Origin of the sequence: Variovorax sp. V93 (genome assembly GCF_041154485.1) — a bacterium.
Lineage (GTDB): Bacteria > Pseudomonadota > Gammaproteobacteria > Burkholderiales > Burkholderiaceae_C > Variovorax > Variovorax beijingensis_A.
On record NZ_AP028669.1, the window covers coordinates 1,395,719 to 1,504,515 of the forward strand.

A 108,797-nucleotide genomic window follows, 5' to 3' on the forward strand; every position below is an offset into this window, starting at 1 on the left:
TCTCAACGAAGGCGCACCGAAGTGCGAGATCGCATATTTCCGCCGCACCACGGCCGGCGACGAGCTGATCCAAGGCGAGCCCGAACCAGAGATCGAGCCCTTTCCCGTCGTGGTGATGACCTCCGTGCAGCGCGCCATCCTGCGCCGGCCCGCGCTGGCCACCGTGTGGAGCGCCGCGTAATGGAGTACGCCGACTTCCTTAAGGCCAAGGTGCAGTTGGCGCAGTCGATCGGTTTCGAGATCGACGCCAGCGAGGTCAATCCGTTGCTGGCGCCATTCCAGAACGTGACCGTGCGCTGGGCTGTGGCCGGCGGCCGGCGCGCCATCTTCAAGCGCTTCGGCCTGGGCAAGACCTTCGACCAGATCGAGATCGTGCGCATTGTTCGCGCGCGCGCCGGCGGCATGGGCCTGATCGTGCTGCCGTTGGGCGTGCGGCAGGAGTTCCTTCGCGATGCCCAGAAGCTCGCCACCGGCGAGGATCCGAAATTCTCCGATGAGCAGCGCGCCCAGTTGCGCGCATGGCAGGCCGGCCGGCCCGACCGCATACCCAAGCTGAAGTTCGTCCGTTCGGCCGCCGAATGCGACGACCCCGACGGCATCTACCTCACGAACTACGAAACGGTGCGGGACGGCAAGCTCGACCCCGAGCTCTTCACTGTGGTCAGCCTCGACGAGGCCGATTGCCTACGCGGCTTTGGTGGCAGCAAAACCTTCCGCGAGTTCATGGCGCTCTTCGCCGGCGACGACCGGCGCAACATGAAGGTGCGCGTACGCAGCGGCGGCGTGCCGTACCGCTTCGTGGCCACGGCCACGCCAAGCCCGAATGAGTATGTCGAGCTGCTGGCGTACTGCGCCTACCTCGGCGTTATGGATGTTGGTCAGGCGAAGACCCGCTTCTTCAAGCGCAACAGCGAGAAGGCCGATCAACTGACGATCCACCCGCACAAGGAACGCGAGTTCTGGCTGTGGATGGCCAGTTGGGCGCTCTTCGTGCAGCTGCCGTCAGATCTCGACCCGAGCTTCTCCGACGAGGGCTACGTCCTGCCAGAGCTCGACGTGCGCTGGCACGAGATCCCGTCCGACCACAGCGACGCCGGCACCGACATGCGCGGCCAGAACCTGATGTTCAAGCACCAGGCGATCGGCGTTGTCGACTCGGCGCGCGAAAAGCGCGAGAGCCTGCCGGCGCGCATGGCCAAGCTGCAGGAGATCCGTGCGGACGACCCGACCGCGCACCGCGTGATCTGGCACGACCTCGAAGCCGAGCGGCACGCGATCGAGCGCGAAGCACCGGGCGTGGTCACCGTCTATGGCACACAGGAACTCGACGAGCGCGAGGCCGCTGTCGTCGCCTTCTCCGACGGCCAGATCCAGGAGCTTGCGGGCAAGCCCGTGATGTTGGGCTCGGGCGTCAATTTCCAGCGGCACTGCCACTGGTCAGTGTTCCTCGGCATTGGTCACAAGTTCAAAGACTTCATCCAGGCGATCCACCGTCTCCAGCGATTCCTGCAGGAGCACACGGTGCGCGTCGACCTGATCTACACGGAAGCCGAGCGGGAGGTGCGCCGCAACCTCGAGCGGAAGTGGAAGCAAGACATCGAGTTGAGGCAAAAAATGAGCGAAATCATCCGCACCTACGGGCTGTCGCGTATCGCGATGGCACAGACCTTGTCGCGTGCCATGGGCGTCGAGCGCGTCGAAGTCAGCGGCGAGCGCTACACGCTGGTGAACGAGGACTGCGTGAAGGAAACGCAGCGCATGGCCAGCGACAGCGTGGGCCTGATCCTGACTTCGATCCCGTTCTCGACGCAGTACGAGTACTCGCCGAACTACGCGGACTTCGGCCACACCGACAACAACGAGCACTTCTTCGCCCAGATGGACTACCTGGTGCCGGAGCTGCTGCGGGTGCTGCAGCCGGGGCGCCTGGCCGTGATCCATGTGAAGAACCGCATCGTGCCCAGCGGCATGGTGCCGGGCGTCGGCTTCCAGACCGAATACCCCTTCGACCTCGACACGGTGGCTTGCTTTCGCCGGCACGGCTTCCACTTCGTCGGTCGCAAGACCATCGTGACGGACGTGGTGCGGGAGAACGCCCAGACCTACCGGCTCGGCTGGTCGGAGCAATGCAAGGACGGCTCGCGCATGGGTTTCGGCATGAACGAGTACCTGCTGCTCTTCCGCAAGGCGCCGACCGACGGGAGCCGTGGCTATGCCGACGTGCCGGTGGTCAAGGAGAAGGCGAAGTACTCGCGGGCCCGGTGGCAGCTCGATGCCCACGGTTTCACGCGCTCCAGCGGCAATCGGCAGTTGCAGCCCGAGGACCTGATCAACCTCGCGGCCGATGAGATCTTCAAGCTGTTCAAGCAGCACTCGCTGACCCAGGTGTTCGACTTCGAACACGATGTGGCCCTCGGCGAGGCCTTGGCCGCCCGCGGCATGCTGCCACCGTCTTTCATGCTGCTGCAACCGCAGTCCTGGCATGACGACGTCTGGACTGACGTGACGCGCATGCGCACGCTCAACGGCGCCCAGTCGGCGGCTGGCCGGGAAATGCACCTGTGCCCGATGCAGTTCGACATCGCCGATCGCGCGATTACCCAGTACTCGAACGAGGACGATGAGGTCTACGACCCCTTTGGCGGCCTGATGACCGTGCCGTACCGCGCGATCAAGCTGGGCCGGCGCGGCCGCGGGTGCGAACTCGGCCCCAGCTATTTCGCCGATGGCGTCATGTACTGCGAGTCGGCGGCGCGCGAGATCTCGATGCCAAGCCTCTTCGATGCCCTGGAGGTTGCATGAACACCCTTCAGAAGCTGGTTCATCGCCAGCGCGCGCACCTGATCCTGGCCGAGGGCATTGGCATCGAGATTTGCATGGCGTTGGGCGATCGCGATGGTGCCCACCGGCACCGCCGCGAGATGGAGGCCCAGATTGCCGCGCGCGATGCTGCCATCCAGCAGGCTGAGGAGGAGGGCGAGAGCTACTTCGCAGCCGCTGGCATGGTGGCGCGCATCCTGGACGAAGCGCGGAGGGCTGCATAGGTGCCCAACCGCCTTGTCCGCGAGGGCCTCATGGAGTCTGAGGCCGTGCTCTCCCTTCCCGTGGAAGGGCGGTGGCTGTTCGTGATCATCATCCTGTCGGCCGACGACGTGGGCCTGTTCGAGGCCACAGAGTTCAAGCTCGCGCGGCGCGCCGACGTCAACCGTGATCTGGCCGGCAAGCTGATGCAGATGCTCGCCGATGCCGACCTGATCCGGCTCTACATGATCGACACCAAGCGCTACGGCTTCATCCCGAAGTTCCGCCAGCGCCTGCAGATCAAGACGTCGAAACATCCGTTGCCGCCCCGTGCGATCTATCAGGACGATTCCGACGCTCTCAACAAAATCAACGAGTTAGCTTCCCGTTCAACTGTTGGAGCGCCGGTGGGCAGCAGTTTGACAACGGATGGCCAACCGCCTGAAGCGGAACTAGAACTAGAAGCTGAAAAGAAGGTATCGGAGTCTTCGACTCCTCGTCGGCGGCGCAAGGCCCCCGACCAGCCGAACTGCCCGTACGACGCCATCGTGGCGGTCTACCACGAGGTCCTGCCCGAGCTTCCTGCTGTGCGGATCGTGAAGCCAGGCGGTGACCGGCAGAAGGCGATCGCCGGCTTGTGGAAATGGGTGATGACGTCGACGCGCAACGACGGTGTCCGCCGTGCCAGCACCACGGAAGAGGGCATCGCCTGGTTCCGCAACTACTTCACCCGAGCTCGCGACAACGACTTCGTCATGGGTCGTGAGCCTCGCGGTGCCGGCCACGAGAACTGGGAGGCCGACATCGACTACCTCTGCACCGAGCGCGGCATGAAGCGCGTCATCGAAAAAACCAAGGAACGCACATGAACGACCGAGTCGATGAATCCCTCCTAGCGTCCGTGGTGCTGTGGAGCCCTGAAGCCGAAACCTCGCTGATCGGCGCGCTGCTGCTGGACAACGGCCTGTGGGATCGCGTCGGCGACCTGGTGGCCGCCAGCGACTTCTTCAAGAACGAGCACCGCCTCATCTTCACCGCGCTGAGCGGCATGCTGAACGCCGCGAAGCCGGCTGACGTGCTGACGGTCCACGACCAACTGAAGCGCGATCGCAGCACTGAAATGATCGGTCTGACCGACCTGCATGCGCTCACCCAGTACCTGCCCAGCGCCTCGAGCGTGCGCCAGTACGCGCTGATCGTGCGCGACTTCGCGCTGCGCCGAAAGCTCATGGCGGCGAGCAACGACATCCATCAGCTGGCCTGCCAGCGCGGCGTCGGCTTCGAGGAGACGCTGGATCAAGCAACGGCACTCCTCACGCCGCTCTTTGACGTGGGCAAGAGCGACGCCTGGCTGGACATGGACGTCGGGATGGTCGAATTCCTTGATGGCATCCAGCGGCGCTCGCAAGGGGAGGAAGACTTTCTCTCCACCGGCATCAAGGAACTCGACGACCGGCTCGATGGAGGCATGCGCCGCGGAGAAGTCATCGTCATCGCCGGTCGCCCGGGCATGGGCAAGACGGCCCTTGCCATGTCGATCGCCGATCACATCTGCGGCATGAGTGAGCCGGTTGGTGTGCTCTCGATGGAAATGCCGAAGGCGCAGTTGACGACCCGCGTGGTGTCGATGCGTTCGGGGATTCCGCTGCACAAGCTCAAGCGCCCAGAACGCATGAGCGACTATGACTGGGGCGAGATGTGCCGCTCGGTCGAGCTCCTGCGACAGCTCCCGCTGTTCATCGACGACCAGACAGCGCTCAACGTCAACCAGCTGCGTTCGAAGGCCAGAGGGCTCAAGCGCCGGCGCGGTCTGCGTTTGCTCGTCGTCGACTACATCGGCCTCATGGAAGGCACCGACCGGAAGGCCAACCGCGCCACTCAGCTCGGGGAAGTCAGCCGCGGCATCAAGGCCCTGGCCAAGGAACTGGATTGCACCATCCTGCTGCTGGCCCAGCTCAACCGCGAGGTCGAGAAACGCCCGAACATGCGGCCGATCATGGCCGATCTGCGCGAGTGCGGCGACATCGAACAGGACGCCGACATCATTCTCTTCGTGCATCGGCCGGCGCACGTGAAGCCCGACTTGGGCCCCGAGTGGAAGCACTACGCCGAAATCATCATCGGCAAGCAGCGCGACGGCCAGACCGGCATCGTTGACGCGCAGTACACCGGCGACACGGTGAAGTTCTGCGACTGGCTGGGCGATCGGCCGACCTCGTTGGTTCGCACGAAGGGAGCGGAGCTGTGATCTACATCGGCATCGACCCGGGCCTCAGCGGCGCCATCTCCTTCGTCACCGACCGCACCTGTGTGGTCGAAGACCTTCCGACCATGCCACTGCCCGGGAACGGGCTTATCACGCGAAAGATCGACGGCCGCACGCTGGCCAAGATGATCCGCGCCAACGTGCCCATCGGCGAGACGGCCGAAGCCTACCTCGAGCAGGTGAGCACGATGGGCGGCAAGAACAACGCCGTCCAGACGCAGGGCTCGCTGATGCGCTCCCTTGGCGCCATTGAGACGGTACTGGAGTGCCTTGGCTACAAGCCCACGATGCTCGGCCCCCAGAAGTGGAAGCGCTTCTATGGGCTCGACGCGGACAAGAAGAAGGCGCTGGCCACCGCGCGCGGGCTGTACCCCTCGGCACCGCTGAGCCTGGTGAAGCACCACAACCGCGCCGAAGCGGTCTTGATCGCCCACTGGGGCCTGAGGAACAAGGCATGACGTGCGCCCGCTGCCACCGTTGGCTGCATCGCACGCCCGTCTACCTGGACGGCATGACCTTCGGCCCCAAGTGCGCGGCCGCGTTGGCTGGCGCGAAGCCGCGGCACGGCCGCATCACAACCGCTCTGCGCGCCGCCGATGCGCGCCAGCGCGACCTTTTCACCGAGGCTGCAACGTGATGCGCGAGCAGCCATTCCTGTTTGGCACGACCTGGCTGCAGGTCTGGGACGGCAACCCGACGGCCGCCGCGCTGTACGACCGCCACTACAGCCGAAACCTCGCGTCGCGCGGAGACCCTCGCATCGCCGGGCCTGGCCACAAGATGGTGCTGCTGACCCCTTGCGTGCGCGGCCTGTTCGTCTGGCGGAAGTTCATCAGCAAGGACCAACAGGACGGCGTGAACTGCGCCATCTTCCGCAACGAAGGCGCTGGTCTGTCGAGCGAGCTGATCCGCGCGGCCATGGTGCTGGGCTGGGCCCGCTGGCCGGGCGAGCGCTTCTACACCTACGTGAACCCGCGCCGCGTGGCCAGCCGCAACCCTGGCCACTGCTTCAAGCAGGCCGGCTGGAGCCTGTGCGGCATCACCAAAACCCGAAAGCTACTCGTACTGGAGGTTCGCCCATGAGCCACGTCACCATCATCAAGAACACCCAGGGGCGCCTGCAGGGTCTCGACCAGAAGGGCCAGCGCGCTTACGCGAAGTGGCGCCGCCTGGTCGAAGGACTGGAGATCGGCCAGACCTTGACCTTCAGCTACCGCTTCCCGCGCAGCCCGAAGCACCACCGCCTCTTCTTCGCCAAGCTGCAGAGCCTGCTCAGCCGCACCGAGGCATTCGACGACCTCGACAAACTGCGCTACTGGGTGGTGATGGGCGCCGGCTACTTCGATCTGGTGCCGGGCTTTGACGGTCTGCCGAACGCAATACCGCGATCCCTCGACTTCGACAGCATGGACGAGGCGGACTTTGGCGAGCTGCACCACGCCGTGGATGCGTTCCTCTGGACGCCGCGGGCCCAGGAAACGCTCTGGCCGGCGTTGAGCAGCGATCAGCGCTTCGCCTGCGTGGACTCGTGGGTGCAGGAGTTCGCGCAATGATCTTCCCGCCCATCGAAACGGACAACGTCCACGCGCTGCCGGTCAAACCGCGGCCCTCTCCGGAAGAGGGCGCGATGCTGCAGCCGGTGCCGATCACTCAGTGCCAGCACCTGTTCGCGTCCTTCACTGTTGACGTCGACGCGGGCAAGTGCTTCTGCAAGAAGTGCAGCGGCGAGGTCTCGCCGATGTTCGTGCTCGAAGTGCTGATGAACCAGGAAAGCCGCTGGATGCGGACCATGGCGACCTACCAGGACCAAATGAAGCGCCTGGCCGAGCGTTCGCGCACGAAATGTCAGCACTGCGGCGAGATGACGCGGGTGAGCAGCCGATGAAGCCGATCACCGCAGAGCAGTTCCGCGCAGTCCTGGTGGCGCTGGGCGAGCAGGGCGCTGATGACGTGGAGTGGTCGGAGTCGATCGCGCCGCCGGCCACGGCTGACGACTTCGCCCAAGAAGCCATCTTCGTGATCTGCAACAGCGGCATGAAGAACACCGTCGCACGGATGATCTTCGACCGCTGCATTGGCGCGTTGGCCGCCGGAACGCCCGTCATCGACGTGTTCAAGCACAAGGGCAAGGTAGCCGCCATCGAAGCGATATGGGCCGACCGGGCTGGGCTACTGTCCATGTACCTGTTGCGCAAGACGGATGCTGACCGCCTCGAAATGCTGGCCGCGCTCCCGTGGATAGGCGGGATCACGAAGTACCACCTCGCGAAGAACTTCGGCGCGAACGTGGCAAAGCCTGACGTGCACCTGCAGCGCCTAGCGGACCGGGAGGGCTGCACGGCGCAGTCCTTGTGCGAGCGCTTGGCTGGCGAGGTGGGTCTTCGTGCTGCGACGGTGGACGTGGTGCTGTGGCGGGCCTGCGCGAACGGCGTCATCAACTCGCGCACCGGGGAGATCACGGCATGAAGCGCACGCCCATGTCCCGCGGCACCGGCTTCAAGCCTAAGTCCCGGCCCGCGCGCGCGCCAGTCGAAATTGAGTCTGCATGCGGCCTCCCGGGCGAAGTTGCAGAAATCGCCCGCCGGCCCGCGCCCGCGGTGCGTCGCGGCACCTACGCCGCGCCGGCGCCGGTGGCCGCAGTTCCCAAGACGCCGCGCCGCGAGATTCCGCACCTGCTGGACATGGCATGCGGCAAGCCCTGCCTGTTCCGTGTTCGCGGAATCTGTAATCACGACCCTGCGACGACGGTGGCCGCCCATTCCAACTGGGCCGAGCACGGCGGCAAGGGCGGTGCGCGCAAGGCGGACGACTGCTATTCGGCTTGGGCCTGCCATGCATGCCACACCTGGCTCGACTCCGGCCCGGCCGACGGCGAGCTGAAGAAGGTCACTTTCATGTTCGCCCATCTGTCTCAGGTGCGGCATTGGCGCGCGATCGCCGCCGACCCTGCTTCCAAACCGCGTGACCGTGCCGCCGTGCTGCTCGCGCTGGATCACCTTAATGCAACGCCCGTTGGACAAGGAGAGATGCCATGAATTGCCAGCCTGGCGACATAGCCTTCATCGTGGCTCCATACCTCGACCTCGCAATGCGAGGTCTACCTGTCAAGGTGGTACGCGCAGACGACGGTCGGAGTCTTGTCGTGTCCAAATCCGGCGACCTCAGCTGCGGCCGCGGGCGGCCGTGCTGGCTGGTCGACGGCAACGACAGCCGACTGCCGATGGTCATTGCCGACCAGTACCTGAGGCCGATCCGCGATCCCGGCGATGACGCTGTCGATGAGATGGTGCTGCGCAAGATGGTGCCGCTCCCGACCATCAAGCCCGAGCTGATTCCTGAACGGGCTCGAGCATGACCATTCCGCTCACGCCAAAGCAGGCCGAGGTGCTCGCCTTCATGCGCGAGTTCTTCGCGGAGAACGATCAGTTGCCGCCGGCGCGTGTCATTCGCGAGCGTTTCGGCTGGGCGAGCGACAACGCCGCGGCTGACTTCGTTGCAGCACTGATGCGGAAGGGCCACCTCGAGCGGAACGCCATCGGCAGGTACCGCTTCACCAGGAGCACGGAATGCGTAAGCGCCGCCGCCCCGGATTGAGCCTCGTCGAGCGTGCCCTGATTGAGCGCAACTGGCACGCCACGGCAGTGGTTGCGCAGATCCATGCGCTGATCGGCGACGACAGTGACCGCATGGTGAGTGCCTCGGGCCGCGTGCTGTACGTGGTGCTGGGGGCGGCAATCGCGGAAGAGATCGACTCCGAGCAGCCCGAGATCCGGATCATCCGCGGCGCCGTGAATGCCGTGCACGACCAGGCGGGCGAGTCCGACATTCCAGTGACGCGCCGCGCGTCCATCGAGAGCGGCCTGCTCGCGGCCGAGCGCCTCGTGCCGCACTTCGCGCGCCGTAGCCTGATCGATTCTGCCTGCGAGCTCGAGCTGAAGCTCCGCCGCCAGCACCTGCACACCAGCGACTTCGAAGCCTTGCTGGCCGAGATCGCTGGTCCACAACCAGCCCTTTCCGAGAACGGAGCCCGATGAGTCAAAAGTCGCCTCAACCAGTCCGCCGCGGTGTCGGCGAGCTGGTCTTCCAGACGATCTTGGACCTGCACAACGCTGGTCGCATCGCCACGCGGCCGGTCGTGGTGTCGATGACCGGCCAGAGCTATAGCGTCGTCGATGACCACGTGAAGCGAATGCTGGAAGACGGCCGGCTGCGCCGCGTGGCGCCCGGTGTATTCGAGCCAGTGGAGGAGATGCCGCCGGCGCAGGCGATCTCGCTCACCGTGCTGCCGAGCGGCATGGCCAAGCTGGAAGTCGGCGATGTGTGCCTGGACCTGAATCCGGCGGACCGCCGCTGCATTGGAAACCTGTTCCGCGGTAGCTCCGAAGAACTGACCGGCCTTCAGGGCGCGCGCGAACTCGCGGATGCCGTTGCCGAACTCAAGCGCCAGCTGGCCACCGCCCACCGGCGCGCCGACCAGCAGGACGAAGTGATCCGCCGGCTGCAGCGTCAGCCGAAGCAGGAAGAGATGCCATTCGCATAACCGGCCGAGAGGCCACAACCCGGGCGAGAGCCCATCACCAGGAGAAAACCATGCACGCAAACCAAGCAACCTACGCGCAAACCGCCGGCTCTGCCCCGCAGAGCGTTCGCGAGATTCCCGACCAACTGCAGCGCCTGCGCGAAAGCATCGTCGAGCTCGGCCGCCGGAGCGACCTGCTTATCACCCGCACCGAGAGCGTCCGCCGCATTCCGCCGCCGAGCGATTCGACTGCGGCGCCTGCGCCTGTCCGTTCGATCCCTCAGACCCCTCTCGGGACCGTCCTCGACGAGATGAATCGTGAGATCGAGTCGCAGATCCGAGCGGTGAACTTCGCGATCGACACCGTCGAGCTCGCCTGAGGCCTGCCGCTGATGATGCCCAGGAAGAAACTCACCGCCAGCGGGTTCGCCGTCGGTGTTCTGCTGCGCGCCGTGGGTGACGCGGCCCTGGCGCCCGCGCGCGCCGAGGCCGAAAAGAACCTCACCACCTGGCTCGAAGCTGCCAAGGCCCGTTACATCGAGCGCTGCGGTGACAGCATTCCGCCCGAAGCTGCCGAGGAATGTGCGGAGACCTGCTATTCCTTGAACTGCATGACGGGCACGCCGGGAAACTACCACCCGAAGCCGTTTGCCGAATGGCCGGAGCCGGTCGCGGCTGCGGACGAAGACATGGCGAGCTGGGGCGCGCAGGCGGCATGAGCGACTTCAACGCTACCACCGGCCGCCAGGCCTTCGACCTCCTTTGCGATGAGCGGCTCGGCTACGGCATGAGCCGGCAGGTCTTCAGCTGCCGCCTTGCGCCTGACTGCGTCGTGAAGGTCGAGGAGGGCGCTGGCCAGTTCCAGAACGTGATCGAGTGGGAGACCTGGCAGCGGGTGAAAGACACACCGGCCAGCCGGTGGTTCGCCGCCTGCCGCTGGATCAGCCCCAACGGCACGCTTCTGGTGATGGAGCGCACGCGGCCCGCCGCGCCGGCCGAGTATCCCGACAGCCTGCCGGCGTTCCTCTGCGACTTCAAGCGCACGAACTACGGCATGGCCAAGGCCACGGATCGCCATGGCAAGCCGGGGCAGGAGTGGTTCGTCTGCCACGACTACGGCACCCACCTGATGTTCGAGAACGGCATGACGAAGCGCATGCGTAAGGTGGAATGGTGGGACGCGTGATGACCATCGGCATCGACTTGGCCCGAGAGCCGGACCGCACCAGCTGGGCTGTCCGTACGCCGACCGGGTGGGAATTCATCGACGGCGGCCCGGAAGACTTCCAGCGCATCCATAGATTCTTGCCGTTGGCCGTATGGCGGGCCGAACTGGAAGCCTTCGAGTATCGGACGCCCGAGCACCAGGCCGCAGTCGAGGCCGCGCTGCAAGACCGCCTGCGCACCCACGCCGACCGCCAGGGGCCATGCGTCTCTGCGGAGGACGCTGCAAGCCCACTGGCATGCATGCGGGCCTACCTTCACGGCGCCATGAACCGCTTTGAGCGCGGGATGGTGTTCGATGAATGGTCCCGCTGGGATGGCTCAGGCTGGGAGCGAATTTCTTGGGAAGAGAGAAGACTGCCGCCTCCACTGCCTAGCGAACGCATGGCTTCGGCCCTGGGCCTGGGCCCGAGGAACTACTTCGGCCCTTGCAACTTGGCTCCCAATCTGGCCGGCGTCGTGCTCGGTCGCAGTGGCTGGATGTTGGAGAATCCCACCCCATGAAAGTCTCAGAACTCACTGGCGCGCAGCTCGACTACTGGGTGGCCAAGGTCGAGGGCTTCATGCGCCCGCGCATCGAGGGGGGCGTCTGCGTTGTTGACCAGCCAGACGGCCACCCCATGAATCCATCGACGGACTGGGCTCACGGCGGCCCGATCATCGAGCGCCAGAAGATCATGGTCACCTGGAACGCGGATCATTGGATCTCGGGCGCCAACGACGCTACCGACAACCCCAACAGCCGCATCCGGTCTGGGCGCACGGCATTGATCGCTGCGATGCGTGCCCACGTGGCATCGGAGTTCGGCGATGAGGTGCCAGATTGAAAGTGTCGGAGCTGGGGGGCAAGCAGCTTGAAGCCTGGGTAGCGAAGGCCTTGGGCGAGCAACCCGGCACGTCCTACACCAGCGCCTGGCCCAACTTCGACCAGCTGCTCGAGCGCGATGCAATCCACGTCGCGCCCATGCCCGGCAAGAGCTTCATCTGGTGCGCCATCGTCATCGGACGTCCCAATGGCCGGTTGCCGGAAGGCCGCGGCGGATGGATCGAAGGCGCGACGCCGCGCATAGCGGTGGCCAGGGCCATCGTCTCGGCCCGCTACGGTGCCGAGGTGCCGGACGCACCCCAGTAGGGATTTGCCGCCCAGCACGGCGGCCAGAAGATTCGGGCCTCACTTCATCCGAGGCCCCATGACCACCACCGTCCATATCGCCGTCAGCGGCAACAAGCAGGTTCTTGTCGAGACCCAGGCCGGCAAGACGCGCCTGCAGCCCGGCGCCCATCACACCTTCACCGTGCACGGCGACGGCGAGATCAAGATCCGCGAGCACGGCGAATTCGTTGCCGCTCCCGATCTGCCGCTGGTGCGCCCGTACCACGACGAACCGGCCGAGGCCCCCGCCATCTGAACACTGGCAGGGTCCGCCTCGCGCGTTCCGCGTGGTGGCTAAGCGGGCAAGCGCCCGACCTGGCCGGTGATCACCTGACCTGATTCACCCTCTCCAAGGGCAAGCCGCTGCCGCAAGAGCAGCGCCGGGGGCAACCGGCAACCGATGTCTGCTAGGCGCCGAGAATTGCGATCAGTTGGGCTTTTGACAGCGTGTTGAGTTCAAGCTTCGCGCGCATTGGCTCGAACACCTTGTACATGCGCTCGGCCCGATCGAGAGTGGCGTGGTGCGAATTCAAGTCACGCTTGGCAAACTCTGTCCAACGGCCCATTTCCTTAATCAGAAAGTTTGCGATGCTGTAGTGTCGCGACTCGTTGTTGCCGTCAAAGCCCGGGAACGTCGTTCGTCCATGGCAGCTGTCCTCAACTTCTTTCTTCGCAGCCGCGTCCAACTTCTTCATCGCTGCCTCAACGAACGACCACATGTCCAGGTAGTTCGCCACCTCTTTCACCTCAGGCGGATCTGCTTCGCGCTTATCTTGAGGTATGCCTGAGAGTTCCCAGGTCAGAGCCCAGGTGTTGTCGGTGTGAATCGCCGAACTGATGAGCTTGGCAGTTTCTGGTTCGATGTCGAGTTTTAGATGCAGCTGGGCCAGCATCGACAGAATCAGCTTTTCCGGGGTGGTCAGTTTCATGTGAATCTCCTGGTTGGACGGGCAAATGTAGCTGGGGTGTCGCTTTTCGGTGTCTGCGCAAGCGCAACTTTTTGACCGTTGAGCCGGGCTGTCTTGGCCATGCTGATGACCATTGGCCGCGCGCGGGGCCAACACCCCCCATTAGAGGTTTGAGGTTTCCAGTCGCCCGGTAACCATCCGGGCCCATGAGTGCAGACACCCCCGCAAAGAAACCCGACTGGGCCGTCATCGAGGCCGAGTACCGCGCCGGCATCAAGCCGCTGCGCCTCATTGGGGAAGAGCAGGGGATCAGCCACGCCGCCATCAACAAGCGGGCGAAGCGTGATGAGTGGTCCCGCGACCTCGGAGCCAAGATCCAGGCGAAGGCTGAAGCACTGGTTTCCAAGGCTGCGGTTACCAAGGAGGTTTCCAGCGCCAAGAAGGTGACCGAACAGGCCATCGTCGATGCTGCCGCGACCATCCAGTACACGGTGCGCATGGAGCACCGGGCGGACATCAAGCGCTCGCGCGTGCTGTTCCAGAACCTGCTGGGCGAGCTGGAGGCAGTGGGCACCCCGGACGGGCAGCACCTCGTCGACCAGCTGATCGAGAGCCTGAACGGCCCCGATGACGGCGAGACCGAGGACGCGGCCCGCCGACGTCAGGCGCGCAACCGCAAGCTGCTCGGCGACATCCAGGCCCTGCCGACGCGCATCGACTCGGGCAAGCGACTGGTCGAGATGCTGGAGAAGCTGGTGCGCATGGAGCGCGAGGCCTTCGGCGTCAGCACCGATGAGGGCGGCGACAACCGCGGTGGCGCCAAGACCGTGATCGTCCCGGCGAAGGACATCTCGTGAAGCTGCCCGACGTCGGCGAAGACATCCTGTGGAAGCCTGCCCCCAAGCAGGCCATGCTGCTGTCGGCCATCGACCTCGAGGTGCTGTACGGCGGTGCCGCGGGCGCCGGCAAGTCCGACTGCCTGCTGATCGATGCCCTGGGCCTGCAGCAGCGGGCCATCGACAACCGGAACTACCAGGCCATCCTGTTCCGGCGCACGTTCCCCGACCTCCGGGACTTGATTGACCGGTCGCAGGACCTGTACCCGGCCTTCGGCGGCAAATACGACAAGACCAGCCACATCTGGACCTTCCCGAGCGGCGCGCGCGTCGAGTTCGGGCACATGCAGTACGACAGCGACCGCTTCAAATACCGCGGCCGGGCCTTCCAGTACATCGGCTGGGACGAGCTGACGCTGTTCCCGACGGACATCCCGTACCGGTACATGCTGTCGCGCCTGCGGTCGAAGGACCCGGCCATCACCTGCTACGTGCGGGCGACGACGAACCCCGACGGGCCCGGCTTCCGCTGGGTCAAGGAGTACTTCCGGATCCAGACCGAGGGAACGTCGACGCGCTTCAAGGTCTCGGTGACCGACCCCGAGACCGGCGAGGTGCACGAGCACGGCCGCCGCTTCATCTCGGCGCGCCTTAGCGACAATCCCCACCTGGCGGACAGCGGCTACCGGCAGACCCTGCTGCTGCTGTCGGCCGAGGAACAGCGTGCGCTGCTGATGGGCCGCTGGGAGACGCCGAACATCCGCGGCGCCTACTACGCCGAGCAGATGGAAGCCGCGCGCCTCGAGGGACGCATCCGCAAAATCCCGCGGCTGCCGCACGTGCCCGTGAACACCTTCTGGGACCTGGGCTGGAACGACACCACCGCCGTGTGGTTCCACCAGCGCGTGGGCATGGAGCACCGCTTCATCGACTACATGGAAGCCAGCGGCAAGGACCTGCAGTTCTTCGCCGCCGAGATCCAGGGCCGCAGCTACACCTACGCGCGCCACTACCTGCCGCACGACGCCGACAACAAGACCCTGGCCAGCGGCGGCAAGAGCGTCCGCATGCTGCTGCAGGGCCTCCTGCCGGCCCATCGCTTCGAGGTGGTGCCGCGCACCGACAGCCTGGTCTCAGCCATCAACCAGACCCGCGCCGTCATCCCGTCCTGCTACTTCGACGAAGACCGCACCGCCAACGGCATCGCTGGCCTGGAAGCCTACCGCCGCGAATGGGACGAGAAGCTCGGCGACTTCAAGCAGGAGCCGCTGCACGACTGGGCTTCCAACCCCGCCGACGCCTTCCGGCAGTTCGCGCAGGGCTACCGCGAAATCTACAAGGGCGGCAAGAAGCCGACCAGCTGGCGCGACCGGCTGAAGACGCACGCCGCCCGCAACCGATCGGCGCAAGCCGCATAAACCATGGCCTCTGCTGTCTACCCCTCGAAGAATACCCCTGAGCCACGGGGCGACGCCATCGCGCGCGAAAACTGGTATCGCTACCTCTATGGCCGCGACCAGGGCCACCTCGAATACATGGCGCAGGCGCAGAAGTGTGAGGGCATGTACCTCGGCGGCGGCGAGCAGTGGAGCGAAGACGACAAGGCCATCCTGCGCGAGGAGGGCCGGCCGTTCTACGAGTTCAACGAGATCATGCCGAGCATCAACAGTGCCATCGGCTACCAGATCCACAACCGCATGGACATCGCCTTCAAGCCGCGCGGCAACAAGGGCGACTTGCAGACGGCCGGCATCCTGTCCAAGGTGGCAATGCAGATCGCCGACCAGGCCAAGTTGCACTGGAAGGAAACGCAGGTCTTCGGCGACGGCGTGATCCAGCAGCGGGGGTACTTCAACCTCCGCATGAACTTCGACACCAACATGAAGGGAGACATCGAGGTCGAGACGCTCGACCCGCTGGACGTGGTGCCGGATCCGGATGCCAAGTCCTACGACCCTGACTCGTGGGGCGACGTCATCATCACCCGCTGGCTGACCCTCGACGAGATCGAGCAGCTCTACGGCAAGGACGCCCGGGCCAAGGCTGAGGCCTCCGGAGACGATGGCTCCGACTGGGGCGAGATGGACGACGAGACGCGGCGCAACCGCTTCGGCGACCGCCTGCGCAGCAGCAGCGGCACCTTCGACGCCTACAACACGCTCGAGGGCAAGCTGCTGCGCCGGTACCGCATCGTCGACCGGCAGAAGTGGGTCTACGAGAACACGAAGTGCATGGTGTTCCCGGACACCGGCGACATCGAAGCCATCGACGACATGACCGCGGACCAGATCGCGGCCGCCACCGAGAAGGGCGCCATCAAGGCCAGCCGCATGCGCCGGCGCATCAAGTGGACCGTCAGCACCTACTGCGCGCTCCTGTTCGACCAGTACAGCCCGCACCAGCACTTCTCGGTGGTGCCGTACTTCGCCTACTTCCGCCGCGGCAAGACGCGGGGCATGGTGGACAACGCCATTGGCCCGCAGGAGGCACTCAACAAGGGCGTGAGCCAATTCGTGGCCATCGTGAACACGGCGGCCAACAGCGGCTGGATCACCGAGGAAGACTCCATCACCAACTTGGAAGAGGGCGAGCTGGAGAGCCGGGGTGGACAGACGGGCCTCCACATCGAATTCAAGAAGGGTTCGACCGCGCCCAAGAAGATCGAACCGAACCAAGTGCCCACGGGCATCGACCGCCTGATCGACCGCGCATCTCAGGCGCTCAAGGACGTGACTGTGCCCGACGCGATGCGCGGGGGCGCCCAGGGCCCCGAGGTTTCGGGCGTGGCCATCCAGTCCAAGCAGTTCGCCAGCCAGCAGCAGCTCGCGGTGCCGCTCGACAACTTGACCCACACCCGCGCGCTGCTGGCCGTGCGCCTCTACAAGATGATCCAGCGGTACTACGACAGCCATCGCATCTTCCGCATCACCGAGACCGATGAGTTCGGCAACGAGAAGGAGGAGGTGCTGGAGATCAACAAGCCGATGCCTGACGGCAGCTACTTCAATGACATCACGATCGGCGAATACGACGTGGTGGTCAGCGAGCAGCCGATGCAGATCACCTTCAACAACAGCCAGTTCACGCAGGCGATGGAAATGAAGAAGGCCGGCATTGCGATCCCAGACCAGATCGCGGTGCGGTACTCCAACCTGCAGGACAAGCAGGAAATCATCGAAGGCATGTCGGCCGCCAAGGCGCCGCCCGTCGACCCGGTGGCCGAGGCCAAAGCCAAGCTCGCCCTTGCGCAAGCCACGAAGACCGACGCTGAGACGGTCGAGTCGAAGGGCCGCACGATGTACAGCGCGATCCAGACGGCCCAGGTCATCGCCGCCACGCCGGAGACCAGCGCGCTCGCCGATGCGTTACTGGGCTCCCAGGGGTTCCAGGACATGGACGCCGGGCCGCTGGTGCCCGAAGCCGCGCCTGGCCTGCCCACGGCGCCGGAGGGCCTGATCCCGAACAACACCGACCCGCTCACGCCGGCCAGCCCTGAGCTCGGCGTGAACCGCGGCATCGAGACGCCGGAGGCCGACGGCGTGCGGCGCAACCCGATGGCCGAGATGCCCGCCTGATCACTACCACCGCAACCACCACTAAGGAGCTATTCCATGTCTGTTTCTCGTGAAATGCCGAAGTACCAGTGCCACAAGCGCGTGTACGCGCTGAAGATTGCCGAGATCCTGCCCAGCCCGAACCCCGACTCCAGCGGCAGGAACGGGGCGAGCTCGTATGGCGCGCTCATCGTGCCTGCGGACCCGCACTACGGCGCCATCGAGGTCGATGCCGCCTACATGACTAGGAACAACCCAAAGGAGGGCGGCTACTACGTCGTCTACGACGACGGCTACACCTCCTTCTCGCCGGCGAAGGCCTTCGAAGCGGGCTACTCGCCCGTCATTGATAGCCACCTGCTGGGCTTCGGCGCAGCGCTGGGCCTCCTGAAGGCTGGCGCCAAGGTTGCACGCCTCGGCTGGAACGGCAAGGGCCAGTTCGCGTACATGGTGCCGGCCGCCTCATACCCGGCGCAGACCGGTGCCGCCAAGGCGCACTTCGGTGACGGGGCCATGGTTCCCTACAACGCCTACCTGGCCCTGAAGACGGTCGATGACCGCGTCAGCACCTGGGCGCCCAGCGTGAGCGACTGCCTCGCTGAGGACTGGGTCGTCGTGCCCGACTGAAGCACCGCTTTTCAACTCCAAGGAGCACCCATGCAACTCAAGACCGAAGAGGACTACCGCGCCGAATCCGACCTCCGCACGCTCGCACAGGCCGAAGAGATCCGCAAGGACTCCAAGCGCATGAAAGCCGCGCTGGCCAAGGCCAAGGAAAAGATCGCTGCCCTCCAAGCCGTCCAGGCCGAGTCGAAGGCGAAGAGCTGATACCCCACAACCACCCATCCACCACCAGAGAGAACCACCATGGCTACCGAAGAACTCGTGAACGTCACCAACGTGCCCGTCACCGTCGATCCCAAGACCGCCGAAGACCGCGGCGACAACTTCACCCCGACCGATGATCCGCTGCCGCTCGACAACGACGGCAACAGCATCGACACCGCAGACCTGAGTGCCGACGCCCTGCAGGCGCTGGTGGATGGGGCCGAGAAGGATGGCACTCCTGCCGCGCCGGCACCCGCGGCCGCGACGACGGCAGCAGCCGACGAAGGCGAGGAGGTTGCACGCCAGAACGGCGGCCAGATCCCCAAGGGCCGCTTCAACGAAGTCAACAACGCCCGCAAGACGGCCGAAGCCCGCGCCGCCGAGCTGCTGGCCGAGAACGAGCGCCTGCGCGCCGCTTCGACTGCGGCAGCCGCGCCAGCGGCCGCGGCGCCTACCGCAGCCCCCGCAGCGGCAGCACCGGCATTCGACATGCTCGCCCAGGAACGCGCCTACACCGAGGCCCTGCTCGACGGCGACACCGACAAGGCGCTCAAGATCCGCGGCGAGATCAACGACCACATCCTGACCACCGCCGAGCAGCGCGCCAGCACGCGCATCCGCGGCGAGCTGACGGCCGAGCAGCAGGCCTCCGCGCTGCAGGAAGCCACGGACGCCGCGCTCGTGGCCTATCCGTACCTGGACACCGCAGAGGGCGCCACGGCGCTGCGCATCGTCGTGGCCACTCGGGATGCGTACATCGCCGATGGCCTGAAGCCGCACCTGGCGCTCAACAAGGCGGTGGCCGAGGTTGCGCCGCGCTTCGCACCTGCTCCAGCTACCCCCAGTAGGGAATCGACGGCGGCAGCACCCGCAACTGATACTCGCACCGCCAACGCGTTGAGCCGGGGCGCAGCAGATTCAAACCTGCAGCCTCCCGCCATCGTGAACGGCATCGGCAACCGGGCTACCCAGGGCCGCATCGACGTCACCACCATGACCGAGGCGCAGTTCGAAGCTCTCCCGGACGCCGAGAAGAAGAAGCTGCGCGGCGACTAGTCCGTAGCGACCGGGCCTGAGGGAGTTCACCGCCCCTCAGGCGCCACCTGGTGACCTCGTCCACACGGCAGGACGGAAAAGCAGCCCGGCGCCTTGACCGCCTCCAACGTCATGTTCCCGCATTGGCAGCGCAACGCCTCAACCGACGTTTCAACTCCAAGCAGAAGGAGCATGCCAAATGGCTGCAACCAATTTCGCGGCACTCACGCCGCAACAGAAGATCGTCTGGTCCCGCGACGTGTGGCAAGCCGCACGCGACCAGATGTTCATCAAGCGCTTCCTGGGCAGCGGCGAAAACTCCGTGATCCAGCGCATCACCGAGCTGACCAAGACCGAGAAGGGCGAGCAGGTGCTCATGCACCTGGTGGCCGACCTGGTCGAAGACGGTGGTGTCGGCGACAACGAGCGCGAAGGCAACGAAGAAGAGATGAAGAGCTACAGCCAGGTGCTCAACATCGACCTGATCAACCACGGCGTGCGCAACAAGGGCAAGCTGGCCGACCAGAAGACGGTCATCAACTTCCGCGAGATGGGCAAGAGCCGCCTGAGCTACTGGCTGGCCAACCGTGTCGACCAGCTGGCGCTGCTGACCATGTCGGGCATCTCGTATGCCTTCATGAACAACGGTGCCCCGCGCGTGGGCTCGGCCTTCCCGACGCTGTCTTTCGCAGCTGACGTGTCGGCTCCCACGGCCAAGCGCGCCCTGATGTGGGACGGCACGGCGCTGGCGACCTCGAACACGGGTTCGATCACCACCGCCTTCACGGTCAGCTACAAGATGATCGTGGACCTCATCGCCTACGCGAAGGAGAACTACGTCAAGCCGCTGATGTCCGAGGGCAAGGAGTACTACGTGCTCTTCGTCCAGCCGGGCACTCTGGCGCAGCTGAAGAAGGATCCGGACTACCAGCGTGCGGTGGTGGGCGTGGCCACGAAGTCGGGTCTCGAAAGCCCGTGGTTCACCGGCGCGACGATCACCGTCGACGGCGCCGTGATCCACGAGCACCGCCTGGTCTACAACACCAAGGGCGCAGCCTCGGGCTCGAAGTGGGGCGCCGGCGGCCTTGTGAACGGCACCCGCACGCTGCTGTGCGGTGCGCAAGCACTGGGCATGGCCGACATCGGTGTGCCGGAATGGGACGAGAAGTCCTTCCAGTACGGCAGCCAGCAGGGCATCAACGTCGACAAGATGTTCGGCCTGCTCAAGCCGAAGTTCTATTCGATCTACGCCAAGACGGTCGAAGACTTCGGCATCGTCACCGTCGACCACTACCTGCAATAAGCAGGCGAGGGCGGGGCTTCGGCTCCGCCCTCCACACCTCCCCGAACACCCTCCGCACACCTGTCACTGAAAGGACAGAATCATGTCGCTCAAACGCAAGTCCGATCGCCAGCCGCGCCTGGTTGCGATCCTCGACATCGGCCATGCCGATCCTGCCGCGTACGGCACCGCCGAAGACGCCATCAGCGTGCCCGGCAATGCCATCGTGGTGGGCGGTGCACTCACCGTGCTGACCGCCTGGAACTCGGCCACGACCGCGACCCTGTCGCTCGGCGATGCCGCGCTGGCCACGCGCTATGCCAATGCGGTGGACCTGAAGACCGTTGCGCGCACTCCGCTCACGCTCACCGGCCACAAGTACACGGTCGGCCAATGGCTCAAGGCGCTCATCGCCCAGACCGGGGCCGCCGCAACCGCAGGCGCTGCCCGCATCGAGCTCGAGTACGTCGTGGACGGCCGCGGCCTGTCGAACCAAGGCTGAGCCACCGCTTTTCTCCTGGTGAAGTGGATCGGGCCCGCAAGGGCTCTTCAACCCCCGGCGGCTTGATCCCCGCCGGGTTTTTTGCACAAAGGAAAACTGACCATGAAGCTCTATGCACCCACCGAAGAGGCCGTTTCGATCGGCCTCACCAGCGGCCATATGCTCGTCATCGAGCGTGCCGGCACCGAAGTCCCGCCGATGTTCCGCCGCGAAGCCATCGCGCGCGGCTGCCTGACGTCCCCCGACGAGGTGGTTGAGACCGACGACGAAGCCAATTTCGACCGCAAGAAGGTCATCGGCGACGCCATCCGCCTGATGCTCGACGGCGACAACGAAGGCGACTTCAAGAACGACGGGACGCCGAACCTGAACGCCCTGCAGAAGCGTGTCGGCTTCGCTGTCCAGCGCGAGGAAGCCGACGCGATCTTCGCCGAGATCAGCCAGGAAGGCGCAGGCGACTGATGGACGTCGAGCAGTTCATCGCCAGGTTCCGTCTCGTCCTCGACGACAAGGCCAACGCCGTCGGCGGGGGCAGCGGGGACACGTTGTGGTCCGACGAGGAGATCGTCGAGTACCTGACGGAGGCGGTGAACGAGGTGGCCGAGCGTGCGCTGCTGATCGAGGATCACACCACGCCGGCCGTCTGCTCCATCACCCTGCTGGCGGGTGTCGGCGAATACGCACTGCACCCCTCGGTGATCCGCATCAAGCGCCTGACCTGGAACGGCCGGCCGCTCGACGTCACCAGCACTGAAGAGCTCGACAATGAGCACCTGGCCTGGGAGACACTGGCCGGGCGGCCCTGCCGCTACGTGCACTCGGGCTCCGACACCCTGCGCCTGTACCGCATCCCGCGCGCCGAGGACATCGCGGTCGCGCCGACCCTGGCCCTCACCGTCTACCGCACGCCGCTGGCACCGTACAGCGTCGACGACCTCGCCGAAGTGCCCGAGCTGAAGACGCTCTACCACGACCGCCTGATGCAGTGGATGTACCGCTGCGCCTACCTCAAGAAGGACACCGAGACCTTCGACCCGAATGCCGCGGCCAAGCACGAAGCAGCCTTCACGGCCAGCTTCGGCCAGCGCCCCGATGCCAACGTGCAGCGCAAGCGCCGCGACAAGCGGCCGCCTGTGGTGCGCATGAGGTTCTGACATGGTGCGCGCCGTCAAGCTCGGTTCCATGGCGCCCGGCCTGAATAACCGGCTGCCGCCTACGCAGCTCGCGCGCACGCTGCCCGATCGCTCGAAGGCGACCTTCCTCTATGCAGGCGAGAACATCGACATCACCGGCCGCGGCTACCTGAAGCGCCGAGAAGGATTCGCAGCCGAGCGGCGGGCCCCCGCGACCCATTCGGTCTGGGGAGACGAAACGGAAGGCTACTGCGCCGCAGGCAACGATCTGCTGCACCTGGTGCCGACCGAATCAGGCTTGGCCGCTTCCGTGGTGCTCAGTGGCCTGCCCGAACTACAGCCGATCAGCTACGCGCGTATGCCCGACGGCGACGTGATCTGGTCGAACGGCTTCGACATCGGTCGCCTGCGCGGCGCCAGCGCGCTGCTGCTGGGCACGCTCCGGCCAGCTGTCGCGCCCGGTGCGGCGCTGACCACCGGCGCGCTGGCCAAGGGCCGCTATCAGGTCGCTTTCACCGAGCTCGGTCCGCTGGGCGAGTCGGGCTCGACTGTGCCGGTCGTGGTCGATGTGCCGGCCGACGGCGGCGGCATTGCGCTTTCCGGCCAGGGCCCGGACACCCAGGTCTATGTGACCGGCCCGAACGGCTCCATCTTCAATCGCATCGACACCGACGGCGACATCGTGAGCCTGGCCAACACTGGCGCGCCGCTGGCTGACCTGATGATGGCCGACATGCCGCCGGGCAGCATCGTGCGGCACTACAAGGGCTCGCTGCTGGTGGCGAACGGGCCCTACCTGTTCTTCTCTGAGCCGTACTACTACGCGCTCTACAAGCCCTCGAAGGGCTACATCCCGTTCCCTGCGCCGATCACGGTGGTGGAACCCTGCGAGACCGGCGTCTTTGTGTGCGCCGACCGCGCCTATTGGCTCGCCGGAGCCCTCCTCGACACCCAGCCGGCGGTCGTGCAGCCGTATGGTGGCCTCCCAGGCTCTGGCGGCTCCATGCGCACCTCGGACGGCGACCAGGCAACCACGATGGCCTTCTGGTTGTCGCCCCGCGGCCTGGTGATCGGCACGCCCAACGGCGCCGCCGCCAACGTGCAGGAATCCGCCCTCAAGTTCGGCGCAGCCAGCGCTGGCGCCACGCTGTTCCGCGAGCAGGACGGCGCCAACCACATCCTCGCCGCGCGCCAGGACGCCGCGCGGCCGTTCGCCGCCTCCGCGGCATTCCCCGCCATCGAATCCATCGTCAAAGGAACCGAGCCATGAATCGCAAACTTCCACCCCTCGGCCTCAACTGGGGTTTCGAGGTCGTCGATCCCACCGGCAAGGTGCTCGACCGCTTCGAGGCCCACAACCTGGTGCCCGAGGAAGGCCTGAACTTCGCCATGACGCTGCTGTTCAAGAGCGGATCCGTGGTGCCGGCCTGGTACGTCAGCATCTACGAAGGCGACTACTCGCCCACTCCGGATGTCACGGCCGCCACGCTCGGCGCCTTGGCCACTGAGATCACGGCGTACACGCCCACCACGCGCCCCGAGTTCGTCGAAGGCGCGGTAGTGGATGGCTCGGTGAGCAATGCCGCATCACTGGCCGAATTCACCTTCACTGCGCCCAAGACCGTGCGCTGCCTGGCGCTGACCTCGGCCTCCGCCAAGGGCAGCGGCGCGGGTGTCATCGCCAGCGTCGTGCGCCTGCCATCCCCCAAGACCTACGACGTGGGTTCGATCCTGCGTGCCTTCGTTGGCCCTTCGGCCGTTTCTGCTTAAAGGAGCATTTCCATGTCCATCAAAGTTTCCACCGGCCTGCGCGACGCGCTGCTCGGCACCGACAACCTGAAGGCGATCTTCGACGCCGGCAGCGAGATCCGCATCTACTCGGGCGCGGTGCCGGCGGATGCCGATGCCGCCATTGGCGGTGCCGTGCTGCTGGTGACCATCAAGAATGGCGTGGGCGGCATCACCTTCGACGCCGCGGCCTCCGGCGGCGTCCTGGCCAAGAACCCGGCCGAGACCTGGAGCGGCACGAATGTCGCGTCCGGTGCACCGTCGTTCTACCGGCACGTGCTGACGGCCGATACCGGCGCGCTGTCGACCACGGCGCCGCGCTACCAGGGCACGGTCGGCATCGGCGGCGGCGACATGAACCTGACATCGTCGTCGCTCACCAGCGGTGCGACCCAGACGCTGGACTACCACGCGGTCGCACTGCCGGCAGGCTAAGGGACAGGCGTGGCCTTTCAGATCCGAGACGACTTCGACGGGAGCGCAGGGGCCAACCTGGTCGGCCGGGTTCCGAACATCTCCACGACGGGCGAGCCTTGGCAAGAGCCGAGCCTTGGCGTCAACGGTGACTGGTGGGAGTTCCAGCTTGATGGTGTCGGCCTCGCTGCGGCCGTCGAACAACCGGGCGCAGATGCCGGCATGGCCTGGGCCACGCTCAACTTTCCGGAAACCGACAGCATCGCCATGAAGCTCGGCGTGCGCTCGGCGAACGGGACGAGCGATCTGAACGGATTGTCCGGGTCCAACTACGCAAGCCTTTTCGGGATGTATGGGGCCACACCCATCGACATCGAACTGTTCAAGACCTTTGTCCGCTTCAATTCCCCGATTTTCCTGGATGTTCCGCATGACATCGTGGGAGAGGGTGGTGCAGTCGCCGAGATCGAGATTCGGTGGGGAGGCGGTCTTCTCACGGTCATCGTGAACGACGTCACCGTGCATGCCGACGGCCTGGCGGACGGCGAAGGGTCCGGGTACGTGCAATTCAATGTCGTGGGCAACAATGCCTTGAGCTATGCCGAGGTGAGCAGCCTCGAGACTCCGGAGGCCTCCGCCTTCTGGACGGACTTTGTCGCGGCACGCGAGGTGCTGTGATGGATTTCGCGAACTTCCCCAAGAACCGCGGCGGCTTTCACGGCTTGGCGCGGGCCAAAGCGGGCGAGCTCGACAAGATCGACGCGCCGTTCCTGAAGAAGCGGCTGCCGGGGGCTTTGGCGGAGAAGAAAGGGGAGTTCCTCTACGTCACGCCCACGGTGGTCGGCAACTTCTTCATCTCGAGCGGCCTGGTCGGCAGCCAGCAAAAGCTCGCGACCTCGGCCACGGCGCGCGGTCGGTTCGCCAGCTTCGATGGCCCTGCGCCCGTGGCCTTCTATGGCCGGGGATTCGGCCAGACCGAGAGCCGCCTTCCCGTCGGCACGATCCCCGACTTCGACGGCGACCACATCCCGGCCTTCACCGAGAGCTTCTCGCTCACGCGCACGGGGCGGAACTACGAGCCGACGTACGGCATCACCCACGTCCAGGCGCCGATCGACTGGCTGCGGCCCAGCGGCACGCAGTACGGCGTCTCCGTGACGCCGAGCGTCGGCGAAACCTACCTGGACCCGGCAGCCGGCACGCATCGCTTTGTGGCCAACATCGCCACCATGTCGCTGCTCGACGGCCAGTACGTGCCGCTCTATGCGCTGAATCACGGCGGCGGCGATGTCGTGGCTGGCAATGCGCTGTTCGTGCCCAACCGCGTGGCGGCCCACGTCGACGTGCGCACCTTGGGCCGCGGCGCGCGGCTGATGCGGCACACCTATTTCCGAGACACGTCGACCGACGGCACGCCGGTGCCGGGCACCTGGTGGTCATTCTCGGCCGATGCCGGCCTGACGTGGACGCCGCTGGCCGCGCCCGGCAACATGTTCGACGATCTCGCCGTCATCCAGGCGTGGTGCGACGAGACGCCGACCGCGACGCAGCGCGTGCGCACCCACAACTTCGCAGCTGCCAACACCACGCTGACGACCTGCCGCATCTCCGGCGCCATCGCCGCGGCCGTGGCGCGCGTGCCCTACCTGCAGCTGGACATCGGCGACGCCGAAGCCGCCGAGCTGCTGCGCGGCCGCGTCCGCCTCGGCACCGTGAACTGCGGCACCGGCCAAACCTCCCCGACCGGGATCCTCTATGACGGGCAGGTGGCCGTGGCCAGCCTCTACGTGGTCACGATGGTGCCGATCGCCGGCGGCGCGCTGCTGTTCACCCGAGACCCGGATGACATCCTCGCCACGGGCGGCACCACCGCACCTTGGCGGATCCGGTTCACGACAGACGGCGTGACGCTCACCGATGTGGGCACGATGCCGCGTGCCGGCTACCTGACGGGCCTGCCCACGGCGGTGAGCCCGTCGAAGCTCATCTGCCCGATGTACGACGGCCGGCACTCGCTGTTCGAATCGAACGATCTGGGAGCAACCTGGACCCGCAGGGCCACGATCTACGAGGGCGCCGACGAGCCGACGTCGATCCATGGTGAGCTCTTCCTCGAGCAGTTCAATGCCGTGACCTTCCTGCGCCGCGACGAGCGGCCGGCCAGCGCGGCACCCGGGGCCCCCTGGATTCACGACAGCCGCCTCCCGGCCCCCTGAGCGCACCCCAAGGACGACATGACGAACACGCTCATCCGAACCGGCATCACCTACACCGTGCCCGCGGTCGCCTTCCAGCCCGCGCGCCCGGCGTACACCTCCTACGAAACTCGCACCGTCACCAGCACCGTGCTGGGGAGCGGGCCCACCGGGGCCGGCCAGTGGGTGACCTACTGGGACGGCTATGCGAGCCAGGTGGTCTGGGTGCCCGCAGGCGGATCGGGTCCTTCGCCGTCGACGTCGACCACGACGACTTCGACCATCGTGGTAGCAACCTTCCATCCGGCCCAGCCGGAGGTGCCAGGCTCCCCAGCCATGCGGGTAGGCGTCCCGCCGCTCGGGTGGACAGCCTCGGCGCACTCGATCGCGGCCGTGCGGGGCGCGGGAACGGCGTCGTTCAAGATCTCCACGCGCGCCTCAGGCGTGGCGATCGGCCTCTCCGCTGTCGTGCAGCCCAGCCCGGGCTACTCGCACATCCCGCAGGGCCTGCTGTTCTCCAGCGGCGGTGTGCGCAACCTGCGCACGGGCGCGGCGCTGGGCTCCTATGCCGCCAGCGACCTGTTCAAGATGCTGGTGCGGCCCGACGGCGTGCGCTTCACCAAGAACGATGTCGAGATCGCCAGCGAGGCGAACACATACGCGGCGGCCGAGATGCTGTACCTGGCCGCCGTGCTCTACGCGCCCGGCGATGCCGTGGACACGCCGGCGCTGCAGCAGTACCAGGGCGGCGACTCGCTGGCGACATTCCCGCTGCCGACGACTTTCAGCGTGGAGGATGCCGGCGCCACCCTCTCGCTGGCCACGCTGCCGGCGCTCACTGCCAGTTCGGGCATGCAGTCCCGCAGCCTGGCCGTCCTGCCGGCAGTGCGCGCGCTGTCCAGCGACCACAGCGGCGGGACCTCGCTCGCAGCCCTGCCAGCGCTGGACGCGGATTCATACGGCGGCACGTTGGTCGTGGTCCCGGCCACCACCTCCTACGCGCAGTTCGGCGGGCTGGCGGCCGCGTCGCTGCTGCTGGTCGGCGAAACAGGGGAGGGCACCGCGCAGTTCCCTGCTATGCGCGGCCTGTCGGCGGATCATCCGTCTGGCTCTTCCCTAGCGCCGTTCCCGGCGATGACCGGCCTGAGCTACACCGAAGACCCGAACCAAGCCTTCCTGCTCGCGATCATCCGCTTCGACATTGCCATCGAAGCGATCAAGGTGGACGTGGTCGAGCTCGCCGACGTCTTCATCTTCGACGCGGCGATGGACGCCGAGCTGGTCGACGATGTGCAGATCACCGACACCATCATCTTCGGCGTGGCCGTCTCGACCACCGAGATCGACGTGGTGAGCATGCGCGATGCCATCCGCTTCGCCATCCCGATCACGCTGCCCGGCGCGCAACTCGAGGTGCATGCGGTCAATCTGGACGGCTACGGCAGCACCGCCTACGCCGGCTACGCCTTCAACAGCTTCGCGCGGATCGGCGACCGCTATTACGGCGCCAAGCTCGACGGCCTGTTCCTGCTCGGCGGCCCGGATGATGACGGCCAGCCGATCGACGCCAACTTCTGCCCCGGCAAGCTGGATTTCGGCACGTCATTGGAGAAGACCGTCTCCGAAGTCTACGTGGGCGTTGCTTCCGGGGCGCCGCTGCTGATGCGCGTCAACACGCCAACCGGGCAGTTCGACTACCTGGCGCTGAGCCATTCCGACGAACTGCGGCAGCACCGCTTCAAGCTGGGCAAGGGGGTAAAGGCCAATTACCTGACGCCCGTGTTCTACAACCAGGACGGCGCGGACTTCGAGGTCGACAGCCTCGAGTTCATGGTGGCCGACCTCTCGCGAAAGACCCAATCATGACGACACCCATCAATCCCGGCGATCTGGTCTCGGTGCCGGACCCCAGCACGGGCGGCGCCGGCGCGCCCGTCATCGTCTCGCAGGTCATCAACGGCAACTGGCGCAACGGCATCATGCTGTTGAACAAGTCGTTCGCGCTGAGCGACCAGGCCGTGGGCCTCGCGGATCCGGCGCCCCAAATGCCCGGCGTGTCCCTGGACACCAGCTACCTGCCGCCGCTCGTGCCGGTGCTGCCCGACAACGATCCGGCCAGTGCGAAGGCGATCTACGACGATGCGCGGCTGGAGATGCAGGCCCTGACCGAGGGCGGGTACATGACCTACCTGCAGACCTACTTCCCGGACGAGCCGTTCTGGCCGGCGGCGCTGGGCTGGCTCGAGCGCGCCCTCACGCAGGGCGGCACTGGCATCAATGCCGCAGTGGAGGCCCAGGTCTGGGAGCGCGGGCGTTCGCGGCTCGGCGTGGAGGCGATGCGCGCGAAGGCCGATCTGATGCAAGGCTTCGCCAACCGCGGCTTCCCGCTGCCGCCGGGCCCGCTGCTGCACACCATGCAGCTGGTCGACCAGGATCTGCGCGACAAGCTGGCCGAGCAGAGCCGCGACATCAGCATCGAGGCGTTCCGCGCCGAGCTGGAGAACACGCGGTTCGCCGTGCAGCAAGCCATCGACCTGCGGCTCAAGGCCATCGCCGCGGCCGGCGACTACATCCGCACGCTGCTGGAAGGCCCGCGCGTGGCGATGCAGTTGGCGACGGCACAGGTGGGCTTCCAGACCGAGTATGCGCGCACGCTGGTGCAGTTCTACACGGCCCAGGTGCAGGCGACCGATCCACGGATCAGGCTGTCGATCGCGGATGCGCAGCTGCAGACCCAGGCCGGCGAAGCCAACCTGCGTGCGAAGAGCCAGGCCATCAGCGATCGCTTGCGTGCTGCGCTGGTGAATGCGCAGTCGGTGGCCAGCGCGGCAGCTGCATCCCTCAACGGCATCAACGCAGGCGCGAGCATCAGCGGCAGCGACAGTTCGTCGCTTTGATGGCACCCCAGTAGGGATTGGTGGGGGCCATGCGCGTCGGCACAGTGCCGACTCATGGCAACGCTCCATCGCAACCTCAAGACCTATCAAGGCGTCGCCGTCAACGTCAACGAGCTGATCCCGTAAACGGAGCACCAGAGCAATGAATCCCCACTCCGTCATTTCCGAGATCAACGCGCCGATTCTGAAGGCGGGCACCGCCATCACAGCCGCCGTCGGTGCGAATACCAACACCGTGGAGAACGCAGCGATCCAAGTGGCCAGCACGCTTGTGCAGAACAGTGCCGATCCCTGGTGGTTTTGGTTCATCGTCTCCATCCCTTGGGGGCCGATCGCATCTTTCGTCGCGGCGATCTACACCTCCATGCTCGCCGGCGAGTGGATCTGGAAGAAGGCGGCTCGGCCGCTATTTGTTCGCATGGGTTGGATGAAGCCACCGCCGCGCCGCGTCTACACCGCCCGCGAGATCGCTGATGCGACGGCGCTGCTCGACTCAGAGAGCGCCCAGCCATGAACCCTGTGCTGCGCAACCGCCTGATCGTCGCTGGCACCGCCGGCACGCTTGCCATCGCGGCTGTGCTGCGCGACTGGTACGAGGGCACGGGGCCGACGATCAAGGACAAGGCGGGCGAGGTGGTGTATTTCATCCCCTACAAGGATCCTGTCGGCATCTGGACCGTCTGCCATGGCGTCACCGGGCCGAGCGTGATCCCTGCGAAGCGCTACACGGCCGCCGAGTGCCAGGTGCTCGATGCCGAACACCTGGCCAAGGCCGAAGCGGCCGCGCGCCGCTACATCAAGAACTTCGACCAGTTCAACCAGTGGCAGCAGGCCGCGCTCATCGACTGGTTCTACAACCTGGGCGTGAACGAGAAGACGATCAACTCGACTTTGCGCGCGAAGTTCAACCGGGGCGACATTGCCGGCGGCTGCGATGAGTTGTCCCGCTGGGTGAATGGCCGCGTGAAGGGGCAACTCGTCGCGCTACCTGGTCTTGTCGACCGCCGCGGGACCACTGAGGAGCTGTGCCTGGACTGGAAATAGGCGTCCCCCAGTAGGGTTTGGCCGCGCGGCGGGGCCTCGATTCAATCCTTCCCATTGAAGCGAATCAGGACCTACGACCATGCCATCCGAACTTCTCGCGCCCGGCACCGCTGCGGCCACCTCTGCGGAAACCGTTCTGGCCGATGGTCAGACCGCGACCGTCTTCCTGACCTCGGATAGCGGCTCGGGCATCCCGAACGACAGTCCGCTGTTCATCCAGTTGCAGCGCTCCACCAGCGCATGGAACGACCTCATCATCCTGAGAGGTCCGGGTAAGCTGAGCGCTGATGTTCACGGGCCGGTGACGTTCCGGGTCTCCAGGCGTGCGCCTGGCGTGTATGCGAGCCCACTGGGCGCCGAGGTGACGATCTCGACTGCCTCGGGCGGTGGTGGAGGCGGCGGCGCTGTCACCGTCGCCGATGGCGCAGACGTCACGCAGGGCGACAAGGACGATGCCGCCGCAACCACTGACACGGGTTCCTGGAGCATCGTCGCACTCATTAAGCGCGCTCTGCAGAACTGGACCACGCTGCTCGCGCGCATCCCCGCGCTGTCGACTGGCGCGGTGCCGGTTGAGACGATCAAGCAGGCGCTCGTGGCCCGCCAGCTCGCGGCCGGCGCTGCCAGCGCGAACACGGTACTGACCACCACCACGCGCCGCATTTCGATCTACGCGCGCGGCGGGGATGTGCGTTTCCTGATTGGTAGCGCTGCGCAGACCGCGCTGACCACCAGCCACTTCATCGCACAGGGCGAGCGCCTGGAGTATGCGGTGCCTGCGACGCCGAACATTGCCGTGATGCGGGATGCCGCAACGGACGGCATCCTGGAACTCACTGAGCTTTCGTGATGCAGGGTCGCGCTACTCGCATGCGGACGGGGGGACACAACTCCCGTACCGTTTTGGCCTCGGTGATCGCAGGCATCTTCGCCTCAACCGCTGCTGGCGTCTGGTACGACCCGAGCGACTTCAGTTCGATGTACCAAGACTCGGTTGGCACCACGCAAGTGACAGCCGTGGAGCAGCCTGTCGGGCTCATGCTCGACAAGAGCAAGGGGATGACTCGCAGTGCGGAGTTGGTCGGCAACGGTAACTTTGAAGACGGCTCTACAGGCTGGACCCCCGGCACCGGTTGGAGCATTACTGGCGGCCGGGCAGAGGTCAACAATGCTGGCTCTGCCAGCCACTGCGTTTCGACCACGGCAAACGGGACAGTGATCACCGTAGGCAAGTTCTACGAGGTCGTTTACACCGTCCAGGTCACAGCAGGGGCCATCCAAATGGACGTGGGCGGTGGTACGGCCCCCGCTGCGAACAGCCCCATCGGCCCGGTTACTCGCAGAGCAATCGTAAGAGCGACAGCGGGTTTCGGCTTTCGCATTTACGGCAATGCCACGGCTGTCGGCTGGGTGGACGATGTCTCTGTGAAAGAGATCCCCGGCAACCACATACTGATGGCAACGACCACGGCTCGTCCGGTGCTTTCGGCTCGTGTAAACCAGTTGGTCTACTCGGAGCAATTCGACAACGCTGCGGGCTGGTCACTGCTGCAAGCAGGTACGGCGTCGCTGCCTGTGGTCACGGCCAACTACGCAGTGGCACCAGACGGTACGACCACGGCAGATCGGCTTCAATTCGCAATCAATGGCGGCACCACTACGAGCGACTTGTCTCAGATCAATCCGGCTGCTGGTGTGCCCACCGTGGTTGGAGCTGCCTACGTTTCGTCCGTGTGGATGAAGACCAATGACGGTACCACCAAGACCATCGGATGCACCATCGTATCCGGTGGTACGGTCTTGGTCTCGGTCACGCCGACCTGGCAACGCTTTAGCTTCACAGGTAATGCTACTGCCGCCACGTCAACAGCGATGCGCATTCGCTTGAGGGGTAGTGAGTCGGATACGGCCGACATCTCCGTATGGGGCGCTCAGTTCGAACCGGGATCATCTCCTGGCAACTATCAGCGAATTAACGCTGCGACCGACTACAACACCATTTTCTTTCCACTCTACCTGCGGTTCGACGGGGTGGACGACTACATGAGCACGCCAACCGCTGTGCCCATGGGTGCGATTTCGACCTTTGACACCTCGTGCGCTTTCGCGCGTGAGCAGAACGCGGCAATTGCTGCGCTCATCGAATACGGCAATGGTTCCACCGCCCCTGATGGCTCGTTCGCCTACTTCGCACCACTGAGCGCAGACACGGCAACCAATCTCTTCAGATTGCGCGGCACGGTCACGATCCAAAACGCAGTGGCGCAAGCCACAAACATGCCGGTCGTGATGAGCGCACGTGCCGTGATCAACTCCGGCTTCGTGATGCGCTACAACGCGGGCACCGTGGCGACCAACGGCACATCACAGGCCGGCGCGCTGACTGATCAGATTCTCTACCTGGGCGCACGAGCCGGTGCCTCGCTGCCGTTCAAGGGGCGGTTCTACGGTCTGATGATTGTCGGCCGCAGGTTGAGCCCAGACGAGATGTTTAAAGCCGAACGCTTCCTCGGTCAAAAGTCAGGGGTGTTTGTATGAGCTACGTTCACCGCTGCATGATCGTGCCGGCCGCTCAAGTCGAGCTTGCACGCGAGTTGGTTCTGCTATTAGCAGGTGAACCCGCCGCCAACATGTTTACCACTGGCCTATCTGCAGACGGTGACGTTCCCTTCAGCCACTACATCAGCACAGGGATGATCGAAGAGCCATTCGCTGTGGTGCTCGCCGACCCTGTGGTGATGGCCTCGCAGTGCGTTGCCGCTGGCAGGCCGATCACGGCACTCGAATGCACGGATCTCCTGGCCGCGTGCAATATCAGCGAAGGTGAGCCTCACGAGTGCATTGCGATGGCTGGGCTCGCGATGCTGACGCCTGAAGAGCTTGCTGCGCGCCAGGCCGCACGGGACGCTGCCAATGCCTGATCTTCGCAACTACGCGCTCACGGCGTTGGCGGCGCTGACATTCGTACTCGGGCTCTCGACTTGGAGCTACCGCACGCAGGCCAAGGCCTCGAACTTCGCGCTCGCCTTGCAGAACAACGCCATCAAGGCGCAGAACACGGCAGCCGAGCAGCTGCTGAAGAGGCGCACAGAAGAACGCGATGCGCTGCAAAAGAAGCTGGATGAACGCGCCGCGGCGCAGGAGAAGACCGATGAAAAAGCTGTGGCTCGGATTGGCGTTGACGACAAGCAGCAGCGCGCTGCTCCTGTGCGTGTCCGCGTGCTCAACTGCACCCGTGATGCCGGGAGTAGTGGTGGACGCACCCCAGGTGAAGCCACCGCCGCCTCCGGAGCTGGTGCAGAAGACGCCGGCGCGGCCAGTGGGGTACTTTCGAAAGCTGGTGCTGGACGCCTTGCAGACGCCCTGACCGAGATTGAGACGATGAGCGCGGCCTATGCGTCGTGCCGCGCCGGCGTGATTCCGCCAGCCGTCCTTCAATAGAAATCGCTGCCTTGAGTTACTGGATGACGGCGATTATGTGGAGATGGGCGACCGCCGTGTTGACCAGCTGTACCGCAGCCGCTTTATCGCCCGCGTAGTCGACAAGGACGGTTGGTGTCGTGCCCACCGTCTTCATCGCGGCAGAGCGCACGCCCTGGACGGCGCCAATGGCCTCTTCTACAGGCTTGCCGTTTCCGGTCTTGAATCCAGCCAGCACAAACTCGTACATTGCCATCGCAGTCTCCTTTGGGGTGGTGGCGCAGTGTAAGCCTCCCCCCTGTAGGGTTCGACCCTCCGCGCTCGCGCGCGAAGAATGCCGCCTCAGTACTCTGAGAGGCCTCCATGACCGATACCCCGCAAGGCAGCGCCGCCGCCATGCTGGCGCGCACCAAGCGCACCGAGATTCAGCACTTCGCCGATGGCGGTTCGGTGCGACGCACCACCGTGCGGCACTTCGCCAAGCCGAGCGGGGCCGCGGCCAAGATGGCGCATATGCCGACCAGCCATGCCGACGCCAAGTCGATCGAGCACGGCGGCCCGGTGCGCGGCCCCGGTGGCCCCACCTCCGACTCCGTGCCGCTGTGGGGCTCCGCCGGCGAGTTCATGCTGCCGGCGGATACCACGGCAGCGGTGGGCAAGGAGAAGCTCGAAGCGCTGGTCGAAGCCACGCACAAGCCGACGAACAAGGCCGCCGAGAAGATGGGCCGCCTTGCGCGTGCCGACGGCGGCGCGATCGACGATCCGGCCGGAGCCGTGATCCGCGTCGGCAATTCGTACTCTGGCGGCAACGTCAGCGGTCCCATCACCGTGAATGGCCAGGCCCCGGGCGGTACCGTGAGCACCATCGACACCTACAAGGTGCCGCCCCCACGGCCGCCGGCGCCCGTTCTTGGCACGCCCGCGGCCGTGACGCCTGCCCGCGCGGTCCTGGGGAGCGCGCCAGCTGCTACTGCGCCAGCCGTGCCAGCAGCAGCCCCGGCGTCCTACGACTATGCGAACCGCAATGCTGGCTTCAACGCTGCGGCTGACGCGCGCACCGCCATGTCCTCGCAGTCCTTTGGCACGCGCCGGCCGGCCGCGCCAGTGGCTGCGCCAACCGCGGCTCCGGCACCCGCCGCGGCGGCGCCTGTGAAGCCCATCGTGCCGGTGCAGTCCGTAGTGGGCTATGCGGACGGCGGCGAGATCGAAGACCCGCGCAAGAAGGCAGAAGCTGACGCTGCAGCGCGACTCGCCGGCACGAACGGGCGGGCCAGCGTCATGGCTGCCCTGGCGCCCGCGGCCGCGCCTGTGCCCGCCGCACAGCCGGCGGCACCGGCGATGAACGCGCTGCCAGTGGCATCGTCGGCCGCACCAGTCGAGCAAGCGCAGGTTCGCCGCGTCGACAATGCGATCGCCGCAGCACCGACCGCTGTGCCTGCCGCATCGCCTGCGCAGACTCCGGCTGCTGTCGCAGCACCCGCGCGGGTGCAGATGGCGACGCCGCCGGCGGCAGCCGCTGCATCCGAGCGACCCAACCCGCTGGGCGGCGCGGCTGACACGAACGCGCAGCTGGCCACCTTGCAGGCGTCGAATGCCGCGGTACCGCAGGGCGGGGCGACCATCATCGACAACGCCGCTTCGGAAGCCGATCGCCGCGCCCAGTTCAATGAGCAGGCGAACCTCGGGAATGCGCTGGCTCGCACATCGTGGTCGCCGCGCCGCGGCACCCAGGTGAACGATGCCGCGGTGGCTGCCGCCATGGCGCCGATCGACGCGCGCGCGCGGATGTCGCAGATCGCTGCGAAGGAGGCCGGCGACACCCAGCGCGCCGGCATCCAAGAGCGCGGCGCCGATGCCCGCGCCAGGCTGGCCGACACCCGGGCGCAGCAAGCCCTCGGCATGGATCAGCAGCGCCTGGCCCTGGACAGCAAGAAGGTCACGCTGGACGCAAATCGCGATGACCGCGCGGCTGCCGCGGCCGAGGTCGAGCAGGCGCAGAAGGCGCGCACGGCCAAGCTGCAGGACCTGGTGCTGAATGGCACGCCGGCGCAGCAGAAGATGGCCACGGGACAGCTGGCGGCGCTGCAGGGGCGCGAGGTCAGCGGCAATGCGCCGCCGGCGAACTATCGGTGGTCTGCAGACGGCACCCGCGCGGAACCCATCCCCGGCGGCCCCGCAGATCCGGGGATCAAGGCGAACAAGGCGCTGACCGAAGACCAGGCGAAGTCCGCCGGCTATGCGATCCGCATGGAGGACGCGCTGAAGACCATCAGCGAGGTGGCGAAGACCAACCCGGGCGCCACGCGGCCGGGTGTCGGCACCGCGGCGATCAACATGCTGCCGGAGGGCATCGCCAATGCGCTTCGCCCAGAAGACCGTCAGCGCGTCGAAGCCGCGCAGCTCGATGCGCTCGACGCGGCGCTCACTCTGGCAACGGGCGCGGCCTACACGAAGGAGCAGCTGCACGGGCTGAGCCGCTCGTACTTCGCGCAGCCAAACGATGGCGACACCACCGTTGCCGAGAAACAGGCGCGCCTCAACAAGATCATCGAGACCGCCCGCCTGCGGGCCGGGCCCACCGGTTCCGCGATGGCAGATCAGATCGCTCGCGCCGCGGGCGCTCCGACCGCGCCGCCAACTGCCGCCGTCACGAGCCCGGCGGATCACGCCAACCTGCCAGCGGGTGCCACCTACATCGCGCCGGACGGCAGCACGCGGAGGAAGCAGTAATGGCCGAGTTCTGGGAAAGCGACGAGATCATCGCGCCGGCACCCGCGCAGGCCGCGGCCCCGCCAGCGCCAGCTCCAGCTCCAGCTCCAGCTCCAGCGGTCGCAGTTGCTGCACCTGCAGCGGCTCCAGCCGCGGTCGCTGCGCCGGCTGCCGGTACGGAAGCTTTCTGGGCGAAGGACGAGATCGTTTCGCCGGCACCGGCACCGACACTTGCGCCCGCGCCCGCGGCACCTTCAGCTGCTGCGCCCACCTCGCCACCGATCGAGCAGAGCAATCCCGACCGCTCCGCCCTGGGCGCGATCGGCCATCAGATCGGCCTGGCTGCGCGCGCGGCGGTGCAGGGCGCTGCTGCTTTGCCCGGCGTGGTTTCCGACGCCATCACGGGCCCGATCAATGCAGGCTTGGACAAGGTCGCAGGGGAGGGCAACGGCTTCCGCTTCCAGAAGGTCTCCAGCGCCCTCGGCAACCTCATGGACCAGGCTGGCGTGGCCAAGCCAGAGAACGCGACCGAGCGCGTGGTGCAGGATGCCGCCACCGGTGCAGCCACTGCGCTGAGCGGTGTCGGACTTGGGCAGGCTGTCGCGAAGGCCGCTGGCCCGATCTCCAAGGCAGTAGGCAATGCGCTGGCGGCAGCGCCGGCGGCGCAGGTGGTCAGCGGTGCCACGGGCGGGGCCGCAGCAGGAGCCACGCGCGAAGGCGGCGGCGGGGCGGTCGCGCAGACGGTGGCCGGGTTGGCCGGCGCTTTGGCGCCCACCGGCGTGCCGTTCGCGGCCCAGGCGGGCGTGCGCGGCGCGCTGCGCGGCGGTGAAGCCTCGCGGCAGCGCATGGTCGACAACATCGCGACCTTCGAGGACGCCGCGGGTACCACACCCACCCTCGGCCAGGCCACGCAGAGCCGCGCGGTGCAGGGCGTCGAGACGGGGCTGGCCAACGTCATCGGCGGATCCGGCGTCATGGTCCGGAAGGGCGAGGCCCAGGCGGCGGCGCTCCAGAAGAGTGTGCAGGATCTGACCGACCGCCTGGCGCCCAACGCCAGCGGCGCGGACGCCGGCGAGGCGATCTCGCGCGGCGTGAACACCTTCCGTGACAACGTGCGGGCGACGCAGCAGCGCCTGTACAACGCGCTCGACAAGCACATCGCGCGTGATGCGCCCATCACCGTCAGCAACACGCGCACCGCCATGCAGGAGCTCAATGCCGGCATCGACGGTGCCGAGAACCTCTCGGCCTGGTTCCGCAATGCCAAGCTCAGCGACCTGGAACGGTCGCTTGTGGCCGACTTGGAGAAGGCAGCTCAGGCGCAGGCGCCGGTCGGATGGCGGAGCAGCCTGATGAACGCGGCGCCCCCGAATCTCAACACGGCAACCCTGCCGTACGAGAGCATCAAGAAGATGCGCACGCTGGTCGGCCGCGAGATGTCGGATGCGAACTTCACGTCCGAGATCAACCGCGACAAGTGGTCCAAGCTCTATGCCGCGCTGAGCGAAGACCTCGGCACCACAGCGAAGGCGGCCGGCCCGCAGGCCGAGCAGGCATGGTCGCGCGCCAACACCTTCACGCGCCTGGCCAGCGAGCGCATGGAGCAGATCTCGTCCATTGTGAACCGCGACGCGCCCGAGAAGATTTTCAAAGCGGCGACCACCGGTCTTGCCGACGGCGGCACGCAGATCAACCGGCTGATGAAGAGCATGCCCGTGGAGAATCGCCGCGAGGTAGCGGCCGCCGTGCTGCAGCGCCTCGGCCGCGCGCGTCCTGGCCAGCAGAACGAGATCGGCGATGCGTTTTCGAGCGAGACCTTCCTGACCAACCTGGCCAACCTGTCGGCGCCGGCGCGCAAGGCGCTGTTCAACACGTCGGGATTCCCTGGACTCGAGCAGCGGATCACGCAGATGGGCCGCATGGCGGCCGTGCGCCGGGAGGGCTCTCAGGTGTTCGCCAATCCCAGCGGCACCGCGCGGCAGGCTGGGCTGTTGGGCTGGGCGGCTGCCCTGGGAAGCGCGCTGGCCACAGGCAACGCGACCGGCATTGGCCTTGCGTTGGCTGCGCCTGTCGGCGCCCGGATGGCTGCACGTGCCACCACCAGCCCCAGCGTCGTGCGCTTCGCGGCGCGTGAAACCCGCACGCCGGCCGCACTGGCACCTTCGACCATCGCTGCAGCGACGCGCACGTCCAATGCTTCCGACAACGGCAAGGGCGCAATCATGGACGGAGGCAAGCCCTTCCAGAATCGCCTCAAGGCTGGCCGCGTCGCGCGGGAGCAGGGCGGTACCGTCATGCCGGCGCCCAATGGCGGCTTCGTGGTGCTCCGCAATGAGCAACGTTGACAGCGGCGCGCACGAGGCCGCCACTTCGCCCCTCAGCGCGCTGCCACTGCCTACCGATGCGCAGATCGCCGCGGGCAACTTCCAGATGGGGCATGTGACCATTGCAGGCCTCGACGTCACCATCGAATGGCCCCAGGGCTCGACGCGCAAGGGCGTCAGCAAGGACGGCACACCCTGGCAGCGCCAGATGAGCGCGCACTACGGCTATGTGCTGCGCACCGAAGGCGCAGACGGGGAGCACGTCGACGTCTACATCGGCCCGCACCATCGATCGCTCCGGGCCTTCATCGTGGACCAGGTGGACGCAAAAGGGCGCTTCGACGAACACAAGCTGCTGCTCGGATACGCGGGTCGCGAGGAGGCCAAGGCGGCCTATGCCAAACACTTTCCGGCAGGCTTTCGCGTCGGCCCGATCAAGGAAATGACGATCGCACGACTGCGCGACTGGTTGAAGGAGGGAGACCTGCGGAAACCGATCAATCGGCTCACCAAGGCCAGCTGACGAGAGAGGTCAGCGGAAGGAAACTAGGACGAATCCGGCAACGCAGATCACGAAGATGGCGACGCCGGCGAGGCCGTAGACCGACATGAGCCAGCCCTTCCAGTCGTCCTTCGATTCAAGCCGCCGCTCCTCCGCTTCAAGGAGTCGCTTGACGTCCTCGCCGGTGAAGTTCTTGGGGTCCTTGGCCATGGACGGAATGTATCAGGGCTTCACTTCGGAGAACGCTTCCGAGTTCTGGCCGCTGACTTGGCTTCGGCCGCGCTGTTTCGCTCGCTCGCCACTTCAGTGATCAGTGAGTGGCCACCGGCTCGGAACAACTCCGCCAGCGTCGCCGCTTCCTTCGCTCGTCGAGAACTGGATTCCATATCTGGCGTGATGATGTGCGTATGCATTTCTGAAGGGTTGAAGTTCCCTGCGCGTTTGATGCCCGCCAGCAACTGGTGGATCTCAGCCCAGGAGATCGGATAGCCCGCCGTGTCGAGAAGGATGTAGAGCATCGTGGTGCGCTTCCAAGCTTCGGTGCGCATCTCTTCTGACTCCACCTGGAGTTTTGCATTGGCACTTCGTGCCTCATCTAGAGCCTCGCGCAACCGAGCCTCTGCCGGCGGGAGATCCGCCAGACTCGTCATCAACCGATCCCATGCCTCTGCTTCGAGAGTGCGCCCCGTTTTCTTTGCGGCTTTGCGAAGACGATCCAGCGTTTCTTCAGGAAATCGAAGGCCCGCCGTTCCATCCAGAGAGTCCTGCAGCCGCTGCACCAGTTCGGAGTTCATTGATCGGCTGTTGCTCTTTGCAGCGAGTGCGAGGCGTTCGCGCATGTCTCCAGGCAGCCTGACCATGAATTTCGCTGCGGCGTCGCTTGGGTACTTTTCTTGATCCATTTTGTGATCGTACTGGCAAGTCGACATCTTTTCGATGTGTCGACTTGACACTAGTAGCGACTCGACATACATTTTGTTTGTCAATTCAACATGCGAAGGAACTGAAGTGGCAAGACAAAAGGTAGACGCGTGGCGCGGGCAGGTCCGCATCCCACGCCCGTTGGCCGACTGGCTCCAGGCGAAGGCTGAAGCCAACTATCGGTCGTTGAATGCCGAGTTGGTCGAAATGGCCCGGCGCGTGAAGGAACAGGAAGCTCTGGCGCAAGCCCAGGGAGCAACGCAATGAGCGATGTCGTCACCATCGGGGCGGTGACGACCCCGGTCGTCAGCTACAAGGACCAGCGCGTCTGCACGACCCAGCAACTGGCTCAGTTCTACGGCTGCGACCCCGACAGCATTCAGAAGAACTTCGAACGCAATGCTTCGCGGTTCGAAGAAGGCAAGCACTTCTTCAAGATCATGGGGGCCGAGCTTCGACGATTCAAGAGCGACCAACCGACAGATAGTCGGTTAGTCCCGAAGCGCTCTCCGCATCTCATTCTGTGGGCCGAGCGGGGTGCCGCCCGTCACGCCAAGATGCTGTCCACCGACAAGGCCTGGGACGTGTTCGAGCAGTTGGAAGACAACTACTTCGTTCGGGTCCGCACCCGTGCGCCCCTCGTTGACGGCGGCGAGCGTAGCAGCAAGCGCGACCGCCTCCCGCTGTACCACTTTGCCGTCGACACCGTTATCAAGCACCACCTGCCGTTCAGCAAGGCCTACGTGCTGATCAACCTGTTTGCAGGTACCCGCAGTTTCAAAGAAATGTCCAGGGGGCAGAGCGCCGAGGTCGCTGACTTCTGCGACCGTTTCGCGCTCGGCCAAGACACGCGCAACGACTGGCAGCGCATTACCGACAACCAGACCAAGTTGTACGGCACACCGCAGCAATTGGACATGGTTCAACGGCTGCTGCTGTCATGACCCCAAAAGGCGAGGGTCAGAGATTTCTTCTGAAATTCAACCTAGCGCGATCTGCATCGGGTTCCCCATACTGTCCTGAAGAACCCGGGAGCAGCAGAAAGAGCGAAGCCCTGAAGGCTGGCACCAACAGGGCTTCTATGAAAAGCGAACCTCTTACAGAACGGATTTCAACGTGAATAGTACCTCAACCCCTGGCGGCTCGCAAAGTGCTCTGCCTGCTGGATTGGACCTTTCCATCGTTCAATCGCCCCGTGCAGGCGTGGAACTGGTGCAGGTTCTCAGCTCGACCCTGCCGGGTGAGATCGAAGCAGGCGATCTGCTGCGCATCGACTTCGAGCAACGCTCATTCGCCAGTGATGGTCTCTACGTGCTGCGCGTGGGGGAGTGGACTGGCGTGCGCCGCATCAGCGATACCTTGGGCGGCCTGCGAATTCTCGACATCAATGAATGGCGGCCGCTTGGCGCAACGGTGACGATTCTCGGCCGCGTCGAGGCGGCTTTCACGTCGCGCCGCCTGCACTAGCTCACTGGGCGTGTTCGCGTTGTGCCTTGCGCCAATCCCACGGTGCCACGGGCTCAGCATCGCGCCACAAGCCAACGTGCTTGGCCTGTGCCTCGAACTCCGCGAACTCGTACTGCCCGCGCTCCTGCGGCGTCTGCTCGCGCGAGTAGGCGCGATACCACCAGGCCATGCCGACAGTGACCATGGCCAGGCCCGCGTCGAGCGTCTTGGGCCCGCGCGGCGCGGAGGCGGGCGCCACCATAACCTTGCAGACGCTGCGACCGTAGCGGTCGGTCTTCGGGCAGTCGAGCACGGCTTCCTTCATGTAGACCAGGTCGGAAAGCGCCTCTTTCGCACGCTGGCCGAAGGGCTGGCGCTTCTCGGGCGCGTCGATGCCGTTGAAGCGCACCTTGATCTGTTCGTAGTCGCCCGCGGTGCCGCAGCGCGCGGTGATGGTGTCGCCATCGCTGACGCCGACCACGAGGCACGTGCGGGACTCCGCGCAGGCCATCAGCGGTAGCGCGGCAATGGCTGCCGCGCAGACAAGTACTTTGAGCTTCAAGACCTCAAGCGCCCAGGGCAAAACGTTCGTCGTTGTGTGCCGCAACTTGCGTAGGCTCGCGCGGCTTCACTTCCTTGGCGATGACCTTGGCGACGGCCTTCTGCGCGACCTTGAAATCGTAGGTCGCCTGCATGTTGATCCAGCCTTGTGCATCAGCCTCTTCGCCGCCGAAATAGCGGGTAAGGCGCAGCGCCGTGTCGGGCGTGATGCCGCGGCGCTCGAGCACGATGTCATTGATGCGCGAAGCGGGCACATGCAGTGCCTTGGCCAGCGCGTTCGCCGTCATGCCGAGCGGCTTCAAATAGTCCTCACGAAGGACTTCGCCCGGGTGTACCGGACGCATTCCATTTTTGAACATCGTCGTTCCTTACTGCTCGCTATCCAGCAAGCCTTACTGCCGGGAGAGAAACGCCACCCGGCGCAGCGTAGGCTCAGTGGGGGTCTTCTATCAAGACCTCATAAGGTCCTGACTCGCCCCACTTGAACGTCAGGCGCCATTGCTGGTTGATCCTGACGTGCCATGCATCGTCATAAAACTTCAGGTCGTTGCCCGGGGGCATTTTCAAGAAGGCCACCGAAGTCGCTGCGTCCAATTGCGTCAGCTTGCGAGTGGCAACGTCCTTGATATTGGCGAACCGAGCGTTCTTGCCCTTGGTGAAAAGCTCTTCGGTATCGGGGCAGGAGAAGGATTGGATCGCCATGCCGCAATTATATATTGTTTACCGGCAAACGGTAAACAATCTGAAGGCAAGTTTTCGAGAGAACTAGGTGAGAGAAAGCTCGGTACCGTCGGCACTGACCATCACGCCTGGCGTGCCCTCGGAGATCTCGATCGGCACGCCCATGTGGACACTACAGTCGGAGTTTGGTCCGCCGAGGCCCGTGCGACGGGTCTCCGCGTATTCCCTGTGCTGGGCCGGCGTGAGGATGAACTTTTGAGGGTAGGCGTTGCCGTTCGCGCGCCAGTGCTTGATCAGCGCGTCGGTCATCGGGAGAAAAAGCGTTGCCATCGTCTTCGACTCAGGCGGCGGCGCGCTCGCGCAGGATCTCGACAGGGCCGATGCCGCTGTAGATCGTCGCGTTGGTCTTCAGGCAGGTGACGGTCCAGCGGTCACCGGGGGTCACCTTGTAGTCGCCGGGCGCCAGCGGCAGCTCTCGGTCTTCGTGCACCTGGCTGCCCAGCCACGACGGCATGCGCAGGATGGTGGCGGGCTCTGGGAAAAATTCAGTTTGGCTCATGCGTCATTGTCTCGCGCGGCCGGGCCCGTCTCTGCCTGGACCTCTTCGCTCTGTTCGCCGATGCGCGACACGAGCCACGCCTGCAGCTGCTCTTCGGCCGGCGTCTTGGAACGCGACCTCCGCTGATAGGGCGCGTCCGCTGTGATGGGCTCGCCGCCGACCAACCGGATCTCGCGCGAAGAGGGGATCGGCGGCACGCCGGGATAGCGCTCGGCCGCTTCTTCGATGGTCATTTTGAAGCTCGACGGATGCGGCCTCTTGCACCAGATGGTGGGCGGCATCATGAAGCTGAAATACTCGACCTCTTTCATGGCCCACCTCACACCGGCCCATAGACCGCCCGGATGTGCTCGCCGGCATTGCCATCGGACGGATCGCCGTAGCGGTCGCCGATCGCCGCGCACAGCTCGGCCACGCCGTAGGCGAAATCGATCTGCATCTGGTCCAGCCGGTCGCCAGGCTTGATGATGCCCAACTGGGCGGCCAGCACCGCAAACTGCGCCTCGGGATCGTGCACCGGGCACTGGGCCATCGGGTCGTGGTCGTTTTCCGAACGGTCCCCGGGGATTGAGGTCGATGGATCTGGCATGCTGGCTCCCAAAGTACTGTAAAGGCATACAGTATCGAACTGGGTAATCTACCCGTCAACCCGATCCCGAGCGCAGAATTCGGCCAATGTGCAACCGTTACATCAGCCCCGATGACTACGAGATCGAGAGCTTCTGGCACGTCCACCAGAACAGTCCGCCGCGCTGGGTGAAGGCGGTCTATCCGCGCATGCAGGGACCGTTCATCCGCCGCGCCAAGGACGTGACGGACTACGAACGCGACCTGGTCACAGGGCAGTGGGGACTGATCCCCTGGTTCGCCAAGGAACCGAAGCTCAAGTACCCGACCAACAACGCCCGCAGCGAAGAGCTTGAGGCGAAGGCCAGCTACAAAGATCCGTGGAAGCGTGGCCAGCGCTGCATCATCCCGGCCACCGCCTTCGACGAGCCGAATTGGGAAACAGGGAAGAACGTGTGGTGGCAGTTCCGCCGTGCCGATGGCAAGCCCTGGGGCCTGGCGGGCCTATGGAACACGTGGACCGACAAGGCCACTGGCGAGGTCCACGAGAGCTACACCATGCTGACGATCAACGCGGATGCGCACCCGCTGATGAGCCGCATGCACAAGCCCGATCCGAAGCTGGCGCCGGACAAGCAGGACAAGCGCTCGGTGATCCCGCTCGAGGTGCACGAGTTCGACCTCTGGCTGGCCGGCACCGTGGAAGAAGCGAAGAAGCTGCTGAAGCTGGCGCCGGTCGAGGTCTTCGACGCCGGCCCGATCGAGGCTTAGCCTTCGTCGTCGGCCGGAAACTCGAACCGCAGCGTGACGAAGGCCACCTCGGCCGCCCTGCGCGGGTCGCGGTCGGCGTTGAGCGGGTAGAGCGTCACGGTCAAGAGGTCCAGCCATTCGCGATCGACGGCGCCGTCGCAGCGATCGTAGAACTCGCTCCGGAATTCATGCCACCACGCTTCCTGGTCGGTCAGGGCGGCGCCGGCGATCACGATGGGCTTGTCAGGCTTCCACATGGATGCATGCTACTGCGGGCCATGGCATCCATGAAGCAGATGCATCAATCACTTTTGGAGGAAAAGCGGAACGCGTTGCGGAACGAACGCGGAACTAGCTGCGAAAATGATAGCTGAAGAGCTATGGTGCCCGGGGCCGGAATCGAACCGGCACACCTTTCGGTGGGGGATTTTGAGTCCCCTGCGTCTACCAATTTCACCACCCGGGCACATCCGGAAGGAAGCCCAAAATTATGGCACAGTGGCAATATGAATTGCCCCCACGCTCATCACTTCGTGTATTCGCTGCCCCCCGAGGGGGCGCTCAACGCCCTTTGGGCGGCCATGCGGGCGTTGCCATGAACTATCCGACGATCGAAGACGCCATCGGCAAGACCCCCCTGGTGGCACTGCAACGCATCGATGCGGCCGAGAACGCCAGGCGCGGCAATGTCATCCTGGGCAAGCTGGAAGGCAACAATCCCGCGGGCTCGGTGAAGGACCGCCCCGCGCTCTCGATGATCAAGCGCGCCGAGGAGCGCGGCGAAATCAAGCCCGGCGACACGCTGATCGAAGCCACCTCGGGCAACACCGGCATCGCGCTGGCCATGGCTGCGGCCATCAAGGGCTACCGCATGGTGCTGATCATGCCGGAGGACCTGTCCGTCGAGCGCGCCCAGACCATGAAGGCCTTCGGCGCCGAATTGGTGCTCACGCCCAAGAGCGGCGGCATGGAATACGCGCGCGACCTGGCCGAGCAGATGGTGGCGCAGGGCAAGGGCCGCGTGCTCGACCAGTTCGCCAACGCCGACAACCCGCGCATCCACTACGAGACCACCGGCCCCGAGATCTGGGCCGACACCAAGGGCAAGATCACGCATTTCGTGAGCGCCATGGGCACCACTGGCACCATCACCGGCGTCTCGCGATTCCTGAAGGAAAAGAACCCCGCGGTGCGCATCATCGGCGCGCAGCCGGCCGAAGGTTCGCGCATTCCGGGCATCCGCAAGTGGCCGGCCGAATACCTGCCCAAGATCTACGAACCGAGCCGCGTCGACGAGGAGATCAGCGTGAGCCAGGACAATGCCGAGGAAATGTGCCGGCGCCTCGCGCGCGAGGAAGGCATCTTCGGCGGCATCTCCGCGGCCGGCGCGCTCTGGGTGGCGCTCGAGGTTGCCAAGACGGTCGAGAACGCGACCATCGTGTTCGTGGTCTGCGACCGCGGCGACCGCTATCTGTCGACCGGCGTGTTTCCTGCCTGATCGAAGCCATGGCCCACCCCAAGTTCTGCCAGGCCTGTGCCACGCCGCTCGAATGGATCGCGCTGATGGAAGACGGCGGTCCCAAGGAGCGCCTGCGCTGCCCCTCCTGCGGCCACACGCACTGGAACAATCCCACGCCCGTGCTCGCGGCCATCGTCGAATACCGAGGCCAGGTGCTGCTGGCGCGAAACGCCGCCTGGCCGGTGAAGATGTACGCGCTGATCACCGGCTTCATGGAGGCCGGCGAAACGCCCGAGGAGGGCATTGCGCGCGAGGTCAAGGAAGAAACCAACCTCGACGTGAGCGCGGCCAAGCTGGTCGGCGCGTACGACTTCCAGCGCATGAACCAGATCATCATTGCCTACCACGTGGTGGCCGATGGCGAGGTGAAGCTTTCGCCCGAACTGCTGGACTACCGCCTCTACGACCTGCCCGACCTCAAGTGCTGGCCCGCGGGCACCGGCTATGCGCTGGCCGACTGGCTGCGCACCCGGGGGCACGAGCCGGTGTTCTTCACCGCGGCGGAGAACGAGGAGCGGCGGCGCGGCTTGAACCTGCCGCCCGAGGAGCCGAAGAATGCAGGTTGATCGCGAACTCGACACGCGGGGCCTGAACTGCCCGCTGCCCATTCTCAAGGCCAAGAAATCGCTCAACGACATGGCGAGCGGCGAGCTGCTGAAGGTGGTGTCGACCGACCCAGGGTCGGTGCGCGACTTCCAGGCCTTTGCGCGCCAGACCGGCAACGAGCTGGTCGAGCAGCAGACGATCGGCAGCGACTTCATCCATGTGCTGAAGAGGCGCTGACCGGAACAAAAGAAAAGGGCCCCGTCGGGGCCCTTCTTCTTCAGAGTTCCAGGCTCTTGAGGTATTCGCGGAACTGCGCACCGACCTCGGGGTGCGCCAGCGCAAGCTCCACCGAGGCTTGCAGGAAGCCTTCCTTGCTGCCGCAGTCGTAGCGGATGCCCTTGTAGGCATACGCGTAGACCGATTCCTTCTTCATCAGCGCCGCGATGCCGTCGGTGAGCTGGATCTCGCCGCCCGCGCCCTTGGGCTGGTTGCGGATCTCGTCGAACACGCCGGGCGTGAGGATGTAGCGGCCCGCCACGCCGAGGCGCGAGGGAGCCTTGTCCGGCGAAGGCTTCTCGATCATGCGATCGACCTTCACGAGATCGTCGCCGATGGATTCGCCCGCCACGATGCCGTAGCGCTTGACGTGTTCGAGCGGCACTTCCTGCACCGCGAGCACTGAAGAACCGAGCTTGCCGAAGGCGGCCGTCATCTGCGCGAGCACAGGTGCGCCGCCCACGGGGCCGACCATCAGGTCGTCGGCCAGCAGCACGGCGAAGGGCTCGTTGCCCACCAGGTGTTCGGCGCACAGCACGGCATGGCCGAGTCCGAGCATGCGCGGCTGGCGCACGTAGGAGCAGGTCATGTCGTCGGGCATGACCGAGCGCGCGATGTTGAGCAGTTCGAGCTTGCCGCTGGCCTCGAGCTGGCTCTCGAGTTCGTAGGCGGTGTCGTAGTGGTCTTCGATGGCACGTTTGTTTCGGCCAGTTACGAAAATCATGTCGCGAATGCCCGCCGCGTAGGCTTCCTCAACCGCGTACTGGATGAGTGGCTTGTCGACAACCGGCAGCATTTCCTTGGGCTGCGCCTTGGTGGCGGGCAGAAAGCGGGTGCCGAAACCTGCAACAGGAAATACGGCCTTGCGGATGCGTGTCGAGGGAGTGGGCATGGACAATTTGGGCGTCTGTTCGTTCAGTTGAAGAAGAAGGTTTGATGGCTCAACGGCGGCATGGAAATGCCGTCGTTGCCATGCTAAACCTTGCCCAGACCCACGTGTGTCAGCCGAGACGCACAAGCTGGTCGCGAAGACGCTCCAGCGTGGTGCTGAAATCGGCCAGGCGCTTGCGCTCCTGTTCGATCACGGCCGGCGGTGCCTTAGCCACAAAGGCTTCGTTTCCAAGCTTGCCGTTCACCTTGAGGATCTCGCCCTCGATGCGAGCAATTTCCTTGCCGATGCGCGCGCGCTCGGCGGCCTTGTCGATTTCCATGTGCAGGCACAGGCGCGCCGTGCCGACCACGGCCACCGGCGCCGCTTCGGCCGCCGCCGACCACGAAGCCTCGTCGTCGAAGACCTTCACTTCCTTGAGCTTGGCCAGGGCCTGCAGCACCGGCGCCGCATCGCGCAGGAAGGCCGCGCCCTCGGCATCGTCGGCCACCGCATAGAGCGGCAGGCGCACCGCGGGCGACACATTCATTTCGCCGCGCAGCGTGCGGCAGGCATCGACCAGCGCCTTCAGGCGCGCCACATGCGCTTCGGCCGCTTCGTCGATCTTCTCGGGCTGGCTCTTGGGGTAGGCCGCGATCATGATCGATTCGCCCTCGCGTCCGGCGACGGGCGCCACCTTCTGCCAGAGCTCCTCGGTGATGAACGGAATCACCGGATGCGCGAGGCGCAGCAAGGCCTCGAGCGTGCGGATCAGCGTGCGGCGCGTGGCGCGTTTCTGCGCATCGTCGCCGGTCTGGATCTGCACCTTGGCGATCTCCAGGTACCAGTCGCAGAACTCGTCCCAGGCGAACTGGTAGATGGCGTTGGCCACGTTGTCGAGCCGGTATTCCTCGAAGCCCTTGGCCACTTCGGCCTCGACGCGCTGCAGCTGCGAGGCGATCCAGAAATCGGCGCGGCTGAACTTCAGGTAGCCGTGCGCCGGTCCGCCGACCTTGCATTCTTCCTTCGTGTGCTCGCGCAGGCCGCAGTCCTGTCCTTCGCAGTTCATCAGCACGAAGCGCGTGGCGTTCCAGAGCTTGTTGCAGAAGTTGCGGTAGCCCTCGCAGCGCTTGCTGTCGAAGTTGATGCTGCGGCCGAGCGAGGCGAGCGATGCGAAGGTGAAGCGCAATGCATCGGCGCCGAAGGCCGGAATGCCGTCCGGAAATTCCTTCTGCGTGTTCTTGCGCACCGCGGGCGCGGTCTCGGGCTTGCGCAAACCCTGCGTGCGCTTGTCGAGCAGTTCGGGCAGTGCGATGCCGTCGATCAGGTCCACCGGGTCGAGCACGTTGCCTTCGGACTTGCTCATCTTCTTGCCCTGTGCATCGCGCACCAGGCCGTGGATGTACACGTCCTTGAACGGCACCTTGCCCGTGAAGTGCTTGGTCATCATGATCATCCGGGCGACCCAGAAGAAGATGATGTCGTAGCCCGTCACGAGCACCGTGGAGGGCAGGTACAGCGCGAGGTCTTCAGTCTTCTCGGGCCAGCCGAGCGAGGAGAAGGGCACCAGCGCCGACGAATACCAGGTGTCGAGCACGTCCTCGTCGCGGCGAAGCGTCTTGCCCGGTGCCTTGGCCTGCGCCTCGGCCTCGTCGTGCGCGACGTACACCTTGCCGTCTTCGTCGTACCAGGCGGGGATCTGGTGGCCCCACCAGAGCTGGCGTGAGATGGTCCAGTCCTGGATGTTCTCCATCCAGTGGTTGTAGGTGTTGACCCAGTTCTCGGGCACGAAGCGCACCTCGCCGGTCTTCACCACGTCGATGGCCTTCTGCGCGATCGACTGGCCGTCGGCGCCGGGGCGCGTCATGGCCACGTACCACTGGTCGGTGAGCATCGGCTCGACGATGGCGCCGGAGCGCGCGCAGCGCGGCACCATGAGCTTGTGCTTCTTCACCTCGACCAGGAGGCCGAGCGCATCGAGGTCGGCCACGATGGCCTTGCGCGCCACGAAGCGGTCCATGCCGCGGTATTTCTCGGGCGCGTTGTCGTTGATGGTGGCGTCGAGCGCGAGGATGCCGATCAGCTCGAGCTTGTGGCGCTGGCCGACGGCATAGTCGTTGTAGTCGTGCGCGGGCGTGACCTTGACCACGCCGGTGCCGAATTCCTTGTCGACGTAGTCGTCGGCAATGATGGGAATCAGCCGATCCACGAGCGGCAGCTTCACGCGCTGGCCAATCAGGTGCCTGTAGCGCTCGTCTTCGGGGTGGACCATCACGGCGGTGTCGCCGAGCATGGTCTCGGGCCGCGTGGTGGCCACGGTCAGCGTGCCGCTGCCGTCTTCGAGGGGGTAGGCAATGTGCCAGAGCGAGCCGTCTTCCTCTTCGCTTTCCACTTCGAGGTCGCTCACCGAGGTCTTGAGCACCGGGTCCCAGTTGCCCAGGCGCTTGCCGCGGTAGATCAGGCCTTCCTCGTAGAGCGAGACAAAAGTCTGCGTGACCACCTTCGAGAGGTCGTCGTCCATCGTGAAGTATTCGCGGCTCCAGTCGACCGTGTCGCCCATGCGGCGCATCTGCTCGGTGATGGTGTTGCCCGATTTTTCCTTCCATTCCCACACGCGTGCCACGAAATTCTTGCGGCCCAGGTCATGGCGGCTGATCTTCTGCTCCTGCAGCTGGCGCTCCACCACGATCTGCGTTGCGATGCCCGCATGGTCGGTGCCCGGTACCCACAGCGTGTTGTCGCCCTTCATGCGGTGGTAGCGTGCCAGGCTGTCCATGATGGTCTGGTTGAAGGCATGGCCCATGTGCAGCGTGCCCGTCACGTTGGGCGGCGGCAGCTGGATCGCGAACGAATCGGCGCCTTCCATGGGCTGCTGCGTGCCGCGGAAACCGGCCTTGGCGTAGCCGCGCTGCTCCCATTCGGGGCCCCAGTGCGCCTCGATGGCGGCGGGTTCGAACGACTTGGAGAGGCTCTCCAGTCCAGGCTGGGCGGAAGGGGTGGTGGGTTCGCTCATGGGAAATGCAGAAGCGGCGCCTTCGGGGGTGCCGTGGGGACAAGATGGGATAGCCGGCGATTTTACCGGGGCCGCCCCGGGGCAGCCCCACCCCACATAATTCCGGGATGCTCTTCCTGCTCTCCCCTGCGAAATCGCTCGACTACGACACCCCCGTTCCCGCCGAAATCCCCGCCACCCAACCCCATTTCGAAGCCCCCCGCGGCCCCTCGGCCGAACTGATCAGGCTGCTGCGCGAGAAGTCGCCGCAGCAGATATCGGAGCTCATGCACCTGTCGGACAAGCTCTCTGCGCTCAACGTGGCGCGCTACCAGGCCTGGTCCGGCAAGAGCACGCCGCAGAACGCGCGCCAGGCCGCCTTCGCGTTCGACGGCGACGTCTACGGGGGGCTGGACGCGCGCTCGCTCACGCCCGCGCAGCTGGCCTGGGCGCAGGAGCACGTGTGCATCCTGAGCGGCCTCTACGGCCTCTTGCGCCCGCTCGACCTGCTGCAGCCCTACCGGCTCGAGATGGGCACGCCGCTTGCCAATCGCCATGGCAAGGACCTGTACGCCTTCTGGGGCCCGCGCATTGCGGAGCACCTGAACCAGCGGCTGGCGGCGGACCGCACGCCCGTGGTGGTCAATGTGGCCTCGCAGGAATACTTCAGGTCGGTGGACCGGAAGGCGCTCAAGGCGCGCGTGGTCGAATGCGTGTTCGAGGAATGGAAGGGCGACCGCTACAAGATCGTGAGCTTCTACGCCAAGCGCGCCCGCGGCCTGCTCGCGCGCTGGGCGGTGCTGCACAAGGCCGCCACGCCCAAGGCGCTGGAAAAATTCGATCTCGAGGGTTATGGTTTCGACGCCACGGTATCGACAGCCGAAAGGCTGGTGTTCAGAAGGAAGACTTGATATGTCGCAACCGATCAGTCCGGAGCTCCGGGAATGGCTGGTGTCGCAGCTCGCGGCAGGGCATTCGGTGCCCGCGCTGCGCGCCTCGATGCGCGCGGCCGGCTGGCAGGACGCGGCCACCGACCTCGCGCTGGCGCAGCTCGAGGCCGGCTTTCCGCACGTGGAGGTGGCCAGGCCGCGGCGCACCGAGATGCCCGGCCCCGACCTCGAAGGCGCGCCGCTCTACATCGACGCGGGGGACCGCCGCGTGCAGGTGCTGCAGACCATGCGGCATCCGCGCGTGGTCGTGTTCGGCAACCTGGTGTCGCCCGAGGAGTGCGAAGGGCTGATCGCCGCGGCGCGGGTGCGGCTGGCGCGCTCGCTCACGGTCGAGACGCGCACCGGCGGCGAGGTGCTCAACGTCGACCGCACCAGCGAAGGCATGTTCTTCGAGCGCGGCGAGAACGAGATCGTCTCGCGCCTCGAGCAGCGCATTGCCGCGCTGCTGCGCTGGCCGGTGGAGTTTGGCGAAGGCCTGCAGATCCTGCGCTATGCGCCCGGCGCCCAGTACCGCCCGCACTACGACTATTTCGACCCCGGCGAGCCTGGCACGCCCACCATCCTCAAGCGCGGCGGCCAGCGCGTGGCCACGCTCGTGATGTACCTGCAGGAGCCCGGGCAGGGCGGCGCCACCACCTTCCCCGACGTCGGCCTGGAAGTGGCGCCCGTGCGCGGCACCGGCGTGTTCTTCAGCTACGAGGAACCCGACCCCGCCACCCGCACGCTGCATGGCGGCGCGCCCGTGCTCGCGGGCGAGAAGTGGGTGGCCACCAAATGGCTGCGCGAACGCGAATTCAAATGACAAGGGCGCGATGAAGCTGCTGGCCAACGGATTGCAGATCGAGGTCGACGACACCGGCGGCGAGGGCCGCCCGGTGGCCCTGCTCATCATGGGCCTGGGCATGCAGCTGGTCGGCTGGCCGCAGGACTTCGTGCAGGCGCTGGTCGATGCGGGCTTTCGCGTGGTGCGCCACGACAACCGCGACATCGGCCTGAGCCAGGGCTTCGACCATGCAGGTACCGGCAACATCGTGTGGGAGAGCATCCGCCAGCGCCTGGGCCTGCAGGTGCGTTCGGCCTACACCCTGCAGGACATGGCGCGCGATTCGCTGGGCGTGCTCGACGCGCTGGGCATCAGGCAGGCGCACATCATCGGCGCCTCGATGGGCGGCATGATCGCGCAGCACCTGGCCGCCGAAGCGCCCGAGCGCGTGACCAGCCTCGTGAGCATCATGAGTTCCAGCGGGGCGCGAGGCCTGCCCGGACCGCGCAGCGACGTTGCCGCCATGCTGCTGCGCCGGCCCCTGGGCGGCGGCGAGGCCGAGCTGGTGGCGCACAGCATCCGGCTGCTCAGGCTGATCCAGAGCCCCGCCTATCCGCAGAGCACCGAGGCCTTGGCCGAGCGCCTCACCTTCAGCATGCGCCGCGCCTACCGTCCGGCCGGCATGTTCCGCCAGATGCTCGCGATTGGCGCCGACGCGCGCCGCCCCGAAGTGCTGCCGCGCATCAAGTGCCCGACGCTGGTGCTGCACGGCGAGGCCGACGCGCTGGTGCCGATGGCGTGCGGGCTGGACACCGCCAAGCGCATTCCGGGCGCGAAGTTCGTCAGCATTCCCGGCATGGGCCATGACCTGCCGCCCGAGGTGTGTGCCATCCTCGCCCACCACATCGCGCCGTTCCTGCATGCGGCCGAAGAACACCACAAGCCATGAGCCTCGACAACATCCCCCCCGCCAACCCCAACACGCCCGAGCAGTCGCAGCTGGGCCGCGCCTCGGCCTATGCCGACCGGTACGACCCTTCCTTGCTCTTTCCGATTGCGCGCAGCACCCAGCGCGAAGCCATGGGCATCGCCGCCGGCGCGCTGCCCTTCTTCGGCGCCGATCTCTGGACCGCGTTCGAGGTGAGCTGGCTCAACCTGCGCGGCAAGCCCCAGCTGGCCATCGCGCACTTCACCATTCCCTGCGAAACGCCCAACATCATCGAGAGCAAGTCGTTCAAGCTGTACCTCAACAGCTTCAACAGCACCGCCTTCGCGGGCGTCGAGGCCGTGCGCGACCGACTGCGGGCCGACCTGTCCGAGGCGCTCTGGCGCGGCAGCGACCAGTCCGCCGGCATCGGCGTGAAACTGCTGGCACCCGACATGTTCGACCGCGAGCCGGTGCACGAACTCGACGGACTCGACCTCGACCGGCTCGACATCGAGTGCACCCACTACCAGCCCGCGCCCGAGCTGCTGTCGAGCGACACCACCCAGCCGCCGGTGAACGAAACGCTCACCAGCCGCCTGCTCAAGAGCAACTGCCTCGTCACCGGCCAGCCCGACTGGGGCAGCGTGCAGATCCGCTACAGCGGCCCGGCTATCGACCAGGCCGGCCTGCTCGCGTACATCGTGAGCTTTCGCAACCACAACGAGTTTCACGAGCCTTGCGTGGAGCGCATGTTCACCGACATCTGGCGCCGCTGCCAGCCCAACAAGCTCGCGGTGTATGCGCGCTACACGCGGCGCGGCGGGCTCGACATCAATCCGTTCCGCACCAGCTGGCCGCAGGCGCTGCCGCCGAACATCCGCACCGCGCGGCAATAAGGGACGAGGGCGCCGCCGAAGCCCCTCTTCGGAAATCCGGAACCCGCAGCCCGGCCCCTGTGGCATTCTGGAACCGCCCGCGACACTGCGGGCGGATTTCCGGAGCGGACACACATGGTTGAAGGAAAAGTAGTCGTCGTCACCGGCGCGGGCGGCGGCATCGGGCGCGACATCGCGCTGGCCATGGCGAGCCATGGCGCGAGGGTGGTGGTGAACGACATCGGCGCCGCGCTCGACGGCGCGGGCGGCAGCGCCGGCCCGGCGCAGCAGGTGGTCGACGAGATCCGCGCCGCGGGCGGCCAGGCCGTGCCCAACACCGACAGCGTGGCCGATGCGGCCAGCGCGGCGCGCATCGTCGAATGCGCGGTCGAGAGCTTCGGCCGCATCGATGCCGTGGTGAACAACGCCGGCATCCTGCGCGACCGCTTCTTCCACAAGATGTCGGTCGACGAGTGGGACGCCGTGATCAAGGTGCACCTGTACGGCGCCTACTACGTGAGCCGCGCGGCCGCCACGCACTTCAAGGAACAGAACTCGGGCGCGCTGGTGCACATGACCTCGACCTCGGGCCTCATCGGCAACTACGGCCAGGCCAACTATGCGGCGGCCAAGCTCGGCATCGTGGCGCTGTCGAAGTCGATCGCGCTCGACATGCTCAAGTTCAACGTGCGCTCCAACTGCATCGCGCCCTTCGCCTGGAGCCGCATGATCGGCGCCATTCCCACCGACACCGACGAGCAGCGCGCCCGCGTCGACAAGATCAAGCAGATGACGCCGGCCAAGGTGGCGCCGCTCGCGGTGTACCTGGCAAGCGATGCGGCCGGCGCGGTCAACGGCCAGATCTTCTCGGTGCGCAACAACGAGATCTCGCTCATCAGCCAGCCGCGGCCGGTGCGCTCCATCCACCGCTCCGAAGGCTGGACGCCCGAGAGCATTGCCGAGCACGCCATGCCCGCGATGCGCGCGAGCTTCCATCCGCTGGACCGTTCGGCCGACGTGTTCAGCTGGGATCCGGTCTGAGGGCCTGAGGACAAACCCGAAAGAGAGTACGCAGGACGCCATTCGCCGGACAATGCGCGTTTCCTTCCTCTTTGGTGCGCACGCCCGGTGAACCTGCATTTCGACCTGTTCGACCTGAAACTGTTCGTCTACGTGGCGGACGCGCGCAGCCTCACGCGCGGCGCCGAGAAGGCCTGCATCTCGCTGGCGGCCGCATCCACGCGCATCAAGCAGATGGAAGAGGCTGTGGGCGGCAAGCTGCTGCACCGCAGCGCGCAGGGCGTGAGCCTCACGGCCGCCGGGCAGGCGGTGCTCTACCACGCCAAGCGCGTGATGCAGCAGATGGAGCACCTGCGCTGCGACATGCAGGACTTCGGCAAGGGCATCAAGGGCCATGTGCGCGTGTTCGCCAACACCACCTCGATCACCGAATACCTGCCCCAGAAGCTGGCCGGTTTTCTGACGCAGCATCCCGCGGTGCAGGTGGACCTGCGCGAATACCTCAGCGAGGAGATCGTGCGCGCCGTGGCCGACGGCGAGGCCGACATCGGCATCCTGGCCGGCGACGTGCACACCGGCGAGCTCGATGCGCGCCCCTTCGGCCGCAACCAGTTGGTGCTGGTGGTGCCCGCCGCGCACCATCTGGCGGGTGCGCCCTCGGTGGCCTTTGCCGACACGCTCGACGAGCAGCACGTGGGCCTGCACCACGGCAGCGCCATCCACCGCTTTTTGCAGCGCCGGGCCGAACTGGCCGGCCGCGGCTTCAACCCGCGCATCCAGGTCAGCAGCTTCGAGGCGATCTGCCTGATGATCGAGGCGGGCGTGGGGGTGGGTGTGCTGCCGGCCTCGTCGGCGCAGCGGCTGTCGCTGGCGATGCGCATCGCGACCGTGGCGCTCAGCGATGCCTGGGCCGAGCGCGAGCTCAAGCTCATCGCGCGCAGCCGCGAGCAGCTGCCGGCCTCGGCGCGCGAGCTGTTCGACCATCTCGTCATGTCCTGAAGAAGAAGGCGCGCAGGCCATGTCCGCCGACCTGAAGTCGCTGCGCCTGTTCGTGGCCGTGGCCGACCACGGCAGCATCAGCGAAGGCGCCAAGCGCTGCCACATCGCGCTCGCGGCCGCGAGCAAGCGCATCTCCGACCTCGAGGCCCGCGCGCGGCTGCCGCTGCTGGTGCGCCATGCGCGCGGCGTCACGCTCACTTCGGCGGGCCATGGCCTGCTGCTGCATGCGCGCGCCGTGCTTTCGGCCATGGACCGGCTGGGCGCCGAGCTCGACGATTTCCAGAACGGTGTGGCGGGCGTGGTCAGCATCACGGCCAACGCCTCCACCATCGCGCAGTTCCTGCCCGCGCAGATCGGCTCCTTCCTGCGGCTGCATCCGGTGCTCAAGATCGACCTGCAGGAGCGCGCCAGCACCGAGGTCGTGAAGGCTGTGCAGGCCGGTCTGGCCGACATCGGCGTGATCGAGGGCCACACGCCCGCCGAAATGCTCGAATGCCTGCCCTACCGCAGCGATGAACTGGCCGTGGTGGTGGCGCGCGACCATCCGCTGGCCAGGCGCAAGCGCATCGGCGTGGACGAGGTGCTGCGGCACGACCATATCGTGGTGCGCGAAGGCACGGCGCTGCACCGCGTGCTGCTGAACGCGGCGCTGGAGGCGCAGGCGCCGCTCAAGGTGCGCATGCAGGTGGGCAGCTTCGACATGGTGTGCCGCATGGTGGAGCAGGGCGTGGGCATCGGCGTGCTGCCCTACGCGGCCATCCTGCCGCAGCTGCAGATACTGAAGCTGCGCTGCCTCAAGCTCGATGCGCCGTGGGCGGTGCGCCGCCACCTGCTGTGCGTGCGGCGGCAGCAGGACCTGACCGCGGCCGCGCGCTCGGTGCTGGAGCACCTCGGCCGGCCGGACTGAACCCTGAGCCTTCGCGCCGCGCGAAGCCTCGCGCCCGCCAAAAACGAATTGTTCTCCGCAGCCTGCGCACCAAGAATCGTGCAGCCGAAGCAAGGCAAAAGGAGACATTCTTGAAGATCATCCGCGTCAGCGCCACGCCGCTGAACATTCCCGTCACCATCGATGTGCTGGGGCTCAACCAGCAGACCTCGCTCTCGCTCTGCCTGACAGAGATCGAGACCGACACCGGCCTTGTCGGCCATGGCATGACGGCCATCACCGAAGAAGAAATCATCGCCGCCGCCGTGCGCGAGGTGGCCGGCCCGGCGCTCATTGGCGAAGACCCGATGGCCACCGAGCGCCTGTGGGAGAAGCTCTACTGGCTGCTCTCGCCGCGCGGCCAGACCGGCTATGCGAGCCACGCCATGGCCGCGCTCGACATCGCGCTGTGGGACCTGAAGGCCAGGGCGCTCGGCCAGCCGCTGTGGCGCCTGCTGGGTGGTGCGCGTTCCAAGGTGCCGGTCTATGCGACCTTCGGCTTCGGCTTCTTCGAGCGCGACCAGCTCGCCGCCGCCGCCAGGCTCTGGGTCTCGCAGGGCTTCCGGCGCCTGAAGATGACCGTCGGCGGCCATGCGCTCGCGCGGCGCGACGAGCCGCGGCCCATCGACGAGGTCATCGCCGAGGACGTGCGCCGCGTGGCTGCCGTGCGCGAGGCGGTCGGCCCCGACGTGAAGCTGTACGTCGATGCCAACTGCGGCCTCGACCTGTTCCATGCGACCGAGCTCGCGCGCCGCATCGAGCCCTACGGCATCAGCTTCTTCGAGGAGCCGCTCACGCAGAACGACGTGCGGCAGATGGCCCAGCTGCGCGCGCGCACCAGCATTCCGCTGGCCTGCGGGCAGAACGAAGGGCTGGCCTTCCGCTTCCGCGACCTGCTGGTGAACCAGGCGGCCGACGTGCTGCAGCCCAACGTGACCATCTCGGGCGGCTACACCCAGTGCCTGAAGATCGCGGGCATGGCGCAGGCCTTCAACGTGCCGATCGACAACGGCGGCGCCTGGCCCTTCCACAACATGCACCTGCATGCGGGCGTGTCGAACGGCGGCATGGCCGAATACCACTACGTGGCCGTGCAGATGCTCAAGCAGGTCTTCGACGGCCTGCCGGTGCCGCAGGACGGCTGGCTGCAGCTGCCCGAGACGCCGGGCCTGGGCTTCGCGCCCAATGCGGATCGCGTGTGCGAGCTCGCGAAGCTGCCCACTTCGCGTGGCAAGGGCAAAGCCTAGGAATGGACGCCCCCCGAAGCGCCTTTGGCGCTCCCCCCACTGGGGGGCGCACCCGGCGGCCCGGCAAAGCCGGTTCCGCGGGTGCACTTGAAGGAGCCGCGCAGACGGCCGCTGATCGATGACCATTGGAGACACGATGAAAAAAGCTACAGACCTTGTTCGCCCTGCACGCCGCCAGGCGCTGCGTGCTGCCATGGCCCTGGGCCTTGCTGGCGCGCTCGCCGCGCCTGCCGCCTGGGCCCAGAAGTACCCCGACAAGCCGATCCGACTCGTGGTCGGCTATTCGGCCGGCGGCGGCGTCGACGCGGTCGCGCGCCTGCTGGGCACGCGCCTGTCGGCGGTGCTCGGCCAGCAGGTGATGGTCGACAACCGCACCGGCGCCGCCGGCCTGATCGCGGCCGAGTTCGTCGCCAAGGCCGCGCCCGACGGCTACACGCTCATGATGGGTGACAGCGCGCTGCTGATCGCCAAGCTGCTGCAGCCGAAGATCGGCCTCGATCCGCTCACCAGCTTCAAGCCGGTGGCGGGGGCTTTCGTCTCGCCGCTGATGATCGTCACCGGCAACGACTTTCCGGCCCGGACGCCGGCCGAGCTGGTGAAGGAGCTCAAGGCGAACCCGGCGCGCTATTCCTTCGCCACCTCGGGCGTCGGCACGGTGCAGCACCTGGGCTTCGAGATGCTGAAGCAATCGACCGGCAGCACCGTGGTGCATGTGCCCTACCGCGGTGCCGCGCAGATCGTGCCCGACGTGGTTGGCGGGCAGGTGCCGATCGGCGTGGTCAGCGCCACGGCCGGCATGGCGCAGGCCAAGGCGGGCAAGCTGCGTGCGGTCGCGCTCATGAACACCGCGAAGCTCGAGGGCGCGGAGTCGGTGCCGCCGCTCGCCGATGCGCTGCCGGGCTTCGACGTGGCGCCGCGCATCTTCGTGCTCGCGCCGGCCGGCACGCCCGACGAGATCGTCGGCAAGCTCTCGGCCGCGGTGAAGACCGTGCTCGATGCGCCCGAGGCCGGCGCCGCGGCGGCCGCGCAGGGCACGCTGCGCGCCTACGCCACGCCGGCGCAGCTCGGCAAGGACATGGCCGAGGAGACGAAGCGCTGGCAACGCATCATCGCCGAGCAGAACATCGTGGCGGAGGGCAAGTAGATGGCGCTGCCGCACCTGGGCCTGATCGTGCCGCCGGCCGCCGGCGCGGTGCCGGTGGACGGTCCGCTGCTCTACGGCGACCGCATCCGCTTCAGCGCGCTGGGGCTGGGCCTTGGCGAAATTTCCACGCGCGGGTACACCGAGGTGATCGACTCGGTGGTCGAGAAGGCGGTGGCGCTCAAGGCCGAGGGCGCTGTCGCGGTCTCGCTCATGGGCACCTCGCTGAGCTTCTTCCGCGGCGCCGCGTTCAACCGCCAGCTCGAAGTCGAGATGGCGCGCGCCACCGGACTGCCCTGCACGACCATGAGCAACGCCATCGTCGGCGCGCTGCGCCATCTGGGCGTGCGGCGCGTGGCGGTGGCCACGGCCTACATCGACGAGGTCAACGCCCATCTGCGGCGCTACCTCGAACAGAGCGGCTTCGAGCCGCTGGCGCTCGAGGGGCTGGCCATCTCCGACGTGCAGGCCGTGGGCCAGGTGCCCACACAGGTGCTGGTCGACCTGTGCCTGCGGGTGTTCGATGCGCAGCCCGGCGCGGACGGCATCCTCATTTCATGCGGCGGGCTGGTCACGCTCGATGCCGTGCGCGAAGTGGAAGCGCGGCTGCAGCTGCCCGTGGTGTCGAGTTCGCCTGCGGGTTTCTGGGACCTCGTGCGCACCGCGGGCCTTGATGCGCGCTCGCCCGGGCAGGGCCGGCTGTTCGCCTGAACGGCCTCAGCCGAGCCAGCGGCCCACGCGCGGCGCAGATTCCAGCTGCCAGATGCGCTGGCACAGCGCCTTCGCCTCGTCGGCGGTGGCGCCTTCGCCGTAGTGCGCGAGGCGCTGCATCTTGTCCTCGATCTCGGCGCGGCTCAGGCTGTTGCCCGGGTCGCCCTTGGGTTCGTCGACGCGGCCGGCCAGCGTGCGGCCGTTGCGCGTCTGCACGCTGACCTTGCCGATCCAGCGCGCGGGGTAGGCGCTGTCGACCTCGGCATCGAGTTCCATTTCCACCTTGTCGCGGAACGCGGCCACCTCGGGCGCGAGAAAGTCGCGGTCGAACTCGCCGAGCCCGGCGCGGCCATGTACCGCGATCAGGCCCAGCACCGTGCCCATCGAGAACTTGCCCTGGTGCACGGTGGCCGGCACCGTCACGCGGCCCAGTACGTCGATGGCGCCCTGGTGCACATGCGTGGTCACGCGGGCCACGTCGCCGTGCGCGAGCCGGTGCTGCGTCATCACCTGCAGCAGCGCATCGGCCGCGGGATGCGTGTGGCGGCAGGACGCGTGGTACTTGAACGAGGTTTCGGCCAGTGCCCAGCGCGTGCCAAGGCGGTCGGTGAGCCGTGCCGGGTCGGCATCGCTCGACATGCCCACGCCGAGGCCCTGCGCACCCTCGAGCACCTTTGCCGCGCCCGTGAAGCCGTCCTGCGCGAGGTAGGCCGACATCAATCCGCTGGCGGCCGCATGCGCGCAGTGCAGCTGCTTCGAATCGGCCGCATCGCGCAGGAACTCCCACACGCCGGCCGACTGCGTGCCGGCCGAACCGAAGGCGTGCAGCATCTGCGGCGGCGTGAGTTGGAGCAGGCGGCCCACGGCGGCAGCCGCAGCCAGCGTGCCCGCCGTCGCGGTGGTGTGAAAGGTCTTGTAGTGCGAGCGGCCCAGGAACTCGCCGACGCGGATGCCGACCTCGTAGCCCGCCACCACCGCCGTCAGCAACTGCGCACCGCTGGCCCCGATGCTCTGCGCCGCGGCCAGCGCGGGCGCGATGACCACGGCCGCGGGATGGAACACCGAGCCGTTGTGCACGTCGTCCTGCTCCACGTAGTGCGAGGCCGCGGCGTTGACCAGTGCGGCGAACAGCGGCGAAGTGGTGCGGCGCGAGGTGAGCATTTCGCTCGGCCCCTCGGCCGGCCCCATCATCTGCGCGAAGCGCTCGATGCTGCGCACCGGCCGCGCCGTGCGGGCCGCAAGCACCGAGCCCAGCCAGTCGAGCATCAGGTCTTCGGTACGGCGCAGCACAGGCGTGGGGATGTCGGCGAACTGAAGTTCGGCGGCGAAGGTGGCAAGCTCTCGGCTGGGATGATTCGATGAGGTCATGGAGTGCCTTCAGAACGAACGCGGCAAGCCGAGCATGTGTTCGGCGACATAGCTCAGGATGAGGTTGGTCGAGATCGGTGCCACCTGGTAGAGCCGCGTCTCGCGGAACTTGCGCTCGATGTCGTATTCGCAGGCAAAGCCGAAGCCGCCATGGAACTGCAGGCAGGCATTGGCCGCCTCCCAGCTGGCCTTGGCCGCCAGGTACTTCGCCATGTTGGCCTGCGCGCCGCAGGGCTCGCGCGCATCGAACAGGCGGCAGGCTTCATAGCGCATGAGGTTGGCGGCTTCTGTCTCGATGAAGGCCTCGGCAATCGGGAACTGCACACCCTGGTTCTGCCCGATGGGCCGGCCGAACACCACGCGCTCCTTGGTGTAGGCCGTCACCTTGTCGATGAACCAGTAGCCGTCGCCGATGCATTCGGCCGCGATCAGCGTGCGCTCCGCGTTGAGGCCGTCGAGGATGTACCTGAAGCCCTGGCCCTCTTCGCCGATCAGGTTCTCGGCCGGGATCTCGAGGTTCTCGAAGAACAGCTCGTTGGTCTCGTGGTTCACCATGTTCAGGATGGGCCGCACCGTCATGCCTTTGCCGATGGCCTCGCGCAGGTCGACGATGAAGATCGACATGCCCTCGGATTTCTTCTTCACGTCCGCCAGCGGCGTGGTGCGCGCCAGCAGGATCATCAGGTCGGAGTGCTGGATGCGCGAGATCCACACCTTCTGGCCATTGATGACGTAGCGGTCGCCCTTCTTCACGGCCGTGGTCTTGATCCTGGTGGTGTCGGTGCCGGTGCTGGGCTCGGTCACGCCCATGGACTGCAGGCGCAGCTCGCCGGTGGCGATGCGCGGCAGGTAGGCGCGCTTCTGCGCTTCGCTGCCGTGGCGCAGCAGCGTGCCCATGTTGTACATCTGGCCGTGGCAGGCGCCCGAGTTGCCGCCGCAGCGGTTGATCTCTTCCATGATCACCGAGGCTTCGGTGAGCCCGAGGCCGGAGCCGCCGTATTCCTGCGGAATGAGCGCGGCCATCCAGCCGGCCTTGGTGAGCGCGTCGACGAACTCGGCGGGGTAGCCGCGGGCCTCGTCGATCGTGCGGAAGTACTCGTTGGGAAACTGCGCGCACAGGTCGCGCACGGCATCGCGGATGTCGGGAAAGCGGGTGTCGTTATGGTTGTTCATGGGGGCTCAATCCTGGCGCGGGCCGCCGGCTTCCTTTTCCACGCGTTGCCAGATCTCGATGGCCATCGGGTCGTCGATCTCCTCCAGGATGTGGCCGACAAGGCCGATGGCGCGCGCCATCACGCCGAAGCCGCGGATGATCTTCCACGGAAAGCCGAACTCGGCGGCAATCGCGCCGATGGCGCCGGTCGCGTTGATCGGCAGCGACTTGCCCGACACGCGCTCGGCCTCTTCCTGCACGGCCTGCATCAGCGCGACGTAGTGGCTGGAGAGCCCGTTCTCGGCTGCGATCTGAAAGAGGCGCGGCGTGCGCGGATCGATCGGCTTGTGCAGTGGATGGCCCAGGCCCGGCACGATGATCTTGCGCGCGCGGTGGTCGGCCACGATGTCCTTCGCCATGTCGGCGAGCGGCCGCCCCGGCTTCTCGCCGAAGGGAATGGCCTCGTAGAGCATCTTCGCCGCGCCCTCGGTGCTGCCCACGAACACCGTGCCCAGCCCGCACAGGCCCGCGGCCACGGCGGCCTGCAGCGCCTCGGGCGCGCCCGCATAGGTCAGGCGCGCGGCCAGCGCGCTGGGCGTGACGCCATGCTCGACCAGCGTGACGACGATGGCATTGAAGGTGACCGATTCCTGCGGCGTCGGGATGCGGCCCGTGAGCTCCAGGAAGGCCATGTCGCCGAGGTTCAGGTGGCCCAGGATCTCGGAGGGCAGGTCGCGCCCGCGCACGGTGATCCTGTCGGGGGTGCTGTGGCCGAGCGCGGTGTGCAGGGATTTCTTGATCTTTGTGGTGGTCATGCGCCGAATCTATGCCGCCCTCGCGCGAGGCGGGTCTGTGAATGCGAAACCCTCCCTTCGGCAAATGCAAATGCCGCGCGGCGGGGTGTTCTGTCACGCTGCGGCGATGGACACCGAATCACTTTCCGCCGTGCGCGAAGCCGCGCTCGACTACTTCGTTCGCAGCCGTTCCATCCAGAGGCGGCGCGAGCGCATGGAACGGCCCGATGCCGATGAGGTGCAGGGCTGGAGCGCGCTGGCCGAACTGGGCTGGACCGGCATGCTGGCACCCGAATCCGCGGGCGGCCTGGGGCTGGATCTCGCAGGCGCCGCGCAGATCCTGCGGGCCGCGGGCGAGCACGTCGCGCCGGAACCCCTGCTGGCGGTGGCGGGCCTCAGCGCGTTGCTGCTCGCGCGGCTCGATGCGCCGGCCGCGCAGTCGCTGCTGGCAGACCTGGTGGCGGGCCGCAGCCTGCCTGCGCTCGCCTGGCAGGAGAGCGCAGGCGACCTGAGCGCCGTACCCCTGGCCTGCGGCTGCGAGCCGCGCGCGGGGCATGCCGGCGGCGTGCTGCTGCAGGGCGAGAAGCTCATGGTGCTGCCCGGCGCGGCCGCCGGCGGCTGGCTGGTGTCGGCGCGGGGCAGCGACGATGCGGTGCTGCTTTGGGTGCCGCGCGGCACCGCCGGCGTGAGCGAAACCCTGGTGCCGCTGGTGGACGGCAGCCAGGCCGCGAGCCTGCGCTTCGAGCAGGTGGCGCTGCCGGCGGACGCGGTGCTGGCCGAAGGCCCGGCGGCGCAGGACGCATTGCGCCATGCGCTCGCGGCCGGCCAGATTTTGCAGGCGGCCGAACTGCTGGGCGTGGGCCAGGCCATGCTCGCCCAGACGCTGGCCTACCTGCGCACCCGTTCGCAGTTCGGCAAGCCCATCGGCAGCTTCCAGGCGCTGCAGCACCGCTGCGTGGACATGTTCATTCATCTCGAGGTGGCGCAGGCCGCGCTGGCCGAGGTGCTGGCATTGGCAGGCCAGGGGCTCTGCGCCGAGCGGCTCGAAGCCGAAGCCAGCCGCGTGAATGCCCGCTGCACCGCCGCGGCGCTGCAGGCCTCGCGCACGGCGGTGCAGCTGCACGGCGCCATCGGCTATACGCAGGAGTGCGACCTGAGCCTTTACTACAAGCGCACGCTGTGCCTTTCGGCGTGGCTCGGCAACGTGGCCGCGCACCAGCGCCGGCATGCCGTTCTGGCCGATGGCGGCGAGACGCGGGCGGGCCCCGCGGTGTGGGAAGGCGAGTTTCCGCGCAGTGCCGACTGGCATGCGATGCCCGAGGCCGAGTTCCGGCGCATGGTGCGCGCCTTCCTGCAGCAGCGCTATCCGCAGCCGCTGCGCTACCTGTCGCACCGCGCGCGCTGGAGCGAGATCCGCGAGTGGTATCTCACGCTGTCGGCACAGGGCTGGATCGCGCCGGCCTGGCCGCAGGCGCATGGCGGCATGGGGCTGCCGGCCGACAAGCTCATTGCATGGATCGAGGAACTCGAGCAGTACGGCGTGGCGCGCGCGCCGGACCAGGGCATCGTGATGATCGGCCCGCTGCTGATCCAGCATGGCACGCCCGAGCAGCAGCGGCGTTTCCTGCCGCGCATCCTGAGCGGCGAGCATGTGTGGTGCCAGGGCTATTCGGAGCCCAACGCCGGCTCCGACCTGGCCGGGCTGCGCACCGAGGCCGTGGCGGGGCGCGATGCCGAGGGCGACCACTTCATCGTCAATGGGCAGAAGATCTGGACCACGCTCGCGCAGGATGCCAACCACATCTTCATGCTCGTGCGCACCGACAAGGCCGCGCGCAAGCAGGAGGGCATCAGCTTCCTGCTGTGCGACCTGCGCACGCCGGGCATCACGGTGCGGCCCATTCACACGCTCGCGGGCGAGCCCGAGTTCTGCGAAGTGTTCTTCGACAACGTGCGGGTGCCGGCTGAAAACCTGGTGGGCAAGCTGCATGGCGGCTGGACGATTGCCAAGGCGCTGCTGGGCTTCGAGCGCATCTTCCTGGGCAGCCCCAAGCAGTCGCAGTACGCGCTGGGCCAGCTCGCGCGGTTGGCGCAGGCGCGGCGCCTTTTTGCGGACCCGGTGTTCGCGCAGCGCTTCGCGGCATTGCGGCTCGACGTGCTCGACCTGTCGGCCGCATACACGGGCTTTGCCGACATCGTGCGCGCGGGCCAGCCGCTGCCTGCGTCGGTGTCGCTGCTGAAGATATGGGCCAGCGAAACCTATCACCGCATCGGCGCGCTGCTGGTCGAGGCCGGCGAAGAGCAGGGCGCCGTGGCCGGCGACCAGCTGCTCGACGGGCAGAGCTTCAACGTGCTGTCGCCGCTCATCGGCTCCACCGCCGCAATGATCTACGGCGGCACCAACGAGATCCAGCGCAACATCCTCGCGCGGCAGGTGCTCGACCTGCCGGCCTGAGCAATGCGAGCCGCCGAAGAAATACACAACAGGAGACAACGCTCATGGAATCCCTCGACTTCACACGGCGCCATGCCATGGCCGCGCTGGCAGGCAGCGCATTGCTGGCTGCACTGCCTTCACGCGCCTTGGCACAGCAACAGCTGCCAGCTCTCATCAAGCTCGTGGTCGGTTATTCGGCCGGCGGCCCGGTGGACGGCGCGGCGCGCCTGCTCGCGCCCGCGCTGAGCCAGGAACTCGGCACGCAGGTCATCGTGGACAACCGCCCCGGTGCCAGCGGCTCGCTAGGCGGCGACGCGGTGGCCAAGGCTGCTCCCGACGGCGCCACGCTCTTCTTCGGCGCGAGCCCGACCATCACCATCAATCCGAACATCCAGCGCAGGATGCCCTTCGATCCGATGAAGGACCTGACGCCCATCGCGCCGCTGGTCGACTACACCAACGTGCTCGTGGTCAACAAGGACCTGCCGGTGCACAGCGTGGCCGAGCTCCTGGCCTATGCGAAGGCGCGGCCGGGCAAGGTGTTCTACGGCTCGGCCGGCGTGGGCGCCTCGAACCACCTGAGCGGCGCGCTGCTCGAGAAGATGACCGGCGTGCAGCTCACGCACGTGCCGTACAAGGGCAGCGCACCTGCGCTGGCCGACGTGATGGGCGGCACCGTGACCATGATGTTCGACATCATCGCCACCTCGCGGCCCTTCATCCAGTCGGGAAAGATCCGCGCGCTGGCCGTCACCTCGCGCCAGCGCAACCGCATGCTGCCCGAGGTGCCGACCATGATCGAGTCGGGCGTGGCCGGTTATGACGTGGGCGGCTGGTTCGGCCTCTATGGCCCCGCGCGCATGGACCCGGCGCTTGTCGCGCGCCTGAATGCCGCCGCGCACAAGGCGCTGGCGCGCGGGGACATCGCCCATCGGCTGCGCGAACAGGGCTACGAGGTCTGGAGCGGCGGCGCGGAGCTGCTCGCGGCCAAGGGCCAGGCCGACCGCAGGCTCTGGGCCACGGCGTCCCAGGGCATCGAGGCGGAATAAGCGATGCCGGCACCCACGCGGATCCACGAACTGCTCCAAGCGCGCGCCTTGCAATCGCCAGGCGACGCCTTTCTCTTCGAACCATTGGGCACCGTCTCGTACGGCGCGCTGCAGGCCATGGCCGAGACGGCCGCGCAAGACCTGCGTGCCGCCGGCGTGCGGCCGACCGACCGCGTGTTGCTCGTGGCCGAGAACTGCGCCGCGCACGTCGCGCTGATCATGGCGTGCAGCCGCATCGGCGCATGGTCGTGCGGGGTCAACGCGCGCATGTCGCCCGGCGAGATCGCGGCCATTGCCGAGCGCGCCGATGCGCGCCTGTGCTGCTTCACCACCGATGCCTCGGAGGCCGCTCGCCAGCATGCACAGCGCGCCGGCGCGGTGCCCTCGGCGCTGCCCGGCGTGATGCGCTCGGCCGTGCGCGCCGAGGCCAGGCCGGAGGACGACCCGGCGCTCGCGGACACCGCGGCCATCATCTTCACTTCGGGCACCTCGGGTACGCCGAAGGGCGTGATGGTGTCGCACCGCGGCCTGCTGCATTTCGGCCGCGTGTCGGCCGGCGTGCGCTCGCTGGGCGAGCGCGACCGGGTCTACGCCTTCCTGCCGATGACGCACATCTTCGGCATTGGCACGGTGCTCATGGCCGCGCTCACGGGCGGCGCCGCGCTGGTGCTGCGTGCGAGCTTCTCGCCGGCCGACATGCTGCATGCGCTGGCGCATGAGCAGGTGTCGAACCTGCTGGGGCCGCCCACGATGTACGCGCGGCTGCTGGCGCACATCGAGGCCGGGCACGGCACGCCGCGCTCTCCGGCGCTTCGCTATGTCTACACCGGTTCGGCGCCGCTCGACCTGGGACTCAAGCAGCGCGTCGAGGCGCTGTTCGGCCAGCCGCTGCATTATGGCTATGGCCTCTCGGAGTACGCGGGCTCGGTGTTCCTCACGCGCGTCGAGGCACCACGCGCGGACACGGCCGCGGGCCATGTGGTCGAGGGCGGCGAGGCGCGCATCGTGGGCCCCGGCGGTCAGGACCTGGCGCCGGGCGAGACCGGCGAGATCTGGCTGCGCGGGCCCGGCCTCATGCTGGGCTACTTCCGCGACGCGGCGGCCACGGCGCAGGTCATGCGGCCCGGCGGCTGGTATGCGAGCGGCGACCTCGGGCGCTTCGATGCGGACGGTGCGCTGTTCGTGGTCGGCCGGCTCAAGGAAATGATCATCCGCTCGGGCTTCAACGTCTATCCTGCGGAGATCGAGGCGGTGATCGGCCGCTTCGCCGGGGTGCACATGTGCGCGGTGGTGGGCGCGCCCGAGGCCGACGGCAACGAGCGCATCGTCGCCTTCGTCGAGATGAAGCCCGGCGCTGCGCTCGACGAACCGGCGCTGCGCACGTACCTTGCGGAGCACCTGTCGCCCTACAAGCGGCCCGCGCGCATCGAGGCCATCGACGCCATGCCGACCACGGCCAACGGCAAGGTGCTCAAGCGCGAGCTGCAGGCGCGCGCCGCCAGGCCCGTCGGCTAGCCAAGGCCCAGGGGCACGGCATCCGCACGCCGGTTTCGGACATTTCCTGCAAGGAGCCGCGCCGCCGTCCGCCAGTGCTGCGCAGCAAGGGCGCGCATCGTCCTTTGCATCGACACACGAACACAGGAAGCACGCCATGCCAGACGACCCGAACAAGCGCGGCCCGCAGGACCGGACCCGCATCAATGTCAACGAGCCGCACGAGGTGCGCTACTGGACCCAGACGCTGGGCGTGACCGAGGCGCAGCTGCGTTCGGCCGTGGCCGCCGCGGGTGTCGAGGTGAAGGACGTGCGGGTCTACCTCGGCAAACCCTAGGCGGGTGGCGAAAGCGTAGGCACGCTCCTACACCCGCTGCGGAGGGCGGGAACGATACTTTGGCTTTCCTTCGCTTCAGGACGCGCAAAGTGAACGAGCCGATTGCCGAACTCCGCACCCGCAGTGGTCCGCGGGCCTGCCACCCCCTCACCGAGGCGAAGCCTTCGGCTCCCCGCGCCCAATGAAGGCCTCGCCCGGAGCCCGAAGCTGGATCGCCGCCGGCGTACGCCACGAACTGCTCACCCGCGCCTTGCCGGCGCTGCGCCACGACATGGTGGCGCCGGTGTCGGTGATCCGCATGGCGCTGCTCATGCTCAAGCGCCAGATCGGCGCGCCGGTCATCGACGCACCGGTCTGCGAGGAGCGCGTGGCGCTGATCGACAACCAGGTGTCCGAACTCGTGGAAGGCATCCGCTCGCTGCGCGACTGGGAGCTGGCCACCACCGATGACGGCATCACGCGCAGCGCGCTGGTGGCCCAATGCGTGGGCCTGATGCGCGCGGCCTTCGACATGCACGGCGTCGAGCTGGCTGTCGATGCGGCGCTCGAGCCGCGCGAGGGCGAAACGCGCTGGCCCCAGGGTGCGGCGCTGCGCTATCTGGTGCTCGGCGGCCTCGGGTACCTGCACGACGGCGCGTCCGAGGCCGGTGCGATCCGCATCGAGGCCGACGGTGGCAATGCGCTTCGCCTCAGCGCCTTGCCGCGCGAATCCGCCGGTGCCAGTCCCGTGCTCGACGCGCACCGCGCCCCGCGTGCGCTGGCCATCGACGCGATTGCGCTCCAGAGCCTGGCGGAGGACCTGGGCTACACCGTCGCGCTCGAGCGCGACAGCGTGCGCTTTCCGCTCGCGCCGGGCTGAGGCCTTCGTTCTCCGGCCTTGCGCCGGCCATTGGCGCTGCGCGCTTCGCGCCGTTCGCGCGCCTGGCTTTGCCGATGCATCCGCAGGAAGGCGAGCAGCCGCTGTTCGGCGGCGTGGAGCCCGCGCGTCTTGCGTGCCGCGGTGCGGGCCGACATCCTTCGCAGCAGCTCGGCCGCGGGGTCTTCCTCGTCGCCCGCGAGCGCGCTGCCCAGCGCGAGCACGGCCGGGTGCACGTAGGCCTTCTTGCAGACGGCGGGCGTGTTGCCCAGCTGCTTCGCCACGGCGGCCAGTATTTCCTTGGCGCTGTAGCGCGTGCCGTCGGCGGCCGTGCGGCCCGGCTCGCAGGCCAGCCGCGTGAGCTCCAGCGCCTGCACCGTGCCGTGCCAGGTGCGGAAGTCCTTCGCGGTGAAGCGTTCGCCCGGCGAGGCCTCGGCAAGGTAGTCGTTCACATCGGTGGACGACACGCTGCGCAGTTCGCCGTCTTCCTCCTGGTACTGGAACAGCGCCTGGCCGGGCAGCTGCTGGCATTGCCGCACCACCTTGGCCACGCGCGGATCGTCGAGCCGGGCTTCGTGCATCACGCCGCTCTTGCCCCTGAAGCGCAGCCGCAGCGCCGCACCCTGCACGGCCGCATGCCGGTTGCGCAGCGTGGTGAGCCCGTAGGAGCCGTTGCTGTTGGCGTATTCCTCGTTGCCCACGCGCAGCAGCGTGGTGTCGAGCAGCCGCACCAGGGCCGCCAGCACCTGCTGGCGCCCGGGCGCCTTGGCCGTTGCCGCGCCTTCCTGCAGGTCGCGCGCGACGCGGGCGCGGATGCGCGGCAGCGCGAGCCCGAAGGCCTCGAGGCGCTCGAACTTGGTCTCGTCCTTGAAAAGCCGCCAGTCGGGGTGGTAGCGGTACTGCTTGCGTCCGCGCGCATCGATGCCGGTGGCCTGGAGATGGCCGTTGGGCAGCGGGCAGATCCACACCTGCGTGTAGGCCGGCGGAATCGCCAGCATGCGGATGCGCGAGAGCTCTTCCGCATCGCGCACCCAGCGTCCTTCGGCATCGCGGTAGCGGAAATGCTCGCCGTGCTTCAGGCGCCGGATGCCCGGCATGTCGGGGTTCACGTAGACCAGGCCATTGGCCATGGGCGCGGCCGTCGGCGAGGGTCTGGAGGGCGGAGCGGTCGATCTGGAGCGTGCCGGCATGGGGTTTGCGTGGTGACGGTACCCCGCGCTTGTGCCTGCACCGACAATCGCCGCCTGTAGGACGCCGCAATCGCCGCTGGTGCGATGGAGGCGCGTTGTTCTTTTCCTGGAGTCCCAAAGAAATGATGTTTTTCCATCGGCCGTTCCCGTCTTCCTGCGCGCGCTGGCTCTCGGCTTGCGGCGCGGCGCTGCTCGTCGCGGCTTGTGCGTCGCCAACTTCGCCGGTGCCGGTTGCGCGCGCAGCGGCCGCCACTGCCGCGCCCATCAAGGTGAAGGTCTTCGTCGCGGCCATGTTCGAGATCGGCCAGAACACCGGCGACCGGGCCGGCGAGTTCCAGCACTGGTACGAGCGCTACTGGAAGGGCGCCGCGCCGCTGGCGGTGCCCGGCGCATTGCAGCCGGTGTACTGCAATGCCGACGGCGTGTGCGGCGCGGTGCTCGGCATGGGCAAGGTCAACTCCTCATCGTCGATGCAGGCCATCCTGCTGAACCCGCAGTTCGATTTCTCGCAGGCCTACTACGTGATTTCCGGCGTGGCCGGAACGCCCCCGGCGCGCGGCACCATCGGCGAGGTGAGCTGGGCCACCTGGCTCGTGGACTACGACCTCGGCCACCGCTGGGCGCCGGAGGAGAACAAGCCCGGCGAACCCACCTTCATGCCGCGCAAGGGCTACGAGGAATACCGCCGCTTCAAGCTCAACCCCGACCTCGTGGGCTGGGCCATGAAGCTCTCGGCCGACACGCCGCTCAAGGATTCGGAGAGCGCACGCAAGTACCGCCTGCGCTACCCCGATGCGGCGGCGCGGCGCGCGCCCTTCGTGGGCACCGGCACCCACATGACCGGCGACACCTTCTTCCACGGCCCCGGCATGTCGAAGCAGGCGCAGTACATCGCCAGGCTCTACGGTGCCGACGACTACGTGATCACCGAAATGGAAGCCGCCGCCATCACGCTCGTGATCAAGCGCACCCACGGCACCGACCGCGTGATGAGCCTGCGCGGCGCCGTCAACTTCGACCAGGGCAACCCGAAGGAAAGCACGCTGCAGCACCTGGACCCGGCCCCGGGCGAGACGGCGGGCGGCTTTGCCGAGACGGTGGAGAACATCGCGCTGGTGGGCACGCGCGTGGTGGACCACATCGTGGCCCACTGGCCGCAGTGGCAGGCCGGCGTGCCGAAGCCCTGAGCAGGTTCAGGGCCGCACCGGCTGCAGGTGCCAGGTCACGTTGAAATCGAAAGGCGTCCAGCGGCTCACCGTGACGCCCGCTTGCCGCAGGCCGCGGCCGGTCCAGGTGTTGCAGGTCTCGAACAGGTGGTAGCCGCCTTCGGCCTCGTAGAAGGCGTCGTCGTTGCCGTAGTGGGCACCGGCAACGGGTGTTGCGCGGCCTGAAGGCAGGGTCGCGCGCACGTAGCCTGCGAGCTGCGCGTACTGCGCCTGCGAGAGCGGCAGGTGGAAGGCGTTCTTGCGCAACGAGGCGCGGCGGAGGTAGGTCACATGCAGCAGCGCGCGGTTGCCGCCGAGCAGGGCACCGAAGGCGCGCGAGGCCGTGAGGTCGGCCCAGGTGGGCGTGTGCAGGTAGAACTCGCGGTCGCCCCAGCCGATGGCGATGAACTCGGCATCGGGCGGCACGGCCCTGAAGTGCGCGAACGGAAAGAGCTGCGGCCAGTCGATGGTGGCCGAGCGGATCGGGAACACCAGGTCGGTGTGGATGCCGTTGCTCAGCACCCAGGCCTGGACGGCGGGCGGCTGCGCAGGCGTTTGTGCATTGGCCGGCCAGAGCATCAGCGCGCAGGCCGCGCCCACATACAGTCCCACGGCCAGCGTGAACCCCAGCAGCGTGAATGCGATGCGCCGGAGCCAGCGTCTGATCACGGCGCCGGGCGTTTCAGAAGAGCGATGCGGTGGCCGAGGCCGCATCCGCGGAGGCGCGCGCGGCCGTGCTGCCCGCGGCCGCTGCCATGGCCTCGGGGCTGCCCGCCTTGGCAAGCGCGCCCACGCGCACGCCCAGCAGGCGCAGCGGCCGCTCCAGCGGCACGCGCTTCAGGCACAGCCCGCCGATCTGGCGGATGGTCTTGCCGTCGGCGGTGTGGCGCTCGATGGTCTGGTCGCGCGTGGCGATCTTGAAGTCGTCGTAGCGCAGCTTGATGCCGATGGTCTTGCCCACGTAGCCCTTGCGCTGCAGGTCTTCGGCCACCTTCTCGCACAGGTGGGTGAAGATCGCGCCCAGCTCGGCGCGGTCGCGCACCGCATGCAGGTCGCGGTCGAAGGTGGTCTCGCGGCTCATCGACACGGGCTCGCTCTCGGTCACCACCGGCCGGTTGTCGCGGCCCCAGGCCACCTCGTGCATCCACGCGCCCGTGGACTTGCCGAAGTTCTGGATGAGCCAGTCGCGCTCGCGTGCCGCGAGCTCGCCCACCGTCTCGATGCCGAAGCGCTTGAGCTTCTCGTCGGCCTTGGGCCCGATGCCGTTCACCTTGCGGCAGGGCAGCGGCCAGATGCGCGTCTGCAGGTCGGCCTCGTAGACCACCGAGATGCCGTTGGGCTTGTTGAACTCGCTCGCCATCTTGGCGATGAGCTTGTTGGGCGCCACGCCGATCGAGCAGGTCAGGCCGGTGGCGTCGAAGATGGCCTTCTGGATCAGCCGCGCAAGCACGCGCCCGCCATCGCGCTGGCCGCCGGGCACGTCGGTGAAGTCGATGTAGACCTCGTCCACGCCGCGGTCTTCCATCAGCGGCGCGATCTCCCGGATGACCTGCTTGAAGGTGCGCGAGTACTTGCGGATCTCGTCGAAGTCCACCGGCAGGATGATGGCGTGCGGGCACAGCTTGGCGGCCTTCATGAGCCCCATGGCCGAGCCCACGCCGAACTGCCGCGCCGGGTAGGTGGCGGTGGTGATCACGCCGCGGCCCGCGTAGTCCTTCAGCCGCGGAAAGGCCGCGACCGGAATGTCGGCCAGCGTGCCGCCCTCGGGCACGTGGCGGATCGCCTCGTCGACGCTGCGCCGCCCGCCGCCGATCACCACCGGCAGGCCCTTGAGCTGCGGATAGCGCAGCAGCTCGACCGACGCGTAGAAGGCGTCCATGTCGAGGTGGGCGATGCGGCGGATCGGGGATGCTGGAACGGTCGGGGAGCTCACGGCATGGATTGTCTCGCGGCCGGCCCGTGCCTGCCGCGCGGCGCACGCATGCCAGAATGCGCCGACTGCGGTTTTTGACCGTCCGATGACTCAAGGCATGGGAAGGAAGGGGATCTGGCATGGATGACGAAGTCGAAGGCATGACCATTGCGCTGACGCCGGTGCAGATGGCGGCGGTGCTGGACGGGCAGGACGTGCCCGAATCCGCGAGCCTGAGCAACCGGCTCTGGGGCACGGTGGGGCTGGTGGGCGGCGTCGTCGAATTGGTCGGCGCAGGCGTGCTTTGCATTGCGCCCGAGCCGACCATGGTGACCAAGGCCGGCTGCGTGGTGCTGGGCGTGCACGGCTTCGACACCCTGGCGACCTCGGGCCGCCAGGTCTGGACCGGCACCCCGCAGCGCACGGCGACCTCCGTCACCGCCAGCTCGGCGGCCGAGGCGCTGGGCGCTTCGCGCGAAACGGCCGATGGCATCGGGCTTGCGGTGGACGTGGCAGTGCCGCTGGTCGTGGCCTCGGGGCTGGGAGCCGCACGCATCGTCGCCGTGATGCGCGGCGGCCGTATCCGGCTGGTGGAGCACGAGGCTGCAGCGGGATCGAGGCTGGGCGGCCACACCATGGCGCGCCACGTCGGGCAGACCGATGCCCAGCTGCTGGCCAGGGTGCGGACCGCCACCCGGCCGGGCCCCCGGGCGGTGTCCACCTTTGCCGACCTGGCCACCGCGGAACGCGCGATCACCGAGACGCTGCGTGCCAACGCCGCCGCGGTGCGCGCATGGTCGCGCGGCGCGGCCGCGGGCAGCAAGTCGCCGGAGCTGGAGCACGTGCTGGGCTACGTGGTGGGGCGGGGCGTGCAGTTCGGCAGCACGGCCGTCAATGACCTCTCCGGCGTGCGGATCATCCTCAAGATGGAAAGCTACAACGGCAAGCCGTTCTACATCCTCACGGCCTATCCGATCTGAGCCGTGCGGCGCCTCGGGCGCCTACAGGAAGGAAGGGGCCTCGCCCGTGGTCCACACGTCGGCACCGAGCTCCTCGGCAAGGCGGGCCAGGAGTTTCGAGGTGCGCTCGCGCAGCGGGGCAATGCGGGCCTGCAGGCCGGCCCGGGGCAGCGCAACGGCCAGGCCGATTTCATCGGAATCGGGGTCGCTCTCGCGGATGTAGAGCATGCCGTTGCGGGCCCAGGCTTCCACCGCCCAACCCTGGTCCTGATCGTCGTAGACCATGCCCTGGTCGTCTCCGGCCACGGCGGCGAGGAAGTGGTCCATGGTGGCGAAAGTGTCGTACCAGGGGAAGGACAGATGCACGTCCGCGTCCTCGTTGTCGAGCCGCAGGTCCAGCCAGAAGTACTGGCGCACCTGGTGGAGTTTCAGCCCCTGCTGCCGGGCCAGCGCGGCCACGCGGCCGTAGTACGCTGCAAGCTCCGGCTCGTGCCCGATGGCCTCCAGGGTGCACACCCGCAGGCGCTCGGCACGCGGGAATTCCGGCGGCGCGAGCGGCTCGGCCGGCCGGTCCCGCACAGGCTGGAACTCGTCCCACAAGTGAAACGCGATCTCGGGCTCCAGCGAGTTGATCGGCTTGGCGTCTGCGAACCAGGGCTCCACTTGCGCGCTCCTCTGAATGGTCGAGCGATCGATATTAGCCCGGGTCGAGGCGCGGCATGGCTGAACCGACTCGCCCGCGGTGACAAGGCTTGCCTGTTGCGCCCGCTGGGGCCATCATCCGCGCCATGCAAACCGTCGCTTCCATCCTGTGGCGCAGGCTCGATGCACCGGGCCATGACGCCTGTCGTCTCGAGCGCAACGCCACCGCTTGGCAGCTCGACGGCGCCGCCGTGTTCCGCCTCGAGGACGGCCGCATCGGCCAGCTGCATTACCGCGTGCGCTGCGACCTGCACTGGCACGCGCAGTGGGGCACGGTGCGCGGCTGGCTCGGCGGCAGCGCCATCGACCTGGCCATTGCCCGCGATGCGCGCGGAAACTGGAAGCTCAACGACGAGGCGGTGCCCGACCTGTCGCATTGCACCGATCTCGACCTGGGCTTCACGCCCGCCACCAACCTGCTGCAGCTGCGCCGGCTCAACCTGGCAAAGGGCGAGGGCGCCGACGCGCCGGCCGCCTGGGTCGACCTGGACGGCGGCGGCGTGCTCAGCGAGCTGATGCAGCGCTACGAGCGAACCGCGGACGACGCCTACGCCTACGAGGCCAAGCGTTTCGACTACGCGGCGACCCTGCGCGTCGCGCAGGACGGCTTCGTGCGCGACTATCCCGGCCTCTGGAGCGCCGAAGCCTAGGCAAGGGCTGGTCAGTCGAACTGCGAGCGGTCCCCGGCCACCAGTTCGCGGTTGCGCCGCCGGTCGATGGCAATCTCGCGCGCGAAGTCTTCGCTGGGGCCGCCCGCCGGAATGTTGTGGGCATCGCGCAGGCGGGTGTGCAGCGGCTCGGCGCGCAGCAGGCGGTTGATCTCCGCATTGAGGCGCTGCACCACGGCGACGGGCGTACGCGCCGGCGCGAAGATGCCGAACAGCGAATCGCGGTTGGCCTTCTCGAAGCCCAGCTCCGCAAGCGTGGGCACGGACGGCAGCGCCTCGATGCGCGCCGGCGCGCCCACGGCCAGCGCGCGCAGGCGGCCGCTTTCGATGTATTGCAACTGCTGCGCCGCGACGTTGGTCGACAGCAGCTCGAACTGACCGCTGAGTGCGTCGTTGAGCTGCGGCCCGCCGCCCTGATACGGGATGTGCGTGATGTCGGTGCGGCTTTGCATGCGCACCTGCGCCAGCACCATGTGCCCGATGGTGGCCACGCCCGAGCTGGCCCAGCGCAGCGCGCCCGGCCGGCTGCGCGCCATGGCGACCAGGTCGGCGAAGCTGCGGCCCGCGAAGGCGGGCGTGCCGACCACCAGCACCGGGGTCCGCATGACGCTGGCCACGGGCGCGAAGCCGCGCAGCGGGTCGTAGGCCACGCGCGCGAGCAGCGGCTGCAGCGTGAGCGGGCTGATGGCCGAGAAGGCGAGCGTGCAGCCGTCGGGCGCGGCGCGCGCGAGCACGTCCATGCCGACGCTGCCGCCGGCGCCGGCGCGGTTCTCGACCAGCACCGGCACGCCCAGCGCCTGCGCGAGCGGTTCGGTCAGCGCGCGCGCCATGCCGTCGCTCACGCCGCCGGGCGGATACACCACGATCAGCCGCACCGGCCGCTGCGGCCAGGGCGGCGCGGCGGCGTGCAGCAGGCGCGGCATCGCGCACGAGGCAGCGAGCAGCGCGCCCACGCGGCGCACGAAGCGGCGGCGCTGCGACGGCATGCGCGTGCTCATGAGCGCGGGTGCTCGCCCGCGAGCCGGCGCAGCAGCGCCGCAAAGTGCTGCGCGGGCAGGTTGTCTTCCTCGGCGCGCAGCACCAGCGTGAGCGGCGCGTCGAGCTGCCCGCCGTCGGCGAGCCGCGCATAGGCGATGGCATGCGCATGCACGCCGCCCATCGAGGCCGGCACCACCGAGAGGCCGACCCCCGCCGCCACGAGGTTCAGGTTGGTCATCATGCGATCGACTTCGGCCACCACGCGCGGGCGCAGGCCCTTGGCGTGGCACAGCGCGAGCAGCTCGGCATAGAGGCCGGGCGCGCCGGGGCGCCGCACCAGGATGATGCCTTCCTCGCACAGCCTGGCGAGCGGCAGCGCGCGCGAGGCCTTGCTGCGCGCGAGGGCAAGCCGATGGTCGATGGGCATGGCCACCAGCACCGGCTCGCGCAGCAGCGTTTCGAACACCAGGCCTTCAGGCCGCGCCACCGGCACGCGCAGCAGGCCGCAGTGCAGGCGGCCGGCGGCCAGCGCCTCGGTGAGCTCGGCGGCGTTGTCCTCGCGCAGCTGCAGCTCCACGTCCGGATGCGCGCGGCGGAAGGCGCGCAGGGCCTCGGGCATGAAGCGGTGCGCCGCGGCCGAGCTCGTGAAGCCCACCGCCAGCGTGCCGGCCTGCCCCTTGGCCACGCGCGCCATGCGCTGCTTCATGGCTTCCATGTCCTGCAGCATGCGCAGCGCCTCGGCCTGGAACAGCCGCCCCGCATCGGTGAGCGCCACGCCGCGCGGATGGCGCCTGAAGAGCAGCACGCCGAGCTCGCGCTCCAGCGCCTTGATCTGCAGGCTCAGCGGCGGCTGCTGGATGCCCAGCTGCTCGGCGGCGCGCGTCATGTGGCCGGTGCCGGCCACGGCCGTGAAGTAGCGCAGCGCTCGGATGTCCATATGTTTTTTGTATTGAAAGTGCCTTGTTATTTTATTTGACCCCAGGTCACCCGTGCACCTATCGTCCGGCCGCCTGTTCAAAAAAGCGGTCCTTCGAGGCCGCATGCCGGAGACAAGTCCATGCGCACACCGCGCCCCTCATCGATGATTCGCGCCGCTTTCCGCGCCTGCCGCCCGCTCGGCACCGCGATCGGCCTTTCCCTGGTCCTGGCCGCGTGCGGCGGTGGCGGTGGTGGTGGTGGTGGTGGAGGTGGAGGTGGAGGTGGAGGTGGAGGGGGCGGCGGCTTCTTCTTCCCGGTGCCGCCCGCCGGCAGCAACGGCCCGCCCGACGCCGACCCGCCGGACAACGTGCCGCCGCCCCCCGTGGTGCCGGTGCTCTCGTGCGCGGAGCTGGCCGGCAAGAGCCTGAGCGCTTCGGCGATCGGCCTGCCCACGCAGGGCGCCACCGTCACCAGCGCCACGCCCGTGGCCGCGGGCGACGCCGGCAACCTGATGGGCGACTACTGCCGCGTGCGCGGCACCATCCAGCCCGTCGACCCTGCCTCCCAGGCGATCAACTTTGCGCTCAACCTGCCCGGGAAGTGGAACCGGAAGACCATCCACTTCGGCGGCGGTGGTTTCGACGGCGTGCTCATCGACGGCACCGAGACCATCCGCTTCGGCCCGGCCGGCAAGCCCGCGCCGCTCGCGCTCGGCTATGCCACCTACGGCGATGATTCGGGCCACCAGGCGAGCAGCATCACCGACGGCCGCTTCGCGGCCAACGACGAGCAGCTGGCCAACTACGGCGGCCTGTCGCTCAAGAAGACCCGCGACGTGGCGCAGGCGCTGGTGCTCGCGCACTACGGCGTGAAGCCGAAGAAGGCCTACTTCCTCGGCACCTCCACCGGCGGGCGCGATGCGCTCGGCTACGTGCAGCGCTGGCCGCTCGACTACGACGGCATCATCGCCAACGAGCCCGCGCTCAACTACACGGGCACGCGGCTGTCGAACGTGGCGGCGGGGCGTGCGCTCTACGGCAACGGCGGTGCCGGCTGGATGAACGTGGCCAAGACGCTGCTGGTGCAGAAGGCCGCGATGCAGGCCTGCGACAAGCTCGACGGCGCGGCCGACAACATCGTGAGCAACGTGGAAAGCTGCCGCCAGCTCAATGCGCCCATCCTTGCATCGCTGCGCTGCAGCGGCGGGCTGGACACCGGCGACACCTGCCTGTCGGACGCGCAGATCGCCACCGTGCGCACCATCGAGTCGCCGCTTGAGTTCACCCGCTACACGCTCGCCAACGGCGTGCGCCGCGCGGGCGGCTACAACCTGCTCGAGGGTGCGCTCGTGGCCGGGCCGTACACCACGCGCGACCTCGGCACGCGCAAAGTGCCGGCCAATCCGGCCACCTCGGCCGATGCCAACATGTACGTCACCGGCGACCAGTGGGTGAAGTACTTCGTCACGCGCATCGACAGCTTCGACACGCTCGGCTTCGATCCGCTGGACCCGGCCGGCTACACGGCGCGCGTCGTGGAGGTGTCGAAGCTCACCGATGCCACCAATCCGGACCTCGCACCCTTCTTCGCGCACGGCGGGCGCATCATCATGCTGCATGGCCTGGCCGACGAAGTGATCAGCCCCAACTCCACCATCGACTACTACCGGCAGCTCGTCGCCACGCTGGGACAGGCCGCGGTGGACGAGAGCGTGCGCTTCTACACCGTGCCCGGCATGGGCCATGGCACGGGGGTGTTCATTCCCAACTGGGATTCGCTCGCGGCGCTCGAAGCCTGGGTGGAGGAGGGCCTGGCGCCCGCCACCGGCGTGGCGGTGGACGCCGTGGCCGGCACCTATGGCCGCACGCGCCCGCTGTGCCGCTTTCCGTCGTGGCCCAGGTACCGCGGCAGCGGCAGCCTCGACGCGGCGGTCAACTACAGCTGCGTGACCGAGGTGGGCGATCCGCTGGCCTGTCCGAACCTGCCCGCGGCCGCCACGGCCTACAAGGGCGGCAACGGCTTCGGCGAAGAGCTCAGCGTGCTGGTCGACCCCGCCACCATGGCCTACACCGTGACCATCGACGCCAGCCTGCAGCGCGCCGCCGGCACGCAGCGCAGCGGCACGCTGGTGGCGCAGGGCCAGTGCAGCTACGCCAGTGCGGAGAGCGGCGCGGTCTTCAGCTTCTCGCCGGGTGGCGTGCTGCTCGGCGGCGTGAACGCGCCGGCCGGCGGCGGCTTCACGCCGCTGCTGGCTTTCCAGGCCACCTTCGAGAACGCGGCCACGCCCACGGTGTTCAACCCGGTGGCGAACATCTTCAATGCGGTGGGCGTGCAGCAGGGCAGCGGCGCCGCGGTGGCGCATGCCTCGTCGGTGCGACTGCGCAACGCGGGCACCTTCCAGTACTGCCGCGACGCGGCCAGCGGCAGCTTCATGGCCTACGACCCCAGCTGCACGCAGACCGAGAAGGGCTACATCAGCTACAACGCCGCACGCAACGCCTTCGACCTGCGCACCACCTCGCCGACGGGCGGCGCCACCACCACGGGCGGCACGCTCACCGGCTCGATGGTGATCGGCCTGGTCAACGGCAGCGCGGTGCCGCTGCACCTGGTGCGCGAATCCGCCGCCAGCACCGGGCTGCGGCTGCTGGCGCCGCAGCAGAGCCTGCTGGCGGGCGCGGCCGACGGCAGCTACGCCATGGCCAGCGTGCAAGGCGAAAGCCGCGAGGCCACGGTGGCAGGCAGCGCCTTCAACCTGGGCGGCGCCGCCGCGGTACTGAGCTACGACACGCCGGTGCCCGGGGTGGTGCAGGCCGACGCGGGGCGGCCCGGCAATTTCATCTTCACCCACGGCGTTCTCGGCTTCGTCTCCGCATCGGGAACGGCCGCGGCGCTGGAACTCGGAGCACGGCATTGATGAACGACAGCAACCCGCTTCTTCGCAACTTCGCTTTCGCGCTGCTCGGCACCCTCGCCGCGCTGGCGGCCGAGGCCGCCGCCTGGGGCCCCAAACCCACGGCCTGCCCGGCGCCGGTGCCCGCGCAAACGCGCTGCTATACCGGCGCCGATGGCGCCGGCGCGCTCTACTGGATCGCCATACCGCAGGCGTGGAACCGCGTGCTCGTGATGCATGCCCATGGCGGCCCCGAGACCGGTCCACCCCGGCTCGAGCGCAGCGAGGAAGACCTCAAGCGCTGGGCCGTCACCGTGAAGGCCGGCTACGCCTGGGCCGGCTCCACCTACCGTCGCGGCGGCTACGGCGTGACCATGGCCGCGGAAGACACCGAACGCCTGCGCCGCATCTTCGTGCAGCGCTTCGGCCCGCCGCGCCGCACACTGCTGCATGGCCAGAGCTACGGCGCGGGCGTGGCCGCGAAGGCTGCCGAACTCTATGCACCGGCCGGCGATGCCAAGAGCCCGTACGACGGACTGCTGCTCACCAGCGGCGTGCTCGGCGGCGGCAACAGCGCCTACGACTTCCGGCTCGACCTGCGCGTGGTCTACCAGTACGTGTGCCGCAACCATCCGAAGCCCGACGAGCCGCAATACCCGCTGTGGCAGGGCCTGCCGATGGAGTCGAAGCTCACGCGCGCCGAACTGGCCGCGCGCGTCAGGGAATGCACCGGCGTCGGCCTGCCCGCCGCGCAGCGCACGCCCGAGCAGGCCGCGCGGCTCAAGACCATCCTGTCGGTCGTGAAGATCCAGGAGCGCTCGCTGCTGGGCCACCTGAACTGGGCCACCTGGCTGTTCCAGGACCTGGTGCAGCAGCGCCTGGACGGGCGCAACCCGTTCGGCAACATCGGTGTGGCCTACCAGGGCTCGGCTGACGATGCGGCGCTGAATGCCGGCGTGGCGCGCTATGCGGCCGATCCACAGGCCAAGGGCGCGCTCGCCGCCGACAGCCAGCCTTCAGGCCGCACCGCGCTGCCCACCGTGGCCCTGCATGCCATCGACGACCCCACGGCTTTTGTCGAGCTCGAAGACGCCTACCGGCGCATCCGCGATGCCGCCGGCACGGGCGGCATGCTGGTGCAGAGCTTCAGCGCCGAGCGCGAGCACAGCTACCTGAGCGATTCGGAATACCCGGCGCTCTTCGAAGCCCTGATGGACTGGATCGACAAGGGCGAGAAGCCCACGCCCGCGAGCCTGGCGCAGCGCTGCGCGGCGCTGATGCCGCGCTACGACACCGACGGCAAGAACGGCTGCCACATCAAGCCCGAGTGGCAGGCACCGGCGCTCGAAACCCGCGTGCCTGCGCGGGCACCCTGATTTTTTATCGACTCGATGGAGACCCCCATGAAGAAACTGTTCGCCCTTGCGGCAATCGTCCTGGCCGCCGGCGCGCATGCGCAGGACTTTCCCGCGGGCAAGCCCGTGACCATCGTCGTGCCCTTTGCCGCGGGCGGCCCGACCGACCGCGTGGCGCGCGACCTGGCCGAGGCATTGCGCAAGCCTCTGGGCGGCGCCAGCGTGATCATCGACAACGTGCCCGGTGCCGGCAGCTCCATCGGTGCGGCCAAGGTGGCGCGCGCCGCGCCCGACGGCTACACGCTGCTCTTGAACCACATCGCGATGGCCACCGTGCCCACGCTGGTGCGCAACCTGCCGTTCAAGGTCGAGAGCGACTTCGAATACCTCGGCATCGTCAACGACGTGCCGATGACGCTGATCGCCAAGCCGAGCCTTCCGGCCGGCAACTACGCGGAGCTTGCCGGCTGGATCGCCGCCAACAAGGGCCGGATCAACATCGGCAACGCGGGCATCGGCTCGGCCTCGCACCTGTGCGGGCTGCTCTTCCAGAGCGCGACCAAGACCGAGATGACGCCCGTGCCCTACAAGGGCACCGCACCGGCCATCACCGACCTGATCGGCGGGCAGATCGACCTGCTGTGCGACCAGACCACCAACACCTCGCCGCAGATCGAGGCGAAGAAGGTCAAGGCCTATGCGGTCACCACGCCCAGGCGCCTCGCGATGCCGCTGCTGAAGGACCTGCCCACGCTCGACGAGGCCGGGCTGAAGAACTTCCAGGTCACCATCTGGCATGGCCTGTACGCGCCCAAGGGAACACCGGCGCCGGTGCTGAAGAAGCTCAACGATGCACTGAAGGTGGCGTTGAAGGACCCTGACTTCATCAAGCGCGAAGAAGGCCTGGGTGCCGTGGTGGCCGCCGATGGCCGCATCGAGCCCGAGGGCCACAGGAAGTTCGTGGCGGCCGAGATCGCCAAGTGGAGCCCCATCATCAAGGCCGCGGGCGTCTACGCGGACTGACGAAGACGCGATGCGCGCGCGGCCTCAGTGGTCGTGGTGCAGGTAGCTCGCCTGCCGCGGCAGCCGCAGGCTCACGAGGAAGGCGATCACCATCATCGCGGTCACATACCAGAAGAAGGCCGACTCGTGGCCCAGCGACTTGAGCCCCAGCGCCACGTATTCGGCCGAGCCGCCGAAGATCGCGTTGGCCACGGCGTAGGCCAGGCCCACGCCCAGCGCGCGCACCTCGGGCGGAAACATCTCGGCCTTCACGATGCCGCTGATCGAGGTGTAGAAGCTCACGATGGCCAGCGCCGCGATGATCAGCGCAAAGGCCGCCACCGCGTTGGTGGTGTGCTGCAGCGCCGTGAGGATCGGCACCGTGGCCAGCGCGCCGAGCCCGCCGAACAGCAGCATGTTGTTGCGCCGCCCGATGCGGTCCGACAGCGCGCCGAACAGCGGCTGCATGCACATGTAGAGGAAGAGCGCGCCGGTCATCACGTAGCTCGCGGTCTTGATCGGCAGGTGCACCGTGTTCACCAGGTACTTCTGCATGTAGGTGGTGAAGGTGTAGAAGATCAGCGAACCGCCGGCCGTGAAGCCCAGCACCGTCAGGAAGGCCGGCATGTGGTGCTTGAAGAGCCCGGTCATGGTGCCAGCCTCCTTGTTGGCCTTGGCCTCGGCGCTTTGCGTTTCGTGCAGCGTGCGCCGCAGCAGCAGCGCCACCACCGCGGCCACGGCGCCGATGACGAACGGAATGCGCCAGCCCCAGGCCTTGAGCTCGGCTTCGGTGAGCAGCTGCTCGAGCACCACGATCACCAGCACCGCCAGCAGCTGCCCGCCAATGAGCGTGACGTACTGGAACGACGAGTAGAAGCCGCGCTGCCCGCGCAGCGCGACCTCGCTCATGTAGGTGGCGGTGGTGCCGTATTCGCCGCCCACCGACAGGCCCTGGAACAGCCGGCAGACCAGCAGCAGGAAAGGCGCCCAGGCGCCGATCTGCGCATAGGTGGGCAGGAAGGCAATCACCAGCGAGCCGCCGCACATCATCGAGACCGAGATCAGCAGCGAGGTCTTGCGCCCGACCTTGTCGGCGATGCGCCCGAACAGCCAGCCGCCGATCGGCCGCATCAGGAAGCCTGCCGCGAACACGCCGGCGGTGTTCAGGAGCTGCACCGTCGGGTCCGACTTGGGAAAGAAGGACGACGCGAAATACAGCGCCGAGAAGGCATACACGTAGAAGTCGAACCACTCGACCAGGTTGCCCGAGGAGGCGGCCATGATCGAGAAGACGCGGTGGCGTTTTTCTTCTGCGGTGTAGTGGGGCGGTGGGGGAGGCGATGCGGGGGCCGAAGAGATCCCGGAAATGGAAGTGGCTGCGCTCATGATGCGTTGTGCCGCCCGTGCAGGCGATGTTGTTGGAAGCAACATTTTCTGCACGCACGCATTTGCGCGCTGTCAGCCAGCGCCGCAAGCCTGCCGCCCGAAGGGGCTAGAAGGTCCCCGGCAGCAGGATGCCCGAATCCACGTTCTCGATATTCGTGCGCCCGCAAAAGGCCATGGTGATGTCGAGTTCCTTGTGGATGATCTGCAGCGCGCGCGTCACGCCGGCCTGGCCGTAGGCGCCCAGGCCGTAGAGAAAGCTGCGGCCGATCAGCGTGCCGCGGGCGCCGAGCGCGCGGGCCTTGAGCACGTCCTGCCCGCTGCGGATGCCGCCGTCCATCCACACCTCGATCTCGCGGCCCACGGCATCGACGATGGCCGGCAGCGCCGCGATGGAAGAGGGCGCGCCGTCGAGCTGGCGGCCGCCGTGGTTGGAGACGATGAGCGCGTCGGCGCCGCTCGCGACGGCCAGGCGCGCGTCTTCGGCGTCCATGATGCCCTTGAGGATCAGCTTGCCCCCCCAGCGCTTCTTGATCCATTCCACGTCGGCCCAGCTGAGCGCCGGGTCGAACTGCTCGGCGGTCCAGGACGACAGCGACGACAGGTCCTTCACGCCCTTGGCGTGGCCCGCGATGTTGCCGAAGGTGCGGCGTTTGGTGCCGAGCATGCCCAGGCACCAGTGCGGCTTGGTCGCCAGGTTGATCATGTTGGCGATGGTCGGCTTGGGCGGCGTCGACAGGCCGTTCTTGATGTCCTTGTGGCGCTGGCCGAGGATCTGCAGGTCGAGCGTGAGCTGCAGCGCCGACACGTTCGCGGCGCGGGCGCGCTCGATCAGGCGCTCGATGAAGTCGCGGTCCTTCATCACATAGAGCTGGAACCAGAACGGATGCCGCCCGGTGTGCTCGGCAATGTCCTCGAGCGAGCAGATGCTCATGGTCGAGAGCGTGAACGGAATGCCGAAGGCCTTGGCCGCGCGCGCGCCCAGGATCTCGCCGTCGGCATGCTGCATGCCCGTGAGGCCGGTGGGCGCAATGGCCACCGGCATGGCAACCTCCTGCCCGATCATGGTGGAGCGCGTGGAGCGGCCTTCCATGTTCACGGCCACGCGCTGGCGCAGCTTGATTTTCTGGAAGTCGCTCTCGTTGGCGCGGTAGGTGCTTTCGGTCCACGCGCCGGAATCGGCGTAGTCGTAGAACATCTTGGGCACACGCCGCTTGGCGATCACCCGCAGGTCTTCGATGCAGGTGATCTTGGAAAGGTCGGGCACGAGGCGGTCTCCTGTAGGGTGTTCTGTTGTTCGTTCTTGCGGAAGGCCCGCCATGATGGCATGGCCCGCGGCGGCCCGAGTGTGATCGGCCCGGCGCCGGCCGGGCTGAAATTTACCCGCCCCGCAGCTGAAAAGAATTCAGCTCAGTCGCGCAGCGCCTGGCGCAGCCATTCGACGAAGGTCGCGCACTCCCAGCGCTCCATCGCCCCCGGCCGCCAGCACAGGAAGTAGGCGTTGGGCGAGGGCGCGCTCTCTGCCGAAAGCCGCACGAGGCGCCCGTTCTCCAGCCAGGCGCTGCCGAGCTTCAGGTGCATCAGCACCACGCCGAAGTCTTCGGCCGCTGCGTCGAGCGCCAGCCCCAGGTCGTTGAACTGGTGGCCTGTGGCCGGCTCCGGCAGGCCGATGCCACGGGCCTTGAACCAGGTGCGCCACGACTCGAGCGGCGTGCGCAGCAGCTGCACGCGCGAGACCTCGGCATCGGTCGCAAAGCCGTCGAACGGGCCGTGGCGCTGCAGGTACGCCGGGCTGCAGGCGGGCGCCACGTCGTCGGCCAGCAATTGGCAGAACTCGCGGTCGTGAAAAGGCCCGGTGCCGAAGCGCAGTTCCAGGTCGGCCTCTTCGGCCGTCATGTTGCGCACCGGCATGGTCACCTGCAGCATCAGCTCGATGTTCGGATAGGCATCGCGAAAGCGCGCGAGCCGGGGCAGCAGCATCTGGCGGGAGAACGTGGGCGTGACGGCCACCCGCAGCCGCCGCACCTGAGATGCGGGCTCGCGGCCGGGCACCTGCTGCAGCGCCGCAATGGCCTCGCGCACGCGGGCCAGGTAGGCCACGCCGTCGGCGCTCAGGCCGAAGTCGTTGCCTGCGAAAAGCTTGAGTTCGAGCAGCGTCTCGAGCTGCCGGATGCGGTGGCTCACCGCGCTGGGCGTCACGCTGAGCTCTTCCGCCGCGAGGTTCACGCTGCGCAGCCGTGCGACGGCCTCGAAGGCCTGCAGGCCCTGCGTGGAGGGAAGTCGCGTCGATGCCATGGGGTGTTTTCCGGGAGCGATCTTATCGATGCAGCGTGGCGGCCAGTGCCTCGAGCAGGCGCCGCAGATCGTCCACCGCTTCGCGCGCCAGGGCCGCGCCGCCCATCTGCGCCTTGACGATGGCGCCGTCCACGCCCAGCGCCGCGGTCTGGGCGAGCGCCATGCGTGCGGGCAAGGCCGCGGGCAGCAGGCCGGCAATGACCTCCACCATCTCGCGCTTGTGTTCGCGCGCACGCTGCGCGGCGCCCTCCACGCTGCCGCCCACCTCGGCCACCGAGTTGATGAAGGCGCAGCCGCGAAATTCGGGGTCGGCGAACCATTCGGCCATCACGTCGGCAAGCAGCAGCAAGGCACCGGCATCGCCAGCGCGTTCGTGCGCGCCGCGGCGTCCCAGTGCATCCACGAACCACGCCATCCATCGCGCATGCCGGTGATCGAGAAAGGCGCGCACCAGGTCGTCCTTCGACGGGAAGTGCCGGTAGAAGGTGACCTTGGTGACGCCCGAGGCGGCAATGACGCGGTCGATGCCGGTGGCGCGGATCCCATCGGCATAGAAGAGCTCGTGCGCCGTGAGCAGGATGCGTTCGCGTGCGGGCAGTGCGGAGATGTCCATGGCGCTATTGTAGGCATGTAGACAGGTCTGTCTACATGTGGCACATTGCGGGCCTTCGCCATTTCCTCACTTCACCTTCAACGAAAGACCACCATGGAATCACGTCCTCCGCTGCCGCCCTTCACCCTTGAGACCGCCCTGAAGAAAGTCCAGGCCGCCGAAGACGCCTGGAACACGCGCGACCCGGTTCGCGTGAGCCTGGCCTACACGCCCGACACCGAGTGGCGCAACCGCGCCGACTTCGTCAACGGCCGCGAACAGGTGGTGGAATTCCTCACCCGCAAGTGGGAGCGCGAGCACGATTACCGCCTGAAGAAGTCGCTCTGGGCCTTCATGGACAACCGCATCGCGGTGCGCTTCGAGTACGAATGGCACGACGCAGCCGGCCAGTGGTTCCGCAGCCACGGCAACGAGAACTGGGAATTCGCCGAGAACGGGCTGATGCAGCGGCGCTTCGCGAGCATCAACGACCAGCCCATTGCCGAGGCTGATCGCAAGTTCCGCTGGGAGCGCTGACCGGTCTGCGGGCACGGGTGTTGCTTGCTTTTGGTGCATGGAGACACCCGTACTGAACCCCACCGCCAGCCACCCGCTCTGGCAGCACCAATTGGGGTTGCTGCTCGAATCGACCGGCGAGGGCATCTTCGGCATCGACCTCGACGGCCATTGCATGTTCATCAACCGGGCCGGCGCGCAGATGCTGGGGCATGAGGCGCGCGACGTGATCGGCAGCAACATGCACGAGCTCACGCACCATTCGCATCCCGATGGCTCGCACTACGCCGACACGGACTGTCCCATCTTCAACGCCTTTCGCCGCGGCCTGCCGTGCCGCATCGACACCGAGGTGTTCTGGCGCCGCGACGGCAGCGCCTTCGCGGTGGAGTATTCGAGCCATCCGATCATGGACGGCGCGCAGGTGCGCGGCGCCGTGATCACCTTCGTCGACATCACCGAGCGCCGCCGCCAGGCCGAGGCGCTGCAGCAGGCCAAGGACGAGCTCGGCCTGCGCGTGCAGGAGCGCACGCGCGAGCTGAGCGATGCGCTGGTGCAGCTGCGCGAGCTCTCGGCCTGGCTCGACAAGGTGCGCGAAGATGAACGCACGCGCATCGCCCGCGAGGTGCACGACGAGCTCGGCAGCCTGCTGGTGGCGCTCAAGATGGATGTCAACTGGATCGGCAAGCGCCTGGGCGAGCAGCAGGAGCGCACGCCCGATGCGGCGCAGGCCATGCGCGACCAGATGCGCGGCAAGTGCGGCAACATGAGCCAGCTGATCGAGCGCGCGGTCGACAACGTGGGCCGCATCATCACCGACCTGCGCCCCAGCATCCTCGACCACCAGGGCCTGTGGGCGGCGCTCGAATGGCAGGCGAACGAGTTCGTGCAGTCGGCCGAGCTGGTGCTGCAGTGGCACTTCGACGTGCCCGCGGGGGTGGAGCTGCCCGAGCCTGCGGCCATTGCGGTGTTCCGGATCTTCCAGGAGATGCTCAGCAACGTCGGGCGCCATGCGAAGGCGCGCAGCCTCGGCATCCGCATCGGCGTCGAAGACACGCAACTGAGCATCAGCGTGCGCGACGATGGCGTGGGCGCGCCGGTCCAGGCCTTCGAGGCCGCCACTTCCTACGGGGTGCTCGGCATGCGGGAACGAGCGCGTCACTTCGGCGGGCGCATCGAGATCGACAGCCGCGTGGGCGAGGGCAGCACTTTCTGCCTGCATCTGCCGTTGCCGGTATAGGCTTGGCGACATGGACGACATCCGCGTACTCATCGGCGACGACCACCGCATCGTGCGCGAAGGCCTGAAGCAGATGCTCGGCGACCTCTCCAACGGCCTGCCCTCGATGACCGTGCGCGCCGAAGCCCAGACCGGCCCGGAGGTGCTCGCCGCCGTACAGGAACTCGGCGGCCCCGACGGCCTCGACGTGGTGCTGCTCGACATCGCGCTGCCGGGGCGCGACGGCCTCGACGTCTTGCAGGCGTTGCGGAAGGACTGGCCCACGCTTCCGGTGCTGATGCTCAGCACCTACCCGGAGAAGCAGTACGCCGTGCGCTGCATCAAGCTCGGCGCCTCGGGCTACCTCAACAAGAGCGCCGATGCCGACGACATGGTGGGCGCCGTGCGCAAGGTGGCCGCCGGCGGCCTTTATGTCTCCGCGGCCACGGCAGAAGCGCTGGCCGCGGCCGTGGGCCGCAACGTGGGACAGGGCCCCGAGCAGCTCTCGCACCGCGAGCACCAGGTGTACCGCCTGCTCAGTACCGGCCACAGCGTGAGCGAAATTGGTGCGCAGCTCGGCCTCGCGTCCAACACCGTGAGCACCTACCGCGCGCGCATCCTCGAAAAGACCGGCACCAAGAACGACGTCGAGCTCGCGCTGTATGCCGAGCGCCACGGCAAGGCCGCCCCCGCGGCCTGAAAACGCAGCCGGCGGGCACTGCCTTGTAGTGCCAGCCCTACAAGGCCTCGACAAGCGCGGCACGATCTGCGGCCGCCGGGCCCTTGGGTCTCGCTTCCGGCCCGGGGCTTGCATCGTGGCAGGCATCTTTTCACCGAGGTGCACCACCATGTCCAGCCCATCCGATTCGACTGCCTGCGATCTCTACGACGCCGACCGGCCACTGAACATGCGCTGCGCCTGCGGCCGCAACCATGGCCGTGGGGCCACAGAGATCGACGTCAGCCCCGACGACAAGCTCGAAGCCAGCCTCATGAAGGCGCTGTTCCCGGTCGACAGCGTGCGCCGCGGCTTCCTGCGCGCCGTGGGCGCCAACACCGCGCGCGCCGCCATTGCCTCGGTATTGCCGCTGGGCGCACTGCAGGCCATGGCGCAGGACAAGGCACCGCTCGAAAAGACCAATCTCAAGATCGGCTTCATTCCGATCACCTGCGCCACGCCGCTCATCATGGCGCACCCGCTGGGCTTCTATCAGAAGCAGGGGCTCAACGTCGAGGTGGTCAAGACCGCAGGATGGGCGCTGATCCGCGACAAGATGCTCAACAAGGAATACGACGCCACGCATTTCCTGTCGCCCATGCCGCTCGCCATTTCGATGGGCGCGGGCTCCAACCAGGTGCCGATGAACGTCGCCACCATCCAGAACACCAACGGCCAGGCCATCACGCTGGCCAACAAGCACAAGGACAAGCGCGACCCGAAGATGTGGAAGGGCATGAAGTTTGCCGTTCCCTTCGAGTACAGCATGCACAACTTCCTGCTGCGCTACTACGTGGCCGAGGCGGGCCTGAACCCCGACACCGACATCCAGATCCGCGTGGTGCCGCCGCCCGAGATGGTGGCCAACCTGCGCGCCGGCAACATCGACGGCTACCTGGGCCCCGACCCCTTCAACCAGCGTGCGGTGTTCGAGGAAATCGGCTTCCTGCACCTGCTGACGCGCGACCTGTGGAACGGCCATCCCTGCTGCGCCTTCGGCACCTCGGCCGAATTCATCGAGAAGAATCCCAACACCTTTGCCGCGCTGGTGCGCTCGGTGCTCACCGCATCGGCCATGGCGCGCGACCCGAAGAACCGCGAGCTCATCGCCAAGGTGATCGCGCCCGCGCAGTACCTGAACCAGCCCGAGACCGTACTGACGCAAGTGCTCACGGGCAAGTTCGCCGACGGCCTGGGCAACATCCGCACCGTGCCCGACCGCGCCGACTTCGATCCGATCCCGTGGCAGTCGATGGCCGTGTGGATGCTCACGCAGATGAAGCGCTGGGGCTATGTGAAGGGCGACGTCAACTACCGGCAGATTGCCGAGAAGGTGTTCCTGCTGACCGATGCGAAGAAGCGCATGAAGGAGCTCGGCCAGGCCGCGCCGGAAGGGGCGTACCCCAAGTTCACCATCATGGGCAAGGTGTTCGATCCCGCGAAGCCCGACGACTACGTCAAGAGCTTTGCCATCGGCAAGATGGCCTGAACCATGCGCGGCAAGAAAACCCCTCTTTCGCTGAAGGCGGCGCTGGTGTCGCTCCTGATGTTCCTGCTGCTGGTCGGCGCGTGGCAGCTGGCCACCCTGCCCGCGGCCGGCGCCGGTGCCGCCGCGGGCATGACCGCCGAGCAGATCGAATACCAGAAGATGCTCGGCAAGGATCCGGGCGGGCAGGTCAAGAGCTCGGGCTTTCCCACGCCGGCGGAAATGGCCGTGACCGCCTGGAAGCATCTCTCGAACCCCTTCTACGACAACGGGCCCAACGACAAGGGCATTGCCATTCAGCTGGCGTACTCGCTGGCCCGCGTGGGGCTGGGCTTTCTGCTGGCCTGCGTGGTGGCGGTGCCGCTCGGCTTCGTGATCGGCATGTCGCCGCTGCTGCACAAGGCCTTCGATCCGTTCATCCAGGTGCTCAAGCCCATTTCTCCGCTGGCGTGGATGCCGCTTGCGCTCTACACCATCAAGGACTCGTCGGTCAGCGGCATCTTCGTGATCTTCATCTGCTCGGTGTGGCCGATGCTGCTCAACACCGCCTTTGGCGTGGCCTCGGTCAAGCGCGAATGGCTCAACGTGGCGAGCACGCTGGAGGTGAAGCCGCTGCGCCGCGCGTTCCGCGTGATCCTGCCGGCGGCCGCGCCCACCATCCTCACGGGCATGCGCATCAGCATGAGCATCGCGTGGCTGGTCATCGTGGCGGCCGAGATGCTGGTCGGCGGCACCGGCATCGGCTACTTCGTCTGGAACGAGTGGAACAACCTCTCGCTCACCAACGTGATCTTCGCGATCCTGGTGATCGGCATCGTCGGCATGCTGCTCGACCAGGCCTTCGCGGGCCTGCAACGGAAAGTGACCTATGTGGAGTGATCGATCGGAACGAGGCGCCCCCATGACAACTGCTTCCGCCCTGCGGCCCGCCACCAGCGGCTTCCTGCGCATCGAGGGCCTGGCCAAGGCCTTCGTGCCGGCGCGGCCGGTGTTCGCGGACGTATCGTTCACGCTGGATCGCGGCGAGTTCGTCTGCATCATCGGCCACTCGGGCTGCGGCAAGACCACCATCCTCAACGTGCTGGCGGGCCTGGACCAGGCGAGCGCCGGCCATGTGTTCATGGACGGCCGCGAAGTGGCCGGACCGAGCCTGGAGCGCGGCGTGGTGTTCCAGAGCCACGCGTTGATGCCGTGGCTCACGGTGCGCAGGAACATCGCCTTCGCGGTGGCTTCGCGCTGGCCCGACTGGTCGGCCGCGCAGGTCAACACGCAGGTGGAGCGCTTCGTGGCCATGGTGGGTCTCGACGCCGCCATCGACAAGAAGCCCGCGCAGCTTTCGGGCGGCATGAAGCAGCGCGTGGGCATTGCGCGCGCCTTTGCCATCCAGCCCAAGATGCTGCTGCTCGACGAGCCCTTCGGCGCGCTGGATGCGCTCACGCGCGGCACCATCCAGGACGAGCTCATGGCCATCGTGCGCCAGACGCAGCAGACCGTCTTCATGATCACGCACGACGTGGACGAGGCGATCTTGCTGGCGGATCGCATCCTGCTGATGACCAACGGCGCCGACCAGCCGGGCGGCGGCTGGCGCGCCGGCAACATCGCCGAGACCGTGGTCAACCCGCTGCCGCGCGAGCGCACGCGCGCTTCGCTGCACCACCTCGATGGCTACTACGCGCTGCGCAACCACATCGTCGATTTCCTCGTCACGCGCGCCAAGGCGTCGTGACTCTTTCTTCGTTCTTCTTCTTCATTTCAATCAGGAGCAAACCCGCATGAACCGCAACGACGTCACCGAGAAGATCATCACCGTGAAGGTGTCCAAGGGCATCCAGTGGGCCGATGTGGCGAAGAAAGTCGGCCTCTCGAAGGAGTGGACCACCGCCGCATGCCTCGGGCAGATGACGCTCGACGACAAGCAGGCCAAGGTCATCGGCAAGATCTTCGGCCTGACCGCCGAGGAGCAGAAGTGGCTCCAGGTGGTGCCCTACAAGGGCTCGCTGCCCACGCCCGTGCCGACCGATCCGCTCATCTACCGCTGGTACGAGGTGGTGAGCGTATACGGCACCACGATCAAGGAACTGATCCATGAAGAATTCGGCGACGGCATCATGAGCGCCATCGACTTCAGCATGGACATCCAGCGCCAGGCCGATCCCAAGGGCGACCGCGTCAACGTGGTGCTCTCGGGCAAGTTCCTGCCCTACAAGACCTATTGACGCGGCCCCTCGGAACGTCAGAACGCGGCGTGCTCGGCCGGCCTCGGCCGCCATGCGGGGCGGCGCGGGGCCGAGATGCTGCCGCCCTCGATGGCGCCCGCAATCGAGCGGGCCACGGCTTCCGCGGGCACCGCGATGCGCCGGCGCGTGACCATGCGCTCGAAGCTGCTGCAGGCCGCGATGCGGTCGGCCAGCGTGCGGTCCGCCTCGCTCACGTCGGGGCGAACCACCGTCACGCGCACCTTCCCTGCGTGCTCCTGCCGCAGGCCTTCGGAGATGGCGTCCACCGCGTACTGCGTGCCGCAATACACGGCCGAGTTCGGCGACACGCCCTGCGCGGGCACCGGCGCCACGTTGACGATGTGGCCCCAGCCCTGTTCCTGCATGGTCGGCAGCACCGCTGCAATGCCCAGCAGCACGCCGCGCAGGTTCACATCGAGCATCAGCTCCCATTCGTCGACCTTGCGCGTCCACAGCGGCGACAGCGGCATCACGCCCGCGGCGTTCACCAGCACGTCGATGCGGTCGTGCGTTTCGAGTGCGAATTCGGCAAATGCTTCCACGTCGGGCCGGTAGGTGACGTCCAGCCGCTGGAAGCTCGCGGTGCCGCCGGCGGCGGTGATTTCTTTGGCCAGCGCTTCGAGCCGGTCGGTGCGGCGCGCGCCAAGCACCACCTTGGCGCCGCGCCGCGCCAGGAGCCGCGCGGCCGCCGCGCCGATGCCACCACTTGCGCCCGTGATGAGGACGACTTTTTCCTGGATTGCGCTCATGAGACTCTCCTCGTGCGATGGGTGTGGACCATGGCGCAACGCTGCGCCGGGCATGGAGGCAAGTCTCTCGCGGATGGGGCCGCGGGCGTTATCCGGATCGAACGGGCTTCTTGCCTGATCCTGCAAGACCTGAGGTCCTTGCCGGCGCTCAGCTGCCTGCCGCGGCGGCCGGCCGGCGAAGCTCCTTGCCCGCCATGGCGCCAAGCGTGCGCAGGCCCTTCTCGATGCGCGCGTCCCAGCCGTGGCCGCCGCTCAGGCGCAGGCAGTGGGCGTACTTGCCGCTGGCCGAGAACACCACGCCGGGCGCAAAGCAGATGCGTTTCTCCAGCGCCTGCGCAAACAGGAGCCGCGTGTCCGCGGGTTCGGGCAGCTCGACCCACAGCACGAAGTTACCCGCCGGCCTCGACACCTTGGTGCCCGGCGGGAACGCCTGCTCGATCACCCGCGTCATGCGCTCCAGCGTGTCGGCGAACTCGCGCCGGACCCGGCGCAGGTGGCGGTCGTAGTCGCCGTTCGACAGGAAGGTGGCGAGCGCCACCTGCGTCAGCACCGGCGTGGCGAGGCTGGTGGCGAACTTGGTTTCGAGCACCCGGGCCATGTGGCGGCGCGTGGCGATCCAGCCGATGCGGTAGCCGGGCGCGAGCGTCTTGGAGAACGAGCCGCAATAGATGACGTTGTCGTGCGTGTCGAGCGCGCTGAAGGGCAGGGGCCGCTCCTCGCCGAAATGGACGTCGCCGTACACGTCGTCCTCGATCAGCGGCACGCCGTGTTTGGCCAGGAGGCGCAGCACGGCGCGCTTGTTTTCTTCGGGCATGGTGCAGCCGAGCGGATTGCTGAAGCTCGACGCCAGCACGCAGGCGCGCACCTTGCCCGAGGCCACGACTTCGCGCAGCGCATCGACCGAGACGCCGGTGTCGGCATCGGTCGGCAGCTCGACCACCTTGAGCCTTTTTGCGCGCAGCACCTGCAGCAGCCCGAAGTAGGTCGGTGATTCGATGGCGACGGTGTCGCCGGGCTCCGTGACCGCGTCGAGCGCGAGCGCCAGCGCCTCGGTGCAGCCGCAGGTGATGGCGATGTCGTCGGGCGCCAGCGCCTGCCCGAAGCGCAGCGCGCGGCGCGCAATCTCCAGGCGCAGCGACATCTCGCCGTGCGGCGGCGAGTAGGTGTTGCACTGGCTGCCCTTCACGCGGGCCGTGCGGGCCAGCACGAGGTCGAGCCTGGAGGAAGACAGCAGCCGCTGGTTGGGAATGGCGCAGCCGAGCGGCACGAAGGCTTCGTCCGACGCGTGCTTCAGCAGGTCGAGCATGAGGCCCGAGAGTTCCACCTTGGCCGGCCGGATCGAATGGCGCGCGGTGGTGGGCACGGGCAGGGCGGGCGGCGCCTTGGCGACGTAATAGCCCGATTGCGGCCGTACTTCGAGAATGCCGCGGTCTTCGAGCAGGCGGTAGGCCTGCACCGCGGTGCTCAGGCTGGTGCGCTGCTGCGTGCTGATCTCGCGCAGCGAGGGCGCCCGCGCACCGGGCTTCAGCGTGCCGCGGCCGGCCAGGCCGGCCACGAAATCGGCAATTTCTTCATAGCGGAACCGGGGGGGCTGCGACACGGATCACTCCTGCTGGCGTGGATGGCACTGCACGCAACTGTACTGCATCGAATTTCATAAAAGTGTGGCTGTTATCGACAGTCATGAAACTGCAACATCGGAGCCATCGACAGCAATGGATCAAGCGGCAGCACATGGCACGGTTTCCAGACAACGAAATCATTTCCCTCGTCAGCAAGGCGCCGCGCTTCGACCTTGCCGAAAGCGTGGGGCCGAGCGTGCGGCTGTCGGAGCTGGTCGACATGGCCTTCGGCGACGATGCCGACTTTGCGCTGGACTACGGTACGGCGGCGGGCAGCCCGGGCCTGCGCCAGGAAATCGCGAACGAACATGGCGTCGACGCCGACGACGTGGTGGTCACGGTCGGCGGTGCCCACGCCCTTTTTCTCATCGCCTTCACGCTGTGCCAGGCGGGCGACGAAGCCGTCGTGGCCGAGCCGGTGTTTCCGTTGGCGCGCAACGCGCTGACTGCCGTCGGCGCCACCACGCGCGTGCTGCCGCTGAGCTTCGACACCGGCTACCGCATCGACCTGGATGCGCTGCGCCAGCTGCTCTCCTCGAAAACCAAAGTGGTGAGCCTCGCCTCGCCGCAGAACCCTTCGGGCGTCGCGATTCCGGCCCAGACCTTGCGCGAGATCGTGGCGATGCTGGCCGAACATGCGCCGAAGGCCTGGCTCGTGATCGACGAGACCTACCGCGAGGCTGCCTATGGCGACGATGCCGCGGCGCCGGGCGCCGTCAACTTGGGCGGCAGGGTGGTCTCGGTGTCCTCGCTGTCCAAATGCCATGGCTCGGCGGGCCTGCGCATCGGCTGGGCCATCACGCGCGACACGGCACTGCGCCAGGCGCTGGTCACGGCGAAGTTCAGCACGGTGATCTCCTGCTCGCCGGTCGACGAGGCACTCGCGCTGGCTGTCTTCAGGCAGCGCGACCGGATCATCGGCGAGCGGCGAAAGCTCCTCTCGCAAAACCTGCAGTTCACCGAGAGCTGGGTGTCGCGCCACTCGGGCCACATCGAGTGGGTGCGTCCGGATGCCGGGGCGCTGTGCTGCATGCGGCTCAGGCGCGAGCTCTTCGATGCCGCGGCCGTCGAGCGCTTCTATGCGGCGCTGGCCAGGTACAGCACGCGCGTCGCGCCCGGCCCATGGTTCGGGGACGACCCGCTGGTGTTCCGCCTGGGGTTCGGATTGCCGACGCTCACGCAGCTGGCGATTGCGCTGGAGTGCGTGTCGGTTGCGCTGACGGAAGCCGCGCGGCTCGATAGCTAAGGCCAGTCAATACGGCGGTGCCTTGCGCGCCCGCTGCGCGCGCGCCGCTTCGGTCCACCAGGCCAGGTCGTCGGCGAACCTTCCGAAGGAGCGATCGAGCGATTCGCCCGCGCTGCCGTTCGCATCGAGCGTTTGCGAAATGGGCCCGACGGCCAATGTGCTCGACACGACGACCATTCCCATCTCCGACAGGATCGAGTGCCACACGGTGCCGGAGCGCACGCCGGAGAACCGGCCGGCCGAATAGCTGGCCACGGCGGCCGGGCGCCAGAACCATTCCTCGAGGAAGTGGTCGGTCAGGTTCTTCAAGCCGGGCTGCGGGCCCCAGTTGTATTCGCCGGTCACGAAGACGAAGGCGTCCGCGCCGCGTATCTTCTGCGCCAGCGCTTCCATGGCCGCGGGCGCGGTGCCCTGGGGGTATTCCTTGTACATGCGGTCGAGCATGGGCAGGTCGACGGCCTTGGCGTCGATCAGCTCGGCTTCGGCGCCTCGCGCGTTGAGTCCCGCCACCAGGTAGTCCGCCAGGCGAATGCCCATGCGGTCCGACCGGTACGAGCCATAGAACACCAGAATCCTGTCTGCCATCTTCGCTCCGTTCGAGGCCGGGATGGCCGTGGGGCGAAGGCTACAACATCGGCTCGCCCGCGCCGCAATTGGTTGCAGCAACTTGCGGGCTGGCTACCATGCCGGTCCATGAACCTGCTGCCCATTCTGCGCACCACCGCCTCGATGCTCGTCCTGCTGCTCGCGGGGCGCGTGGGCGCCGCGCCGTCGGCGCAGTTGTTCGATGCGGTGAAGAAGCCGGAATCGCTGGATGCGGATTGGCGCGCGCGCTTGTGCGCGCTGTTGCCGCAGCCCTGCGATCCGCAGGCGCTGGGCCTGTACCGGCCGCGCGGCGCGGCGGCAGGGGACTACGCGGTGTTCTCGGGCGAGCCGCTGGCCATGGCGCGCATCAGGCGCATTGCAGGCACGTGGCAGCTCAGCCGCCTGCACGACTTCAGCAGCTATGCGGCCGCGTTGATGAGGAAAGCAGCGGACCCCGGCATGGCGGACGCGCGCATTTCCCTCGCGCCGGCGCTCTACCCGCTGGCAGAAGGGCGGTGGGCCGCGGCCGTGCTCCAGACGGTGTCGGAGATGTATTCGGGCGGCGGCGCTTCGTTCAGCAAGGCCGACTTCGTGCCGCTCGAGGACGCAACCAGGGCCGTATACGAAGGCATTCCTTTTTCATGCTCGAAGATGATCCGCGCCTGCTTCAGCGAAAAGGAATACAAGCGGTCGAAGCATTGCCACGACGAGAGCAGCGGCAGCCTCCGCATCACCTACGGCGAACCCGCCAGGCCAGGCGAGGCCTACAGCTGGCAGTACACGTGGCTGCAGAGCGAATGGCCGCAGAACACGCCCGCCAGCGACACCACCACCACGCGCCTTCACTTCACCGCCAGGACCACCGAAAGGGTGAGCTTCTGCGGCGGGCCGCAGTAGCACACGCGTTCGAGTGGGTGCCCGAGTGGCACGCATTCTGCTTGGAAGAAAACGTCCAGGAGAAATGCCGGCTCGATGCTTCGAGTTAGTGCATTACCGAAGGCGACAGCCCATAACGCTCAGGTCCCAAGACTGGACAACTTGACCAACGCTGGAGAGCGCTGCCCGGGGTTCTGAATACAAAGGACTCCGAGGGCGGCCGCCGAAGGGGCAAGCCTTGCGCGATGAGCGTGCATGGTGAATCTCTCAGGCCAAAGGACAGCAGGGGCATCTCGCGCAGTGCGCGGGGTGGCCTTTGCGCGCTTCCGGAGGCTTCTTCTTCATGACTTCTGTTCGAGCGCACCGCGCCTGAATCGAAACCCGTTCCTCACGATTTTTCAACCGGAGAACCGAAGATGCTGTCGAAACGAAACCTGAAAGCCGTTGTCGCGGGCGCCATGCTTGCCGCTGCCGCCGCAACAAGCGCGTTCGCACAGGATGCGGGCAAGGTGCTGCGCCTGGTGCCGCAGTCGGACCTGAAGATTCTCGACCCGATCTGGACCACCGCGTTCGTCACGCGCAACCACGGCTATGCCGTGTACGACACGCTCTTCGGCGTGGACGAACAGGGCAAGGTCAAGCCGCAGATGGTCGACAAGTACACCACCGGCGCCGACGGCAAGACATGGACCTTCACGCTGCGCAAGAGCCTGGAGTTTCATGACGGCAAGCCGGTCACCTCGGAAGACGTGCTGGCGTCGCTCAAGCGATGGGGCCAGCGCGACGGGCTGGGCCAGAAGATGTACGCCGCGCTCGACAAGGCCGAGGCCGTCGACGCCAACACCTTCAGGCTGGTGTTCAAGGACAGCTTCGGCATGGTGCTCGACGCGCTGAGCAAGCCCTCGTCGAATCCGCCCTTCATCATGCCGGCGCGCGTGGCCGCCACGCCGGCCGACAAGCAGATCGACGACGCCACGGGCTCGGGTCCCTACATCTTCAAGAAGGAAGAGTACCGCCCTGGCGAGAAGGTGGTCTACCTGAAGAACACCAGGTACGTGCCGCGCACCGAGGCAGCTTCGGGCACGGCGGGTGGCAAGAACGTGTACGTCGACCGCATGGAATGGATCATCCTGAAAGACGCCCAGACGCAGGCCAATGCGCTCGCCAACGGCGAGGTCGACATGATCGAATGGCTGCCGCCGGAGCAGTACACGGCACTCAAGAACAACTCCGCCATCACCGTCGACAACCCGATCCCGAAGGGCTCGTTCGCGCTGCACCTGAACCACGTCATCCCGCCCTTCGACAATCCGAAGATCGCGCAGGCCGCCATCATGGCCATCAATCAGGAGGCGCTGATGCGCGCCCAGATGGTGCACAAGGAGCTCTACAACAGCTGCGCCTCGGTCTACCCGTGCGGCACGATGTTCTCGAACGACAAGACCGGCTACTTCACCGGCAAGCCGCAGTTCGAGAAAGCCAAGGCGCTGCTCAAGGAAGCGGGCTACGACGGCAAGCCGGTCGTGCTGATGTATCCAGCCGACTTCGCGCTGCTCAACAAGTTTCCGCCGGTGATGGCGCAGCTGCTGAAGCAGGCCGGCTTCAACGTCGATATGCAGTCGATGGATTGGCCCACGCTGGTCACGCGCCGCGCCAAGAAGGACCCGGTCGACAAGGGCGGCTGGAACCTCTTCATCACCGGCTGGGGCATTGCCGACAACATGAACCCGATGTTCTACGCGCCTCTCACGGGCAACGGCGAGAAGGGCTGGTTCGGCTGGGCCACCGACGACAAGCTCGAACAGCTGAAGTTCGACTTCCTCGCGAGCGCGGACGAGGCCAGGCGCAAGGAATTGGCCACGGCCATCCAGCAGCGCGTGTACGACACCGGCATCTACGCGCCGATCGGCGAATACAAGCCGCTCACGGCCTACCGCAAGGGTGTGGTGAGCGGCGTGGTGCGCTCGCCGGTCAATGTGTTCTGGAACATCAGGAAGAGCTGAGCGCGCCGCGTCGCCATACCCATGCAGATCTTTCTTGTGCGCCGCATCCTGTCGACCGTGCCGGTGCTCGTCATCGTCGCGTTGATCGTGTTCCTCATGCTCCGGCTGGCGCCCGGCGATCCGGCCGCCGCCATCGTGGGCGACAGCGGCACCAGCGAGAACATCGCCAAGGTGCGCAGCCAGCTGGGGCTGGACGATTCGCTGCCCACGCAGTTCGTGCGCTGGAGCGGGCAGTTGCTGCGGGGCAACCTGGGCGAGTCCTACTTCATGAAGAAGACGGTGGTGGAACTGATCGGGCAGCGCATCGAGCCGACGGTGTCGCTTGCGGCGGTCACGCTGGTGGTCACCATCCTGATCGCGGTGCCGCTGGGTGTGGTGGCCGCCTGGCGCCATGGCGGCTGGCTCGACCGCATGCTCATGGGCTTCTCGGTCATGGGCTTTTCGATACCGGCCTTCGTGATCGGCTACGTGCTCATCTGGATCTTCGCGCTGCACCTGCAGCTGCTGCCGGTGCAGGGCTACGCGCGGCTGAGCCAGGGGCCCTGGCTCTGGATCAAGCACCTGATCCTGCCGTCCATCACGCTGTCGATCATCTACGTGGCGCTGATTGCACGCGTCACGCGCGCGGCCGTGGCCGAGGCCATGACCGAAGACTACATCCGCACCGCGCGCGCCAAGGGCATTTCGGAAAAACGGGTGCTGATGCGGCATGCGCTGGCCAATGCGGCGATTCCGATCGTCACGGTGATCGGCATCGGCATTGCGCTGCTGATCGGCGGCGTGGTCGTCACCGAAACCGTGTTCGCGATTCCGGGCCTCGGGCAGCTCACGGTCGATGCGGTGCTGTCGCGCGACTTTCCGCTGATACAGGGCATCACGCTGTTCTTTTCCGTCGTCTACGTGCTCATCAACCTGCTGATCGACCTGAGCTACCTGGTGTTCGACCCCCGCATCCGCTATTGAGGCGCAAGAAGAAAAAACACGATGACCGATTCGCTCGCCACGCCGCCGATTCCTGTTGAAGCCGTCGCCGAGCCGCTGCCGCCGCCCCGGCGGCGCTCGCTATTCAAGCGCATCCTGGCCGACTGGTCGGTGCGCGCGGGCGGGGGCGTGCTGCTGTTGCTGGTGCTCGTGTCGCTGGCGGCGCCATGGCTGGGCACCATCGACCCGACCGCCATCGATCCCGGCAGCGGCAACCTCATGCCGGGCACGCGCGGCGAGTTCAACAGCCTGGCGGGCGACACCTTCGAGCACCTGTTCGTCATGGGCACCGACAGCCTTGGGCGCGACATCTGGAGCCGCACGCTCTACGGCGCGCGCGTGTCGCTGACCGTGGGCGTGGCGGTGGCCGCGCTGGCGGTGGTGTTCGGCATGCTCGTCGGGCTCTTGGGCGGCTATTTCCGCCGGCTCGACAGCGCCATCATGCGGCTGATGGACGGCGTGATGGCCATCCCGGGCATCCTGTTCGCGATCAGCCTGGTGGCGCTGTTCGGCGGCAAGCTGCTCACGGTGGTGGTGGCCATTGCGGTGCCCGAGATTCCGCGCGTGGCGCGCCTCGTGCGCTCGGTGGTGCTCACGGTGCGCGAGGAGCCCTATGTGGAAGCCGCCATTGCGCTGGACACGCCGACATGGAAGATCCTTGTGCGCCACATCCTGCCGAATGCGATTGCGCCGCTGATCATCCAGGCGACCTACGTGTGCGCCTCGGCCATCCTGGTCGAGGCCATCCTGTCGTTCCTCGGCGTGGGGCTGCCGGCCGACATGGCGACCTGGGGCAACATCATGGCCGAGGGCCGGGCGCAGTTCAACCAGTTCCCGCACAACGTGCTGTTCCCCGGCATCTTCCTGGCGCTGACGGTGCTCGCGGTGAACATCCTCGGCGACGGGCTGCGCGACACGCTCGACCCCAAGTTCAACAAGCGCGGGGGCTGAACATGACGCAAGCACCTGTTCTTTCCGTGCGCGACCTGGCCATTGCATTGCCGCGCGGCGGCGACCGGCCGCATGCGGTCGACAAGATCTCCTTCGACGTGCCGCCCGGCAAGATCGTCTGCCTGCTCGGCGAGTCGGGCTCGGGCAAGTCGGTCATCGCCAATGCGGTGATGGGGCTGCTGCCTGCGGGCCTCGTGCCGGTGCGCGGCACCATCGAGCTGCAGGGCGAGAACCTGCTGGCCGCAGCGCCTTCCCGCCTGCGCCAGCTGCGCGGGCCCTCGATGGCCATGGTGTTCCAGGAACCCATGACCGCGCTCAACCCCGTGATGACCTGCGGCGCGCAGATCGACGAAATGCTCGCGCAGCATGTGCAGATGGGCGCGGCCGAGCGGCGACAGAAGATCCTGGCCATCATGGAGCGCGTGCGGCTGCCCGAGCCCGAGCGCATCTTCGCTTCCTATCCGCACCAGCTGTCGGGCGGGCAGCGCCAGCGCATCGTGATCGCGATGGCGCTCATCCTGAAGCCCGTGCTGCTGATCTGCGACGAGCCGACCACCGCGCTCGACGTGACCACGCAGGCCGAGATACTGCGGCTCATCCTCGAGCTGCAGACCGAGAACGGTACGGCCGTGCTCTTCATCACGCACGACTTCGGCGTGGTGGCCGAGATTGCCGACGAAGTGGTGGTGCTGGAGCTGGGCGCCATGATCGAGAAGGGTGGCAAGATGGCGGTGCTCACGGCGCCGCGCGAGCCCTACACGAGGATGCTGCTCGACGCGGTGCCCGAGCTTTCGCCGCCCCGGCGCCCGCCGGTGCCCGACACCTATCCGCTGCTCAATGCGGTGAACATCTGCAAGACCTACATCACGGGCAGCTGGCCCGGCAAGCGCCGCACGGTGGATGCGGCGCGCCATGTGTCGCTCGAAGTGCGGCCCGGCGAAACCGTGGGCATCGTTGGCGAGTCGGGTTCGGGCAAGTCGACGGTGGCGCGCTGCATCGCGCGGCTGATCGACCCGAGCTCGGGCGACATCTTTGCCGATGGCCGTTCGGTGGCGCATGTCAGGGGCCGCGCGCTCTCGCCATTCCGGCGCACGGTGCAGGTGGTTTTCCAGGACCCGTACCGCTCGCTGAATCCGCGCCAGACCGTGGGCGCCTCGATCATCGAGGGCCCGGTCAATTTCGGCATGCTGCACGACCAGGCCTGGGCGCGCGCCGAAGAACTGATGCGGCTGGTGCGCCTGTCGCCCGATGCGCTGCGCCGCTATCCCAGCGAGTTCTCGGGCGGGCAGCGCCAGCGTATCTCGATTGCGCGTGCGCTGGCCTGCGACCCCAAGGTGCTGATCGCCGACGAGGCCGTGTCGGCGCTCGACGTCTCGGTGCAGGCGCAGATCCTTCGCCTGCTCGACGAAATCCAGCAGCGGCTGAAGATCGGCATTCTCTTCATCACGCACGACCTGCGCGTGGCCAGCCAGATCTGCGACAGCGTGCTGGTCATGAGCCAGGGCGAGATCGTGGAGCGCGGCTCGGTGCGCGACGTGTTCTTCGCGCCCCGCCACGACTACACGCGCAAACTGCTGGCTGCGGCGCCCGGGCGCGACTTTGCCTTTGCGCGCAGCTGAAACCTCTTCGTTCCCACGATCAAGAAAAAAGGATGCCATGAAAGTCTTCATCGCCGGTTTCCAGCACGAGACCAATACCTTCGCGCCGAGCAAGGCGGACTGGGCCGCGTTCAACGCGGGTTCGAGCTTCCCGCCATACCGGCGCGGCGCCGCGATCGTCGAGGCCTACGCGGGCAGGAACATTCCCGTCGGCGGCTTCATCGACGCCGCGCGCGAGAAGGGCTGGTCGCTGGTGCCCTCGGCCTGGGCCGGCGCCACACCCTCGGCCCACGTCACCGAGGACGCATTCGAGCGCATCTCTGCCGCCATCACCGAAGACCTGGCGGCCGCGCTGGCCGACGGCGGCATCGACGCGGTCTATCTCGACCTGCACGGCGCGGCCGTGACCGAGCACCTCGAAGACCCGGAAGGCGAACTGATCGCGCGCATCCGCCTTCTCGTGGGGCCGGACGTGCCGATCGTCGCGAGCCTGGACCTGCACGGCAACATCACGGGCCGCATGCTGGCCGAGGCCGATGCGCTCGCCACCTACCGCACCTATCCGCACGTCGACATGGCCGACACGGGCCGGCTCGCCGCAAAACTGCTGGAACGCCGCATCGCACGCGGTTCGCGCGAGCCGCTGCATGCGCGGCGGCTCGGCTTTTTGCTGCCGCTCAACGTGCAGTCGACCATGATCGAGCCGGCCGCATCCGTGTACCGGCTGCTCGGGGAACTCGACGTGAAGCACGATGCGGTGCTGAGCTTTGCCACCGGCTTCCCGGCCGCCGACATCGCCGAGTGCGGCCCGGTCGTGTGGGGCTATGGCGACGATGCCGGCGCGGCCGTGGCTGCGCTGTACGAGCGCATCGACCAGCCGCGCTCGCAATGGCGGCTCGACGTGCTGGAGCCGCGCGAGGCGGTGGCGCGAGCCATGGCGCTGGCAGCGGATGCGAGCAAGCCGGTGGTCATCGCCGACACGCAGGACAACCCCGGCGCGGGCGCCGACAGCAACACCACCGGCATGCTGCATGCGCTGCTGGCTGAAGGCGCCGGCAAGCGCTATCCGGGGCAGGTCGCGCTGGGGCTGATGTTCGATCCCGCTGCGGCCGCAGCGGCGCACGAGGCCGGCGTCGGCGCGCAGATCCGCATCGCGCTCGGCACCTCGGTGCCGACGTGGGGCGGCCGTTTCAGCGATGCGCCCGTGCAAGGGCTCTTCACCGTGCGCGCGCTCAGCGACGGGCAGGTGCATGGCAAGGGGCCGATGTCGCGCGGCGGCGTGGTGTCGCTCGGCCCGAGCGCCTGCCTGGAGATCGACGGCGTGCGCATTGCCGTGGCCAGCGGCAAGAGCCAGATGCTCGACCGCGAGTTCTTCCGCTACCTGGGCATCGAGCCCGAGGCCATGAAGCTGCTGGTCAACAAGAGCTCGGTGCACTTCCGCGCCGACTTCGCGCCCATTGCGAGCCACATCCTCGTGGCCAAGGCACCGGGCCCGATGGCCGCCGACCCGGCCGACCTGCCATGGACCCGCTTGCCCGCCACGATGGCGCTGCAGCCCTGAGCAGCCCTTGCATCATTCATCCATCCATCCGGAACACGAGACCACGATGCCGCAAAGCGCCCAGCACTACCTCGAGTACATGAGAAGGCATGCCGCCGAATTCGTCACGGTGCGCCAGCAGATCCACCAGAACCCCGAGCTCGGCTTCGAGGAATTCGGCACCAGCGACCTGGTGGCCGAGCGCCTGGCCGCCTGGGGCTACGAGGTGGAGCGCGGCCTGGGCGTGACCGGCCTGGTCGGGCGGCTCAGACGCGGCAGCGGAACGCGCGCCATCGGCATCCGCGCCGACATGGACGCGCTGCCCATCGAGGAGAAAACAGGGCTCGCCTACCGCAGCGGCCGGCCCGGGATCATGCACGCCTGCGGCCATGACGGCCACACCGCGATGCTGCTGGGTGCGGCCAAGTACCTGGCCCAGCACGGCGAGTTCTCGGGCACGCTGAACCTCATCTTCCAGCCGGCCGAAGAGGGCATGGGCGGTGCCGTGAAGATGATGGAAGACGGCCTGTTCGAAAAATTCCCCTGCGATGCGGTCTACGCCATGCACAACTCGCCGGGCCGCCGCCAGGGCGACCTGATGTTCCGCGAAGGCGCGGCCATGGCCTCGTCGGACTACGCCACCGTGACGCTCACCGGCGTGGGCGGCCACGGTGCCATGCCGCACCGCACGGCCGATCCGATCGTCGCCGCGTCCAGCATCGTGATGGCGCTGCAGACCATCGTCTCGCGCAACGCCGATCCGCAGGAGATGTCGATCGTGACGGTGGGCGCGATCCACTCGGGCAAGGCCAACAACGTGATCCCCGAGACCGCGGCGCTGGAGATCAGCGTGCGCTCGCTCGACCGCGAGGTGCGCGAGCTGCTCGAAAAGCGCCTGAAGGCCATCGTCACGGCGCAGGCCGAGAGCTTTGGCGTGAAGGCGCACATCGACTACCGCAAGGGCTACGCCGTGCTGGTGAACACGCCCGAGGAGACCGAGTTTGCGCGGCGCATCGGCTATGAACTGGTGGGCGCCGCGCACGTCGAGCCGCAAGGCCCGGCCGTGACCGGCAGCGAAGACTTCGCGTTCATGCTCGAGAAGAAGCCCGGCTGCTACCTGTTCATCGGCAACGGCGCGCCCGGCGAGCACGGCGGCTGCATGGTGCACAACCCGGGCTACGACTTCAACGACAGCAACCTGCCGATCGGCGCGGCCTACTGGGCGCTGCTGGCCGAGAGCTACCTGCAGTAGCAGGCGCGAAGCTGGGCTTGTTTTTCAGCGCCGCGGGACCGTCACCGCGCCCACGTGCATCGTGCGCCCCGCGCCAAGGCCCGCCACCACCAGCGCAATGCCCAGCCCGATGAAGAGCCATGACGACGCGCGGAAGCTGCCGGTCCAGCCGTGCAGCAGGCCGGCAATCAGCGGCCCGCAGGCGGCCACCACATAGCCCACGCCCTGCGCCATGCCCGAGAGGTGCGCCGCCACGTGCGAATCGGGCGAACGCAGCACCATGAAGGTGAGCGCGAGCGCGAAGGTGCCGCCCTGCGCAATCCCCAGCAGCACGGCCCACAGCCACACGCCGCCGAGCGGCGCGAACAGCATCGCCAGCATGGCGGCCACCGTGAAGACGGCCAGCACCACCGCCAGCCCGCGCTGGTTGCGAAGCTTCACGGCCACCGCGGGAACGACGAGGCAGGTCACCACCTGCGTCATGACCGACAGCGACACGACATAGCCGGCCGTCTCGCTGCCGAGCCCGCGTTCGCGCAGGATGGGCGCGAGCCAGCCCATCACGGTGTAGGCCAGTGCCGATTGCAGGCCCATGAAGAAAGTGACCTGCCAGGCCAGCCGGTCGCGCCACAGCCCGCGCACGGTGAAGCCCGATTCACTGGCCACCGGCTTCAGCGGCAGGGCCTGCGGCGCCCAGATCAGCGTGACCAGCAGGGCCGGCACTGCCCACATCGCGAGCGCATAGGTCCAGCCGCCGCCCAGCGCATGCTCGAGCGGCACCGTGAGGCCCGCCGCGCTGGCCGCGCCGCCGCACACCGCCATGGTGTAGAAGCCCATCATCAGCGCCGCCTGCCTGGCGAAGTCGCGCTTCACGAGGCCCGAGAGCAGCACGTTCGA

General features: G+C 67.3%; 123 protein-coding genes, 1 tRNA gene and 1 riboswitch (2 of these 125 running past the window's edge). Of the genes, 92 read left to right on the plus strand and 32 right to left on the minus strand.

The features are described from left to right. The 23 genes in view from ACAM54_RS06440 to ACAM54_RS06550 are tightly spaced (at most 58 nt apart) and all read left to right on the plus strand, a layout consistent with a single transcriptional unit that may run on beyond the window. Positions 1-181, plus strand: the 3' portion of a protein-coding gene (locus ACAM54_RS06440; protein WP_369650176.1) for a hypothetical protein. Its footprint begins 146 nt before the window's first position; the window shows 181 of its 327 coding nt (coding positions 147-327); its start codon lies off the left edge, out of view; its stop codon occupies positions 179-181. Continuing rightward, complete coding sequence (locus tag ACAM54_RS06445) at positions 181-2,802, plus strand: DNA methyltransferase (protein WP_369650177.1); 2,622 nt, start codon at positions 181-183, stop codon at positions 2,800-2,802. The genes ACAM54_RS06440 and ACAM54_RS06445 overlap by 1 nt, the downstream gene beginning before the upstream one ends. Continuing rightward, entirely contained in the window at positions 2,799-3,044 is a 246-nt protein-coding gene (locus tag ACAM54_RS06450) for a hypothetical protein (RefSeq protein ID WP_369650178.1), read from the plus strand. The genes ACAM54_RS06445 and ACAM54_RS06450 overlap by 4 nt, the downstream gene beginning before the upstream one ends. After that, the gene (locus ACAM54_RS06455; protein ID WP_369651890.1) at positions 3,045-3,890 is read left to right on the plus strand and encodes a hypothetical protein; all 846 of its coding nucleotides are present in this window, start codon (positions 3,045-3,047) and stop codon (positions 3,888-3,890) included. A 32-nt stretch (positions 3,891-3,922) separates the two neighbouring features. After that, entirely contained in the window at positions 3,923-5,269 is a 1,347-nt protein-coding gene (gene dnaB, locus ACAM54_RS06460) for a replicative DNA helicase (protein WP_369650180.1), read from the plus strand. Then, positions 5,266-5,745, plus strand: coding sequence for a hypothetical protein (locus ACAM54_RS06465; protein ID WP_369650181.1), 480 nt, complete (start codon positions 5,266-5,268; stop codon positions 5,743-5,745). The genes dnaB and ACAM54_RS06465 overlap by 4 nt, the downstream gene beginning before the upstream one ends. Continuing rightward, positions 5,742-5,924, plus strand: coding sequence for a hypothetical protein (locus tag ACAM54_RS06470; RefSeq protein ID WP_369650182.1), 183 nt, complete (start codon positions 5,742-5,744; stop codon positions 5,922-5,924). The genes ACAM54_RS06465 and ACAM54_RS06470 overlap by 4 nt, the downstream gene beginning before the upstream one ends. Next, entirely contained in the window at positions 5,924-6,370 is a 447-nt protein-coding gene (locus tag ACAM54_RS06475) for a hypothetical protein (protein WP_369650183.1), read from the plus strand. The genes ACAM54_RS06470 and ACAM54_RS06475 overlap by 1 nt, the downstream gene beginning before the upstream one ends. Next, complete coding sequence (locus ACAM54_RS06480) at positions 6,367-6,840, plus strand: DUF1367 family protein (protein WP_369650184.1); 474 nt, start codon at positions 6,367-6,369, stop codon at positions 6,838-6,840. Before ACAM54_RS06475 ends, ACAM54_RS06480 begins: the two co-directional genes overlap by 4 nt. Beyond that, complete coding sequence (locus tag ACAM54_RS06485; protein ID WP_369650185.1) at positions 6,837-7,172, plus strand: hypothetical protein; 336 nt, start codon at positions 6,837-6,839, stop codon at positions 7,170-7,172. The genes ACAM54_RS06480 and ACAM54_RS06485 overlap by 4 nt, the downstream gene beginning before the upstream one ends. Next, positions 7,169-7,753: a hypothetical protein gene (locus ACAM54_RS06490; protein ID WP_369650186.1), complete on the plus strand. Its 585-nt coding sequence runs from the start codon at positions 7,169-7,171 to the stop codon at positions 7,751-7,753. The genes ACAM54_RS06485 and ACAM54_RS06490 overlap by 4 nt, the downstream gene beginning before the upstream one ends. Further along, on the plus strand, positions 7,750-8,322 hold the full coding sequence (locus tag ACAM54_RS06495; protein ID WP_369650187.1) for a nuclease domain-containing protein: 573 nt from the start codon (positions 7,750-7,752) through the stop codon (positions 8,320-8,322). The genes ACAM54_RS06490 and ACAM54_RS06495 overlap by 4 nt, the downstream gene beginning before the upstream one ends. Then, the gene (locus ACAM54_RS06500; RefSeq protein ID WP_369651891.1) at positions 8,319-8,642 is read left to right on the plus strand and encodes a hypothetical protein; all 324 of its coding nucleotides are present in this window, start codon (positions 8,319-8,321) and stop codon (positions 8,640-8,642) included. The genes ACAM54_RS06495 and ACAM54_RS06500 overlap by 4 nt, the downstream gene beginning before the upstream one ends. Then, positions 8,639-8,881 (plus strand): hypothetical protein, encoded by a 243-nt coding sequence (locus ACAM54_RS06505; RefSeq protein WP_369650188.1) that lies wholly within the window; start codon positions 8,639-8,641, stop codon positions 8,879-8,881. The genes ACAM54_RS06500 and ACAM54_RS06505 overlap by 4 nt, the downstream gene beginning before the upstream one ends. Continuing rightward, the gene (locus tag ACAM54_RS06510; RefSeq protein WP_369650189.1) at positions 8,854-9,321 is read left to right on the plus strand and encodes a hypothetical protein; all 468 of its coding nucleotides are present in this window, start codon (positions 8,854-8,856) and stop codon (positions 9,319-9,321) included. The genes ACAM54_RS06505 and ACAM54_RS06510 overlap by 28 nt, the downstream gene beginning before the upstream one ends. Next, a complete protein-coding gene (locus tag ACAM54_RS06515) occupies positions 9,318-9,827 on the plus strand; it encodes a hypothetical protein (protein WP_369650190.1) in 510 nt (169 codons plus the stop codon). Before ACAM54_RS06510 ends, ACAM54_RS06515 begins: the two co-directional genes overlap by 4 nt. A gap of 50 nt (positions 9,828-9,877) precedes the next feature. Then, on the plus strand, positions 9,878-10,186 hold the full coding sequence (locus ACAM54_RS06520; protein ID WP_369650191.1) for a hypothetical protein: 309 nt from the start codon (positions 9,878-9,880) through the stop codon (positions 10,184-10,186). Between the two features lie 12 nt (positions 10,187-10,198). Beyond that, positions 10,199-10,525 carry a hypothetical protein gene (locus tag ACAM54_RS06525; protein ID WP_369650192.1) on the plus strand — a complete coding sequence of 109 codons (327 nt, stop codon included), beginning with the start codon at positions 10,199-10,201 and terminating at the stop codon, positions 10,523-10,525. Then, positions 10,522-10,992 (plus strand): hypothetical protein, encoded by a 471-nt coding sequence (locus ACAM54_RS06530; protein WP_369650193.1) that lies wholly within the window; start codon positions 10,522-10,524, stop codon positions 10,990-10,992. The genes ACAM54_RS06525 and ACAM54_RS06530 overlap by 4 nt, the downstream gene beginning before the upstream one ends. Beyond that, positions 10,992-11,534 (plus strand): hypothetical protein, encoded by a 543-nt coding sequence (locus ACAM54_RS06535; RefSeq protein ID WP_369650194.1) that lies wholly within the window; start codon positions 10,992-10,994, stop codon positions 11,532-11,534. The genes ACAM54_RS06530 and ACAM54_RS06535 overlap by 1 nt, the downstream gene beginning before the upstream one ends. Further along, positions 11,531-11,857, plus strand: coding sequence for a phage protein NinX family protein (locus tag ACAM54_RS06540; RefSeq protein ID WP_369650195.1), 327 nt, complete (start codon positions 11,531-11,533; stop codon positions 11,855-11,857). The genes ACAM54_RS06535 and ACAM54_RS06540 overlap by 4 nt, the downstream gene beginning before the upstream one ends. After that, positions 11,854-12,162 (plus strand): hypothetical protein, encoded by a 309-nt coding sequence (locus tag ACAM54_RS06545; protein WP_369650196.1) that lies wholly within the window; start codon positions 11,854-11,856, stop codon positions 12,160-12,162. The genes ACAM54_RS06540 and ACAM54_RS06545 overlap by 4 nt, the downstream gene beginning before the upstream one ends. Positions 12,163-12,220: 58 nt before the next feature. Next, positions 12,221-12,439, plus strand: a complete 219-nt coding sequence (locus ACAM54_RS06550) for a hypothetical protein (protein WP_369650197.1) — start codon at positions 12,221-12,223, stop codon at positions 12,437-12,439. A gap of 151 nt (positions 12,440-12,590) precedes the next feature. Here ACAM54_RS06550 and ACAM54_RS06555 read toward each other — a convergent pair whose 3' ends face one another. After that, complete coding sequence (locus ACAM54_RS06555) at positions 12,591-13,112, minus strand: YfbU family protein (RefSeq protein WP_369650198.1); 522 nt, start codon at positions 13,110-13,112, stop codon at positions 12,591-12,593. Between the two features lie 185 nt (positions 13,113-13,297). Here ACAM54_RS06555 and ACAM54_RS06560 point away from each other — a divergent pair, with 185 nt between their 5' ends. The 23 genes from ACAM54_RS06560 to ACAM54_RS06670 all read left to right on the plus strand — a co-directional run bounded on the left by ACAM54_RS06560 (position 13,298) and on the right by ACAM54_RS06670 (position 34,040). Further along, positions 13,298-13,948 carry a hypothetical protein gene (locus tag ACAM54_RS06560; RefSeq protein WP_369650199.1) on the plus strand — a complete coding sequence of 217 codons (651 nt, stop codon included), beginning with the start codon at positions 13,298-13,300 and terminating at the stop codon, positions 13,946-13,948. Next, the gene (locus ACAM54_RS06565) at positions 13,945-15,345 is read left to right on the plus strand and encodes a terminase family protein (protein WP_369650200.1); all 1,401 of its coding nucleotides are present in this window, start codon (positions 13,945-13,947) and stop codon (positions 15,343-15,345) included. Before ACAM54_RS06560 ends, ACAM54_RS06565 begins: the two co-directional genes overlap by 4 nt. 3 nt (positions 15,346-15,348) lie before the next feature. Then, on the plus strand, positions 15,349-17,502 hold the full coding sequence (locus ACAM54_RS06570; protein WP_369650201.1) for a genomic island protein: 2,154 nt from the start codon (positions 15,349-15,351) through the stop codon (positions 17,500-17,502). 36 nt (positions 17,503-17,538) lie between these two features. Continuing rightward, entirely contained in the window at positions 17,539-18,108 is a 570-nt protein-coding gene (locus tag ACAM54_RS06575; RefSeq protein WP_369650202.1) for a DUF2829 domain-containing protein, read from the plus strand. Between the two features lie 30 nt (positions 18,109-18,138). Further along, on the plus strand, positions 18,139-18,309 hold the full coding sequence (locus ACAM54_RS06580; protein ID WP_369650203.1) for a hypothetical protein: 171 nt from the start codon (positions 18,139-18,141) through the stop codon (positions 18,307-18,309). A 39-nt stretch (positions 18,310-18,348) separates the two neighbouring features. Next, complete coding sequence (locus ACAM54_RS06585) at positions 18,349-19,365, plus strand: hypothetical protein (RefSeq protein ID WP_369650204.1); 1,017 nt, start codon at positions 18,349-18,351, stop codon at positions 19,363-19,365. A gap of 178 nt (positions 19,366-19,543) precedes the next feature. Further along, entirely contained in the window at positions 19,544-20,647 is a 1,104-nt protein-coding gene (locus ACAM54_RS06590) for a N4-gp56 family major capsid protein (RefSeq protein ID WP_369650205.1), read from the plus strand. An 82-nt stretch (positions 20,648-20,729) separates the two neighbouring features. Continuing rightward, a complete protein-coding gene (locus ACAM54_RS06595; protein ID WP_369650206.1) occupies positions 20,730-21,128 on the plus strand; it encodes a hypothetical protein in 399 nt (132 codons plus the stop codon). A 102-nt stretch (positions 21,129-21,230) separates the two neighbouring features. Then, positions 21,231-21,590: a hypothetical protein gene (locus ACAM54_RS06600; protein ID WP_369650207.1), complete on the plus strand. Its 360-nt coding sequence runs from the start codon at positions 21,231-21,233 to the stop codon at positions 21,588-21,590. After that, positions 21,590-22,282: a DUF6682 family protein gene (locus ACAM54_RS06605; protein ID WP_369650208.1), complete on the plus strand. Its 693-nt coding sequence runs from the start codon at positions 21,590-21,592 to the stop codon at positions 22,280-22,282. Before ACAM54_RS06600 ends, ACAM54_RS06605 begins: the two co-directional genes overlap by 1 nt. 1 nt (position 22,283) lies before the next feature. Further along, positions 22,284-23,531 carry a hypothetical protein gene (locus ACAM54_RS06610; protein ID WP_369650209.1) on the plus strand — a complete coding sequence of 416 codons (1,248 nt, stop codon included), beginning with the start codon at positions 22,284-22,286 and terminating at the stop codon, positions 23,529-23,531. After that, the gene (locus tag ACAM54_RS06615) at positions 23,528-24,031 is read left to right on the plus strand and encodes a hypothetical protein (protein WP_369650210.1); all 504 of its coding nucleotides are present in this window, start codon (positions 23,528-23,530) and stop codon (positions 24,029-24,031) included. Before ACAM54_RS06610 ends, ACAM54_RS06615 begins: the two co-directional genes overlap by 4 nt. Before the next feature lie 12 nt (positions 24,032-24,043). Next, positions 24,044-24,484: a hypothetical protein gene (locus tag ACAM54_RS06620; RefSeq protein WP_369650211.1), complete on the plus strand. Its 441-nt coding sequence runs from the start codon at positions 24,044-24,046 to the stop codon at positions 24,482-24,484. 9 nt (positions 24,485-24,493) lie between these two features. Then, positions 24,494-25,141: a hypothetical protein gene (locus tag ACAM54_RS06625; protein WP_369650212.1), complete on the plus strand. Its 648-nt coding sequence runs from the start codon at positions 24,494-24,496 to the stop codon at positions 25,139-25,141. After that, a complete protein-coding gene (locus ACAM54_RS06630; RefSeq protein WP_369650213.1) occupies positions 25,141-26,679 on the plus strand; it encodes a hypothetical protein in 1,539 nt (512 codons plus the stop codon). Before ACAM54_RS06625 ends, ACAM54_RS06630 begins: the two co-directional genes overlap by 1 nt. 18 nt (positions 26,680-26,697) lie before the next feature. Next, positions 26,698-28,524 (plus strand): hypothetical protein, encoded by a 1,827-nt coding sequence (locus tag ACAM54_RS06635; RefSeq protein ID WP_369650214.1) that lies wholly within the window; start codon positions 26,698-26,700, stop codon positions 28,522-28,524. Continuing rightward, positions 28,521-29,555: a hypothetical protein gene (locus ACAM54_RS06640; protein WP_369650215.1), complete on the plus strand. Its 1,035-nt coding sequence runs from the start codon at positions 28,521-28,523 to the stop codon at positions 29,553-29,555. Before ACAM54_RS06635 ends, ACAM54_RS06640 begins: the two co-directional genes overlap by 4 nt. Positions 29,556-29,697: 142 nt before the next feature. Then, positions 29,698-30,069 (plus strand): hypothetical protein, encoded by a 372-nt coding sequence (locus ACAM54_RS06645; protein WP_369650216.1) that lies wholly within the window; start codon positions 29,698-29,700, stop codon positions 30,067-30,069. After that, the gene (locus ACAM54_RS06650; protein ID WP_369650217.1) at positions 30,066-30,599 is read left to right on the plus strand and encodes a lysozyme; all 534 of its coding nucleotides are present in this window, start codon (positions 30,066-30,068) and stop codon (positions 30,597-30,599) included. Before ACAM54_RS06645 ends, ACAM54_RS06650 begins: the two co-directional genes overlap by 4 nt. A 79-nt stretch (positions 30,600-30,678) precedes the next feature. After that, positions 30,679-31,449, plus strand: a complete 771-nt coding sequence (locus ACAM54_RS06655; RefSeq protein ID WP_369650218.1) for a hypothetical protein — start codon at positions 30,679-30,681, stop codon at positions 31,447-31,449. A gap of 53 nt (positions 31,450-31,502) precedes the next feature. Beyond that, positions 31,503-33,137 carry a hypothetical protein gene (locus ACAM54_RS06660; RefSeq protein WP_369650219.1) on the plus strand — a complete coding sequence of 545 codons (1,635 nt, stop codon included), beginning with the start codon at positions 31,503-31,505 and terminating at the stop codon, positions 33,135-33,137. Then, positions 33,134-33,520, plus strand: a complete 387-nt coding sequence (locus ACAM54_RS06665) for a hypothetical protein (protein WP_369650220.1) — start codon at positions 33,134-33,136, stop codon at positions 33,518-33,520. The genes ACAM54_RS06660 and ACAM54_RS06665 overlap by 4 nt, the downstream gene beginning before the upstream one ends. Beyond that, positions 33,513-34,040 carry a hypothetical protein gene (locus ACAM54_RS06670; RefSeq protein ID WP_369650221.1) on the plus strand — a complete coding sequence of 176 codons (528 nt, stop codon included), beginning with the start codon at positions 33,513-33,515 and terminating at the stop codon, positions 34,038-34,040. Before ACAM54_RS06665 ends, ACAM54_RS06670 begins: the two co-directional genes overlap by 8 nt. A 16-nt stretch (positions 34,041-34,056) precedes the next feature. Here the strand turns inward: ACAM54_RS06670 and ACAM54_RS06675 are convergent, their stop codons facing one another. After that, a complete protein-coding gene (locus tag ACAM54_RS06675) occupies positions 34,057-34,275 on the minus strand; it encodes a hypothetical protein (RefSeq protein ID WP_369650222.1) in 219 nt (72 codons plus the stop codon). Between the two features lie 107 nt (positions 34,276-34,382). Here ACAM54_RS06675 and ACAM54_RS06680 point away from each other — a divergent pair, with 107 nt between their 5' ends. The 3 genes from ACAM54_RS06680 to ACAM54_RS06690 are packed head-to-tail and all read left to right on the plus strand — an operon-like array spanning position 34,383 to position 39,575. Then, the gene (locus ACAM54_RS06680; protein ID WP_369650223.1) at positions 34,383-36,749 is read left to right on the plus strand and encodes a hypothetical protein; all 2,367 of its coding nucleotides are present in this window, start codon (positions 34,383-34,385) and stop codon (positions 36,747-36,749) included. After that, a complete protein-coding gene (locus tag ACAM54_RS06685) occupies positions 36,749-39,073 on the plus strand; it encodes a hypothetical protein (protein ID WP_369650224.1) in 2,325 nt (774 codons plus the stop codon). Before ACAM54_RS06680 ends, ACAM54_RS06685 begins: the two co-directional genes overlap by 1 nt. Continuing rightward, entirely contained in the window at positions 39,060-39,575 is a 516-nt protein-coding gene (locus tag ACAM54_RS06690; RefSeq protein WP_369650225.1) for a hypothetical protein, read from the plus strand. Before ACAM54_RS06685 ends, ACAM54_RS06690 begins: the two co-directional genes overlap by 14 nt. Before the next feature lie 9 nt (positions 39,576-39,584). On the opposite strand, the gene ACAM54_RS06695 is transcribed toward ACAM54_RS06690, so the two are convergent. Both ACAM54_RS06695 and ACAM54_RS06700 read right to left on the minus strand, forming a co-directional pair. Continuing rightward, positions 39,585-39,764 carry a hypothetical protein gene (locus ACAM54_RS06695; RefSeq protein ID WP_369650226.1) on the minus strand — a complete coding sequence of 60 codons (180 nt, stop codon included), beginning with the start codon at positions 39,762-39,764 and terminating at the stop codon, positions 39,585-39,587. A 20-nt stretch (positions 39,765-39,784) separates the two neighbouring features. Beyond that, positions 39,785-40,456 carry an Arc family DNA-binding protein gene (locus ACAM54_RS06700; RefSeq protein ID WP_369650227.1) on the minus strand — a complete coding sequence of 224 codons (672 nt, stop codon included), beginning with the start codon at positions 40,454-40,456 and terminating at the stop codon, positions 39,785-39,787. Between the two features lie 34 nt (positions 40,457-40,490). On the opposite strand from ACAM54_RS06700, the gene ACAM54_RS06705 reads away from it, so the two are divergent. The 3 genes from ACAM54_RS06705 to ACAM54_RS06715 all read left to right on the plus strand — a co-directional run bounded on the left by ACAM54_RS06705 (position 40,491) and on the right by ACAM54_RS06715 (position 41,942). Further along, positions 40,491-40,742, plus strand: coding sequence for an Arc family DNA-binding protein (locus ACAM54_RS06705; RefSeq protein WP_369651892.1), 252 nt, complete (start codon positions 40,491-40,493; stop codon positions 40,740-40,742). Beyond that, on the plus strand, positions 40,739-41,419 hold the full coding sequence (locus tag ACAM54_RS06710) for an ORF6N domain-containing protein (protein ID WP_369650229.1): 681 nt from the start codon (positions 40,739-40,741) through the stop codon (positions 41,417-41,419). The genes ACAM54_RS06705 and ACAM54_RS06710 overlap by 4 nt, the downstream gene beginning before the upstream one ends. A gap of 223 nt (positions 41,420-41,642) precedes the next feature. Further along, positions 41,643-41,942, plus strand: a complete 300-nt coding sequence (locus ACAM54_RS06715; protein ID WP_369650230.1) for a hypothetical protein — start codon at positions 41,643-41,645, stop codon at positions 41,940-41,942. Position 41,943: 1 nt separating this feature from the next. On the opposite strand, the gene ACAM54_RS06720 is transcribed toward ACAM54_RS06715, so the two are convergent. From ACAM54_RS06720 to ACAM54_RS06750, 7 genes are all read right to left on the minus strand, one after another. Then, positions 41,944-42,432, minus strand: a complete 489-nt coding sequence (locus ACAM54_RS06720) for a thermonuclease family protein (protein WP_369650953.1) — start codon at positions 42,430-42,432, stop codon at positions 41,944-41,946. Positions 42,433-42,487: 55 nt separating this feature from the next. Then, a complete protein-coding gene (locus ACAM54_RS06725; protein ID WP_369650231.1) occupies positions 42,488-42,841 on the minus strand; it encodes a HigA family addiction module antitoxin in 354 nt (117 codons plus the stop codon). Positions 42,842-42,914: 73 nt separating this feature from the next. Next, complete coding sequence (locus ACAM54_RS06730) at positions 42,915-43,184, minus strand: type II toxin-antitoxin system RelE/ParE family toxin (RefSeq protein ID WP_369650232.1); 270 nt, start codon at positions 43,182-43,184, stop codon at positions 42,915-42,917. Between the two features lie 63 nt (positions 43,185-43,247). Further along, positions 43,248-43,472 (minus strand): hypothetical protein, encoded by a 225-nt coding sequence (locus ACAM54_RS06735; RefSeq protein WP_369650233.1) that lies wholly within the window; start codon positions 43,470-43,472, stop codon positions 43,248-43,250. Positions 43,473-43,503: 31 nt separating this feature from the next. Then, the gene (locus ACAM54_RS06740) at positions 43,504-43,722 is read right to left on the minus strand and encodes a hypothetical protein (protein WP_369650234.1); all 219 of its coding nucleotides are present in this window, start codon (positions 43,720-43,722) and stop codon (positions 43,504-43,506) included. Further along, on the minus strand, positions 43,719-44,033 hold the full coding sequence (locus tag ACAM54_RS06745; RefSeq protein WP_369650235.1) for a hypothetical protein: 315 nt from the start codon (positions 44,031-44,033) through the stop codon (positions 43,719-43,721). The genes ACAM54_RS06740 and ACAM54_RS06745 overlap by 4 nt, the downstream gene beginning before the upstream one ends. Before the next feature lie 8 nt (positions 44,034-44,041). After that, positions 44,042-44,311, minus strand: coding sequence for a hypothetical protein (locus ACAM54_RS06750; RefSeq protein ID WP_369650236.1), 270 nt, complete (start codon positions 44,309-44,311; stop codon positions 44,042-44,044). An 86-nt stretch (positions 44,312-44,397) separates the two neighbouring features. On the opposite strand from ACAM54_RS06750, the gene ACAM54_RS06755 reads away from it, so the two are divergent. Further along, complete coding sequence (locus tag ACAM54_RS06755; protein ID WP_369650237.1) at positions 44,398-45,060, plus strand: SOS response-associated peptidase; 663 nt, start codon at positions 44,398-44,400, stop codon at positions 45,058-45,060. Here the strand turns inward: ACAM54_RS06755 and ACAM54_RS06760 are convergent. Next, the gene (locus tag ACAM54_RS06760; protein ID WP_369650238.1) at positions 45,057-45,296 is read right to left on the minus strand and encodes a hypothetical protein; all 240 of its coding nucleotides are present in this window, start codon (positions 45,294-45,296) and stop codon (positions 45,057-45,059) included. The genes ACAM54_RS06755 and ACAM54_RS06760 overlap by 4 nt on opposite strands. A 124-nt stretch (positions 45,297-45,420) precedes the next feature. Next, positions 45,421-45,505: transfer RNA gene (locus ACAM54_RS06765), tRNA-Leu, on the minus strand. A 129-nt stretch (positions 45,506-45,634) separates the two neighbouring features. Between ACAM54_RS06765 and cysM the strand changes: the two genes are divergently transcribed. Genes cysM through ACAM54_RS06780 form a run of 3 tightly spaced genes read left to right on the plus strand, consistent with a single transcriptional unit; the run spans position 45,635 to position 47,341 of the window. Next, positions 45,635-46,537, plus strand: a complete 903-nt coding sequence (gene cysM / locus ACAM54_RS06770) for a cysteine synthase CysM (protein ID WP_145741265.1) — start codon at positions 45,635-45,637, stop codon at positions 46,535-46,537. Between the two features lie 8 nt (positions 46,538-46,545). Further along, a complete protein-coding gene (locus tag ACAM54_RS06775) occupies positions 46,546-47,124 on the plus strand; it encodes an NUDIX domain-containing protein (RefSeq protein WP_192328451.1) in 579 nt (192 codons plus the stop codon). Next, positions 47,114-47,341 (plus strand): sulfurtransferase TusA family protein, encoded by a 228-nt coding sequence (locus ACAM54_RS06780; RefSeq protein ID WP_307698563.1) that lies wholly within the window; start codon positions 47,114-47,116, stop codon positions 47,339-47,341. Before ACAM54_RS06775 ends, ACAM54_RS06780 begins: the two co-directional genes overlap by 11 nt. Positions 47,342-47,381: 40 nt before the next feature. Here the strand turns inward: ACAM54_RS06780 and galU are convergent, their stop codons facing one another. Both galU and ACAM54_RS06790 read right to left on the minus strand, forming a co-directional pair. Continuing rightward, positions 47,382-48,272: a UTP--glucose-1-phosphate uridylyltransferase GalU gene (gene galU / locus ACAM54_RS06785; RefSeq protein WP_369650239.1), complete on the minus strand. Its 891-nt coding sequence runs from the start codon at positions 48,270-48,272 to the stop codon at positions 47,382-47,384. 109 nt (positions 48,273-48,381) lie between these two features. Next, positions 48,382-51,261, minus strand: a complete 2,880-nt coding sequence (locus ACAM54_RS06790; RefSeq protein ID WP_369650240.1) for a valine--tRNA ligase — start codon at positions 51,259-51,261, stop codon at positions 48,382-48,384. A gap of 107 nt (positions 51,262-51,368) precedes the next feature. On the opposite strand from ACAM54_RS06790, the gene yaaA reads away from it, so the two are divergent. The 10 genes from yaaA to ACAM54_RS06840 all read left to right on the plus strand — a co-directional run bounded on the left by yaaA (position 51,369) and on the right by ACAM54_RS06840 (position 60,799). After that, positions 51,369-52,151 (plus strand): peroxide stress protein YaaA, encoded by a 783-nt coding sequence (yaaA, locus tag ACAM54_RS06795; RefSeq protein ID WP_369650241.1) that lies wholly within the window; start codon positions 51,369-51,371, stop codon positions 52,149-52,151. A 1-nt stretch (position 52,152) separates the two neighbouring features. After that, complete coding sequence (locus ACAM54_RS06800) at positions 52,153-52,992, plus strand: 2OG-Fe(II) oxygenase (RefSeq protein ID WP_145741274.1); 840 nt, start codon at positions 52,153-52,155, stop codon at positions 52,990-52,992. Positions 52,993-53,002: 10 nt separating this feature from the next. Further along, entirely contained in the window at positions 53,003-53,902 is a 900-nt protein-coding gene (locus ACAM54_RS06805; protein WP_192328457.1) for an alpha/beta fold hydrolase, read from the plus strand. Beyond that, positions 53,899-54,777: an NADPH-dependent 7-cyano-7-deazaguanine reductase QueF gene (gene queF / locus ACAM54_RS06810; RefSeq protein ID WP_369650242.1), complete on the plus strand. Its 879-nt coding sequence runs from the start codon at positions 53,899-53,901 to the stop codon at positions 54,775-54,777. Before ACAM54_RS06805 ends, queF begins: the two co-directional genes overlap by 4 nt. A 114-nt stretch (positions 54,778-54,891) precedes the next feature. After that, positions 54,892-55,797 carry an SDR family NAD(P)-dependent oxidoreductase gene (locus tag ACAM54_RS06815; RefSeq protein WP_369650243.1) on the plus strand — a complete coding sequence of 302 codons (906 nt, stop codon included), beginning with the start codon at positions 54,892-54,894 and terminating at the stop codon, positions 55,795-55,797. Positions 55,798-55,884: 87 nt separating this feature from the next. Then, the gene (locus ACAM54_RS06820) at positions 55,885-56,775 is read left to right on the plus strand and encodes a LysR substrate-binding domain-containing protein (RefSeq protein WP_369650244.1); all 891 of its coding nucleotides are present in this window, start codon (positions 55,885-55,887) and stop codon (positions 56,773-56,775) included. Positions 56,776-56,794: 19 nt separating this feature from the next. Further along, complete coding sequence (locus ACAM54_RS06825) at positions 56,795-57,682, plus strand: LysR family transcriptional regulator (protein WP_369650245.1); 888 nt, start codon at positions 56,795-56,797, stop codon at positions 57,680-57,682. A gap of 110 nt (positions 57,683-57,792) precedes the next feature. Beyond that, a complete protein-coding gene (locus ACAM54_RS06830; RefSeq protein ID WP_369650246.1) occupies positions 57,793-58,947 on the plus strand; it encodes a mandelate racemase/muconate lactonizing enzyme family protein in 1,155 nt (384 codons plus the stop codon). A gap of 136 nt (positions 58,948-59,083) precedes the next feature. Further along, positions 59,084-60,091, plus strand: a complete 1,008-nt coding sequence (locus tag ACAM54_RS06835; protein WP_369650247.1) for a tripartite tricarboxylate transporter substrate-binding protein — start codon at positions 59,084-59,086, stop codon at positions 60,089-60,091. Then, positions 60,092-60,799 (plus strand): arylmalonate decarboxylase, encoded by a 708-nt coding sequence (locus tag ACAM54_RS06840; RefSeq protein WP_369650248.1) that lies wholly within the window; start codon positions 60,092-60,094, stop codon positions 60,797-60,799. Positions 60,800-60,805: 6 nt separating this feature from the next. Here the strand turns inward: ACAM54_RS06840 and ACAM54_RS06845 are convergent, their stop codons facing one another. The 3 genes from ACAM54_RS06845 to ACAM54_RS06855 are packed head-to-tail and all read right to left on the minus strand — an operon-like array spanning position 60,806 to position 64,135. After that, positions 60,806-62,167 carry an MmgE/PrpD family protein gene (locus tag ACAM54_RS06845; protein ID WP_369650249.1) on the minus strand — a complete coding sequence of 454 codons (1,362 nt, stop codon included), beginning with the start codon at positions 62,165-62,167 and terminating at the stop codon, positions 60,806-60,808. A gap of 9 nt (positions 62,168-62,176) precedes the next feature. Then, the gene (locus tag ACAM54_RS06850; RefSeq protein WP_369650250.1) at positions 62,177-63,340 is read right to left on the minus strand and encodes an acyl-CoA dehydrogenase family protein; all 1,164 of its coding nucleotides are present in this window, start codon (positions 63,338-63,340) and stop codon (positions 62,177-62,179) included. Positions 63,341-63,346: 6 nt separating this feature from the next. Further along, positions 63,347-64,135 (minus strand): citryl-CoA lyase, encoded by a 789-nt coding sequence (locus ACAM54_RS06855; RefSeq protein ID WP_369650251.1) that lies wholly within the window; start codon positions 64,133-64,135, stop codon positions 63,347-63,349. Between the two features lie 106 nt (positions 64,136-64,241). On the opposite strand from ACAM54_RS06855, the gene ACAM54_RS06860 reads away from it, so the two are divergent. The 5 genes from ACAM54_RS06860 to ACAM54_RS06880 all read left to right on the plus strand — a co-directional run bounded on the left by ACAM54_RS06860 (position 64,242) and on the right by ACAM54_RS06880 (position 70,290). Continuing rightward, the gene (locus ACAM54_RS06860) at positions 64,242-66,569 is read left to right on the plus strand and encodes an acyl-CoA dehydrogenase (RefSeq protein WP_369650252.1); all 2,328 of its coding nucleotides are present in this window, start codon (positions 64,242-64,244) and stop codon (positions 66,567-66,569) included. A gap of 44 nt (positions 66,570-66,613) precedes the next feature. Further along, positions 66,614-67,600 (plus strand): Bug family tripartite tricarboxylate transporter substrate binding protein, encoded by a 987-nt coding sequence (locus ACAM54_RS06865; protein WP_369650253.1) that lies wholly within the window; start codon positions 66,614-66,616, stop codon positions 67,598-67,600. Between the two features lie 3 nt (positions 67,601-67,603). Beyond that, positions 67,604-69,115 (plus strand): class I adenylate-forming enzyme family protein, encoded by a 1,512-nt coding sequence (locus ACAM54_RS06870; RefSeq protein ID WP_369650254.1) that lies wholly within the window; start codon positions 67,604-67,606, stop codon positions 69,113-69,115. Between the two features lie 136 nt (positions 69,116-69,251). Beyond that, positions 69,252-69,431 carry a DUF3606 domain-containing protein gene (locus ACAM54_RS06875; RefSeq protein ID WP_145741297.1) on the plus strand — a complete coding sequence of 60 codons (180 nt, stop codon included), beginning with the start codon at positions 69,252-69,254 and terminating at the stop codon, positions 69,429-69,431. Between the two features lie 181 nt (positions 69,432-69,612). Continuing rightward, positions 69,613-70,290, plus strand: coding sequence for a hypothetical protein (locus ACAM54_RS06880; RefSeq protein ID WP_145741299.1), 678 nt, complete (start codon positions 69,613-69,615; stop codon positions 70,288-70,290). Here ACAM54_RS06880 and ACAM54_RS06885 read toward each other — a convergent pair. Continuing rightward, complete coding sequence (locus ACAM54_RS06885) at positions 70,236-71,477, minus strand: DNA topoisomerase IB (RefSeq protein ID WP_145741301.1); 1,242 nt, start codon at positions 71,475-71,477, stop codon at positions 70,236-70,238. The genes ACAM54_RS06880 and ACAM54_RS06885 overlap by 55 nt on opposite strands. Positions 71,478-71,599: 122 nt before the next feature. Between ACAM54_RS06885 and ACAM54_RS06890 the strand changes: the two genes are divergently transcribed. Continuing rightward, on the plus strand, positions 71,600-72,664 hold the full coding sequence (locus ACAM54_RS06890; RefSeq protein ID WP_369650255.1) for a purine nucleoside permease: 1,065 nt from the start codon (positions 71,600-71,602) through the stop codon (positions 72,662-72,664). Positions 72,665-72,670: 6 nt separating this feature from the next. Here ACAM54_RS06890 and ACAM54_RS06895 read toward each other — a convergent pair whose 3' ends face one another. Continuing rightward, positions 72,671-73,351 (minus strand): TIGR02117 family protein, encoded by a 681-nt coding sequence (locus tag ACAM54_RS06895; RefSeq protein ID WP_145741305.1) that lies wholly within the window; start codon positions 73,349-73,351, stop codon positions 72,671-72,673. Positions 73,352-73,364: 13 nt separating this feature from the next. Beyond that, entirely contained in the window at positions 73,365-74,615 is a 1,251-nt protein-coding gene (locus ACAM54_RS06900) for a DNA polymerase IV (protein WP_369650256.1), read from the minus strand. A gap of 119 nt (positions 74,616-74,734) precedes the next feature. On the opposite strand from ACAM54_RS06900, the gene ACAM54_RS06905 reads away from it, so the two are divergent. Next, complete coding sequence (locus tag ACAM54_RS06905) at positions 74,735-75,574, plus strand: RNase A-like domain-containing protein (protein WP_145741309.1); 840 nt, start codon at positions 74,735-74,737, stop codon at positions 75,572-75,574. Positions 75,575-75,595: 21 nt separating this feature from the next. On the opposite strand, the gene ACAM54_RS06910 is transcribed toward ACAM54_RS06905, so the two are convergent. Beyond that, complete coding sequence (locus ACAM54_RS06910; protein WP_369650257.1) at positions 75,596-76,216, minus strand: hypothetical protein; 621 nt, start codon at positions 76,214-76,216, stop codon at positions 75,596-75,598. 125 nt (positions 76,217-76,341) lie between these two features. On the opposite strand from ACAM54_RS06910, the gene ACAM54_RS06915 reads away from it, so the two are divergent. Continuing rightward, the gene (locus tag ACAM54_RS06915; RefSeq protein ID WP_145741313.1) at positions 76,342-76,905 is read left to right on the plus strand and encodes a putative glycolipid-binding domain-containing protein; all 564 of its coding nucleotides are present in this window, start codon (positions 76,342-76,344) and stop codon (positions 76,903-76,905) included. 11 nt (positions 76,906-76,916) lie between these two features. On the opposite strand, the gene ACAM54_RS06920 is transcribed toward ACAM54_RS06915, so the two are convergent. Continuing rightward, positions 76,917-77,921, minus strand: a complete 1,005-nt coding sequence (locus ACAM54_RS06920; RefSeq protein WP_369650258.1) for a Bug family tripartite tricarboxylate transporter substrate binding protein — start codon at positions 77,919-77,921, stop codon at positions 76,917-76,919. Then, positions 77,918-78,838, minus strand: a complete 921-nt coding sequence (locus ACAM54_RS06925) for a LysR substrate-binding domain-containing protein (RefSeq protein ID WP_145741316.1) — start codon at positions 78,836-78,838, stop codon at positions 77,918-77,920. Before ACAM54_RS06925 ends, ACAM54_RS06920 begins: the two co-directional genes overlap by 4 nt. Before the next feature lie 120 nt (positions 78,839-78,958). On the opposite strand from ACAM54_RS06925, the gene ACAM54_RS06930 reads away from it, so the two are divergent. From ACAM54_RS06930 to ACAM54_RS06940, 3 genes are read left to right on the plus strand one after another with little or no spacing between them, the layout of a single operon-like run. Beyond that, positions 78,959-81,736: a tannase/feruloyl esterase family alpha/beta hydrolase gene (locus ACAM54_RS06930; protein WP_369650259.1), complete on the plus strand. Its 2,778-nt coding sequence runs from the start codon at positions 78,959-78,961 to the stop codon at positions 81,734-81,736. Beyond that, positions 81,736-83,088 carry a hypothetical protein gene (locus ACAM54_RS06935; protein WP_369650260.1) on the plus strand — a complete coding sequence of 451 codons (1,353 nt, stop codon included), beginning with the start codon at positions 81,736-81,738 and terminating at the stop codon, positions 83,086-83,088. Before ACAM54_RS06930 ends, ACAM54_RS06935 begins: the two co-directional genes overlap by 1 nt. Positions 83,089-83,115: 27 nt before the next feature. Then, positions 83,116-84,090, plus strand: a complete 975-nt coding sequence (locus ACAM54_RS06940) for a tripartite tricarboxylate transporter substrate-binding protein (RefSeq protein WP_192328722.1) — start codon at positions 83,116-83,118, stop codon at positions 84,088-84,090. Between the two features lie 24 nt (positions 84,091-84,114). On the opposite strand, the gene ACAM54_RS06945 is transcribed toward ACAM54_RS06940, so the two are convergent. From ACAM54_RS06945 to ACAM54_RS06960, 4 genes are all read right to left on the minus strand, one after another. Beyond that, on the minus strand, positions 84,115-85,455 hold the full coding sequence (locus tag ACAM54_RS06945) for an MFS family transporter (RefSeq protein ID WP_369650261.1): 1,341 nt from the start codon (positions 85,453-85,455) through the stop codon (positions 84,115-84,117). Positions 85,456-85,561: 106 nt separating this feature from the next. Then, entirely contained in the window at positions 85,562-86,719 is a 1,158-nt protein-coding gene (locus ACAM54_RS06950; protein WP_192328725.1) for an alpha-hydroxy acid oxidase, read from the minus strand. Between the two features lie 143 nt (positions 86,720-86,862). Then, positions 86,863-87,747 carry a LysR substrate-binding domain-containing protein gene (locus ACAM54_RS06955; protein WP_309924755.1) on the minus strand — a complete coding sequence of 295 codons (885 nt, stop codon included), beginning with the start codon at positions 87,745-87,747 and terminating at the stop codon, positions 86,863-86,865. 22 nt (positions 87,748-87,769) lie between these two features. Then, positions 87,770-88,360: a TetR/AcrR family transcriptional regulator gene (locus ACAM54_RS06960; protein ID WP_369650262.1), complete on the minus strand. Its 591-nt coding sequence runs from the start codon at positions 88,358-88,360 to the stop codon at positions 87,770-87,772. A 93-nt stretch (positions 88,361-88,453) separates the two neighbouring features. On the opposite strand from ACAM54_RS06960, the gene ACAM54_RS06965 reads away from it, so the two are divergent. From ACAM54_RS06965 to cynS, 7 genes are all read left to right on the plus strand, one after another. Next, entirely contained in the window at positions 88,454-88,876 is a 423-nt protein-coding gene (locus ACAM54_RS06965) for a DUF1348 family protein (protein WP_209534701.1), read from the plus strand. Positions 88,877-88,913: 37 nt separating this feature from the next. After that, positions 88,914-90,095 (plus strand): PAS domain S-box protein, encoded by a 1,182-nt coding sequence (locus ACAM54_RS06970; RefSeq protein WP_369650263.1) that lies wholly within the window; start codon positions 88,914-88,916, stop codon positions 90,093-90,095. 10 nt (positions 90,096-90,105) lie between these two features. Further along, on the plus strand, positions 90,106-90,774 hold the full coding sequence (locus tag ACAM54_RS06975) for a response regulator (protein ID WP_369650264.1): 669 nt from the start codon (positions 90,106-90,108) through the stop codon (positions 90,772-90,774). A gap of 148 nt (positions 90,775-90,922) precedes the next feature. Continuing rightward, the gene (locus tag ACAM54_RS06980) at positions 90,923-92,281 is read left to right on the plus strand and encodes a CmpA/NrtA family ABC transporter substrate-binding protein (RefSeq protein ID WP_369650265.1); all 1,359 of its coding nucleotides are present in this window, start codon (positions 90,923-90,925) and stop codon (positions 92,279-92,281) included. Positions 92,282-92,284: 3 nt separating this feature from the next. After that, a complete protein-coding gene (gene ntrB, locus ACAM54_RS06985) occupies positions 92,285-93,157 on the plus strand; it encodes a nitrate ABC transporter permease (RefSeq protein ID WP_369650266.1) in 873 nt (290 codons plus the stop codon). A gap of 22 nt (positions 93,158-93,179) precedes the next feature. Further along, positions 93,180-94,007, plus strand: coding sequence for an ABC transporter ATP-binding protein (locus tag ACAM54_RS06990; RefSeq protein ID WP_369650267.1), 828 nt, complete (start codon positions 93,180-93,182; stop codon positions 94,005-94,007). 46 nt (positions 94,008-94,053) lie between these two features. Beyond that, the gene (gene cynS, locus ACAM54_RS06995) at positions 94,054-94,497 is read left to right on the plus strand and encodes a cyanase (protein ID WP_012746482.1); all 444 of its coding nucleotides are present in this window, start codon (positions 94,054-94,056) and stop codon (positions 94,495-94,497) included. Positions 94,498-94,514: 17 nt separating this feature from the next. Here the strand turns inward: cynS and ACAM54_RS07000 are convergent, their stop codons facing one another. After that, positions 94,515-95,267 (minus strand): SDR family oxidoreductase, encoded by a 753-nt coding sequence (locus ACAM54_RS07000; RefSeq protein ID WP_369650268.1) that lies wholly within the window; start codon positions 95,265-95,267, stop codon positions 94,515-94,517. Positions 95,268-95,415: 148 nt separating this feature from the next. Next, a complete protein-coding gene (locus ACAM54_RS07005; RefSeq protein ID WP_369650269.1) occupies positions 95,416-96,867 on the minus strand; it encodes a PLP-dependent aminotransferase family protein in 1,452 nt (483 codons plus the stop codon). A gap of 134 nt (positions 96,868-97,001) precedes the next feature. Between ACAM54_RS07005 and ACAM54_RS07010 the strand changes: the two genes are divergently transcribed. Continuing rightward, positions 97,002-98,135 carry a pyridoxal phosphate-dependent aminotransferase gene (locus ACAM54_RS07010; RefSeq protein WP_369650270.1) on the plus strand — a complete coding sequence of 378 codons (1,134 nt, stop codon included), beginning with the start codon at positions 97,002-97,004 and terminating at the stop codon, positions 98,133-98,135. A gap of 6 nt (positions 98,136-98,141) precedes the next feature. Here ACAM54_RS07010 and ACAM54_RS07015 read toward each other — a convergent pair whose 3' ends face one another. Continuing rightward, a complete protein-coding gene (locus tag ACAM54_RS07015; RefSeq protein ID WP_369650271.1) occupies positions 98,142-98,720 on the minus strand; it encodes an NADPH-dependent FMN reductase in 579 nt (192 codons plus the stop codon). Between the two features lie 108 nt (positions 98,721-98,828). Between ACAM54_RS07015 and ACAM54_RS07020 the strand changes: the two genes are divergently transcribed. From ACAM54_RS07020 to ACAM54_RS07050, 7 genes are all read left to right on the plus strand, one after another. Beyond that, a complete protein-coding gene (locus ACAM54_RS07020) occupies positions 98,829-99,617 on the plus strand; it encodes a hypothetical protein (protein WP_309924763.1) in 789 nt (262 codons plus the stop codon). Positions 99,618-99,758: 141 nt separating this feature from the next. After that, positions 99,759-99,889: riboswitch (glycine riboswitch) on the plus strand. A gap of 123 nt (positions 99,890-100,012) precedes the next feature. Further along, the gene (locus ACAM54_RS07025; protein ID WP_369650272.1) at positions 100,013-101,599 is read left to right on the plus strand and encodes an ABC transporter substrate-binding protein; all 1,587 of its coding nucleotides are present in this window, start codon (positions 100,013-100,015) and stop codon (positions 101,597-101,599) included. Between the two features lie 21 nt (positions 101,600-101,620). Further along, positions 101,621-102,562: an ABC transporter permease gene (locus tag ACAM54_RS07030; RefSeq protein WP_192326675.1), complete on the plus strand. Its 942-nt coding sequence runs from the start codon at positions 101,621-101,623 to the stop codon at positions 102,560-102,562. A gap of 21 nt (positions 102,563-102,583) precedes the next feature. Next, positions 102,584-103,531, plus strand: coding sequence for an ABC transporter permease (locus tag ACAM54_RS07035; protein ID WP_309933005.1), 948 nt, complete (start codon positions 102,584-102,586; stop codon positions 103,529-103,531). Between the two features lie 2 nt (positions 103,532-103,533). Continuing rightward, positions 103,534-105,150, plus strand: a complete 1,617-nt coding sequence (locus tag ACAM54_RS07040) for a dipeptide ABC transporter ATP-binding protein (RefSeq protein ID WP_369650273.1) — start codon at positions 103,534-103,536, stop codon at positions 105,148-105,150. Positions 105,151-105,187: 37 nt separating this feature from the next. Further along, entirely contained in the window at positions 105,188-106,690 is a 1,503-nt protein-coding gene (locus tag ACAM54_RS07045) for a M81 family metallopeptidase (protein ID WP_369650274.1), read from the plus strand. A 46-nt stretch (positions 106,691-106,736) separates the two neighbouring features. Next, complete coding sequence (locus tag ACAM54_RS07050; RefSeq protein WP_369650275.1) at positions 106,737-107,921, plus strand: M20 aminoacylase family protein; 1,185 nt, start codon at positions 106,737-106,739, stop codon at positions 107,919-107,921. Positions 107,922-107,945: 24 nt separating this feature from the next. On the opposite strand, the gene ACAM54_RS07055 is transcribed toward ACAM54_RS07050, so the two are convergent. Beyond that, positions 107,946-108,797 carry the 3' portion of a CynX/NimT family MFS transporter gene (locus ACAM54_RS07055; RefSeq protein ID WP_369650276.1) on the minus strand. Its footprint extends 429 nt past the window's final position, so only the last 852 of its 1,281 coding nucleotides appear in the window; its start codon lies beyond the right edge, outside the window; the stop codon is at positions 107,946-107,948.

Coding starts and splice junctions, on each gene's coding strand:
- ACAM54_RS06445 (WP_369650177.1), top strand. CDS start 181: ATGGAGTACGCCGACTTCCTTAAGGCCAAGGTGCAGTTGGCGCAGTCG.
- ACAM54_RS06450 (WP_369650178.1), top strand. CDS start 2,799: ATGAACACCCTTCAGAAGCTGGTTCATCGCCAGCGCGCGCACCTGATC.
- ACAM54_RS06470 (WP_369650182.1), top strand. CDS start 5,742: ATGACGTGCGCCCGCTGCCACCGTTGGCTGCATCGCACGCCCGTCTAC.
- ACAM54_RS06475 (WP_369650183.1), top strand. CDS start 5,924: ATGCGCGAGCAGCCATTCCTGTTTGGCACGACCTGGCTGCAGGTCTGG.
- ACAM54_RS06480 (WP_369650184.1), top strand. CDS start 6,367: ATGAGCCACGTCACCATCATCAAGAACACCCAGGGGCGCCTGCAGGGT.
- ACAM54_RS06485 (WP_369650185.1), top strand. CDS start 6,837: ATGATCTTCCCGCCCATCGAAACGGACAACGTCCACGCGCTGCCGGTC.
- ACAM54_RS06490 (WP_369650186.1), top strand. CDS start 7,169: ATGAAGCCGATCACCGCAGAGCAGTTCCGCGCAGTCCTGGTGGCGCTG.
- ACAM54_RS06495 (WP_369650187.1), top strand. CDS start 7,750: ATGAAGCGCACGCCCATGTCCCGCGGCACCGGCTTCAAGCCTAAGTCC.
- ACAM54_RS06500 (WP_369651891.1), top strand. CDS start 8,319: ATGAATTGCCAGCCTGGCGACATAGCCTTCATCGTGGCTCCATACCTC.
- ACAM54_RS06505 (WP_369650188.1), top strand. CDS start 8,639: ATGACCATTCCGCTCACGCCAAAGCAGGCCGAGGTGCTCGCCTTCATG.
- ACAM54_RS06510 (WP_369650189.1), top strand. CDS start 8,854: ATGCGTAAGCGCCGCCGCCCCGGATTGAGCCTCGTCGAGCGTGCCCTG.
- ACAM54_RS06515 (WP_369650190.1), top strand. CDS start 9,318: ATGAGTCAAAAGTCGCCTCAACCAGTCCGCCGCGGTGTCGGCGAGCTG.
- ACAM54_RS06520 (WP_369650191.1), top strand. CDS start 9,878: ATGCACGCAAACCAAGCAACCTACGCGCAAACCGCCGGCTCTGCCCCG.
- ACAM54_RS06525 (WP_369650192.1), top strand. CDS start 10,199: ATGATGCCCAGGAAGAAACTCACCGCCAGCGGGTTCGCCGTCGGTGTT.
- ACAM54_RS06530 (WP_369650193.1), top strand. CDS start 10,522: ATGAGCGACTTCAACGCTACCACCGGCCGCCAGGCCTTCGACCTCCTT.
- ACAM54_RS06535 (WP_369650194.1), top strand. CDS start 10,992: ATGACCATCGGCATCGACTTGGCCCGAGAGCCGGACCGCACCAGCTGG.
- ACAM54_RS06540 (WP_369650195.1), top strand. CDS start 11,531: ATGAAAGTCTCAGAACTCACTGGCGCGCAGCTCGACTACTGGGTGGCC.
- ACAM54_RS06550 (WP_369650197.1), top strand. CDS start 12,221: ATGACCACCACCGTCCATATCGCCGTCAGCGGCAACAAGCAGGTTCTT.
- ACAM54_RS06555 (WP_369650198.1), bottom strand. CDS start 13,112: ATGAAACTGACCACCCCGGAAAAGCTGATTCTGTCGATGCTGGCCCAG.
- ACAM54_RS06560 (WP_369650199.1), top strand. CDS start 13,298: ATGAGTGCAGACACCCCCGCAAAGAAACCCGACTGGGCCGTCATCGAG.
- ACAM54_RS06570 (WP_369650201.1), top strand. CDS start 15,349: ATGGCCTCTGCTGTCTACCCCTCGAAGAATACCCCTGAGCCACGGGGC.
- ACAM54_RS06575 (WP_369650202.1), top strand. CDS start 17,539: ATGTCTGTTTCTCGTGAAATGCCGAAGTACCAGTGCCACAAGCGCGTG.
- ACAM54_RS06580 (WP_369650203.1), top strand. CDS start 18,139: ATGCAACTCAAGACCGAAGAGGACTACCGCGCCGAATCCGACCTCCGC.
- ACAM54_RS06585 (WP_369650204.1), top strand. CDS start 18,349: ATGGCTACCGAAGAACTCGTGAACGTCACCAACGTGCCCGTCACCGTC.
- ACAM54_RS06590 (WP_369650205.1), top strand. CDS start 19,544: ATGGCTGCAACCAATTTCGCGGCACTCACGCCGCAACAGAAGATCGTC.
- ACAM54_RS06595 (WP_369650206.1), top strand. CDS start 20,730: ATGTCGCTCAAACGCAAGTCCGATCGCCAGCCGCGCCTGGTTGCGATC.
- ACAM54_RS06600 (WP_369650207.1), top strand. CDS start 21,231: ATGAAGCTCTATGCACCCACCGAAGAGGCCGTTTCGATCGGCCTCACC.
- ACAM54_RS06605 (WP_369650208.1), top strand. CDS start 21,590: ATGGACGTCGAGCAGTTCATCGCCAGGTTCCGTCTCGTCCTCGACGAC.
- ACAM54_RS06610 (WP_369650209.1), top strand. CDS start 22,284: ATGGTGCGCGCCGTCAAGCTCGGTTCCATGGCGCCCGGCCTGAATAAC.
- ACAM54_RS06615 (WP_369650210.1), top strand. CDS start 23,528: ATGAATCGCAAACTTCCACCCCTCGGCCTCAACTGGGGTTTCGAGGTC.
- ACAM54_RS06620 (WP_369650211.1), top strand. CDS start 24,044: ATGTCCATCAAAGTTTCCACCGGCCTGCGCGACGCGCTGCTCGGCACC.
- ACAM54_RS06630 (WP_369650213.1), top strand. CDS start 25,141: ATGGATTTCGCGAACTTCCCCAAGAACCGCGGCGGCTTTCACGGCTTG.
- ACAM54_RS06635 (WP_369650214.1), top strand. CDS start 26,698: ATGACGAACACGCTCATCCGAACCGGCATCACCTACACCGTGCCCGCG.
- ACAM54_RS06640 (WP_369650215.1), top strand. CDS start 28,521: ATGACGACACCCATCAATCCCGGCGATCTGGTCTCGGTGCCGGACCCC.
- ACAM54_RS06645 (WP_369650216.1), top strand. CDS start 29,698: ATGAATCCCCACTCCGTCATTTCCGAGATCAACGCGCCGATTCTGAAG.
- ACAM54_RS06650 (WP_369650217.1), top strand. CDS start 30,066: ATGAACCCTGTGCTGCGCAACCGCCTGATCGTCGCTGGCACCGCCGGC.
- ACAM54_RS06655 (WP_369650218.1), top strand. CDS start 30,679: ATGCCATCCGAACTTCTCGCGCCCGGCACCGCTGCGGCCACCTCTGCG.
- ACAM54_RS06665 (WP_369650220.1), top strand. CDS start 33,134: ATGAGCTACGTTCACCGCTGCATGATCGTGCCGGCCGCTCAAGTCGAG.
- ACAM54_RS06670 (WP_369650221.1), top strand. CDS start 33,513: ATGCCTGATCTTCGCAACTACGCGCTCACGGCGTTGGCGGCGCTGACA.
- ACAM54_RS06675 (WP_369650222.1), bottom strand. CDS start 34,275: ATGGCAATGTACGAGTTTGTGCTGGCTGGATTCAAGACCGGAAACGGC.
- ACAM54_RS06680 (WP_369650223.1), top strand. CDS start 34,383: ATGACCGATACCCCGCAAGGCAGCGCCGCCGCCATGCTGGCGCGCACC.
- ACAM54_RS06685 (WP_369650224.1), top strand. CDS start 36,749: ATGGCCGAGTTCTGGGAAAGCGACGAGATCATCGCGCCGGCACCCGCG.
- ACAM54_RS06690 (WP_369650225.1), top strand. CDS start 39,060: ATGAGCAACGTTGACAGCGGCGCGCACGAGGCCGCCACTTCGCCCCTC.
- ACAM54_RS06695 (WP_369650226.1), bottom strand. CDS start 39,764: ATGGCCAAGGACCCCAAGAACTTCACCGGCGAGGACGTCAAGCGACTC.
- ACAM54_RS06700 (WP_369650227.1), bottom strand. CDS start 40,456: ATGGATCAAGAAAAGTACCCAAGCGACGCCGCAGCGAAATTCATGGTC.
- ACAM54_RS06705 (WP_369651892.1), top strand. CDS start 40,491: ATGTGTCGACTTGACACTAGTAGCGACTCGACATACATTTTGTTTGTC.
- ACAM54_RS06710 (WP_369650229.1), top strand. CDS start 40,739: ATGAGCGATGTCGTCACCATCGGGGCGGTGACGACCCCGGTCGTCAGC.
- ACAM54_RS06720 (WP_369650953.1), bottom strand. CDS start 42,432: ATGGCCTGCGCGGAGTCCCGCACGTGCCTCGTGGTCGGCGTCAGCGAT.
- ACAM54_RS06725 (WP_369650231.1), bottom strand. CDS start 42,841: ATGTTCAAAAATGGAATGCGTCCGGTACACCCGGGCGAAGTCCTTCGT.
- ACAM54_RS06730 (WP_369650232.1), bottom strand. CDS start 43,184: ATGGCGATCCAATCCTTCTCCTGCCCCGATACCGAAGAGCTTTTCACC.
- ACAM54_RS06735 (WP_369650233.1), bottom strand. CDS start 43,472: ATGACCGACGCGCTGATCAAGCACTGGCGCGCGAACGGCAACGCCTAC.
- ACAM54_RS06740 (WP_369650234.1), bottom strand. CDS start 43,722: ATGAGCCAAACTGAATTTTTCCCAGAGCCCGCCACCATCCTGCGCATG.
- ACAM54_RS06745 (WP_369650235.1), bottom strand. CDS start 44,033: ATGAAAGAGGTCGAGTATTTCAGCTTCATGATGCCGCCCACCATCTGG.
- ACAM54_RS06750 (WP_369650236.1), bottom strand. CDS start 44,311: ATGCCAGATCCATCGACCTCAATCCCCGGGGACCGTTCGGAAAACGAC.
- ACAM54_RS06755 (WP_369650237.1), top strand. CDS start 44,398: ATGTGCAACCGTTACATCAGCCCCGATGACTACGAGATCGAGAGCTTC.
- ACAM54_RS06760 (WP_369650238.1), bottom strand. CDS start 45,296: ATGTGGAAGCCTGACAAGCCCATCGTGATCGCCGGCGCCGCCCTGACC.
- cysM (WP_145741265.1), top strand. CDS start 45,635: ATGAACTATCCGACGATCGAAGACGCCATCGGCAAGACCCCCCTGGTG.
- ACAM54_RS06775 (WP_192328451.1), top strand. CDS start 46,546: ATGGCCCACCCCAAGTTCTGCCAGGCCTGTGCCACGCCGCTCGAATGG.
- ACAM54_RS06780 (WP_307698563.1), top strand. CDS start 47,114: ATGCAGGTTGATCGCGAACTCGACACGCGGGGCCTGAACTGCCCGCTG.
- galU (WP_369650239.1), bottom strand. CDS start 48,272: ATGCCCACTCCCTCGACACGCATCCGCAAGGCCGTATTTCCTGTTGCA.
- ACAM54_RS06790 (WP_369650240.1), bottom strand. CDS start 51,261: ATGAGCGAACCCACCACCCCTTCCGCCCAGCCTGGACTGGAGAGCCTC.
- yaaA (WP_369650241.1), top strand. CDS start 51,369: ATGCTCTTCCTGCTCTCCCCTGCGAAATCGCTCGACTACGACACCCCC.
- ACAM54_RS06800 (WP_145741274.1), top strand. CDS start 52,153: ATGTCGCAACCGATCAGTCCGGAGCTCCGGGAATGGCTGGTGTCGCAG.
- ACAM54_RS06805 (WP_192328457.1), top strand. CDS start 53,003: ATGAAGCTGCTGGCCAACGGATTGCAGATCGAGGTCGACGACACCGGC.
- queF (WP_369650242.1), top strand. CDS start 53,899: ATGAGCCTCGACAACATCCCCCCCGCCAACCCCAACACGCCCGAGCAG.
- ACAM54_RS06815 (WP_369650243.1), top strand. CDS start 54,892: ATGGTTGAAGGAAAAGTAGTCGTCGTCACCGGCGCGGGCGGCGGCATC.
- ACAM54_RS06825 (WP_369650245.1), top strand. CDS start 56,795: ATGTCCGCCGACCTGAAGTCGCTGCGCCTGTTCGTGGCCGTGGCCGAC.
- ACAM54_RS06835 (WP_369650247.1), top strand. CDS start 59,084: ATGAAAAAAGCTACAGACCTTGTTCGCCCTGCACGCCGCCAGGCGCTG.
- ACAM54_RS06840 (WP_369650248.1), top strand. CDS start 60,092: ATGGCGCTGCCGCACCTGGGCCTGATCGTGCCGCCGGCCGCCGGCGCG.
- ACAM54_RS06845 (WP_369650249.1), bottom strand. CDS start 62,167: ATGACCTCATCGAATCATCCCAGCCGAGAGCTTGCCACCTTCGCCGCC.
- ACAM54_RS06850 (WP_369650250.1), bottom strand. CDS start 63,340: ATGAACAACCATAACGACACCCGCTTTCCCGACATCCGCGATGCCGTG.
- ACAM54_RS06855 (WP_369650251.1), bottom strand. CDS start 64,135: ATGACCACCACAAAGATCAAGAAATCCCTGCACACCGCGCTCGGCCAC.
- ACAM54_RS06860 (WP_369650252.1), top strand. CDS start 64,242: ATGGACACCGAATCACTTTCCGCCGTGCGCGAAGCCGCGCTCGACTAC.
- ACAM54_RS06865 (WP_369650253.1), top strand. CDS start 66,614: ATGGAATCCCTCGACTTCACACGGCGCCATGCCATGGCCGCGCTGGCA.
- ACAM54_RS06870 (WP_369650254.1), top strand. CDS start 67,604: ATGCCGGCACCCACGCGGATCCACGAACTGCTCCAAGCGCGCGCCTTG.
- ACAM54_RS06875 (WP_145741297.1), top strand. CDS start 69,252: ATGCCAGACGACCCGAACAAGCGCGGCCCGCAGGACCGGACCCGCATC.
- ACAM54_RS06880 (WP_145741299.1), top strand. CDS start 69,613: ATGAAGGCCTCGCCCGGAGCCCGAAGCTGGATCGCCGCCGGCGTACGC.
- ACAM54_RS06885 (WP_145741301.1), bottom strand. CDS start 71,477: ATGCCGGCACGCTCCAGATCGACCGCTCCGCCCTCCAGACCCTCGCCG.
- ACAM54_RS06890 (WP_369650255.1), top strand. CDS start 71,600: ATGATGTTTTTCCATCGGCCGTTCCCGTCTTCCTGCGCGCGCTGGCTC.
- ACAM54_RS06905 (WP_145741309.1), top strand. CDS start 74,735: ATGGATGACGAAGTCGAAGGCATGACCATTGCGCTGACGCCGGTGCAG.
- ACAM54_RS06915 (WP_145741313.1), top strand. CDS start 76,342: ATGCAAACCGTCGCTTCCATCCTGTGGCGCAGGCTCGATGCACCGGGC.
- ACAM54_RS06920 (WP_369650258.1), bottom strand. CDS start 77,921: ATGAGCACGCGCATGCCGTCGCAGCGCCGCCGCTTCGTGCGCCGCGTG.
- ACAM54_RS06925 (WP_145741316.1), bottom strand. CDS start 78,838: ATGGACATCCGAGCGCTGCGCTACTTCACGGCCGTGGCCGGCACCGGC.
- ACAM54_RS06930 (WP_369650259.1), top strand. CDS start 78,959: ATGCGCACACCGCGCCCCTCATCGATGATTCGCGCCGCTTTCCGCGCC.
- ACAM54_RS06935 (WP_369650260.1), top strand. CDS start 81,736: ATGAACGACAGCAACCCGCTTCTTCGCAACTTCGCTTTCGCGCTGCTC.
- ACAM54_RS06940 (WP_192328722.1), top strand. CDS start 83,116: ATGAAGAAACTGTTCGCCCTTGCGGCAATCGTCCTGGCCGCCGGCGCG.
- ACAM54_RS06945 (WP_369650261.1), bottom strand. CDS start 85,455: ATGAGCGCAGCCACTTCCATTTCCGGGATCTCTTCGGCCCCCGCATCG.
- ACAM54_RS06955 (WP_309924755.1), bottom strand. CDS start 87,747: ATGGCATCGACGCGACTTCCCTCCACGCAGGGCCTGCAGGCCTTCGAG.
- ACAM54_RS06960 (WP_369650262.1), bottom strand. CDS start 88,360: ATGGACATCTCCGCACTGCCCGCACGCGAACGCATCCTGCTCACGGCG.
- ACAM54_RS06965 (WP_209534701.1), top strand. CDS start 88,454: ATGGAATCACGTCCTCCGCTGCCGCCCTTCACCCTTGAGACCGCCCTG.
- ACAM54_RS06970 (WP_369650263.1), top strand. CDS start 88,914: ATGGAGACACCCGTACTGAACCCCACCGCCAGCCACCCGCTCTGGCAG.
- ACAM54_RS06975 (WP_369650264.1), top strand. CDS start 90,106: ATGGACGACATCCGCGTACTCATCGGCGACGACCACCGCATCGTGCGC.
- ACAM54_RS06980 (WP_369650265.1), top strand. CDS start 90,923: ATGTCCAGCCCATCCGATTCGACTGCCTGCGATCTCTACGACGCCGAC.
- ntrB (WP_369650266.1), top strand. CDS start 92,285: ATGCGCGGCAAGAAAACCCCTCTTTCGCTGAAGGCGGCGCTGGTGTCG.
- ACAM54_RS06990 (WP_369650267.1), top strand. CDS start 93,180: ATGACAACTGCTTCCGCCCTGCGGCCCGCCACCAGCGGCTTCCTGCGC.
- cynS (WP_012746482.1), top strand. CDS start 94,054: ATGAACCGCAACGACGTCACCGAGAAGATCATCACCGTGAAGGTGTCC.
- ACAM54_RS07000 (WP_369650268.1), bottom strand. CDS start 95,267: ATGAGCGCAATCCAGGAAAAAGTCGTCCTCATCACGGGCGCAAGTGGT.
- ACAM54_RS07010 (WP_369650270.1), top strand. CDS start 97,002: ATGGCACGGTTTCCAGACAACGAAATCATTTCCCTCGTCAGCAAGGCG.
- ACAM54_RS07015 (WP_369650271.1), bottom strand. CDS start 98,720: ATGGCAGACAGGATTCTGGTGTTCTATGGCTCGTACCGGTCGGACCGC.
- ACAM54_RS07020 (WP_309924763.1), top strand. CDS start 98,829: ATGAACCTGCTGCCCATTCTGCGCACCACCGCCTCGATGCTCGTCCTG.
- ACAM54_RS07025 (WP_369650272.1), top strand. CDS start 100,013: ATGCTGTCGAAACGAAACCTGAAAGCCGTTGTCGCGGGCGCCATGCTT.
- ACAM54_RS07030 (WP_192326675.1), top strand. CDS start 101,621: ATGCAGATCTTTCTTGTGCGCCGCATCCTGTCGACCGTGCCGGTGCTC.
- ACAM54_RS07035 (WP_309933005.1), top strand. CDS start 102,584: ATGACCGATTCGCTCGCCACGCCGCCGATTCCTGTTGAAGCCGTCGCC.
- ACAM54_RS07040 (WP_369650273.1), top strand. CDS start 103,534: ATGACGCAAGCACCTGTTCTTTCCGTGCGCGACCTGGCCATTGCATTG.
- ACAM54_RS07045 (WP_369650274.1), top strand. CDS start 105,188: ATGAAAGTCTTCATCGCCGGTTTCCAGCACGAGACCAATACCTTCGCG.
- ACAM54_RS07050 (WP_369650275.1), top strand. CDS start 106,737: ATGCCGCAAAGCGCCCAGCACTACCTCGAGTACATGAGAAGGCATGCC.